The following is a 96,661-nucleotide window of genomic DNA, read 5'->3' on the forward strand; positions in this document are numbered from 1 at the left end:
GCCAAAGTAATCATGGCACTTCAAAATGGTGGAGGAATTCGTTCAGATATTAAAGCAGGACCAATCACTGTTGGTGACGTAATTACGGTACTTCCTTTCGGTAATACATTAGCGACAATGGAAATCAGTGGTGCTGACCTGAAGGCTGCATTTGAGATCAGCTTTAAATCATATCCAAAGGAAAATGGAGGATTCTTACACGTTGCTGGAGGTAAGGTAGAATTTGACTCATCGAAGCCAGCGGGTGAAAGAGTTGTTTCTATTAAATACTTTGGTGCTGATGGTAAATTAGTAGACGTGAAGGATACAGAGACTTATGTAATTGCTACCAATGCGTTTACAGCTAAGGGTGGAGACAGCTACGATGTTTTCGAGAAAATTTATAAAGCTGGTAAAGTAACTGACTTAGGTCTTTCTGATTGGGAAAATTTAAGAGAACAGTTTGAATCCCTTGATAAAATACCTACAGAAATAGAAGGTAGAATTGTAGATGTAAAAAAATAGTCTTAACTTTTTTCAAGGAGGCTGGGACGTAACTAGTCTATAAATTAAAAAACATGAAACGGAAACTCGATTTCATGTTTTTACTTCATTTTAAAGGTCCGCACAATTTCTTGTAAGAAACCTTTCAATTTTAGTTGTTTGAAGTGGAGGTGGCGACTCCTGGGGGAATAGCACGAGCTGAAAGCCTCGCAGGAGCGAAGCGACGAGGAGATTGAAGCCGTGCCCCCGGAAAGCGTCCACTGTAACGGAAAATAACTACAGGTATATTTGAATAGTAGCCTCGAAAAATTTACAAGGTCGTAAAATTTTCGAGGCTTTTTATTTTTGAGTAGAGTTTTGTCCCACCCTCTTTTTAGATGAGAATAAGTAGGAGGGAACAAGTATACGTAATATTTTTTAAAAAGGATTGTTTGTCGAAGAATCATCGAAAAACACATGACAAAAGGGCTGTAAGTGTAGTTTGCACTTACAGCCCTTTTTTAAATGAAGATATTTTCTAGGCTTTAAATTCCCACAAATTCTCGGTGAACTTCTTTATAGATTCTAAGTTCGGCTCGTAGCCTATCCCATAGCCTGTCGGCACTGTAATATATCCATCCTTGGCAACGACTTCAGGAGTAATAATATCCTCCTCCCAATAACGGGATGAACTCGATGTGTCTCCCGGAAACGTAAAGTTAGGTAATGAGGCAAGTGCAATATTATGTGCACGACCAATACCAGCCTCCAGCATTCCACCACACCAAACTGGTATATTTTTTTCTAAGCAATAGTCATGAATTTTTTTTGCTTCTGTAAGTCCCCCGACGCGACTTATTTTTATATTAATAACTTTAGCGCTACCTAATTCTATGGCTTTCTTTACATCTTCAAGTGACAGGATGCTTTCGTCTAAGCAAATAGGTGTTTTAATTTCTCGTTGAAGTTTTGAGTGGTCAACTATATCATCGTAACCTAAAGGCTGCTCGATCATTAAAAGATTATATTGATCAAGCTGCCTAAATATTTCTATGTCATCTAAGGTATAGGCTGAATTAGCATCTGCCATTAAAGGTAATTCGGGAAACGCTTCTCTTAGAGCAGAGATTAAAGAAATATCGCTTCCGGGTTTAATTTTCACTTTAATACGTTTATACCCTGCCTGCACGTAATTCTTTACGACACTTATAAGTTCATCAGAACTCTTTTGTAAGCCAATGCTGACTCCCACTTCGATATTTTTGAAGGTCCCACCAAGTGCTTGAGATAAAGGAAGACTATTTCTTTTTGCGTAAAGATCCCAAACAGCACCTTCTATCGCAGCCTTAGCCATATTGTTTTTACGAATAGGGGAAAATATAGCAGACACTTCATCTGGGTGATTTATATTCCTATTTAATAGTAACGGGATTAAGAAATCCTTTATAATATGTAAATTAGTTTGAAAGGTTTCCTCGTTATACCAAGGGGCATGAAAGGCGGTAGACTCACCCCAGCCGGTATTTCCACTTTCGTCCATAACTTCGACTAATAAAAAAGGCTTCTCCTGTATACTGCCAAAGCTTGTTACAAACGAATTTTTCATCGTCATATTTAGATGATGTAATTTTACTTTTTTTATAATCATTTTTATAGAGCTCCTTAATTGGGAGGTTATTTCATTTTTTTTATAAACTGATAATAATTCACCGGTTCGTTAGTTTTACGAACAGCAATTATGGAATAATTTTCAATGAATAGAGTTTGTATGATTTTTCTAATCTGAAGGTCCCATTTTAATGCTAGATCAGGCTCTGTGACCCGCATTTCTTGAATCAGTTGAGGAATTGGCACTTCATAAGCTTCCTCAGTCGGTACAAATATGCGTGGCTCGATTAAGACAGGATAATTATTTTCTGTAAAGTCAATGTGAAAAGGCTGTGTAAACTTTGTATTCTCCGGCATCGATTATCCTCCGCTTTCTTACTCTTAATCTACCACTTTTTATACTTAATTTCATTGATATCCTACTAAAATTAAGAATTTTCATCGGCACCTTCAAAAAGAAAATGACTTGGGATACTTTGATACATCAGCTGTCTATTTTTAAAGGCATCCTTTTGTTCCACTATTAACCCTGAAACAATAGCATTCATAAAAGAAAACAAAGGTGCAACGGCATCAAAGGTTGACTTGTTTTGTGTAGATACTGGGAATAACACATCGCTATATTCATGTATAGGGGCAAGCATAGAATCACTTATGCCAATAATATAAGCCTTTTGCTTTCTAACTAATTCTGCAATTTGAAGCGTTTCTTTCAAATAACGGTGAAACGATATAATAATTACTACCGAATTTGAATTCATGCTAGCAATGGTCCTAATCACATCTTCTGTGTCCGGTCTCATAAAGTGAACATTTTCTTTTACTAAACCAATTGAAAAGGAAAGCCAATTGGCGGCAGGGTAGGAGGTACGAAGGCCTAATACATATATTGATTTTGCCTTTGAAAGTCTTTGTACGGCTGCGTAATAAGATGCGGCATCTATTTGGTCCATAGTAGCTTGAATAGATTGAATATCTTTTTCCATGACTTGTCTATGAAAGCTTTCTTCCTTAGATAATTCAATTTCTGTGTATTGGTAAGGACTGGTTGAGGATTCGTTGATAAAATAATGTTCACGCATAAGCTTTTGAAGTTCTACATAACCGGAAAAGCCAAGTGTATAGGAAAATCGAATAACAGTAGATTCACTTATTCCTATTCTTCCTCCTAATTCGGCAGCCGAACAAAGCGCTATATCCCGAGGATGATCTAATACATAAGTAGCCATTTTTTTTTGGCTTTTAGACATAGTAACAAAATTTTCACGGATAAGATTTTGTAATTGCACGGGGTTCTCCTTTTGAAGTTAAGGCGTTATTTTTTATGTCGTTTGAAGGTTAAGCTTCAATTTCTGATAATGCTTAATTTATCATAATATTCCATTCATTACAATTACTTTTTTTAGATAGGAGTTTTAAATAGTGTATATCAATGTATATATATAAAATCCTTTTTTTATAAAGGACACAAACCATAAGGTACAGAATATTCTTATTTATAGGAGAAAGTTGATTGATTTATGTTTTAAGTCAACGGTTTTAGCTAATCCAATCAAGTTCATAAAAATTTCACAACTGCATTTCCGCACAACCCAATAAAAAACCCCACGTATGGTGGGGGATAGTTATTTATTCTCTTTTTTCTCCTGAACTATTTTTTCTTCTTCGTCAAAAAATGGACAGCCTTCTCCAATCATATTAAGGGAGGCAATTTCATCTAAATCTTGCCTTCTTTTCATTTCATTAGAATCAACAGGATTTGAATTTGAGCTCAACCAATATCCCCTCTCAACTTTTACTTCAATATATTCTAGTGGAAAAGAAAAAAGTCCAAAAAAAAATTTCGTTCTGTAAATTGAGGCTAAAATTCTATTATTTATGCGTATATCATCGCATTATGTCATAATCACGATATATATTTAATTCTGAAAATTGCAGAAAAAAGTAGATAGAGTAAAATAATAAAAAAGAAGGAGGTCTATTAATGTCGGTTCAACATTTTGTAGATGGAATGAATAAAAGTATAATTCATGTGGAAAAGTCAGTAGAACAAATGGTGCATCAAACTAGCATGACAAAAATCGACCAGCAACAAATAATGCGAGCTTTAATTGAGTTGAGTGAAAAAGTAAAGCTGATTGAGATGTATATTCACATACCCAAAAAAGAAGACCACTCTTGATGTCTTCTCCTTGGAATTTATTTATGTTATTTCTTTAATGACTTTTTCTATATCTTTAAGTGGTGCATGGCAACTATTATTTTGACAAATTTCTACCGACAAGGTTTCTAAAGGCGCTGTGGTTGACCAAATATCAAACGGTCTATATGTTGTCTGAAGCACCTTTAAGATATCGCTTATTGGGTTACCAATTAACTTAATTTCTCTTCCTTTGCTATTTAATGTCTGGAATGCCATTAGCGAAGACAATAGAGAGGTAGGATAAAGTGTAATTTCCTCTGCAAAAGTGGAAATAGTATTTTCAGCTAGTTGAAGCATGTCTGGATTGTCGGTAATTTTAGCTAACCTCCAAAACTGCCAAGCGATTGTCCCGTTCCCAGCAGGAATAATTTGATCCATAATTATTTTTTCTCGAACAATTAGTTTTTCTCCACGCGTACTCGTAAAATAAAATCCACCATTTACTTCATCTTTAAAGTTGTCCATGATCTCTGAGGCTATCTGTTTTGCCTTCTCTAAATACTCTTCCTCATCCGTTGCTTCATAAAGCTCAACATATGCCCACAACAAATTTGCATAATCATCCAAATAAGCAACGTTCTTCGCTTCACCATCTCTATAAGTTGCGTATAAAACGTTTTCCTTAATAAGATGATTTTCAATAAATTGCAAAGCTCTTTTTGCAGAGCTTATAAAGTGAGGATTCGTAAAAGCTGCTCCAGCTTTGGCGAGAGCGGCAGCCATTAATCCATTCCATGAGGTAATTATTTTGTCGTCAATATGTGGGTAGGGCCTGTTCTGACGATGCTCTAATAGAATAGCTTTAGAAGCATCTAATCGTTCTTCCAATTCATCCTCCGATATATTAAATTCCTCTAGAATAGAAGCAATATCAGTATAGATTAAATTAGGTATATTTCTTCCATCAAAATTACCTTCTTCTGTAATATCATAGGATCTTGCAAAAAGTGTACCTTCATCCTCACCCAAGACTTGTATTACTTCCTGAAAAGACCAAACATAATAAGTTCCTTCTTCACCTTCACTGTCCGCATCAATTGCAGAATAGAATGGACCTTCGGGATGAGTCATTTCTCGTTCAACAAATTTAACAGTGTTGTATACGACTTCTTCATACTGAGGGATTCTAGTAATTTGATAAGCCTCCGTATATGCCATTAAAAGTAATGCCTGGTCGTAGAGCATTTTCTCAAAATGTGGAGTAAGCCACATTTCATCCGTTGAGTATCTAGCAAATCCACCACCAAGATGATCGGAAATTCCACCACGAGCAATACCGTCCAATGTAATTTCAACCATATGAAGGGCATCATCCTCATTAGTTTCATGATAATACCTCATTAAAAAGAGCAGCTGTAGAGGGGAGGGAAACTTAGGTTCTTTACCGAAGCCTCCGTGCTGAGAATCGAACATACCAGCTAACTGATGAAAGGCAGTTTCTATTATATTTGGCTCTATAGCTGTATGGTTGTTAGTTGTATTAGTTACTTGAAAGGCTTCTATTAGTTTTTCACTTACTTCTTCTAGTTGATCAAATTCATTTTCATATGCTTTATGTAAGCGAGGCAATAAATCTAACAGTCCGGGTTTCCCGTATTTTTGTTCCTTTGGAAAATAGGTTCCCGCGTAAAAAGGCTTTTGGTCAGGCGTTAGAAAAACATGGAGTGGCCAGCCGCTTTCTCCAGTTAGCATTTGACAAATAGTCATATATATCGAGTCAATATCCGGTCTTTCTTCACGATCTACTTTAATCGATATGAAATGCTTATTTAATATGTCAGCGACCTCTTGATCCTTGAACGATTCTCTTTCCATTACGTGACACCAGTGGCATGTACTATAGCCAATGCTTACAAACAGAGGCTTGTTTTCCTTGTGAGCTTTTTCAAAAGCTTCCTCTCCCCATGGAAACCAATCAACAGGATTATTGGCATGCTGAAGTAAATAGGGAGATTTTTCTTTGGATAATCTATTGTGACATTGTGACGACATGAACATCCCACTTTCTGTCTTTAAATGATATTAAATACTTTACCCTTACTGCTAATTAGTTACTCTTTATTTGTTGAAAATATCTCTAGTATAGATGAATTTTAGTGGCATCAATTTCATAATTTTTCTATGTAAATAAAGCGAAACTTTATAGAAAATAAAATGACTAAAGTCTTTTAATAACTTATAGGAGCTAAGTTTTATTGATGAAGAAAAAAAGAATCCTGTTTACGCTTAGGTAAACAGGATTCTTTACAATTGCTAAATACTTACGCCGAGTGACACAAGTAAATAGTTGAGGGATACGATTGCTACAGATATGTGCAATAAAACCGTTAACCAGTTTTTTTGTGTCCCTTGAAAGTCTTGTACTAGCATAGCTACTGACCATATAAAAATAAATAGGTAAGCAAACTGTAATAGTATAGCTGGCAACATAATAAAAACCTCCTCTCTCTTAACATATGAAATAGATTAGTAATGGATTCCGCTCGTGCCTGTCTACAAAATAATTTCTTAATTCACACGAGTAGGCACTATTTGATTTACGGGTTAGTTATAAACCTTTTTATTTACTATATATCGCTCCTTCACGTTATTTTCATGCCCTTTCATACAAATGCTCCTATGTCTTCGTTCCTAATATTCATGTTTTTCTCTAAAAGTCTTTGACAAGAGTGGAGAAATCATGTAAATTATCAAATGGGCGAACAATTACCTTAGTTTTTAATATAAATATTCGTGTTTGGGAGTGTTGAGGCGTGGAAAACGTATTTGATTATGAGGATATTCAATTAATTCCTGCGAAATGTGTGGTTAACAGTCGTTCGGAATGTGATACGACAGTTTCGTTAGGTGGGTATAAATTTAAATTACCGGTAGTCCCTGCAAACATGCAAACAATTATAGACGAAAAAATAGCTTTGTATTTAGCTGAAAAAGGATACTTTTATATCATGCACCGATTTCAGCCAGAAAAGCGTATAGATTTTATTAAGGATATGCAATCTAAAGGCTTGATTGCTTCGATAAGTGTCGGTGTCAAAGAGGAAGAATATCATTTCATAGAGGAATTAGCGAGCAAGTCATTAGTGCCTGAATTTATTACAATAGATATTGCACATGGTCATTCTAATGCCGTGATTAATATGATTAAGCATATTAAAAGTTATTTGCCAAAAAGCTTTGTGATTGCAGGAAATGTAGGAACTCCAGAGGCTGTACGGGAGTTAGAAAATGCTGGAGCAGACGCTACTAAAGTTGGGATTGGACCAGGTAAGGTTTGTATTACAAAGATTAAAACAGGCTTTGGAACTGGTGGATGGCAGTTAGCTGCATTACGCTGGTGTGCAAAAGCTGCTAGTAAACCAATCATAGCGGATGGCGGTATTCGTACACATGGCGATATAGCTAAATCTGTTCGATTTGGTGCATCCATGGTAATGGTCGGTTCACTTTTTGCTGGTCATGAGGAATCTCCTGGAGTTACGATTGAAAAAGATGGAAAACGTTTTAAAGAATACTTCGGATCTGCTTCTGAATTTCAAAAAGGCGAGAAGAAAAACGTCGAAGGTAAAAAAATGTTCGTCGAGCATAAAGGACATCTTGAGGATACTTTAAGAGAAATGGAGCAGGATTTACAATCTTCCATTTCGTATGCAGGCGGAAACAAATTGGACGCTATTCGTAATGTAGATTATGTCGTTGTGAAAAACTCCATTTTTAATGGAGATAAGGTATATTAATTTTAAAAAAAGGACTGCACAGTGAATTAAACTGAGCAGTCCTTTTAAATTTACTCGAAAGCATATATTACTACTTTCTACTAATTATTCGTGTTATTACATAAAAATACGAAGAACTAAATAAATATTTTCCCAGGGTTTAAAATTCCATTTGGATCAAATAATAATTTAATAGACTTCATTAGCTCCACTGCCTCACCATGCTCCTTAAGCTGGTATTTCATTTTACCGACTCCAACTCCGTGCTCCCCTGTACAACTGCCACCTAAGTCTATTGCTTTTAAAGCAATCTGATCATTTGTATACTTGGCTTTTGCTACTTCTGTTGTATCGTTAGGGTCGTACATGACCATCGTGTGGAAATTACCATCACCAACATGTCCGAAGACGCCACCTAGGAGACCACTTTCCTCTATTAGCGTGCGACCAAAAACGACCATTTCTGCTAGCTTAGAGATAGGCACACATGCGTCAGCTCCAGTGTTATCTTTTCCTTTAATATGCTTATAGGCATAAGAGAGCTCATGACGAGCCTTCCAAATGTCAGCTCGGTCTTTTGGGGAATTGGCGCGCTCCCAATTGCTGCATCCTAAATCCTTCATTAACTCTTCAACTACTGTTGCTTCTTCTTCCACGATATTCGGAGTACCTGCAAATTCAAAGAATAGAGAGTGCTCTTCTGGGAATCCATAATCCCCATATACATTTACTTGTTTTATACTTTCAGCATCTACTAATTCCATTCTAAGTACCGGAATCCCACACGATAAAACTGCTTGAGCAGCTTCTGCACAGCTCCCAGGTGTTTCAAATGTACAACGAGCAGCAATCACTTTCTCTGGAATACCGTGGAGTTTTAAAGTAACCTTTGTAATTACTCCTAACGTTCCTTCTGATCCAGCCATAATTCCATTTAAGTTATAGCCTGAGGAAGATTTTTTTGCCTTGGATCCTGTATGAATAACGGTACCATTTGCTAGAACAACTTCTAAATCTAAAATTTGATCTCTCATTGAGCCGTATCGTACAGCGGTCGTTCCACTTGCATTATTTGCGACCATCCCTCCAATGGAGGCATCAGCACCAGGATCAATTGGAAAGTATAGACCGTGCTTATTAACAAAATGGTTTAGCTGTAGACGAGTGATACCTGGCTCCACAGTAACCATCATATCCTCAGGATTAAATTCTATTATTTTTTTCATATTATCAAAACTAATAGAAATCCCCTTGTGAATTGGAATAGCTTGACCTTCAAGGCCAGAACCAGCGCCATATGGAGTAACAGGTACTTTATGTTCATTAGCTATTTTAAGAACGGTCACAATGTCCTCTACACTATCCGGGAACAATACAAAATCTGGCTCCACAAAAGGGTGGGAGGATTCATCTCGACTATGTCTATATAATTCTGATTCACTTTTACTTATTTTCTCTTTTCCTAGTACCTCTTCAAATTGGTCAAATAGATGTGCTTCCATAAATGACAATCCTCCTGTATATCTAAAAATTCAAAATATTTATTTACAATAATATTAACATAATATATTATTCATGTATACAGTATACAGGAAGGAGAAATTATTTTGAAAAAGCTTTCTCCAAAAGAATCTTTAGCTGATCAAGCGTTTAATGCATTAAAGGACGCTATCATTAGTGGAAAACTAGCGCAGCAGGAAGAATTACCGGAAGAAAAGCTAGCGTTAGATTTAGGGATTAGTCGAACTCCCCTGCGTGAAGCTTTAAAAAGATTAGCAGCTGAGGGTCTAGTAGAAGTAAATAAGGCTAAACCGGCTATTGTAGCAACCTTTACAAAAGAAGACGGGCTACACTATATGGAAATACGTAGATTATTAGAAATATATAATATTGACCAAAATGCAAATTATATTTCCGAGGAGGTATTGTGTGCACTAGAAGAAAATCTTGTGGAGCAATTAACTTCCATTAAAGAAGAAAGATACAACACGTTTAACGACTTAGATCAACAGTTTCATTTGCTGATTGGAAGTATAGGACCCAACAGAAAGCTGGGTGAACTGATAAATGATGCTAATGCTGGAAGTAATCGTGCTTTTCTGATTCTTTCCAATACATTAGAGGTCAGCGCAGAGGAGGCTTATTATGAGCATGAAGAGATAGTACGGGCACTGAGAGTACAAGATAATGATTTGGCTAAACAACTTATGGCAATTCACCTAGATAATGTAGAAAGAAGATTTTTATTATATTTCAATGAGGAGGAAAAGAAATGAAAAAATTATTAGCTATACTACTGATCACTTTACTTACGTTAAGCGCATGTGGAAGACCATCTACAAATACGTCAACGTCTAGCTCAGGGGAGGAGCAAGATCAATATACACTTCGAATTGCATACTTAGTATCGGAGGAGCAATCTACTCATCTAGCTGCTAAGTCTTTTAAAGAAAAATTGGAGAAAGAATCGGATGGACGTTTAAAAGTTGAACTATATGCAAATGGTCAATTGTATCCTTCCGACCGAGAAGGAATTGAAGCGGTACAGTTAGGTAATATTGAAATGACTATTCCAGCGGTTGCGCCATTAGCTTCTTTCAATAAAAAGTTTATGGTTTTTGACTTGCCATTTTTGTTTAATGATCATGATGCGGCATATCGTGCGCTTGATGGAGAATTAGGAGATCAGCTGCTTGCGGAATTAGAGAGCAATGATATGAAGGGACTTGTTTTTGCTGAAAATGGATTCCGTCATATGTCTAATAATGAGGGACCGATAGAAGGAATAGCCGATTTAAAGGGTTTAAAGTATCGCACACTAGAAAATCCGGTACATACAGACACATTTAAAGCTTTTGGTGCCAATGCCTCTCCATTTGCTTTTGGGGAATTATACACGGCACTGCAACAAAATACATATGAAGCAATGGAATCACCCATTTCTTTATATTATACAAACAAGTTTTACGAGGTTCAGGAATACCTAACTTTAACTAGCCACGTCTATGCTGCAACTATTTTGTTGATGAACAATGACTTCTTTAATAGTTTACCAGACGATTTGCAGGAGCTAGTGCAAACTGCTTCTGAAGAGTATCGAACAGAGCAACGTGAAATTGCCCAAAAGCAAGATGTAGAATTTCTTGAGAAATTGAAGCAGGAAGGTATGAAAGTAAATGAATTGACGGAAGAGCAACGTAACGAATTCAAGGACGCAACTCAATCAGTTTATGATAAATATGTATCTGAAATCGGGGAAGATCTTGTCAAAATGGCAGAGGAAGCAAACAACCAATAATAAAACAGGGGTGAAATGTATATGCTAAAGAAATTTGCAAGGTTCGAAGAAATAATGCTAGTACTTTCCCTTGGTTTAATGGTAGCTCTTATTTTTGGTCAAGTAATAGGCCGATATGTCTTCTCCTCCGCACCAAGCTGGACCGAAGAAATGGCTCGGTATATTCATATATTTCAAGTATGGATAGGTGCAAGTTATGCAGTTAAGTTAAGACAGCACATTCGTGTGGAAGCATTTATCACCCGCTTCCACGGCGTTTTTCGTCAGGAGCTTGAGATTTTATCGATAGTAATTTGGTTTGTAATGGCACTGTTTTTAGCTGTGTTTGGTACAGAACTTGTTTTAAGTAGTATTAATCATGGACAGCTGGCTCCAGCTATGCAAATACCAATTTGGATTCCATATTTAGCTATACCACTTGGTGGGATTGGGATGGCTATTCGGTTAGTCATTCAAGTAAAAGAAGTAATACAAGGCAATTACGACAAACCAAAGGATGAGGAGATTATGCTATGACGGTAGCTCTTTTGTTCGGTACTTTGTTTATCTGCCTATTAATCGGAGTTCCCATCGCCATCTCCTTAGGTGTTTCTGCACTAGTTGCCATTTATTTCGGTTCTAATCTTCCACTCGGTATTATAGCCCAAAAAGCTTTTACATCCTTGGATTCATTCCCGCTATTAGCAATCCCTTTCTTTATGCTAGCTGGAGTATTAATGAGTAAAGGGGGAGTTTCCAAAAGATTGCTGGACGTAGCTACTGCTTTAGTAGGTTGGGTAGTAGGGGGATTGTCTTTAGTAACCATAGTAGCATCCATGTTTTTTGCCGCTATTTCGGGATCAGGACCTGCAACGGTAGCAGCAATTGGTGGTTTTATGATTCCTGAAATGAAAAACAAAAAGTATGACGGCGGGTTCGCGGCTTCTGTATCTGCTTCAGCAGGATCTATAGGCGTAATTATTCCACCTAGTATTCCATTTGTGTTGTATGGGGTAATAGGAAGTGTATCTGTAGGAAGCATGTTCCTAGCAGGGATATTACCAGGTATTATTATTGGTATAGGTTTAATGATCACTGCGTATGTTATTGCTAAAAAACGTGGCTATAAGTCCGAGGGAAGTGCACGCTTCTCGTTTAAGGATGTGTTAAAAGCTACATACGATGCCAAGTGGGCATTGCTTATCCCAGTTATTATTTTGGGTGGGATTTATGGGGGCTTCTTTTCGCCAACGGAAGCTGCAGTAGTTGCAGTAGTCTACGCTTTAATTATCGGCTTGTTTGTTTACAAGGAGCTTACGTGGAAATCGGTATTTGAATGCTTCCGTGAAGCAGTCGTTATTAATGCTACTACGATGATTATTATTGGTCTTTCCGTATCCTTTGCATATTTCATGACTTTAGAACAGGTGCCCAATGATATTTCTTCTTTCTTGACTGAATTATCTACCAATCCAATTGTCATTTTACTAGCTATTAATATCATACTATTAATAGTAGGAATGTTTATCGATACAATATCTGCTTTAGTCATCCTAACACCAATTCTTTTGCCGATTGTTATTGCAGTCGGTGTCGACCCCATTCATTTTGGGGTAATATTAGTTGCTAACTTAGCAATTGGTTTTATCACACCACCTCTTGGAGTAAACCTATTTGTAGCTTCTAGTGTTGGTAATGTGAAGTTTGAAAGAATAGTAATGGCCATTATCCCATTTTTGTTCAGCATGATTGTTTGCTTAATCCTTATCACCTTCTTACCGAGTTTATCTTTATGGCTTCCGAGTATTCTAAGTAATAAATAATTGTGAAAGAAGGGTAATTATATGTCTTTACAACTTAACCCACGTGCGATAGCACTTGAACAACCTGGTATTCGTCAGTTCTCGAACCAGCTAGTTAATTTCCCAAATGCAGTTAATCTAACAATAGGACAACCAGATTTCCCTACTCCACAGGCAGTGAAGGATGCAGGAATACACGCTATTCAAAATGATTTGACTGGTTATTCTCACAATGCTGGGTTAATAGAGTTAAGAGAAGCTGTTAATAATTTTTTTACAGATAAATATGGTTTTTCCTACAACCCAACTAAAGAAATTGTCATCACAAACGGTGCGAGTGAAGCTATCGATACAGTTTTTCGAACTATTTTAGAAGAAGGCGACGAGGTTATATTGCCGGCTCCGATATACTCGGGCTATGAACCTGTTATTAAATTTTGTGGCGCTAAGATCGTTTATTTAGATACAACTAATACAGGTCTACAGCCTTCAGCAGATGAATTAGAGAAGCTTATTACAGATAAAACGAAGGCTATTTTGTTTAATAATCCTTCAAACCCTACTGGCATGGTTATCGAAAAGCAGGTAATGGATCAGCTAGTGGAAATGTTAAAGGATAAAGAGGTTTATATTGTCTCCGATGAAATTTATAGTGAGAATACATTTTTAGGAGAGCATGTTTCGTTTGCTTCCTATCCGGAGCTGCGAGACAAATTATTTTATATCCATGGGGTTTCTAAGTCGCATTCGATGACTGGCTGGAGGATTGGATTCATATTAGGTCCTGAGAAAATTATGGAGCATGTGTTAAAAGTACATCTTTACAATTCTATTTGTGCTTCTTTGCCATCACAGTACGGTGCACTAGAGGCTTTAACCAATTCCAAGGATATCCCAAGCGCAATGAATATTGAGTATGTAACAAGACGTGACTATGTATATGATCGCTTGTTAAAGATGGGTCTTCCTGTCATTAAGCCGAATGGTGCATTTTATATTTTTCCTTCCATAGAACGTTTAGGTATGAAATCTTTTGATTTTGCAACGAAGCTACTACATGAAGGTGGAGTAGCGGTAGTTCCTGGCAGTACCTTTACACCTTATGGAGAAGGCTATATTCGAATTTCCTATGCTTATTCCATGGCCGTATTAGAAGAGGGTTTAAATCGTTTAGAACGTTTTATAGAAAAAATTCAGTCCCAATGAATTCTATTACATGACGAAATGGAGAATACAATGAAAAAAGTAATTACGTATTCACTTGCACTTGGAATTTTTAGTAGTGTTATACTCGGTCCCGTAGCGAATGTACAGGCAGCGTCTTTAACAAAAGCGGAAGCTCTAGTTCAGAGAGCGGAGAAAGAAGCAACCGCTTTAAAATGGCAAATTTCTATTGAACATACCCAGTCTATTAAAACTCCTGATATGAAGGTATTCAATTCAACTAAATCTGCTTATCTAGCGGCACAAAAAGAGATTTCCTCGATAAGTGATTCAGCTAAAAGGGCAGAATTAGAAAAAAAATTAGAAGAAACAGCTGGAATCCATTATAAACGCTCCATGGGGTATGTGGATGCTATTACGTCCGGCAATAAAATTCAGAAGCTGGCTAACACTCTACAGCAAGAGTATAGAAAGGATCCAAGCTCTAAGCTTACGGAAACTGCCTATCATGCATTATCAGAGGAAATTAGAAAGCAAGGAAAGCTTCTTTATAGAGTTTATGGTAAGTCAACACGTGAAGCTTTTATTGCTCAATATAAGAGTCCTGCTGAACAGATGCTACTTAATGTAAAATCTGCAAAGATAGCGAAAGGCTTAATAACTAAGCTGGACCAGGCTATTCAAAAGAAAACCAAGCAAGACTCCATTCTAAACGAGTTGTTTTTAACTTTAGAATCCATTAAAGATGATACGATGTATTATCGACTATTTGAAGAATATAGCAAGGTCATGCGAAAGGATATAAATTTTGTTGCACAAGAAAAAGACTTCAACATTTATTTTGGTCAAATGAACCAACTGATCAATAAAAAAGATGTAACGGGAGTCTTCTCGTTATACGGTAAGGATTTTCCAGACTATGAATTTTTAAAAGAGGATATCCAGACTTCCTTCAATGAAAATGATACAAAATTCGAACTGTTAAACGTTTATGTCTACTCCATCATTAGTGGCTATGCCTATGTGGAAGTTGAGGACCTTGCTACTACAGGAAACAAAAAGGAAACTATTATAAACGTATATCTATTGAAAAAAGAAAATAAGGAATGGAAAATTGTCGATATTTTTACTCCTTACTAACTATTTTATTCAAACAACCAACGAGAGAAAACTTGTTGGTTGTTATTTTATATTCCAAGAATGTTAAAATGAATGATATGAAAATTCAAATAAATAAATAGAATCAATAGGAGGAATAGAATGAAAACATTATTATTAACAGGATTTGAACCGTTTTTACAGCTTACTGTCAATCCAACTATGAAAATTGTGGAACAGTTAAATGGTTTAGAGATTAATGGTCATAGGATTGTTGGTAAAATCCTACCGGTAGATTTTCGTGCGTCTGGTAAGGAGCTACTTCAATTACTGGAAGCAGAAAAGCCAGACGTACACATATCTTTAGGCTTAGCAGCTGGCAGGTATAAAATTACTCCCGAGAGAGTTGCTATCAATGTACAAGATGGGGATGCAGATAACAAAGGAAATAGGCCTGTTGATGAAGTGATCCAGGCAAACGGAGAACCAGGTTATTTCTCTACGTTGCCAATTCGAAAAATGGTGGAAAAGCTAATCCAAAATGGTTTTCCTGCTGAAATTTCTAATACAGCAGGAACCTACCTTTGTAATAATGTCATGTATGAAGCATTACATTATGCACAGAAGTCCAATAACAAACTGATTTCGGGATTCATCCATATTCCGGCATCTCATGAACTAGCGATTGCACACGGGAAGATTCCGAGCTGGTCTCATGAGGACTTGAAAAATAGTATTATCACTTGTATTGGTGTGCTAGAACATCATGACAATTGAAATGCCAACTTTTTTTAGAACAGGGGAGAGGACTTTACGTTTTAGTTTTGAAGAGACTATAAGTCAAGAAGTATGGAGTCAGGTACATTTCTTTGCTGAAATGGTTTCATTAGAATGGAATCATCTTATAGAGGAGGTGGTGCCAAGCTATCATACAATTACGGTGTTTTTTATTGATTCGTCGGCATTAGACAAAGTTGATATTAAGGGATTCTTATTCAAATGGCAGCATAAAAATTTAGCTTCAGAAAAAATACCGTCTAGATTAGTACATATTCCTGTCTGTTACGAGGAGCCGTATTCGTTAGATATGGATAGAATAGCTTCTTTAAATGGTCTTTCTTCCAAACAGATTATTCAGCTTCACACACAACCATTATATACCGTATATATGATTGGATTTTTACCCGGTTTTCCTTATTTAGGAGAGTTACATAAAAGCCTTTGCATTTCTCGCCTAGACAAGCCTAGAAGTATAGTACCAAAAGGCTCTGTTGGAATTGGAGGAAATCAAACAGGCATTTATCCCTTAGAATCACCAGGAGGATGGAACATTATTGGAAGAACACCAATGGAAATCTATTCGGCTTTTAGAAATGACCATTTTCTATTAAGAGCAAGAGATTTAATTAGATTTTTTCCCATTTCAATACATGAATATGAAGAGATAGCTAGTGAGTTAAAACAAGATTCTCTTGCTATGAAACGTTTTGTAGAGGAGTTGTCTAAATGATAACAATTGATATAAATGCGGATGTAGGGGAAAGCTTTGGAGCCTTTAGCGTAGGGGAAGACCAGGAATTATTTAAAGTGATTACTTCAGCTAACATTGCTTGTGGATTCCACGCGGGAGATTTTTCGGTAATGAACCGAACAGTCCAGGAAGCTAAGAAAAATAATTTATGCATTGGTGCTCACCCAGGATTTCCAGACCTGCAAGGATTTGGACGTAGGAATATGATAATGTCACCCGAAGAAATCTATGAGATGGTTATCTATCAAGTTGGGGCTTTAAAGGCTTTCTGTCAGCTTCATCATGTACGACTTAGGCATGTAAAGCCACATGGTGCTCTTTACAATATGGCTGCAAAAGATTCCTCTGTTGCTAAAGCAATTGCGCAGGCGACGTTTGATATGGAACCAGACTTGATTTTATATGGGTTATGCAACAGTGAACTAATAGAGGCGGGAAAAATGATAGGTCTTCAAACTGCACAGGAGGCTTTTGCTGATCGCCTTTATGATGAGGATGGGCAGCTAGTTAACCGAACAGAGCCAAATGCTATTTTGACAACTGATGAAGAGATTATTACACAGGTTTTGCGAATCGTAAAAGATCAACAGGTAAAGACCAAATCTGGTAATGTGATAAGAATGCATGCAAATACCTTATGTTTTCATGGCGACGGCAAAAATGTTTCAGCAATTGTTAGGAAAGTTAGAAAAGTATTAGAGGAAAACAAAGTGAAAATCGAATCTTTGGAGCTAGGAATATGAAGGCGCTTTTTAAAGTCATAAAAGAGGGGGTTTACGCATCCTATCAGGACTCGGGCAGACCAGGGTATCGGAAATTTGGGATGCCTGTTGCTGGGCCAATGGATAAATATGCATTTCAAATGGGGAATAAAATTGTATCTAACTCTCCCAATTCTCTAGCGTTAGAACTATTTTTAGGTGGTTTATCACTGGAAGTGTTAGATACTCATAAATTGGTCATCAGTGGGGCGGATCTTGAAGCTACGCTAGATGGAAACCCCGTGGAGCTGTGGAAATCCTTTCTAGTCATCAAAGGTCAAATCCTATCCTTTAATAGTCCAAGTAAAGGAAGTATTGCTTACATAATTCCGCAAGGAGGATTTTTTGCGGACGAGGTGATGAACAGTAGTTCAGCATATCCAAGAGCAGATATTGGATATGTACTGAAGCCAAACATGATTTTATATGGGAGGGATACTTCGTATACAAACAAACGCTCTCGATTAATACCGTCTCTTATTCCTACTTATGAAAATGATGTAACTGTTAATGTTTGGGGAAGTCCACATGTGGTTTTATTTGAAACGAGCAGTATTGATACTTTTTTTAATTCGATTTATACATATAAGGCTGGGAATCGGATGGGATATTATTTAGATGGCCCTGAGCTAAAGTTCGTCTCTAAGGGCGATATTCTATCGGAGGCAACCCAGTTTGGTACTATTCAAATTACTAATAATGGTCAGCCGGTTGTTTTAATGGCAGATGCACATACGGTTGGTGGATATGCTACCATGGGGAAAATAGCAGACGAAGATTTATGGAAGATCTCCCAATTGAGGAGTGGTGGAAAGATTCGTTTTCAATGGAGAGAGTGATAAGGATTGTCATAAAATACACCTAGCAGTTGTGTGTTTTATGACAATCCTTTTTGAGCATGCATATATGTTGTTTATAGAATTTTTAATGCTTTTCTAAATGTAGCTTTATTTCCTCGGAAATTTTTTCTTGTTTGAATCATTTGCAAAATCCTATTGTTACAGAAGAACACGAACAATGACTTAATCTTTAATTTTGGAAAACAAATGGACATATTTCTATTCAGGCTTCCTCTTTATCTTGCCTAGCTCCTTTTTATGCAAATATAGACTAAAAAAAACTCATAAAACTGCAGCACGAATTTGCTGCAGTCTTTATGAGAAAATTAGTCTTACTCTTCAATTTTAGAGCTATTAACCTGTAGAAAGTATCGGCTGATATCTCGGAAAAAGGAGTTCAGCATATGATTGAACATGTCTAATGCATCAAATGAATATAGTCTATAAGGATCTTCTTGTCCGTAGCCGCGAACGGAAATACCTTCTCTCAAGTGGTGTAAGTTTCCTAAATGAGAAATCCAGTATCTGTCTAACGTTTCAATGTAAATGCTTTGGATGTCCTTCCAAGTATCTTCATCTACATCATTCTCTAGTTCATCTAACGCCATTCGGTAAACAACATTTAGTTCTTTTTGTAATTGTTCCTTACTTTCCGCAGTGAAGTTAGAGTAATCGATTGGCTCCGTGGTAGTAAGCGTGCCGATTATTTTAATTTCATCAATCACTTCCTGGTGCAAAGCAGTTTCCCCCGCTGCATCCATTTCTAACATATCCTTTAAGAAGTAATTTAAGCGTTCCTGTATAGCAATTTGAATGAGTGATTGCATGTTTTCCAGTTTCAATGCTTTTTCACGATAATTATAAATCACTTTTTGCTGATCATTGTTTACATCATCTAATTTTAGTAAGTGTGATCTACTTGAGAAATGCATTCCTTCAATAACCTTTTGTACATTGTAAACAAATTTAGTTGGGTTAGGGGAAATTATTAAACCACTTTCATCCGTTTTTACTTTCTTTTTATACTTAGCGAATTCTTCTTCATCATAGTAGTAGAATAGCTCGTCGTCTAAGGAAACGATAAACTGTGTGCTGCCTGGGTCACCTTGGCGACCACTACGTCCCCGTAATTGCATATCAATACGAGCACTACTGTGAAGCTCGGTTCCGATAATATGCAAACCACCAAGCTCTGCTACACCTTCGCCTAAAAGAATATCCGTTCCTCGGCCTGCCATATTAGTAGCTAGCATAATTTTATGCATTTGACCTGCATTAGAAATAAGCTCTGCTTCATCTTCCTCTGTTTTAGCATTTAAAATATTGTGTTTCAAGCCTTCCTCTTTAAAGAAATTGGATAGCTTCTCTGATTGCTCAATAGAGGTGGTCCCAATTAAAACAGGACGCCCAACTTCGTGGTGCTTTTTAGTTTCAGCAACAATTTTCTTCATTTTATCTTCAGAGGATAAATAGACAACAGTCTCCATATCAATTCGCTTGTTTGGTTTGTTCGTAGGAATCTCTGTGACTCTTAAATTATAAGTCTCCCAAAATTCATCGCGTGAAGGCATAGCACTGCCAGTCATTCCAGAGATATGACTATACAAACGGAAATAATGTTGAATGGTAACAGATGCCTGTGTATTGTTCTCTTCTTTGATCGAAACCTTCTCTTTAGCCTCTATTGCTTGATGAAGGCCATCGCTATATGTTCTGCCTTCCATTATACGTCCTGTGTACTGGTCAACGATTTGTATTTTATCGTCCTTCACAATATAGTCGACATCTTTTCTCATAACTACTTTTGCGCGAAGCGTCTGCATTGCTATATGAAGAAACTCTCTATGTTCGCGATCATATACATTATCGATTCCAAAGGCCTCTTCTAGACGATCTGCACCTTCATCTAACAATACAATTTGTTTTGTTTCTGGGTAATAATCGTATTCTCTTTTGTCCTCAAACGATTTTACTACCATCTGCATCACAGGGAAGAGATTTAAGCTTGCGTTAGACTTACCTGCAATGATTAAAGGTGTCCTTGCTTCGTCTATTAAAATGCTATCTACTTCATCGATTAATGCGTAGAAAAGCGGTCTTTGTACGCGCTCATCTTCTCGTTGGATCATATGGTCTCTTAAATAGTCGAAACCAAACTCTGTCCCTGTTCCGTATGTAATATCACAAAGGTAAGCAGCTTGCTTTTCCTCTTTTTCCAGTCCAGCTACATTAAGTCCAACGGAAAGACCAAGAAATTCAAAAAGGGGCTTCATTTGTTCATAATCTCGAGTAGCCAAGTATTCGTTCGCGGTAATGATATGTGTTCCTTTTCCGTAAGCAGCCATCACGTAAGCTGGTAGGGTAGCCACTAACGTTTTACCTTCTCCCGTTTGCATTTGGGCAATTTGAGATTGTGTTAGAACAGCTCCTCCCATCAGCTGAGAATCATAATGTCTCATTCCAAGCACACGTTTAGAGGCCTCTCGAACGACAGCAAATGCTTCAATAATTAGCTCCTCTGGTGATATTCCCTCGTTAAGCTTCTCACGAAAAATATTTGTATATGCTTGTAGCTCTTCATCATTTTTTTGAGTGAATGAATCTTCTAGGGCATTTATTTTATTTACAATTTTTTTTAGCTGATTTAGCTCTATGACTTCTCCTGAAATCATTTTTTTAATAGATTGTAACATGTCTAATCTCCTATCTTTTATTTCCAATACTATTATATCATGAATCATAAGTGGTAGCATTTACTATATAAATAGCTATGATTACAATTTAGTTACATGATTATATTTAAAAAGTTTCCATATCATGTTAAAGTTAGTATAGATATGAAAGGGGTTAGAATGTTGAAAAAAATTAGTACAGCAATGCTTGCTATGGTTTTAGCAGCGCCGATGAGTAGTGTTCACGCAGAAGAGATAGTCAAAAAGCCAATGGTAGAAGTAAAAGAGCAACAAGGAATAGAAGGTATTAAAGATGTTGTCGAAGAAAAACTAGAGGTCGATAACTCGGAGGAATGGCTGGACGATATAATAGAAGAAAAGCCAGTAGAAGAAGTAATAGAGGAAGGCTACGAAAATTTAGGACCAATGATTTTTAAAGCTTCCGCTGTATCCTCTAAAATTGCAGCAAATAACGAGGGCGACTACTTTATTTACTACATCATGCATGGCTCTCCAGCGGCACTTGTTGTCGTGGATTATAAGTCTAAAGAAATCTTACATACGTTTACGTTAGAAGATTCGAAAAGTGCATGGGGCTTGGATGTAGATGAAAATGGGAAGCTATGGGTTGGTGGATCAGTATCGAGCGTACTTTATAGCTATGATCCGAACGAGGAAGTATTTGAAAAGCATGGAGCGATTTTTTCCAATAAGAGTGATACATCTATTCAAGATTTAATCGTATCCGGCAATAAAGTGTATGCAGGTTCGGCTTATGGTGGTTCGTTAGTGGCATTTGATACAGAAACAAAAGAAATAGAGGAATTTGGTCAAATTCGAAAACGAAAAGAATTCGTGAAAGCTATCGTTGCTGATGAAGATAAAGATGAAATTTACGTTTCTATTGGTTCTCCAATGGATTTATTAGTAAAAAAGCCGAACACAAAAAATTTCACTTCATTTTTGCCAGCAAAATACATGTCTGAAAAATATGCACAGGACTTAGTTTTAACGGATAATTATATTATTGCTAGATTACATCCTTCAAATATGGCTGTTATTTTTGACCGTAAAACACTTAAAATAGTGGATGAATTTGAATTGAGCTCTAAAACCGTATCAGCAGTTTCTCCAAATGGAGAGGGCATCTACTATACAAAAGGGCAACAATTGATTAAATATGAGTTCGAGACAAAAATGCATACCGAACTTGGTGTTTATCTGCCTAAAGGAACGGAAGCTATTAATCTAGACTTTATCGTGAAGAATCCTAAGCTTCCGAACGAGGAAGGAACAGGGGATGAAAGTGAAAATACTGTTCCAGGCGCAGTTACTGCACCTAAAGTAGAATCTGGTGTAAAAAATACAGAGTTGATTATTCCTAAACCAACTACACCAATCATCGAAACTCCTTTTGAAGAAGGGGGAGGTTCAACTGGGGAGGACACTTTGGAAGAAACTCCCGAGGAACAAGTTGAAGAACCAAAAGAATGGATTTTATCAGGTATGGTTGATAACCTAGGTCAAGTTTTTGAGTACAACCCACAAACAGGTGAAATGCAATACCACAATTTCAATTTGCCGGAGCAGCCGGTTGAGCTTTACACTTTAGCATCTAGCTCAGATGGAAAACATATTTATGCAAATGGTTATATGTCCGGGGGCCTTGGCGTTTATAACGTTGCAACGGGGAATAAGGAATTATATCGTAACATAAGCCAAGTGGAGTCTATGTTCGAGATTAATAACAAGCTTTATATTGGTGCATATCCTCTCGCTAGACTATTAGTATATGATCGTGCGATTCCATGGGGGACTGGAAATCCAGCAGAAGTGATTAGAATGAGCTCACATGGGCAAGAGCGCTCTACTGCAGTCGCTCCATATAATAAAGGGAAAGAAATCATCCTAGGTACTCTTCCAGACACTAGTGTTGGTGGAGGAGCATTAGTTTTTTATGATACTACCACTAAAAAAACAGAGATTTTCGAGAACTACATTTATAACCAAAGTATTGTTTCATTAGTTAGCAGAGGAACGCAAGTGTTTGGCGGTACGTCTATCCATGCTAACCAACAAGTAAATCCTAGAGGAGCGAGACTGTTCTATTTTAATCGTTTTGATCCAGAGGATAAAAAATATATTCACCTACCATTTAGCTCAAGTATGATTACTAGTTTAATAGTAGATAAAGAGAATTATGTATGGGGAATGGCTGATGGAAAGCTCTTTAAATACAAGGATGAATGGACTGATATCGAGACAGTTGAGTTATTACCATTAATATCAGGTCGATTCCGTAATGCACAAATATTAGAGGGTGTAGATGGCTACATTTATGGAAGTGTTGAAGGTAAGTTGTTCCGTGTAACAATAGATAGTTTAAAAGTTGAATGGTTAAAGGATAAAGGAGTTTATGGACTGGAACAGGACTTAAACGGTAACCTCTATTACTACGATGGAAGTAATCTATGGAGATACACGATTGAGAAAAATCGTGGAAAACAAGCTGAATCAGCTGGGAAATGAAGGAGATTTAATTAAATGAAACGAAAATTGCTATACCTTTTTGTCGTTTTTGCAGTGGTCACGAGTTCACTATTCCAACCAAGTCAAGTAGAAGCGCAAGCAACGAAAGTGTATTGGGACGGTATTTTAATGGTTCCAGGTCAAGTGGGAAAAATTAAAGTAGTAAAACCGATCAACCTATGGAAACGAACATCAGATGGTTTAGTATTTGAGAGAATTCTAAAACCAGGAGAGCAATACCGTGTCTATCGCTATGACAATCTTTATGGTGGACAATATGGGCTTGGTGGCGGAATGTATATTACTAAAATGGCGGGGTATGTAGATTATAAAACACCGTCTAAAGCTAAGCTTCGAGAATTGGAGAATGCTCAGGGTGGGTCAACAGTTACCCCCCCTGTAGGGACTCCTGCTTCTAACTTATTTCCAAAAGAAGCTATCCCTACTCTATCCATTGGTAAAGTAGCTGCTCAGGCTATTACTCAAATTGCTCCCGGAGTAAGAAAAAAACTGATAGACATTGATGGGGCACTAGGGGCTCAAAAGCTTTTTGTCATTGACTACGATGGAAAAACTTCCAATATACAAATGAAGGCAGAGCTTGCGAAGGATCAAGTAGTTGGGTTTGAAACAACTTCCTCACAAGCAAATAGTGTTCCGCAAAATGATTCTTATCATGTTGTAGCAGGCGTTAACGGCGATTATTTTGATAAAACAGGTCAGCCAGTAGATTTAATGATGATTGATGGATCTATTGTAGCTACACCGCAAACTGCGTTAAGCGACTTAGCTGTACTTGGGATTACTTCTAATAAGAAAGCTATCATTGGTGCTCCTCAAGTTTCTATGAACCTTTCTGTAAATGGGACATCCTATCCTATTAATTCGGTTAATAGAAAGAGATTAGCAGATCATCTCGTTGTCTATACTAGAGACTTTGCTCCAACAACAAGCACTAACGAGCTTGGCACAGAAGTTCGTGTGAAAATCGACTCAGGTAAGCTAAACGGTGGTGAAACACTTGCTGGTACGGTTACCGAAGTGATATCTGGTGTTGGAAATGCTGCTTTAAATACGAATGAAATTATTTTGTCAGGTCATCATTTTGCTAGCGATTTCCTAAAGGGAATTAATGTAGGTGACCAAATTGAAATATCTACTAAATTTACTCCAGCCGAATGGAATGATGTTCGAGAGGCTGTAAGTGGTAGATATCATTTAGTAAAAAACGGCGTACTACAAACGATTAAAGTAGCAGGTGTTGCACCAAGAACAGCTGTTGGAGTTCGAAAAGATGGTAGTCTATTCACTGCTGTAATTGATGGAAGAACTACTCAAAGTAAGGGGCTTTCCTTACAAAATACTGCAAAGCTGATGAAAGATCTTGGAGCTAACTATGCGATGACCTTTGATGGTGGTGGTTCCTCTACGGTAGTAGTAAGAGAGCTTGGTAACACAAAAGTGACGGTAGCCAATACTCCTTCCGATGGATACGAGCGCTCGGTAGCCAACTCACTACTCTTTGTTAGTACGTATAAAACAGGTCCTGCGGTAACTATTTCTCCAGCATCTAACGTACTTGAAGTATTTCAAGGGGCGACCTATACTAATCTATCAGTTCCTGTAAAAGGGCTTGACCAGTATATGAACCCAGTTGCAATTTCAGGAAATGGAAAAGTTACTTCTACTATATTGTCTTCTGTAAACGGTAAGCAGGTTGTCAATGCAAAACCAGGGACTTATGCAGGAATGGTTACTTATGAAGGTAAGACTACAAATATACAGTTGAGAGTCACAAACACGATAGACAGTATTAAAGCATCCGAAAATTATTTGCAATTAGCGAAAGGGCAAGCCGTTCAGCTTTCCGTAAGTGGGATTAAAAATGGACAAGCAGTTTTAACGGATGCTAGTGCATTTACATTTAGTAGTACTGTAGGGACTGTTCAAGCGAATGGTAAGTACACAGCACCAAACAAAGATGGAATTGGAACGATTAATGTAAAATACGGAAATAAGTCTTTAACTATTCCTGTCATTGTAGGTGAGGTCGCACCAACTATTTTAGAGTCATTTAACAAAGGTATCTTTAACTATGAAGCTACTAGTGACAAAGCTAAAAGTGTTTCCGTGACGTCCGTTGCTAATGATAGAGATGGGTCAAAGGCTATCAAGTTAACCTATGATTTTAAAGACACGACTGGTACTTCAGGAGCTTATATTAATGCTAAAACGAACCTTACAATTAGCACACCGTTAAAGAAAATAGGAATGTGGGTTAAAGGTGACAGTAAAGGTAACTGGTTAAGATCTCAAGTAGTTGATGCTACTGGTAAAACGGTTCAATTGGACTTTGATAAAAATGTAACTTGGACCGATTGGAGATTTGTTACAGCGAATGTTCCTGCTGGACTTTCTTATCCATTGAAAATGGATCTTCCTGTCCGTTATATGCAAACAGAAAATGCTAAAAAAGCAAATGGTGAAATCATCATTGATGACATTCAAGCTATATATAAAGACTAAAATGAGTATATAGTAGTAGGTGTTGCGAAGCATTTTAATGTGTGATAACGTATTAAGTATGGATTTTGGTAAACTTTGGAGGGAAGTACATGGCTGCAGAGGAAAAAGGGAAAGAGAACAATATTGTAGGAAATGCTCAGAAAATAGTAGGATTCTATAAAAGACAGGCTTGGGCAGCAAAGGTTTTTGAAAAAATTGAACAGGACTCCATAGTTCAAGACGGCAAAGATATTGTACTAGCATCCTCTATTATTCAATCAAATAATAATTTATATTTTCCAGCTTTTATGCGAATTAACATGAAGGAAAATGGTAAGGTAGTAGGGGCTTATATGATTCAAGAGGAAGAAGATAGCTTTAGTCTATTACCTTTAGAGATCTTATTAGAGGAACCAGAGATGCAAGAAATTCTTCCCTTTAAGTACCGTACTTTAGAAAAGATTGAGGGAGACAGTTTACAAGTAAACTGGCCTGAGTTCTCCTAATATAGTACTAGAAAAAATAAAGCTTTTTACAAGAATAGAAAGGACTGATTTTTGCTCATACTAAAGCGAAAAGTCAGTCTTTTCTTTCTTTATATTAAATTTGGTTACAAAGCTAGTTTTATAGTATAATCATTAATTGAAGAAACTTTCATGTCGTTAGTTCGTCTATTTTGTAGAACCTAGCGGCTAAAAAGAAAATAAAAAAACAAGGATGATATTTTTGGATATAAAATTACTTCTTGCTTTTATCATATCTATGGCCACGGCAATCGCAGTTACCCCTTTAGTAATTAAGTTTGCACATATAATTGGGGCTGTGGATAAACCTTCTGAAAGAAAAGTTCATCAAAAAGTGATGCCTCGCTTAGGCGGACTTGCAATTTTTATAGCAGTAACAGTTGGTTATTTCGTTGCGGGATTGTATGAAGCAAAGATTACTGGAATTATTGTAGGTGCTCTGATTATTATCGTGCTTGGTATTATAGACGATAAATATGAGATCTCTGCAAAAATTAAGTTATTAGGTCAAATATTAGCAGCTTGCGCTGTTATGGGTAGTGGGTTAACAATTGAAGTTTTAAATATTCCTTTTTTAGGTGTATTTGAACTTGGTATTTTCTCTTATATAGTAACACTGTTTTGGATTCTAGCTATTACGAACGCTATCAACTTAATTGACGGATTAGATGGCTTATCAGCTGGAATATCATCAATCGTATTTGCAAGTATTGCATTTTTAGCATTTTCTGCTGATAAAATGTTAATACTTACATTGTCTCTTATCTTACTAGGGAGTACGCTTGGGTTTTTATTTCATAATTTCCACCCAGCAAAAATCTTTATGGGTGATACAGGTTCCATGTTCCTTGGATACGCTATTGCTGTCCTTTCGTTATTAGGACTTTTCAAAAGCGTTACATTATTTAGTTTTGTTGTTCCTATTTTAATCTTAGGAGTACCAATTTTTGATACTTCCTTCGCTATAATTCGACGGTTAGTTAATCGTAAGCCGATATCGGTGGCAGATAAGTCTCATTTGCATCATAGATTGCTTGCACTTGGCTTGTCTCATCGTGATACCGTATTAGTAATATATGGTTTCGGTTTGATATTTAGTATATCAGCGATTACATTTGAGACACTAACTTTACGTTGGGCAATTTTTATTATTTTATTTATATTAATTGCATTTGAAATTGTTGCTGAGAAAATTGGGTTAGTGAATGATGAATATCGACCAATTATTTCTGTTTTTCAAAAAGTTGTTGGGTATAAGCGTAATTAGCCCTCTAGTAGGTAGATAAAAACTATCTAGACCACTTTAAAAGGTGGGTTGCGCTTTTCATATATTAAATAATTCATATAGGGTTGGTGTAAACAAATGAAAGTACCAATGTTAGATTTATCGGAACAATATGCATCGCTAAAAACAGAAGTTTTAGAAGCGTTAGACGGAGTTATGAGTAGCTCTGTTTTCATTCTAGGAAGCAATGTTAAAAAACTAGAAGCGGATATTGCCGAATATAGCCATGTGGCACATGGGATTGGTTGTGGGAATGGTAGTGATGCAATTCATATTGCATTACAAGCAGCAGGTATAGGTGCTGGAGATGAAGTAATTACAACTCCATTTACATTCTTTGCTACTGGTGGAGCAATCGTCAGAGCCGGTGCAACACCTGTTTATTGTGATATCGACCCTGTTTCTTTCAATATAGATCCAGCTGAGATAGAAAAGCATATTACGGACAAAACGAAGGCAATTATTCCAGTTCACTTATATGGTCAAATGGCTGATATGGTGAGCATTCGTAAAATTGCAGACAAGCATAACCTAATTGTGATTGAGGATGCTGCACAAGCAATTGGAGCTAAACAAGGTGACTTTACTGTTGGTGAATTAGGAGATGCAGCAACTTATAGCTTCTTCCCGACTAAAAATCTTGGAGCTTACGGTGATGGCGGTATGGTTGTTACCAATAATGATGATATCGCAGAGAAATCTCGTGTTATTCGTGTACACGGTAGTAAACCGAAATATTATCATGCTGTGCTTGGTTATAATAGCCGTCTGGACGAGCTTCAAGCAGCAGTATTAAATGTTAAGTTCCCTCATTTAGACACTTGGAGTGAGCAACGTAGAGCTCATGCAGATTTTTACACTCAATTGTTGAATGAAAAGGTTGGAGAATACATTAAGACACCTGTAAAAGTAGAAGGTTTCCATCATGTATTCCACCAATATACTATTTTGACAGAGCGTCGAGGTGAGCTTCAAGCTTATTTAAAAGAAAATGGAGTAGATACAATGATTTATTATCCACTACCATTACATATCCAACCGGTATTTGAAAGCTTAGGGTATAAACTAGGAGATTTCCCGAATGCAGAAAAAGCTGCAAACGAGGCACTTTCTTTACCAATGTTCCCTGAGTTAAAAGAAGAGCAACAGCAATTTGTTGTTGAAAAGATTGCTGCTTTCTTTTCTGGAAAATAATGATTAAAAAGTAAAGGGAGACGTTTTGTTACGTTTCCCTTTAACTACCTTATGAATGGGTTTAAAGGAGAAGAGATATGTCAGAAAATAAATCGTATCGATTATATGACTCTCTAGAATTTTTCTGGAGGAAAAAGATTTGGTTCATCATCATCCCAGTTGTTGCAGCTTTAATAGGTTATGGTGCATCCTTTTTAGTGCCATCAGATGGGAAGTATGTAGCAAAAAGCACAGTCTTTACTGGATCTGTAAAGTTAGAGGCTCTAACTAATCCCGATCATATCATGACTCAGTATGGCAAACATTTTACAGGGAAAACAGAAGTCTTTGTCCCAACTAGAAGTTACATAAAAACAGAGACCTATGGAGATACTGAAGAACAAGTAAAGAATGAATTAAATCAGTTTAATGAGCAATTATTAGCTGGATTAATGAAGCAACATGACAAAGTAATTGGTGGCACTGAAACATATGCGAGCATTCAAGCAGAGCGTATTGAAACATTAAAAACCACAATAGAAGATTATAAAAAATTATTAATTGAATCTGATAATGTAACGGTAATTAACAACTTTACTACCTTATTATCTGCAGCTGAAATGGATTTAACAAATGCTTTGGCTACGGAACAAAGAGTAAGAAATGACGTCATTTCTTATGAAAAACCAAGCGTTGCTGGAGAAACCAGAGTAGCTCAAACAAAAACATATGGAACAGAAGGAGCTATTGCAGGGTTCATCTTAGGAATCTTATTAGCAATCCTTTCGCTATCTATGTGGAAGTATATTTTGGATGCTAGAAAGTATAGAAAAGCGTAAGCACCTATGTCTGCCCCGACAGGCAAATGGAGAAGAGTGAGGAGGCAGCTCCTCAGATACCGCTTGTCCCATTTGCACTCGGGTGAAAGAAAATTGAAGTACCAAAACATGAAACATTTATTGATAAGATGGTGTCTTTACTAGAGTAAAACAGCACCAATTAAAAGGAGAGTATAAAATGTCTACATATTATGAAGAATTATTAGCAAAAATTGAAAACCACACTGCAGTTATTGGGGTAGTTGGTTTAGGTTATGTTGGTTTACCACTTGCGGTTGAAAAAGCTAAAGCTGGCTATAAAGTAATTGGATTTGATGTACAAGAATCTAAAGTTCAACAAGTAAATGAAGGAATTAACTATATTGGTGACGTAGTAGATGTTGACTTAAAACAAATGGTTGAATCAGGTCATTTAACTGCTTCTACAGATTATGGTTCAATTAGTGCAGTAGATGCAGTTGCTATCTGTGTACCGACTCCATTAGACATTTATCAACAGCCTGATACTTCTTATGTTGAAAGCTCAGTAAATGAAATTGCTAAATATGCTAAAAAAGGTACACTAGTAGTTCTTGAGTCAACAACTTATCCAGGTACAACAGAAGAAATTATTAAAAAAGCATTAGAAGATAAAGGATTTGTAACAGGAGAAGATATTTTCATCGCTTACTCACCTGAACGAATTGATCCAGGTAATAAAAGCTTCAATACAAAAAATACACCAAAGGTAGTTGGTGGTATTACAGAAAAATGTACAACAGTAGCTGCTGCAATGTACAGCAATGTATTAGAGGGTGACGTGCATAAGGTTTCTAGTCCGGCTATCGCTGAGATGGAGAAAATTTTCGAAAACACATTCCGTCACATTAACATCGCTCTAGCTAACGAAATGGCTATTCTTTGTGAGAAAATGGGAATTGACGTGTGGGAAGTAATCGATGCTGCTAAAACAAAACCATACGGCTTTATGGCATTCTACCCAGGCCCAGGATTAGGCGGTCACTGTATTCCAATCGACCCATTCTACTTAACTTGGAAAGCAAGAGAATACAACTACCACACTCGCTTAATCGAGCTTGCTGGTGAGATTAACAATACGATGCCTGAGTATGTAATTACTCGTGCAATGCAAATTTTAAATGATGAAGGTAAAGCGTTAAGAAATGCAAATGTTGTACTTTTAGGTGTAGCTTACAAAAAAGATATCGATGATATGCGCGAATCTCCATCTTTAAAATTAGTAGAACTATTAATACAACAAGGGGCTAACTTCAAAACAGTTGATCCTCATGTAACTACATTTAGAGTTGCTGGAGAAACACATGAAACTGTGGAATTAACAGACGAGTTGTTAGATTCAGCTGACCTAGTTATCCTAGCTACTGATCATACTGGCTTTGACTATGCTCATATTGCACAAAAATCAAAAGTTATTTTTGATACTCGTAACGCGTTTAAAGGAATTGACACTCCAAATCGCTATATTAAATTATAAGGGCGGGATACAAGATGAATTTTATACATGAAACTGCTGAGTTAGGCGAGAATACGACAGTTGGACACTTTTCTGTTATAGAAGAAGGAGCAAAGATTGGCGATAACGTTCGCATAGGCAATCGTGTAACAATTCACGCTGGTACCATCATTGGTGATGGTACCACCATCGATGATGGTGCCGTAGTAGGCAAACAGCCTAAGCCTGCCAAAACAAGCACAATGCAAATTACGAAAGAAATTCCTCCTTTAGAGCTTGGCAAGGAATGTACAATTGGAGCTAATACAATTGTGTATAGAGGAGCAAAAGTCGGAGAGAGTACGTTAATTGCTGATTTAGCAACGGTTCGAGAAGATGTTGAAATTGGTTCTTTTGTTATCATTGGTCGCAATGTTACAGTTGAGAACTTTGTAACGATCGGTAACCGTACTAAAATCCAATCGAATTCATATATCACCGCTCATTCTACTCTAGAAGATCATGTATTTATCGCACCATGTGTGACAACTACAAATGATAACTATATGGGAAGAACGGAAGCACGCTTCGACAAGATTAAAGGAGCTATTGTTAAACGTGGAGCTCGTGTAGGTGGAGCGTCTATTATTCTACCTGGTATAACAATAGCAGAAGAAACATTTGTAGCAGCTGGAGCAATAGTAACAAAGGATACAGAAGAGAAAACTGTTATAAAAGGTTTCCCAGCAAAATTCTTGAAAAATGTACCTGAGGAGGAGCTTCTTTAAGTGTTCTCTCAGTTAAAACGTTTAGGAGCGGATTCGCTCCTTTATGCATTTATGAACGTAGGTACTAAACTAATCGCATTTATACTATTCCCTTTATATGCACATTATCTTGAAAAAGAATCGCTAGTGGGAATGCTACAGATGGTAGATACTACGGTATCTATGCTTACTTTCCTCGTAATATTTGGTACTGACTCCGCGTTAGCTTATTATTACTTTGAGTATAAAGATAAAGACACACGGGAAAAGTACGTTCGCTCGGTTATGACGTTCCGTTTATCAATAGTTGTCTTGTTATTTGCAGTATTTTTAATCGGGGGAGATTGGCTGTCTGCTCTTATATTAGAATCAGCGGGCTATTCTCAGCTATTTTATATTGCATTAGGTACGTTATGCTTAGATACCATTATTACACTAGTTTTAACTATTTTAAGATATGAGTTCCATACGAAGAGAGTAGTCTTTACGACGATAGGTAAAATGCTATTAATAGCAGTAGTTTCTGTCCTTTTCTTAATGTTTGTATGGACTTCATTAGAAGGGATACTAGTAGCTCGCTTAGTCAGCGTGGCTATTATCGTCTTAGTGTTAATAAAGCCTGTTCGAGTGTATTTAAAGCCACTGTACGATAAAGCTATTTTAAAGAAAATCTTAGTTTACGCTGCTCCCCTAGTGCCTGCCTCTTTAGCTTTTTGGATCATAGCGAATGCCAATAACTTTTTTATACGGGCATATGGGACATTAGATGATGTAGGTATTTATGGGACCGCTATTAAGTTTGCAACCTTTATAACTCTATTGACGAGCGGTATACAACTAGCATGGAGACCATTTTCTATGTCTTTAAAGGACAAAAAAGATAGTCCCCAATTATTTGCAACATTATATGCGGCATTTTTAATCATTGGCAGCTTTGGAGTTTTAGCTTTAGCGACATTTATGCCATGGATTATTTTAGTAATGCCAGATAACTTTAGAATTGCATTTCAATATGTTGCACCCATTTCAATCGCAACATTTTTAAGCTTTTACTATATGATTGTTTCTACTGGAATATTTTATTCTAAACAAACAAAACATATTTCTATAGCATTTGGGATAGCTGCAATTGTATCAGTTGCATTGAATTTTGTTTTTGTGCCGTACCTCAATATATGGGGAACAGTTATTTCGTATATAGCAGCCTATTGTATCGCTTTATTTATGGTATTCCGTAAAAGTCAAAAGCTATATTATGTACCCTTCTCAGGTATAAAAATGGGTTGGACAATCTTATGGCTAATAGCTGCAACTCTTGGAATTGTATATATTCAATTACACGATTTAAATAGCTGGCTAATCTTAGGAGTATGGCTTGTTTTCATTCTTCTAGTCCTACTAGTTCGTATGGATAAGTATTTTGTAAAAAGAAAGTAATGGGGGATAGGCATGTCAAAAAAATGTATAACAAACCTTAGGCATAAAGATTTTCATACTATAAAAGGTGTCGGGTATGAAGGGTTTTTCAGAGGATACTTCTATTATGAAAATCAATATGTCACCCATGAAAACTTCGCTAGCATTATAAATGAAGAAATTTTAACATCTAATGACTTTGCCAAATGGAATGGGGAATATGCGTTAATCTATACAACTCCAGTAGAAACAAAACTGGTAACTGATATGAAGCGTTCTATTCCATTATTTTATATGGAGGATCAGTCAGGAAACTGGCTTGTCCAAGATTATATACAGCCTCAGGAAGGCTTAAATATGAATCCAGAGGCAGAGGAAGAGTTCCTAATCACAGGATTTGTTTTTAGAGAGAAGACGTTATTTAAGGAATGGAGCCAGGTTCCTGCAGTTTCTTATGTTACATTGCAGGAAAAGGCTGTCCAGGCCTACTACTATTCGTATGTTCTTCCAAAAGAAACAGAGCCAATCGATACATTTGCAGACGAGTTAAAGACAGTATTTCATGACTTATTTGATGATCTTGCAAGTCGTTTAAAGGATCGTCAAATCGTCATTCCACTTAGTGGTGGGTATGACTCTCGATTAATCGCATTAGCATTGGTAGAACGTGGGTTGAAGGATAATATTATTGCATTTACATACGGAAGACCAGGGAACGGAGAGTCAACTGTTAGTAAACAGATTGCTGATAAGCTGGGCTTAAAATGGAAATACTTTGCCTATGATAAAAAGATGTGGGAGGATATGTACAAGTCTGACGAATGGAAGGACTATGTCGTGTATTCTAGTAATGCTGTTTCGGTAGCACATCTTCAAGATTTCCCAAGCACCAAGCTGCTGGTTGAGGAAGAAGGGTTACAAGACGCAGTGTTTTTACCAGGTCATTCCTTAGATTATCTGGCAGGTGGACATTTACCTTATGAATCTATTGTTGACAAGCAATTTGAAAAGAGTGAAATTCAAACCTTTATAATGAACAAGCATTTTCGATTATGGGAGCTAACCGGTAAAGACAGCTATGCAGAAACAGACATCGGTAAAGGATTGTATCAGGATATTGAAGCGTATTCCAATTATACAAATGAACGCGTCACTTCTTTAATTGATGAATGGAATTGGCGAGAACGACAAGCGAAATTTATCATTAATTCTGTTCGTGTATACGAATATTTTGGACAAGGCTGGTCCATTCCGTTATGGGATGATCGTTTAATCCACTTTTTCAGTAAAATCCCTGCGGATTTAAAATATAAAAAATATTTATATGATTATACATTGCATCAAATGTATCCGGAATTCTATCCATTGCCTCAAAAGCCAGGACCAGAAAATTCACTTAAAAATAAATATGGTATTCTCTATCCTTTACTACGCAAAATATATAGAAAGAAAAATCTATATCGTAAATATTTTGATGAGCCAATGGAGTGGTACGGAATCTATCCGACTTACAAGCAGTATGTACAGTCTCTTACTTTTAAAAGAAATGGACAAAAGTATGAGCATCCGTACAATATCAATTCGTTTATCGTAAAAGACATGATTGAAATGATGAAGGAGATTACAAAATGAAGGTTCTAACTATTTTAGGAGCAAGACCTCAGTTTATTAAAGCAGCAGCAGTTTCACGTGTCATTCGTGAAGAAGTAACAGAGCTTATCGTTCATACTGGACAGCATTATGATGCCAATATGTCTGATATATTTTTCGAGGAATTAAACATTCCAAAGCCTGACTATCATTTAGGAATCGGTTCAGGAAACCATGGTAAACAAACTGGTGAAATGCTAGCTAAGATCGAAGAAATAATTTTAAAAGAAAATCCTGATTTCTTATTAGTGTATGGTGATACAAACTCAACATTAGCAGGAGCACTTGCAGCTGCTAAACTGCATATTCCTATTGTTCATATCGAAGCAGGTCTTCGCAGCTTCAATATGAGAATGCCTGAAGAAGTTAACCGTATTTTAACGGACCATGTTTCCACGTTGTTACTTTGTCCAACGGAGACAGCTATCCAGAATTTAACGAACGAAAATATTAGCGCAGGCGTGTATAATATTGGAGACGTAATGTATGATGCAGTTCTATACAATAAGGAACTAGCTAAGTCTACATCTACTATTTTAGAGACTGAAAAGATCGCTCCAAAGGATTACTTACTAATTACGATTCACCGTGCAGAAAATACAGATGATGTGGACCGTATGAAGTCCATTTTAGATGCATTCCGTCAAATCGAAGATAAAAAGGTTTGGCCAATCCATCCAAGAACTAAGAAAAAATTAGAGGATTATGGCTTTAAGCTAGATGAAATTCCTAATTTACAAGTTATAGATCCAGTTGGTTATTTAGATATGCTTTCCTTAGAAACAAACGCAAAAAAAATCGTAACAGATTCTGGTGGCGTTCAAAAAGAAGCATACTTTGCAGAAGTACCTTGTGTTACTGTTCGTGATCAAACGGAATGGGTAGAGACATTAATAGAGGATGCAAATATCTTAACTGGAACAGATACAAACAAAATCGTAGACGCAGTTAAAAAAGAAGTAACTCCTTCTTATACTCCTGTTTTCGGTGATGGAAAAACATCGGAAAAAGTGTTAGCTTTACTAAAGGAATATTCAAGTAAATAAAGTAGGTGTGAGCATTGTTAATATTTAGCATATGGCTCTTTACTGTGGTGGCTTCCACATACCTTTTTAAAAAGGTTTCTGGAAGCCTTTCTCTTGTAAAGCCAAATATGATTTCTATTGTTTATTATTATTCTTTCCTTATCTCCAGTTATATTGGCGGATTGTTAATAGCTTTAGGAATAGATGATTACTATATGATCAAAAGAATGGACCATGAGGAATATCGAATTATTGGTTTTATTTTATTGACACTATTAATGATTTTATTCCCACTAACTCAGTTAGTTGTAGGTAGAATTTTTGGGTTTAATGGGGAGCTAGAATTTAATAACTATCTACAAAAACCCGTTCGTACAAGTGTAGATAAGAATGAGCGTATCTTTAGATTGGCTTTTGGTGCTTTATCCGCTATATCTGTTTTAGCAGTTGCTTATACCTTATTGAAGACAGCGAATGTTCCTTTATTGGAGCTTTTAAAGGGGAATACATCAGAGCTTGCAAAGCTTAGAATTGATGCGAGTAGAGGCTTCAGCGGGAATGTGTATATTCGGAATATATTCGGTATCGCATTGACTCCAGTCCTTTCTATTATTGCATTTGTATATACTACGAAATCGAGAGCATTATATTGGAAAGTATTGTTCTTTGTTTTATTCATTTCATCCGTCCTAATCTCTACCTATGACTTAGCTAAGTCTCCAATTTTCTTTTATATCATCATGCTGCTTCTAGCTGGTGTATATACACAAAAGTTAAAGCTCAATTGGAAGAGAATCAGCGGTTATATTTTGGCAGGAAGTGCTTTATTAATCGTTATGTATGTGGCCATTCAAGGGGTTACAGAGATTGAAAGCTTCTTGTCTCATAACTCTGGCCCAATTGGCAGGATTATACTGGCGCAAATTTCACCATTCTTTTTACATTTGGATACGTACTCACATTCTCTAAGCTTTTTAGAAGCAAAAGGCTTGCCTTCCTTTATTGCTGGTATTTTCGATATCGAGCAAGTACGTTCAGCACGAATGGTAATGGAGAATGTGTTTCCTGAAAACGTAGATAAGGGTACTGGTGGTGTTCTTAATACCATTTTCCTTGGTGAAGCCTTTGCTTCGTTTGGATATCTAGGTGTTATTATATCTATTATTTATATTGCAGTCGTTATACAGGTGTTATATATCATCTTTTTACGCTTACCGAAAACACCAGTGGTTATAGCATTGTTTGTTTACTTTACGATTAATCTTCCAAGAACACTTGTTGGAGGAGTAGCTGACTTTTTCTTTAACCCAGTGTGGATATTAATGACAGTAGTATTGGGTGGATTGTTTATTCTGGAACAGTACTTCCATATTATATGGACGTTCCTAATAAGCAAAGTACGAAAAAAAGGAGCACCACAATGAAAAATATTTTAATTTATTATCCTTTTACTCTTGCTACTAATCCGAAGAGTGGTTCAGCAATTCGCCCCGTTGAAATGATTAAGGCAATAGAAAAATATGCAACTGAAAATAATTTAGAAACTATTGTTATTTCAGGTACCTCTAATGAGAGACGTCAATTATGGAATAAGATGCTTGCTGAAAAGAAACAAGAGCAAACATTGTTTTGTTATTCAGAAAATCAAACGATTCCTTTATGGTTAACAGATCCGGGACATATTCCAAAAGACTGGATTATTGATAAGGATGTTTTTAAAACATTAAAGAGACTTCAAGTACCGATAGGTGTTTTTTACCGCGATGTGTATTGGAAATTCGATGAGTTATATCCTTTGAAGGGTATCAAAAAAACGGTTATGAAGACTATTTATAGGATGGAAGAAAGATTCTATGAGAAGTATGTTCATACACTGTTTCTTCCAAGTGATGCTATGGGTAAATATGTAGCTATCAAAACTAACAAAATGGCTCTTCCACCGGGAGGTCGCTTTACCGAGTTGAATGACAACAACCGGGAAATGCAAAAACCGTTTAAAGGTATTTATGTAGGAGGCATTAATAACGAGGACTACGGCTTGCCGACACTCGTGGATGCTTATGCCCTGCTAAATAAAAACGAGGTGCTAGGTAAATTAGTTATTGTATGTCGAGAAGAAGAGTATACTCAGCTTAGTAACGAGGAAAAAGATAAGATTAAACAGCCATATATTGAGCTAAAGCATGTGAGTGGAGCTGAGCTTCAGTCATTATACGAGGAAGTGGACTTTGCTTTTATCCCTCGTAAAAGATCCACCTACAACGACTTTGCAGTTCCGATTAAATTAGTAGAATACTTAACGGCGAGCTTGCCTATTGTTGCAACGAATTGCTCTGCACAAGAAGACTTTATATTGTCGGGACCATACGGCGTAATAGCCGAGGATGATGCTGAGGGACTTGTGAAAGGTATGCTAGCTATTGAACCTGAATATTTACAGTTCAAACAAAATATTAATAAAAGCTTTTTACAGCAACATTCTTGGAATGCACGTGCCGAGCAGGCTGCACAAGCACTTATAGGAGGTAATAAAAAATGAAAATAGCTGTATTAGCTCCAAGTAAGTCTATTCATACACATAAATGGGCATTATTTTACCAATCAAAAGGTATAGATGTGAAGGTTTTTACATTTAAGGACCATTATTCTGAAGATAATGCAAATCAAGTACCTACGGAAATATTACCAAAAGTGTTACCTGGTAAAGCATCTTATATTGCAGCAGCGCCTGCTTTAAAGAAAATGCTAAAAGAGTGGAATCCAGACATTTTGCATTCTCATTTTATCTCCAGCTATGGATTGCTAGGTGCGATTGTGGATTATAAAGTACATTTTGTTTCCGTATGGGGCAAGGATATCTTTGATTTTCCAAAGAAGAACAAGCTAAATGAGAAACTTGTGAGATTTACGTTAAGTAAAGCAACGGCTATCTGTTCAACAAGTCATATCATGGCTAAGGAAACGAATCTTTATACGAATCGTCCTGTGTATGTGACACCGTTTGGAGTGGATTTGGAGAAATTCTATCCGATAGAAACGAATGAAAGTAATGACAAAATCATTGTTGGAACGGTAAAAGCATTAGAGGACAAGTATGGAATCGCTGATTTGGTAAAAGGCTTCGCTATGTTTCATAAAGAGTATCCAAATTCAGAGCTACTCATTACTGGGGATGGCCCTCAAAGAAAAGAATATGAAGAGTTAGCAGTACAGCTAGGTATTTCTAATGTCACTACATTTACTGGAAAGGTACCAAATACAGAGGTTCCTGCTATTATTCGTAGCATGTCTATTTTTGCAGTTCCTTCCACGGAGGATAGCGAAAGCTTTGGAGTAGCTGCAGTAGAAGCTATGGCTTGTGGCGTGCCGGTTGTCGTGTCGAATGTTGGAGGATTACCGGAAGTAGTTGTAAAGGACGTTACTGGGATTGTCACTGATAAGGAAAGCCCAGATCAGCTGGCAGCTGCGTTTATCAAACTAGCTCAAAACAATGATTTGCGAATGGGTATGGGAAAAGCAGGAGTAGCTCATGTGAAAGAGAATTACAGCTGGGTTGATAACGCCAACTACATGCTATCATTGTATGAAAAATATACAGAGGCTTAAAAGTTTAAATTGCCTCTAATAGAAGAAAAGGTGAATTATATGATTAAGAAAGCAGTCATTCCTGCAGCGGGCTTTGGTACACGGTTTTTACCAGCTACAAAAGCATTGCCAAAAGAAATGCTTCCTATTGTAGACAAACCAAATTTACAATATATAATCGAAGAGGCTATTGCTTCTGGTATTGAGGATATAATTATCGTCACTGGACGAAACAAAAAATCTATGGAAGACCATTTTGATAAATCTATTGAATTGGAGCTATTGCTTAAAAATACGGGCAAGCTAGAGTTATTAGAACAAGTGGAAAACATCTCTAACTTAGTGGATATTCATTACATGAGACAAAAAGAGCCACTTGGACTAGGACATGCGATTCTTTGTACTAAGAAATTTATAGGTAACGAGCCATTCGCAGTATTGCTTCCAGATGACATCATCGACTCAGAAGTTCCAGCGCTTCAACAAATGATTGCCAAGTATGAGGAAGTACATAGCAGTATTTTAGGCGTAAATGAAGTTCCAAGTGAAGATGTAAACAAATATGGAATTGTCGATTATAGTGCAGCGGAAAACAACTTATACTCAGTTAAACGACTAGTAGAGAAGCCTGCTGTTGAAGATGCTCCTTCCAATCAGGCTATAGTTGGTCGCTATATTTTGACTCCTGGCATATTTGAAGAACTTGAAAAAGTACAGCCGGATGCAAAAGGTGAAATTCAGCTTACAGATGCTATTGATGCCTTACTGAAAAAAGAATCCATCTATTCTTATATGTTCGAAGGCAAGCGTTACGATGTTGGAGACAAGTTTGGATTTTTGCAGGCAACATTTGACTTTGCATTAAAGCGTGACGATTTAAAAGAACCATTACTTGCTTACTTGAAGAATAAATTGAAAGATTAAACGGTGATTGCGATGCGTATTGTATATTTATGTCAACATTTTCCACCAGAAACCGGTGCACCTCAAATTCGTGTGTATGAAGTAAGTAAGGAATTACTTGCTCAAGGACATGATATTCAGGTAGTAACCGCGTTTCCTCATCATCCACATGGAATTATTCCAGATGAATATAAAGGGAAAAAATATGAATTTGAAAAGTGGGATGACATCCCGGTTCACCGAACTTGGATTTATCCATCTAAAAAGGGCTCGTTTTGGAAACGCCTTATTTCCTATTTTTCATTTACCTTTAGTTCGTTCTTTGGGTTAATGAAAACAGGTAAAGTGGACGTTATTATTGTCAATTCTCCACCGATCTTTCTAGGATTGACTGGGTTAATTGGGGCAAAACTAAAAGGAGCCAAGTTCGTTTTCAACGTAGCGGATGTTTGGCCAGAGTCGGCTGTTAAGCTTGGGCTTGTAAAAAATAAAATGTTTATTAAGCTTGCAGAAATTCTTGAATCCTTTCTTTATAAGCATTCCTGGAAAATAGCTACTGCCACGGATGGTATTAAATCGTACATCATTAACCACTCTCAGCCAGAGGAAAAAGTATTTGTATTACCTAATGGGGTTAATACAAAGTTCTTCTATCCTCAGGAAAAGAATGAAGAGTATGTAGAAAAGTTTGGCCTACAGGGTAAGTTTGTTTTTGCCTACGGAGGAAACCTTGGATACGCTCAAGGGCTTGAGTTTATTTTGTATGCAGCGAAAAGAATGCAGGAAACTGTTCCACATGCTCACTTTCTTATCGCAGGAGCAGGACCAGAAGAAGAAAAGCTTCATAAGCTAAAAGAGGAGCTTGGTTTACAAAACACTACGTTTTTGGGACATCTCCCTCTAAAGGAAATGCCAAAATTATTTTCAGTAACAGATGTAAGTATAGTTCCACTTCGTGACATACAATTATTTGAGGGCGCACGTCCATCGAAAATTTTCCCTGCAGCAGCATCTGGAGTACCAGTGCTATATTGTGGTAAAGGGGAAAGTGCAAAAATCATTACTGAAAATAATATAGGATTAGTAGCTCAACCAGAAAATGTTGACTCAATGTCTGAAAAAATGTTTGAATTTGTAGAAATGAAGGTAAATGATAGAAAAGCTATGGAAGAAAACGGTAGACGATTAGCAGAAGACGAATATAGCTGGACTACAATTGTAAATGACTTGTTACAAAATATTACTCAAAAGTAATATTCTTTACGATATACACCATCCGTTAAATTATGTATAATTGGTAAGATAAAATTTAAAAGTAAAGTAGGGAATTATTATGACTACTTCACGTCAAAACAAGAGAAAAAACAAGACGAGAAGAAAAATTTTATATACTGTACTGATCGTTGCGATGGTGTTATTGTCTGGAGTTATCGTATTTGCTACTAATTTGTCGTTTCAGACAAAGAACGCTGTTAACAAAATCTATGAGCCACTAGATCGTGAAAAGGAAGAACAAAACGAGGCAATAGAGAAGTTCGACAATGCGAAGGCAGAAGATTCAGCGTTTACTATTTTATTGGCCGGTATTGAGAATGAAGAAAAAGCTAAATACGGCCGTTCAGATGTGCTTTTAGTTGCAACAGTAAATCCTAAGACAAATAAGATATCCATGGTAAGTATTCCACGTGATACAAGAGTTTATATTCCTGACCTAGGGTATAACGATAAGATTAACCATTCCTACGCGAATGGTGGTATTAACTATACGATCAATACAATTGAAGAAATGTTAGATATTCCGATAGATTACTATGTTTCCACAGACTTCCAAGGCTTTGAAGATATCGTTGATACGGTAGGCGGGATTGATGTAGAGGTGCCGTTTACATTTAAAGCACAGTTAACAGGTAGCTTAAAGTGGAAAACATACACAGAAGGTCCTATGGAACTTAACGGTAACGAAGCTCTTGCTTATGTACGTATGAGAAAAAGTGATCCGCAAGGTGACATTGGTCGTAATAATAGACAAAAGCAAGTAATTAAAGAAATAATTGATAGAGGCACGAGCATATCAAACATTACTAAAATAGATGATATGATTGAAGATATAGGAAATAACGTGAAAACTAATATTCCTTCTTCTGAATATCTTGGTCTAATTAAGACATACCAAAAGATTAAGTCTTCACCAATCGAGCAGCTTCAGCTTAAAGGGGTAGATGATACACGTAGAGGCGTCTATTATTTCATTCCAGATGAAGAAGGTTTAGAGGAACTTAGTGAGCAACTAAAACTAAACTTAAAGGATTTCGGTAATAATGCCCAAACTGATTCAAAAAAATCAACTAAAGTAACTGATTTAACAATTGGAGAGTAAAATGAGGAGTCCATATGGACTCCTCATTTTACTCTTTTTTCTATTCCCAGAGGAAATTCCACATCTATTAATACATTTGTTGGATTGTTTTCTATCATTTTCTGGATTAAAATGTAGAAAATACACGTTTTCAGGGAGGAAAAAATGAAAAAAGTAATCGCATCATCTGTTTTAGCAACTTCTGTCCTTTTGCCCATTAATCTTCTGACAAGTGATACAGTTCATACGTATGCTGCCTCGAACACAGCAATTGCGTCTACTCAACAATCTACGAAAGCTTTAATTACAAACAACAACGTCAATATAAGAAAAGGTGCTACAACTAGCTACAATAGCATTGGAAAAGTCCAAAATGGACAGCTAGTTACTATAATTGACCGCTTTACAAATGCTAGCGGTGAATTATGGTATAAAGTGAAAGCCGATTCTATGACCGGTTGGGTTATTAGTGATTATGTAAAAGAGGTTTCAAGTGCAGTAGGGGGGAATTCGACTGTTAATGGAAATTCTTATGTCGGTTCTTCACAAAAAATAGGGAAATCCGCAGCTAATATGAGAAGTGGAGCCACTACTTCCTATAAACTATTATCTACTATTCCAACTGGTACTTCTTTGAAAATTTTGGGCAGCTTTACAAATGCTCAAAAAGAGGTTTGGTTTAACGTAGAATATCAAGGGAAAAAGGGCTGGGTTCTTTCGGAATTATTTTTACTTAGTGCCACTAACGGAGAAACTGGTACCTCTATGAAGGTAGTAAATCAATCGACAGTCCATAAAGGGGCAACTAAAAGCTATGCCACAGTTGCTACTGTCAAAGCAGGCACTACATTAACTGTTCATCAAGAGTTTACAAATGCCGCTAAAGAAAAATGGATGCAAGTAACCTATGCAACAGGGAAAAAAGGTTGGATCCAAGCTACTGCTTTTGAAGAAGCAACAAGTGACTCTAAGACAGTTGTGAAAGCTTCTACTGTACATTCAGGGGCAACTAAAAGTTATAAAGTTGTGGCAACTGTTAATGTAGGAACAAAGCTAGCAGTCCATCAGGAATTTACAAATGCTACAAAAGAAAAATGGTATCAAGTAACTTATGCAACGGGCAAAAAAGGCTGGATATCTGGGGAAGCATTCGATAGTGTTTCTACTTCACCAGAAGCTCCACCAACTGAAACACCGGATAATGGACAAGTTATAGAACAAAATACGAATCTAGTAGTTTCTGTTTCTGTAGCAAATATGCGTTCAGGCCCTAATATGTCTTATGACGTTGTTACTCAATCTAGATTAAACGACTCTTTTATCTCTACCCATTATGCATTAGATACAAACAATGAAAAGTGGTACAAGGTTGGCACAACTAGTGGGGAAGCTTGGCTTCATGAATCTGTAGTAAACGTTGTAGATAGTACGATAGAGCCCCCAGTAGTCACTCCTGGCAATGGAGAAACTGGAACTATTAAACGATTTAATGCTTTAGTTTATGCAGACAGTAAGTTCAATTCCGCCGTATTAAAGGGGCTCCCTATAAATACAGCTTTTACTGTGCTAAATAAAGTGAACGGTACAGATGGGACTAATTGGTTACATATTAAAGCAGGAGCAGTAGAAGGCTGGATTCCTGACTTTGAGGTAAGTGATAGCATTCCTACAAAATATGCAACAAAAGCATCTACTGTATATAGCAGTGCAAGTGCAACCTCTAAAAAGGTAGAGTCTGTCACAGCTAGCTCTCCTTTAAGAATCTTACGTTCTTTAAACAGCTGGTTGAACGTAGAAACGCAAAGTGGAAAACGCGGTTGGATTCAATCATCTTTAGTTTCCGATGCATCACCGGTCTCTCTTATTAATGGTAGAACGGAAGTACGAAACGGACAAAATTATTTAGTATGGACTAAACCTACTAATTTTAAGATAACTTATACAATGCCATCTGCAAATGTATTAAAAATTAACGGCAATCTATCTAGTATTAATACAATTGCTTCCGGATTAAAGGGAGTAAAAAGTATGAAGGTAGATCAAGTATCTGGCGGCACCTCTGTATTAACTGTTACCTTTGATCCTAACTATACTTATACAATAAGAGATTACGATAAAGAGTTAACGATTAAGGTAGTTGCCAAAGGATTAGCTGGTAAGAAAATCATTATTGATGCAGGTCATGGAGCTAAGGATCCGGGAGCAGTAGGTCCTAAAGGTACTAGAGAGAAAGATGTCAACCTCGGCACAGCTAAATTCTTGAAGGCAGAGCTAGAGGCAGCAGGTGCGATAGTAACCTTAACACGTAGTACCGATGTATTTTTAGAACTAAAAGAAAGAACTGATATTGCTAATGCTTCTGATTATGATGCATTTATCAGTATCCATGCAGATTCTTATACGTCAACGTCTAGAGGAACAACTACTTTTTATAATACATCTGTCAACTTTAATGGACCTAAAAGCTTTACGTTAGCGAAGAGCGTTCAAGCAAATCTTGTGAAAGAGGTTGGTACGTACAATCGAGGAGTAAAACAACAATCCTTCTATGTAAACCGTATGAATGAAATTCCATCGGTATTAGTAGAACTTGCCTTCCTTTCTAATCCTTCTGAAGAGGCATTATTAGCTTCAGATGCTTTCCGTAAAAAGGCTGCGGTAGGTATTCGTAAAGGATTACAAGACTTCTTTAATCAATAATTGTTAAGTAATAGGAAATAGTGCCGATAATACTCCTAGGAATGATTCCTAGGACATATCGGCCATTTTTTTGGATAATTTCTTTGTCGAAATATTGGGTCATTAGTCATTAGTCATTTCTAGCGATAAAACAATAAAAAGATAGGAAGGAAGACAAAAAATGAAAAAGAAAATACTTACAACGATTGGTGTTGTTTTAGGCTTAAGCTTTCTAATTGCAATTAATACACCAGCCTCTACAAAGGCAAATTCTAATCTACTATTAGCTTCGGTTGATTGGGTGCAATCTCAATTGAATCCGTTAAATTCAAAAGTAACCATTTTAGAAAAAAAAGTTGCTGAGCAGGAAGCAATGATTAATCTACTGCAAAAAGCAGTTTCAGAGGGTGGTACAGTAATTCCATCAATTCCATCAACACCTGAAGCACCAACACCTGGTACTTTACCTTCAGTAGTATATACAAATGCTAGCAGCGTGAAGGTTCATAGCGGAGCTACACGTAATTACAAGGTGCTTGCAACATTTACAGCAAACAAAGCATTAAATGTAATTGATCAGCACGGTACGGGCGCAAACCTATGGTACCGAGTAGAAGTATCTTCAACTGTAAAAGGGTGGGTTCACTCTGGAGATGTTACAACAACAAAGCCAAGTAATGTAACACCAAGCGCTGTCATTACAAAAGAAGCAGTAAACATTCGTAAAGGGGCTACAACTAGCTATGCTTCTATCGAACTAGTAGTAAAAGGAACTTCTTTAAAATACATAAGTTCTTTTAAAAATGCAAAAGGTGAAACGTGGTACAATGTTCAATCCCCAAAAGGAAACAAAGGTTGGGTACTAAGTACGTTAACTGAGGTGAGATAATTGAATAAAAAATTTGTAGCAGTATTAGCGGCAGTTTCATTAAGCTTTGCGTCAGCCAATACAGCACTTGCATACAAGCAGGAGACCTATTCGAAGCAAATACAAGTCGAGGTACACAATACCTTTACAACTTCTTTGACTTTAAATGGTGTATATAAGTTAGAAAATCTTACAACCAAAGAAATGTTCTTTGCAATGCCTGATACACCTATAACGTTTTCTCAGGTGAATGGAGAGGTTTCCATTTATCAAATGGGGGCATCTATGTATTCTTCCCAAGGCTATGCCTTACATGCTGTGACAGGAAATGAAAAAATAGTTGTTTTTAGAGCTCCTGTTGAAGGCAGAAAGGGTGCAACCGCTGATTATGGGGTTGTAAAATCCTATCAACCGTTCCAAGGGGCAAAATATGTAACGGAGTTTACAAATGGGAATGGAGAGCTTTGGTACTCCATTACGGACGAACAAGGGGTATCCTCTTGGGTCCCTGCTAAAGACGCAACTTTGTCATCAGTCGTCTCGCAGCCACTTGGAAAGACACCAAACGGCACGCAATATAGAGGAAGCTTCAATGTAGTTAAATCTGGATCCAATGTACAAATTGTGAATAGACTGGATTTAGAAAACTACTTAAAGGGAGTTATTCCAAATGAGTCTCCTGCATCTTGGCATTTAGAAGCGCTAAAAGCTCAAACGGTAGCAGCTCGTAGCTACACGCTAAGCAAAGCTGGTATTTTAAGTAGCACGACTAAAGATCAAATGTATAAAGGCTATACATCCGAGCACAAAAACTCAAATGCAGCAGTTGATGCTACGAGGGATTTAGTAGTTAAATATAAAGGTAAGCTTGTACAGGCTTACTATTATTCTACTAGTGGTGGTAGAACAGCGAATATTGGTGATGTCTGGAATTCTACACAGGTACCACAGTTTGTATCAGTCGATGATTCGATTGAACAATCTCCTTACAAGAACTGGTCTGTTCAAATTCCAGTATCTAATATTTTGACGAAGTTTGGTTTTAGCCCGACTGATCAGCTATTGGATATTAAGCTGACAAAAGGTGGAGCAAATGGTGAAGTAACAGCCGTAACAGCTGTAACCTCGGCAGGAGAGAAAACTATTACAGGCAATGAAACAGTAATGCGTAATGTTTTCTTAGATGCAAGCAACAAATCCTTGAAGTCAAGCTGGTTTGACGTTGCGTTTACAAAACCAACTGGTGGGGGAGTAAATGATATTACTGTTCAACAGGCTAATGGTACAGTTCCTGTGGATTCACTAACTGGTGTTTCGGTTCAAACAGCTAACGGTATTGTAACGATTCCAGAAGGATCAGTAAGCATTCAAACTAGCAGCGGTGCTGTGAACACAGATACTGTTCAAACAGGCATTCAATCTGTGACAGTCAACGGGAAAGGCTACGGACATCGTATCGGTATGAGTCAATATGGTGCCAAAGCACGAGCAGAAGCTGGCTGGACATACGATCGCATACTCAAGCACTACTATCAGGGTGTAACGATTGAAAAATATTAACAAAACGAAAAAAGCAAGAACGTTGAGAAATCAACGTTCTTGCTTTTTTATTTCAAAATGAATAAGAATGAGACTATGCAACGCTTAGGGGTTGATTAAACTTCAATGTGGGGGACAATACTATGCTAATTTGCCATATTATATAGAGTTTACCCCTGATATGACAACTTTAGATTTTGTAATCTCTAACATAAAAGTATTATTTTCTTTAAGAATTTACTTATTCTTCGATTGTAGCGGCAGGCGGCGACTCCAACGGGATGAGTGAGACAGATAAGACATCACAACCACGCGCGTTAGCGATGGGTGATGGCTTATCGCTCACCCCGTGGAAAGCGTCCGCCTAAAGCGAAAATCGGCTATTTCTCATTTGTGATTCTATAAATTATCCTACTGTTTCGGACAAGAAATATGATAAGAGTTCTACTAGTCTTCGCTTACATCCTTTTTATCCCACAAGCTAAACAATAAATATATTGCAGCTGTAGCAATAGCGAAAATTACAGCTCCCGTTACGGGCAAGTAGATGGAATCTAGGAAAAACGAAACGGCCATAATGAGTATAAATGATACAATCATATAACTAAAAAATTTATGGAACTTCTGATGATTTTCCGATTTACCTTCAATCAAAGCATCCACAAACATAATTATGACGAACTCAATAACTCCATAAATGAAAATCAACCAAATTAGATTCGACCAATGATCATATTCAATGCCAACTAGCAATAATACTCCAATTTCTGCTGCCATGGAGACAATAAGTGTGCCAAGAACACCAACTATTACTATTAATATACCAAATGCGGTTCCTAAATTTTTTTTCATATAATTTCCCTCGTTATTCGTGATGTCATTTAAAAAGAGTGTAGACAAAGCCAAAATACGAGACTTTGTCTACACTCTACTAGCTATTAAGGCTTTATAAAATTTTGAGTGTAATAAGGAATGGAGCCATGTGTCCATTTCACAAAGTAGACACCCACTCCTACATGGGTGTAGGCAGTGTTTATTACATTTTTTCGATGACCTAGTGAATTCATTAATGCTTCATGAGCAAAATATGGATCCGTGTATCCCATCGCAATATTTTCTCCGGCATTTCTAAATTGTACGCCGCCTTTTTCTAAACGGTCAAAAGGTGACTCACCTTTAAGATTATTATGATTAAAATAATCGTTCTTGCCCATATCCGCACTATGCTTGCGCGCTACATCTGCTGCCTTTGGAGCCGATTGTAAAACTTGAACGCCATGAGCTTTTCTTTCTGCATTGATTAAATCAAATAAAAGATTCTCGTAGCCTGTTTCTAGTGTTGTAGACTTTTTGGGATATAAATTTGGATTATTGTTTATTAGTTGGTAGTCTACTAAGTAAATAGCTGAGATTTTATTGTCATTATGGACGTCTATGAAGAAGTTTGCTTCATATTTTGGTGTAGAGTAAGTAATAATCTCTACTGGGTACGTATTTCCACTTGTTTCATAGCTTTTACCAAATTTATTCTCGAGCTGACTGATTGTATTGGAAACGGAAATTCCGTTAACTTGAAAGCTTTTATCCTTTGTATATAAAGAAGATATTTTATTGCTAAGTGTACTGATTGCATAAAATTTGTCGTAATTGTTATGGTATATCCCAGTAATTGCTCCAAATTCGTTAGCGACAGTTTTCTTCGCAGCACCGAGCTTATTAGTGACTGTTGAAATGGAATCGCTAATCATAAAAGAAGTTGTCGGAGCAGGTGTGCAATTTAATTGGCTAAGTTTAGATTTAGATGGTGTCTGATAAAGAATCGAAGCATCGTCCTTAATCACTAATCCGCCACCAAGGTGGTAATATGTGGACTTGTTAGCATAGACTCGATAATTATCTCCAGGCTTTACTGTTCGGAATGGTTCAAAGTTGCCGTTATTGTTTTTATAAATCGTTGTCGGCTGTTGGATAAGCACTCTACCAATCTGTCCTTTTTTCAGCTCAACGCCATCCCAAGTGACTTTATCTGGACAATCAGCTGCAAAAGTAATTGCAGGAGCAATACTTAAGCCGAATAGTAACACGAGTAAAATTGAGAATTTTTTCATCTTTTTCCATCACTCCTCTACCTAATTATAAATCAAACGACATCAAACTCCAAAAATACTTTTTCGACAATGTCGATTTTTGCCTGGCCGTTTGTTATTTCTGTTACCCACTCTAAAAATTTTAACTCATCTTCGGCTTTGGTGTATACATATATTTCCACTAAATCTGCGTAAGCGATATCCTTTAGAGGATAGACTGAGTTTCTAATTTCATTTTCAACTTTTCCTAGCCAGGTATAATCTATAGAAATTTTCATTAAATGATGGAGCTGACATTCTACTTCGCCTGCTGCCTCGATGCCTTCCGTAGTCGCTTTACTATAAGCCCGAATTAGGCCACCACCCCCAAGCTTAATGCCTCCAAAGTACCGTGTAACCACTACAACAGTATCTTTAAGTGATCTTTTCTTAAGGACTTCAAGCATTGGAACCCCAGCAGTACCACTTGGTTCGCCATCATCATTCGCTTTTTGAATGTGATCATGCTCGCCAATTATGTAAGCAGAACAGTTATGATTAGCATCTTTATGCTTTTGTTTGATACTATTAATAAAATCTTGTGCTTCATCTTCTGTCTCAGCTCGTTGTATATAAGTTATAAATCGGGACTTTTGAATAATAATTTCACTTTGTGCGTATCCCTTAATTGTTTGATAATTGTTTCTCATAATAAATTTCCCTCCTAAATGCTTTGAAACATACTTGTAAACTAATTTTAATTTAATTTTAGTTAATTAGTGCTATAATAGAGTTTGTCAGTAAAAATGAATGAAGACTCATGTTAAATGTCTAAAGGAGAAAAAACAGATGACGAACAAGAATCTTGAATTGCAATCGTTAGATGTTATTTTCGATCGAATGGTCGAAGTAATGGATCATTCGAAAAAGGATATATTTATTATAAGCGAACAAAGTCGTCAAAGCTTCGAGGAAATGAAAGTTGAGTTAGAAATAATTCGCGGAAGCATTGAGGCTGTCATTCTAGAAGGAGACTCGCTTGAGGCAAAGTCGAGACTTGCTCGTAATAGATTAGCAGAGGTTTCGAAGAATTTTAACTCATACGATGAACCGCAAGTACGTAGCGCTTACGAAAATGCAAATGAGCTTCAAATTAATCTTTTAATCAAACGTAATGAAGAAAAACAACTGAGACAGCGTAGAGATGAACTAGAAAGAAGGTTGCAAGGACTATTAGAAATGATAGAACGTGCAGACCAGCTTGTCAATCAAGTCAACATTGTCATCAACTATCTTACTTCAGATTTAAAGGAAGTGGGAGAAGCACTTGAAAACGCAAAAATTAAACAGGATTTTACACTGAAAATTATTGAAGCACAAGAAGAAGAAAGAAAACGCCTTTCACGAGAAATCCATGATGGTCCTGCCCAAATGCTAGCAAACGTGTTACTAAGAACTGATTTAATCAATCTTACGTATCAGCAGCGTGGTGGAGAAGAGGCCATGAAGGAAATTATCGAATTGAAGAGCACTGTGCGCGAAGCACTTTCGGAGGTACGTCGCATTATTTATGACTTACGCCCAATGGCCCTAGATGACCTAGGTTTAATCCCGACGCTCCGAAAATACATTGCCACTACGGGAGAATACAATCCCACAAAGAAAATACATTTTCAAACATATGGAGAAGAAATACGAATTCAGCCTAAATTTGAAGTAGCCATTTTCCGTTTAATCCAAGAATGTCTGACGAATGGACTAAAACACGGTCAGTTTTCCGAAGCATGGGTGAAGGTAGAATGGGTGAAACATAAGATGAACATTATCGTAAAGGATAATGGAATCGGTTTTGATCCAAAAGTGGTAAAAGAAAAATCATTCGGCTTGATCGGTATGCAAGAGAGAGTCGATTTACTAGAGGGTTCGATGAAAATTTTATCGACCCCAGGAAATGGAACTACTATTTTGTTTAGTATTCCAATAAATGAGGAATAGAAACTATAGCTGTTTTTTTAATAGGAGGAAATGACCAATGACAAAAATTATCATTATAGATGATCACCAACTTTTCCGTGAGGGAGTAAAGAGAATACTAGATTTTGAAGATTCATTTGAAGTAGTAGCAGAAGGTAGCGACGGCAACGACGTTCTACGCTTATATGAGCAAAACTTACCAGACGTAGTGTTAATGGACATCAACATGCCAACCAAAAACGGCGTAGACGCTACAGAAGAACTAATTGAAAAATTCCCAGATGCAAAAGTAATCATGCTTTCTATCCATGATGATGAATCTTACGTATCTCACGCATTGAAAACTGGTGCATTAGGCTATATGTTAAAAGAAATGGATGCTGTGGCAATCGTTTCAGCGATCAAAGTAGTAGCTAAAGGCGGCTCTTACTTACATCCAAAAGTAACTCGTAATCTAGTATCAGAATTCCGTCGTCTAAGTGAACGCGAAAACAAAGGAAACTTCCACCAAACGGAAATCCGTCGCCCATTCCACTTATTAACGAAGCGCGAATGCGAAGTACTACAATTGCTAACTGACGGACAAAGCAACCGTACAATTGGAGAAACACTATTCATCTCCGAAAAAACAGTTAAAAACCATGTATCCAGCATTCTTCAAAAAATGAACGTAAATGACCGTACCCAAGCCGTAGTAACCGGCATCAAAAATGGATGGGTTGAAGTTCGATAATACTATAATAGATTAATATCGTGTGTAATATGTATGCCCCTCCAGATTTTTTTGCTGGAGGGGTTTTTGGTTTTGGGGAAACAGAATTTATAGGGCACAGGTAAGAACCTTGCGGAAACGGGAGACAACCTTGCAGAGATGAGTGAGAACCTTGCGGAGACGAGATAGAACTTTGCAGAGATGGAGTCAAACCTTGCGGAGACGAGCACAAACCTTGCACAAACGAAAAAATCTTGTGAAGACGTGTTAGAACCTTGCGGTGATGAGTGGGAACCTTGCAGAGACGAGATAGAACCTTGCAGAGATGAAGTCAAACCTTGCGGAGACGAGCACAAACCTTGCACAAACACAAAACCTAGGTGATGCCCTAATAATTGCTCGCTCCCCATCTTATTCTTTCCAAACAAAATATCTTTTCCGACCATTTTCATGGCCTTCTATATTTGTAAAACTATTTAATAACCTCGATGCTGTATAGGGAGAGTTTACTAAACAAAAATGTTGGAAATCTTTAACGGTCATTCTGGATTTCACTAGTAAAAAGTATTCTCTAATTGCTACCTTATGAGCCCCTCGATCAGTCTTCCCACACTTCCCACATTTCCATGTAGAGTAGTGCCGCTCCATCCCCAAAACCCCACACCTTGGACACTCGACTCCACGCACCAAATCTCCCGGAGCGATTCGATAATACTCGCATAAAGGCGGCATGACATATGGTGATAGACTTCTCGCGATTAAAGAAACAATCTCATTAAACTTACCCAGTTTAATTGGCTCGGCCAATCCATTACCATGCATTTGATAGATTCTCTCGATCATGCTTTCTAGTTTGAAAATTGGATAGTTGGAGGGTTTTTCGCGGATGCGACTGGACTTGGCGGTCATGATGATGGCACCGGTCACCTTCATGGTGGGGCACACGTCTCGTAGAAATTCTTTTAGGAAGCGGATATGACGCGTTAATTGAAAATAGGGGTTGGGAAAGGGAGTTTCAATTCCGTCTACTTCTTTATAAAACTCTTCGTCTTTAAAATACAAATTGCCGTTCATGTTTTTGGACTCGATAACCATACAGCAGCGGTCACTCACTATTAAGCAATCAATCTGTATTTTCCATTCCTCTAACAGCAAGCCAACATTTGAAAATACATGATAGTTTCCTTCTAATCTTAATTCCTCGAGCTTCCCGAGTAACCGATCTTCACCGCGCTCGCCTGCTTCACTCCGCCGAATATCCTCTGTCACGAACATAAATTGGTCGTGCTCACATGACAATCTTTTTAATAAAATCTTCTGTGTTGGGTACAATAAACTTATTCACCTCCATTCTACATATATCTTACTTCAAACGTCTGAAAATTTCATTATTTTGAATATCGAAACTTATTCGTTGAGTTTTCGTCCTAACTATGACAAAATAACCAACAGCAGGAGGGAAACAGATGAGACTTATAATACAAGGACTTACTCTTGCGGCACTTACACTAGTACTTGCTGCATGTAACGATAAAGAAGAAGTAAATTCAGAGGCGGGATCTGTAAATGATGGTGCTCCATCACAGTCAGAATCAGCACTAGACCACGGCGTCAAGGACAAATCAGACGTAGGCTTCGAAATGTCTTCTGACGGAAATGTGGAAGAGGCAGCCAATGTCCCTGAAAAGGAAAAAACGGCAGTATTAAATGCATTCAACGAATATATCGAAGCATTTAACGAAGAGAATATCGACCGTTACCTGAGTGTAATCTCTAAAAAACCAGAGGGCTTCAACTATGAGGACGATAAAAAGATGGTAATCGAAACCTTCGAAAACTATGATACGGTACGTACAGCCGAAGATGTGACTATTATCGAATATAATGATAAAGAGGCGCAGGTTTACTCTAATCTTCATATTGCCCTTCATGAGCCAGGGTCAGGTGCAAAGCTTGATCGAAATGGTCGCCAGGTGACTGTTTTTGCGAAGGAAGAAGGCAAATGGTTGGTAACAAGTGTCTATTTCATAGGCGAAACATCTGAATAATGAACCACTTCCCCAACGTATATGATAAATATCATGGTTGGGGTCTTTTTATGCTTTCTTTTCCTATCCAGATTAAGTAAACTAGAGTTAGGAGAGTGATTTCTTATATGACGAAAACGGTAGTAGTAACGGATAGCACAGCGTATATCCCTGAAGAAATACGAGCAAGCTTGAATATTCAAATGGTTCCTCTAAGTGTCGTGATAGGAAACGAGACTTATAGAGAAGAAATAGATATTAATACAACAGAATTTTACGATAAAATCAGAAATGAAAAAGCACTTCCAAAAACCTCACAACCGTCTCTAGGAAACTTCGTAACCACCTTCGAAAATTTGGAGAAGGATTATGACTCCATCATTTCGGTTCATCTATCTAGTGGTATCAGCGGGACATTAGCTGGAGCAGAACAAGCGGGTGGAATGGTAGAAGGAATCGATGTCCACACATTCGATACAGAGATTTCCTGTATGGTACAAGGCTTCTACGTAATACGTGCTGCCGAAATGGCACAGGCAGGAGAAACGCCTGAAGCAATTCTTCAAGAGCTGAACAAAATGAAGCAATCCATGCGTGCGTATTTCATGGTAGATAACCTGGATCATCTTCACCGCGGAGGTCGTCTAAATGGCTTTGAGCGTGTTATTGGTTCAGTTCTTCAAGTGAAACCAATCCTTCATTTTGAAAATAAAGTCATCGTTCCTTTTGAAAAAGTTCGTACGCGCAAAAAAGCGATGAAGCGAATTGCAGACATGCTAGAAGAAGACGCTAAAAAATACGATAAAATCAAGGCTACTATCATTCATGCAAACAACGAAGAAGAGGCTAATGCATGGAAGATACTTCTCGAGGCAATCATGCCAAACGTTGAATTTACGATTAGCTACTTTGGACCGGTTATCGGTACGCACCTTGGAGAAGGATCCATGGGGCTAGGCTGGTACCACGTCGAGTCGTAATGATGAACGAGCAATTACAACAATTTCTCACTGGACGAATATGGCTTCGCGCACATACATCATTTCCGCGCGAGGTCATTGACGACCATATCCACAGCGGCCACATTCACCTCAAGCCAGGAATTGAAACAATACATTCCCACTCAATATTCCAATCAAACAAGTACATCTGCAATCGATGCCACAACATAAACCCATCCCTATTTTACTCATTTCCATGTTCCCGTTGTAATCAAACCTGTACCTATTGTCGCCATTGCATCCGCATGGGACGAGTTAGCAGCTGTTCTGAGCTAATGACGTGGGTAAAAGAGCCAGCGAAAGGAACGACAAAGGACGTTTTTAACTGGAACGGTCAGCTAACGCCACTTCAGCAAAAGGCAAGTGAGGAACTTCTACGAAGTGTCCAAAACAATCAATCTCACCTCTTGCATGCTGTTTGTGGAGCAGGTAAAACGGAGCTGCTCTTCCCGTCGATCTATGCCTCTCTACAGGCCGGTAAACGCGTATGTGTTGCTGCGCCAAGAACAGATGTCATTTTAGAGCTGTTTCCCCGATTCCAAAAGGTATTCCCAAAAACAATTATTCATGCACTCTATGGAGGAGCCCCAGACCAGGAAGGCTTTGCCACATTAGTATTAGCAACAACCCATCAGCTATATCGCTTCGAGCATGCGTTTGACGTTGTCTTTGTAGATGAGGCGGATGCTTTTCCGTACTACGCAGACAAAACGCTCCAGCAGGCGGTTATCAAAGCAGGAAAGCCAGAAGCGGCTATTCACTATGTGACTGCCACGCCCACAGATTCCCTTCAAACAACTAACCAATCCATTCTCTCTATGCGTTATCACGGGTATCCTTTGCCAGTACCACGATTCGATAGTCTTTTTGGGTATACGAAACAATTAAAAAAGGGAAAGGTACCAAAAAAGCTGCAACAATGGATAGACGATAACATCCAAAACAACATCCCATTTCTCGTATTCCTGCCAACGATAGAAATGCTTGAGCAATTCCCAGGAGACCTGCCTAGGGTTCACGCAGAGCATCCAGAACGTAAAGAACGAGTGATGCAGCTTCGAGAAAAGAAAGTACCTGGGCTATTGACCACTACGATTTTAGAGAGAGGGATAACGATAGAAAATGTTCATGTTGCGGTAGTGGGAGCAGAACAGGCCATTTTCACTGCTAGCGCACTAATTCAAATAAGCGGGAGAGTAGGGCGTTCAAGCTCCCACCCTGATGGTGACATTGTGTTCTTTCACCATGGGGTCAGTCACGCGATGGATGAGGCAAAGGACGAGATTGAAAGGTGGAATGAGCTATCGTTTGTTTAATTTGTGGCAGTAAGTTTACGGTTCCTGCCACTTGGAGAAGGTTATTTCTCTATGAAACGGAGAGTGCTTGCTGCGACCGGTGCTTGCAGAAATTTGAAAAAGCCGATACGGTATTTGATTTCTCAGATTTTATTGGAACGACATACGAGGGGGCTGTCGATCGAGTGACCTCCATTTTTACTTATAATGAAGCGATGAAAGACTATCTTCACCAATATAAGTTTCTACAGGATGTTGCACTTGCTAATGTTTTTGCAGGGGAATTAAAAGCAATACCTATGCATGGAATAGTAGTCCCCATTCCAATGCACCCAGAGAAGTTAAAGGAAAGAACCTTTTCTCAAGTGGAGGAGTTATTAAACCATGCAGACATAGCATTCCAAAATCTCCTTACGAAAGTTAATTCCAGCGAGCAAGGGAAAAAGTCGAAAAAGGAACGCTTGGAGGCTGAGACTTTATTCGAACTAATCCACGAAGTAGAACCAACACACTATATTTTATTTGATGATATATACACGACTGGCGCAACGGTCCATCAGGCAGCCAAGTTATTGGAAGATGCTGGTGCAACGAGCGTGGAGGCCATCACTTTAATAAAAGGCTAATCTGCCGATATAATACATAACGAGCAGAAATAGTGGAGGTATGGTCATGGGAGAGCTAAAGAATTGTCCGACATGTGGCGAGTTTTTTAACTATACTGGGTTAAGAGAAGTATGTAATCCTTGTGCAATGAATGAAGAAAAGCAATACGAGATTGTTTATCGATTTCTAAGAAAACGAGAAAATCGTGCAGCTACCGTGAAACGTATTGTAGAAGCAACCGGAGTGGAAGAGTCACTTTTACATAAATGGGTTCGTAAAGGGAGACTACAGCCAGCGATGTTCCCGAATCTTGGGTATCCTTGTGACAGCTGTGGTAAATTGACTCAAGTAGGAAAGCTCTGTGGGAAATGCACAGAGGAGCTAAAGTCAGGTTTACGTCAGTTCGATGCAGCAAAAGAATTCCGAGACAAAGTAAATAACCAAGAAGCAGTCTATTATAAGGATCAAAAATAACTCTCACCTAGTGTGGGAGTTTTTTTGTAGTTCTATATGCTTAAAAAAAGTTTCTGATGCTCTTATAATAAGACTCTTTGCCTATTCCAATCATTTCCTTCAAAAGAACTCTAAACACTCGCGAAAATAAACCGAAATAAACAATAGACAATTTTATGAACGAAAGGGGAATGTATATGAAAATCACCAACCATGGTGTTAATCAAATCAATCCATACCAACGTAATCAAATGCAAGTAGGAAAAACTCAGCAAACGATGAAGCAGGCCGCTGACCAATTAGAAATCTCATCCGCAGCAAAAAGCATGCAGACGAAATCTCCAGTGGAAGTAGAACAGGCGGAACGTGTAGCAGCTATTAAAGCAGATATCGAAGCAGGCACTTACAAAGTGGATGCGAAGCGGCTAGCTACAAATATTTTAAAATATTATCAAATCTAAAGGAGACCCGAGCATGTCCATCGAAAATATTCTGCACTCTCTAACGAACTTAAATATGCTTCACAAAAGTTTATTAGACATTGCATACAAAAAAACAGAAGCAATCAAAACGGGGGACATGGACAGTCTTAACAAGCTGCTCAAGGATGAGCAAGCGCACGTAGCCGGTATTTCTCAGCTAGAGCAACAGCGTCAATTAGGGGTAACGGATTACCTTCGAGCAAAAGGAATTGCTCCAATCGACAACCCAACTGTAGCCCATGTCTTAGAAAACACCAACACCGAGAAAGAAAAGGAGCAGCTAAGTGCTGCACGAAACCAGCTTCTTCTCACATTAGGAACACTGAAAGACCAAAACGACCTAAACCAAAAGCTAACATTCCAATCACTACAATTCGTCAATATGACGCTAGATATGCTACGACCAAAGCCAGACCAAATAAACTACTCGAAGAACGAAGTAAAAGGCCCTTCCAAGGATAAATCATACTTCGATTCACAAGCTTAAGGAGGCTAACCCATGCGCTCCACATTTATGGGACTAGAAGCAAGTAAACGAGGACTGTTCACACAGCAGTCTGCTCTTTATACAACAGGACACAATGTATCCAACGCTAACACACTTGGCTATTCTCGCCAACGAGTTAACATGGAAGCTACTTTAGGATATCCAGGTACAGGACTAAATGCACCAAAGACACCAGGTCATATTGGAACGGGTGTACAGGCGCAATCGGTGCAAAGAATCCGTGATACTTTTATTGACCGCCAATATCGACAAGAATCTACTAAGCTCGGTTATTGGGAATCTAAGTCGAACGCTATATCACAGATGGAGGATATCATGTCAGAGCCATCTGACTTTGGCTTAAATGAGTCTCTAGATCAGTTTTGGAAGTCCCTTCAGGATGTAAGTACAAACCCTGAAAATGCTAGCTCACGAAAAGTGGCTATCCAAAAAGGTATTGCTGTAGCCGAATCCTTTAACTATTTGAGCAATCAGCTAACAGATATTCAAGAAAATCTTAAAAATGAGATTCTCGTATCTACAAACGATATAAATTCAATACTGGAACAAATATCTTCTATTAATGAGCAGATTCAAGCAATTGAACCGAATGGTTACATGCCAAATGATTTATATGATACACGTGACGTCTTAATTGATGAGCTATCCCAGTACTTCCCAATTGACATCTCCTTTGATAAATCAGGGGGAAATGCATTATCGATAGCGGAAGGATCCGTTAATATTTCTATTAAGACAGCTAATGGTCCTATAAGTTTAGTGACCGGTAAAGAGTTTGCTAACCTAACTCCAAACACTGGTACAACTACCCCTATGACGGATACAGAAGGCTACCAGCCGTTTACTAGCTTTACAGTTACTAAAAATGGTAGCGCTACAGAGATAGAGTACGGTGATTTAGAAGCAAATAGAGGTAAAATGCTTTCTCTTATTGATTCCTATGGATATGGTGCTGTTGCAGATCAATCAGGATTTTACCCAAATATGCTAAAAAATTTAGATGACTTGGCGAAAGCATTTGCAGATGAGTTTAATAAAATCCATGCAGGTGGTCATGCGATGTCTGCAAATACAGGCGTCCCAAATTTCTTTGAATATACAAATGGTGCTAAAGATATTAAGGTAATCGATGCTTATGAAACCGACTCTTCTTTATTCCGTGCTTCTACTGCTGCAGGAGAAGAAGGTAACGGGAAAAATGCACAGGCTTTAGCGAATATGAAGTCCAAACCAATCGCTGGTGCGCTTGGTACTGGAGGCTTGAACGGAGCGACTATCCAAACCTATTACCAATCGATTATAGGTGAGCTAGGGGTATCTGGTGAACAAGCTATTCGACTTGCAACTAACTCATTGACCATTAAATCTACTGTTGAAAATAATCGTGCCTCTCAGAGCTCGGTATCCTTAGACGAGGAAATGACTAATATGATTATTTTTCAGCAGGCGTACAACGCGAATGCTCGTATGATAACGATTGTAGATGAAACGCTAGACAAAATTATTAACGGCATGGGCCGAGTTGGACTATAATAGGAGGTCAATAACATGCGCGTAACTCAATCAATGCTATCAAATAATATGCTACGTAATCTATCCAGCAGCTATAATAAGATGGGTGATTTACAAAATCAGCTTAACACAGGTAAGAAAATTACAAGACCTTCCCAAGATCCTGTTGTAGCGATTAAAGGGATTGGCTATAGAACAGATCTAAACAAAGTAGAGCAATACCAACGAAACCTAGGTGAAGTGAACAACTGGTTAGATAGCTCAGACGATGCTTTGGATCATGTTGGACAAGCGCTTATTCGTGTTCAGGAGCTTGTGACTGATGCAGCGAATGGCTCTAAAACGGCAGAAGACCGCCAAAAAATTCAAGTAGAAATAACACAAATACGTAAACAAATTCAAGACTTAGGAAATACAAAGGTTGGAGATAAGTACCTTTTTACAGGTACAAACACATTATCTCCTTTACACGATGGTACTAATTTTACAGCCACACCTGGGTTAAACAAGGATGTTAAAATTGAAGTATATGATGGTGTAGAAATAAAAGTAAATACGAATGGTATTGACTTATTTCGTGGAATTGATGAAATGATCGGTAAGATTGAAACGTCATTAGGTGACGGCAGTTCTGAAACGGTAATCAGTGGTTATTTAACAGACATCAATACACAACAAAATAGTGTACTAGAAAAAAGAGCTGACATTGGTGCTCGCCAAAACCGAGTTGAGATGATGGAAAACCGTTTATCTTCTCAGGAAATAATAGTTTCCAAGCAACTATCTAACAATGAGGATATTGATTATGAAAAGGTAATCACAGAAATGATTACGCAGGAATCCATTCATAATGCAGCTCTTTCAGTTGGTGCCAGAATTATTCAACCAAGTTTGGTAGATTTCTTAAGGTAATGAATACAAGCGTATGGACAACTATGTTCATACGCTTTCTTTAAAGGAGACTTCAAATGGAATTCCCTAAAATTCAAATTCAAACTACTAGAGCGATTCTAGGTTTAAATATAGAAAAGCCGAAGCAGTACATTGAACAGCCAAAGGCTGAATTGCAAATTCAACAGCCAGCAGCTATTTTGTCCATTGAGACGACAAAGGGCCAATTACAAATAGACTCTTCACAGGCTAGAAGAGATTTAGGCTTGATTGGTCCTCTTGAATCTACTAGAAATTATGCTGAAAAAGGTAAGCAGGCTGTTTTGGACGGGATTGCAAGACGCGCAAGTCAAGGTCAGCAGTTAAAAAGTATAGATAAAGGTGGAAACGCCCTAGCATCTATTATTGCTCAAAATACAAACGTGGAGAAGAAGCCACTAGGCATTAAATTTGTCCCAAGCGTAAACTCAGTCAAAACTAGTTATACAGCTGCAAGTGTGGACATTAACTTTGAAACTAATAAACCTAAAATTGATGCTACAATTAATAAGCCAATCCACGACTATCAGCCAGGTAAGGTTATGGGAGAAATGCTACAAAATCCAACTATTAAAATTGATGTACAAATGTAAGAAAAAGTGAGGAGTTTTATTAATGAAAATTAAAACCGCTTATTTAGGGGAAGTAGAAATAGAAAAAGCCGATATTATTGGCTTTGAGTATGGGATTCCTGGATTTGAAGAGGAAAAAGAATTTGTTCTTTTACCTATAGAGGGGAATATTACGTTTCATGCATTACAATCCGTTCATACGGAAGCTTTAGCTTTCATAGTGACAAATCCGTATACGATAGTAGAAAATTATAGCTTTGATTTGGAGGAATCGATGGTTAAGGCACTTCAAATTAAAGAAGAACAAGAGGTAGCAGTGTTTACAATCGTTTCCTTGAAGGAAACAATCGCGAGTTCGACAATTAACTTGAAAGCTCCAATCGTTTTAAATACAACAAATAAAAAAGCAAAGCAAGTGATCTTAAACAACGAGGAATATTCTATTCGCCACGTCATCTCGGCAGAAAGTTTAAAGGGGTGAACCCATGCTAATACTTTCAAGAAAAGTCGGAGAAACCATTTGGATCGGTGAAGATGTAGAAATAGTCATCACAGAAGTAAAAGGAGATCAAGTGAAGGTTGGAATTAAAGCTCCTAGAAGCATAGATGTAGTTAGGGGAGAGCTAAGAAAAGACGTCTCTGAATCTAATACCGAAGCTGTATTAAAAAATATAGACATACTAAAAAATTCCTAAGAAAAAATTTCTTAGGAATTTTTTTACTAAATCTATTAACATTGGAAAATAACTTCCGATACATTAATTGTAAACAAGGAAGCAGAGTGCCGGCCCTACTTCCAAGTTACATAATCTATTGATAATTGCCTACAGGGACGTAGAGCACAATTATTCCAGGGAGGAAAATTAAAATGAGAATCAATCACAACATCGCAGCGCTTAACACACATCGTCAACTAGGAGCAAACAACACACAAGCTTCTAAAAACCTAGAAAAATTATCTTCTGGACTTCGTATTAATCGTGCAGGTGACGATGCAGCGGGTCTTTCTATTTCAGAAAAAATGCGTGGTCAAATCCGAGGTTTAGACCAAGCTTCTAAGAACTCTCAAGATGGCATCTCATTAATTCAAACTGCAGAGGGTGCTTTAAATGAAACCCACTCTATTCTACAACGCCAACGTGAACTAGTTGTTCAGGCTGGTAATGGTGGTACATTAGCAAATGAAGATCTTCAAGCTATTAAAGATGAAATTGCTGAATTGAACACTGAATTAACTGGAATTTCAACACGTACAGAATTTAATGGTAAAAAATTATTAGATGGTACATTTGCTCAAGACTTTCAAATTGGTGCTAATAAATCACAAACACTAAATTTGACAATTACAGGAGCTGCAGTAGCTGAAGGAGAAACAGCTAAAGGATTCAGTGCAGCTGATTTAGGAGTAAGTGCTATTGCCCCAACTGGTACTAGTGCTCAATTTGACATTGATATCGAGCTTGTAGACACAGCAATCAAAACAGTTTCTGCTGCTCGATCTAAACTTGGCGCAAATCAAAATCGTTTAGAGCATACTATTAATAACTTGAACAACGCTTCTGAGAACCTAACAGCTGCGGAATCTCGTATCCGTGACGTTGATATGGCGAAAGAGATGATGGAGTTCACTAAGAACAATATCTTAACTCAAGCTGCACAATCTATGTTGGCACAAGCTAACCAACAACCTCAAGGAGTTCTTCAACTTCTTCGTTAATTTTCATTTAAATTAATATTTTAATTGCGATCGATATTTATATCGGTCGCTTTTTTTTATTGTTTATACTTTTTGATAAAAATATCAAATATTTATTGAGTTAATATGCTCATATGCTAAAATAAATATTTTAATAATTTTTAATTACTATAAATCAATAATACATTAAATCAATAATAGAATCAAATAAAAATATTATTAAATTAATAAAATAGAATAAAATGCTCAAATTTACTCTCTTTTTAGAAATTATTTATTTTACTATTTATAGGAAATAAATGATATTTAAAATAATAAAATGTTTTTTATTGCAAAAAAGTATTAAAGATTATTAATGTAATGACGATATTAGTATTGTTCAAGGTTATTTGAAGTTCGGCCGATTTAAATAACTATGAAACAATAGACATATAGATCCGCATGGAAGTGGATCTCACAACTCAAGGAGGAAATTATAATGAGAATTAATCACAATATCGCAGCTATCAACACACATCGTCAATTATCTTTTAACAATGCTAACGCTTCTAAAAACTTGGAAAAGTTATCTTCAGGTTTAAAAATTAACCGTGCTGGAGACGACGCAGCTGGACTAGCTATTTCTGAAAAAATGCGTGGACAAATCCGTGGTCTTGATATGGCTTCTAAAAACTCACAAGATGCTATTTCTTTAATCCAAACTGCTGAAGGCGCATTGAATGAAACTCATTCAATCCTTCAACGTATGCGTGAATTAGTCGTTCAAGGTGGTAACGGAGGAACTCTTCAACCTGAAGATTCAGCTGCTATCAACGCAGAAATTACACAACTTAACGCTGAGTTAGATGGAATTTCTTCACGTACAGAATTTAACGGTAAGAAACTTCTTGACGGAAATTTAACAGCTAATATGCAAATTGGTGCTAATGCTGGACAACAATTAGAAATTGCTGTTGGAACAGCTATGAGTTCAACTGGTTTAGCAGTTGACGGTATCGCTCCTGATGGAACTTCTGCTAAATTTGATACTGATATTGCTGCTATTGATGCTGCAATTAATACTGTATCAACTACTCGTTCTGCTCTTGGTGCAAACCAAAATCGTTTAGAGCATACTATTAACAACCTTGGAGCTGCATCTGAGAACTTAACTGCTGCAGAATCACGTATCCGTGACGTTGACATGGCTAAAGAAATGATGGAGTTCACAAAGAACAACATCCTTACTCAAGCAGCTCAATCTATGCTTGCGCAAGCTAACCAACAGCCACAGGGCGTTCTTCAATTATTACGTTAATCTTTTTAAAACTTACGCGTCCGATTTATTCGGGCGCGTTTTTTCGTATAGATTTCTATTAAATATAGACGGATATAGCCGATATAACTGTTAAAGCTAATAAATATAAGGAGGCAAGATCCGCATGGTAAATCACATTTCTGATTCTGCTATGAGTTTATCTAAGAATGTTATCGCTAAAATAACTGGAGCAGAGAAGCAAATAGATGTTACACCAAATAAAACTATTGAAGCTTCACTAGAGGGCGAACAACTAAATTTACCTTCTGAAAAAGCAAAAAAGATGACAGATAGCATGAATAAGTTTTTAGAAACAACTTCTACTGAGCTTCGCTTTAAGTTTCATGAAGAACTAAATACTTATTATGTAACATTGATCGATGCAAATACAGAGGAAATTGTACGTGAAATTCCATCTAAAAAATTGATGGATATGTATGCAGCTATGCGAGATTTTGTCGGATTTTTTGTTGACGAAAAAATATAAGGGATGGTGATTTCATGCGTATTGGTGGATTAGCTAGTGGTATGGACACAGAAACAATCATTAATGATCTGATGAAGGCTGAAAAAACTTCATTGAATAAGGTCACTCAGAAAAAGCAATATACAGAATGGCAATTAGATGATTATCGTTCTGTGAACCGTCAGCTTAATGACTATAGTAATAAATTATTTGATACAATGATGAAACAATCTACTTTTATGGAGAAAACTGTTAATATTTCTTCGCCTGATGCAGTTGCTATCAAAAGTACAAGTGCAACCTCTGAGTTCTCTGGAAATATTTCTGTGGAACAATTAGCATCTCAAGCTACTTTGCAAAGTTCAAGTGCAATTACCGTAGATGGGAAAAATATTGATACAAAAGCAACTTTAAAAAGCCTAGGGTTAACTGGATCTAACTCTATAACTATTAATGCAATTGACAAGGATGGGAAGTTTTCTGCCGATAAATCAAAAACTTTAAATTTCGGTGAGGATGATACTTTAGAGTCAGTGTTGAAGAAAATCAACACTGAAACTGGAGTTACTGCTTTTTATGACTCCTTTACAGGGAAAATTGCCGTAACTGCAAAAAATTCTGGAAATGTTGCAGATGGACCAGAAATTGCAATTAGTGGTAATCTTGCAGAGACTTTAAAAATTAATGGTGATAATACGCAAGCGAATGGAAAAGAAGGACAGAATGCTATCTTTACTTTTAACGGCTTAAAAACAGAGCGTTCTGGCAATTCATTCCAAATCAATGGATTTGAAGTATCTTTGAAACAGACTACTTCCAATCCAGTAACATTCAGCTCTGCACCAGACACGGATAAGATAGTAGATTCTATTAAAACATTTGTAGATGATTACAATAAATTGGTCGAACAGTTAAACACAAAATTACGCGAGACTAAATATCGTGATTATGCACCTCTTTCTTCTGAACAAAAGGCTGATATGAAAGAAAAGGAAATTGAACTATGGGAAGAAAAAGCGAAAAGTGGTACGCTTAAAAATGATCCAATCATTAGTAATATGCTTCAGAAGATGCGCTCTACTTTGAGTGGTACAGTAGAAGGTTCATCGGGTTCTATCCGTTTAAGTGATATAGGGATTTCTACTTCCAAGGACTATTTATCAAATGGTAAGCTAGAGATAGATGAAACTAAATTAAGAGAAGCTATCAGTTCAGATCCAAATAGAGTTTATGAGGTCTTTGGCAAATCAAGCACCACTACTGGAGAAGCGGGTTTAGTCAGTCAAATGAGAACTGCTATTTCTGAAAGTAGAACAAAGCTGACGGATAAGTCTGGACTAACCGGTGCAGCTAATAATACATTTAGTATTGGGCGAACAATTAATAACTTTAATGATCAGATTAGTCGATTACAAAATCGTTTGGAAATGGTGGAAACGCGTTACTGGAAGCAGTTCACTGCAATGGAAAATGCGATTAACAGAGCCAATAGTCAATCTGCATCTATCGCAGGATTCTTTAGTTAAACCGTAATAAAATAAGAGGAGTGTTCTCATGGCAGTAAACAATGCCTATCAAGCATATCAACAAAATAGTGTAACTCAGTCGTCGCCAGGTGAATTAACATTGATGCTCTACAACGGGTGTTTGAAATTTTTAAACCAAGCCAAAAAAGGAATAGAAGAAAATAATATTGAGCTCAAGAACACGAATCTTCAAAAAGCGCAAAATATAATTCGTGAGCTTATAGTCACTCTAGATATGTCTATTCCTGTATCTGAATCTATGTATTCTTTATACGATTATATGTTAAATCGTTTAATAACTGCTAATATCCAAAATGATAGTGAAATGGTAGATGAAGTCATTGGCTATACAATGGAATTTAGAGATACATGGAAGCAGGTCATTCAAATTAATCGCCAAAAACAGTATGGCTCGACGGGTGAAATATGATTCGAGATAGCTTACAGGCTTGGAAGAATGTCACAGAGCAACTCTTAATAGAATTAGATGATCACGATGAAAACAATAGAGATCATTTGGTTGATCAAGTGGAGAAAACTCTTGAAATTCGTGAAAAGCTTCAGCCTTCTATTCAACCACCCTTTACGGAGGAAGAACTGATTTTTGGTAAAGGATTGCTTCCTTTAGAGGAAAAGTTAGCTATGAAGCTGAAAGGTCAACTAAGAGACATCCGATTGAACATATCTGATCAGCAAAGAAAGAAAGTTTCTATACATGCTTATATGGATCCTTATTCGCAAGTGAATAGAGATGGTACGTTCTACGATAAGAAAAAATAAAAAATCCGGCATAAGCAAATCTGCTTACGCCGGATTTTTTTATCCTTGAAAACTATACTCTTTCAACAACCCCTCAAGCTTCAAAGCAAGACCAATACTTCCATCCACCTTCAGCTTCCCGAACATAAACGCGGAAGTACTATTCAAATCTCCATTAATCAGCTTTACAAAATCCTTTGAGCTTAATTTTAATGTGCAATCAGCCTTAGTAGAAGTATCGTCTGTTACAAATGCTCTACCGTCTGCGATGACTAATTGTTTAACGGATGGCTCGTCGCCAGATAGGTGGAATTCGTAGCGGACGTTTTGGTTTTGGATTGGTGTCGGGTTGTTGTTCATTGTGTTTTCGATTTGTGCCCATGTTTCATTCATAGTCATATCCCCTTTGTCTAAATGAATGGTTATTCATTTATGATTATGACATATTTTCTGATAACTTACGAGTGTTTATTTCCCAGGTAATATTTTGTTGAAAGTTGTGGATGTTACGAAAGTTTTACCGATATAAACAGAAAGGGGGTTTAAAGTATGAGAAAGAAAGTGCTGATTATAGCTTTTATGCTGTTTTTTATTACAGAAAATGCAAGTGCAAGTACACTGTATGAGGTGAAAAAGGGAGATAGCCTTACAAAAGTTGCTAAATTACATAAAGTAACGGTAGCTGATTTACGTACTTGGAACAAGCTGACGAAGGATAATATTTATATTAAGCAAAAGCTTGTTGTACAAAAACCAGCCACAGTTAAAAGTGTCACAAAGGTTGTCCCAGCTAAAACAACACCTGTAGCAACAAAGCCTGTTCAAACGGTAGCTGCTCCAGTAGCGACACCAGTTACAGCACCTATTATTTCAGGTGAAGGACATGCCTATTACCCACTAATCATTGATTTTGCTAAACGTTTGGAAGGTATTCCTTATTTGTATGCGGGTAATACGATGGCTGGGTTTGATTGCAGTGGGTTTATATACTTCCTACATAATCAGGCTGGTGTAAAAATGGAACGTAAGAGCAGTGAGTCTTATTATTTGGATAGTGTTGTGGTGACTAATCCGGTCCCTGGAGATTTAGTGTTTTTTCAAAATACATATAAAGAAGGAATCTCTCATATGGGAATCTTTTTAGGGGATAATCAATTCATCCATGCAGGATCTAAGGGAGTAGAAATTACAAAGCTCGATAATGTGTACTGGAATGAGCATTTTGTTTCCTTTAATCGATTTGTTCAAAAGTAATTAAGACAGGAGAATGATTATGAAGTGGACCATTACAAAAAAAATGTGGTTGGGCTTCTCTGCAATTATCCTATTAATGGTGGTAGTTTCTTATTTTAGCAGCCTAGCATCGAAGGAAACAAATAGTAAATATAAAGAGATTCTTGAGGTAGATTCTGTAAACGTGAGTCTCATCCAAGATATTAAGATGACTCAAAATGAAACTACAGAAAATCTTTATGATTATTTATTAACAAAGACGGATGCTTCTCGAAAAGCTGTTAGAACAAACCTAGAATCCAATAAAAAGCTGATGGATGAGCTCAAATTAGGACTTAAATCAGAAGACACCTTGCCATTTATAGAGGATTATGAGAGAAAATATGTGATGTTTACAGAAGCGAATGAGAAGCTAATATCTAACCAAGTTCTTATTGATCCAAGCCAAATAAATACATTAACCAAAGATGTTAAAACAGTTAACGATAATATGATTTCTATATTAGACAAGATTGAGGAACAGGTTCAAAAGGATATGGCGAATACAGTGGATGAGCTACATGATTTTGAGCGTGCTGCAAACTTATTTATCATGGGCATTACGATCGCAGGGGCAATACTCGGAGCAGTGATTGCATTTTATATAGGTAGAAGTATAGCGCGTCCGATTAAGCGTGTGACTTCTGGTCTTACAGAAATTGCAGGGGGCAATCTGCTTGTAGAGCCAATTCTGATTAAGAACAAAGACGAGGCTGGGGAAATGGCCTCAGCATTTAACAAAATGTCAGCAGACCTCCGTATGATTGTTTCGAATGTACAGGAAACGTCTATGCAGCTTGCAGCTAATGCGGAAGAATTATCAGCCAGTTCGGAGGAAAGTTTAGCGAGCTCACAAATGGTAGCAAGCTCAGCTCATGAGCAAATGGCTAGCAGTGAACAGCAGGTACTCCATATGACTACTTCTATGGAAGGGATGTCGGAGCTTTCACAAGGAGTGAACGAAATTGCCTCTAGTAATGGTGAGATGCTTAATTCTGCTAATAATGTCGGAAAGCTTGTTAAACAGGGCTCAGATGTCATCGAGGCGGTGGCACAACAGATGAGCACTATTCATGAGACGTTTAATGAAACAGCAACCAATATGAGAGATATGGAGAAGCATTCTAGTGATATTCAAGGTATTACTACTCTTATTACACAAATCTCAGAGCAAACAAATCTGCTTGCATTAAACGCTGCGATTGAAGCAGCTCGAGCTGGAGAATATGGAAAAGGATTCGCGGTCGTTGCAGACGAGGTACGAAAGCTTGCAGAGCAATCCAAAAATGCTGCATCTGAAATAGCGGACATGGTAAAAGTGATCCAAGGGGCAACCGAGAATGCAGTGGGTGCAATTACAGCAGGAGAAGGCAAGGTTAAAGAAGGATTAGCGAAAACAAAAGAGTCCTTAGATGTATTTGAGCATATTGAAACCGCAGTAGTAGAAGTAGGCTTTAAAGTAGAATCTGTTTCTAGTGCAATTAAACAAATTCAAACGATTGCCCAAACTGTCACGGAGGGCTCAAGGGATGTTCAAAGACTCGCAGAGATTGTAGCGCAAGGGGCTACTGATACTAGCGCAGCAACAGAACAACAGCTTGCTTCCAATAGTGAAATTACGTCTAATGCTCAATCTCTAGCAAATTTAGCAGAAAAATTACAAGATAATATAAGTCATTTTAAAATGTAGGTATAAAGGTTCTATACTTAATTTAAAAAGTGTAGAACTTTTTTATGCCATTAGGAATAAATATGTACATTTATCTATGTCAAATTACCTTTTAAAAGTTATAATTATAAAGGTGCGTTTTTACTAGTGTGTATCCAAATACTAATTACGGAAAAGGAGTTCCAAAATGAAATTATCAATCTCCAAAAAAATGTGGTTCGGGTTTTCATTTGTTTTACTTTTATTAGTTTTTATAAGTGTTACTTCTATTTTTACTTCCTATGACCTTGCAAATAAGTATAAAGATATTATTGATAAGGATATTGAAAAGATTAATCTAGTATCAGAAATTGAAGTAATTCAAAAGGATATGGCGACTGCTATACTAGAGTTCGTTATGTTTGGTTCCGATGATGCTATCCAAAAATTTGATCAAGAAATAGAAAAGGGATCAGTCGCAGCTCGTGCTTTAATAGAATCTGTAAAGGATGAAGAGTCACAAAAGTTATTAAAGGATCTTCAAACAGAGACTGTACAGCTTTTTGAATCAAATGATAAAATAATCACGTTGAAAAAAAGCAATCAACCCTTTGAACAATATGCAGCAAAGTCAAGCGAGCTTAACGGCAATGCTTTGGCGATTTTAGGTGAGTTAAAACAAATTCAAGAAAAAAATATGCTACAGACTAGAGAAGAATTAGATACATATAATGATAAAGTTAACCTATTTATAATCATATTAGTAATCTCAAGTATTATTATAGGTATACTCGTTTCTCATTTCATCAGTAAAGGTATTTCTGCTCCAATACGCAAGGTGACAGAGGGACTAGAGGAAATTGCAAAAGGTAACCTGAAAGTAGAACCAATCGTTATTAAAAATAAAGACGAAGTTGGGGCAATGGCAACTACGTTTAATAAAATGACAAGTGATTTACAGCGTATCGTTTCTAACGTTCGCGATTCCTCTATGCAGCTTGCCGCTAATGCAGAAGAACTGTCTGCAAGCTCAGAGGAAAGCCTAGCATCCTCTCAAATGGTTGCTAAATCTGCAGAGGAGCAAATGGCAGCAAGTGAAGAGCAAGTGAAGCATGTTGAAAACTCTGTGCAATCTATGTCTGAAATGCAACAAGGCGTATCAGACATTTCACAAAACAACAAAGAAATGCTGGAAGCAACAGATGGCGTGAAAAAGCTCGTTACCAAAGGCTCTACAGTAGTATCTGGAGTAGCAAGTCAAATGAACACCATTCATGAAACATTCAAAGAAACAACAGAAATTATGAATAACATGGCTAAGCATTCCAATGAAATACAGTCCATTACAGCTTTAATCACGGACATCTCAGAGCAAACGAATCTACTTGCGCTGAATGCTGCAATTGAAGCAGCTCGTGCAGGCGAATATGGAAAAGGCTTCGCAGTAGTTGCAGAAGAAGTACGCAAGCTTGCTGAGCAATCCAAGAATTCTGCTTCTGAAATTGAATCCATGGTTAAACTAATCCAGTCGGCATCATCTGAGGCAGTTAAAGCGATCACAACAGGTGGAGACAAGGTAGAGGATGGTCTTTCTAAGACAACTGAATCATTAGATGTGTTTAATGAAATTGAGTCCAGTGTAGAAGAAGTTGCAGTGAAAGTTGCAACAGTTACTACAGCAATTGAACATATTAAGGAAATGACTAACTCTGTGACTGAAAGTGCTCAAGAAGTAGAAAACTTGGCAAACCATGCAGCAGAGGGAGCAAGTGATACGAGTGCAGCTACCGAGCAGCAATTAGCAGCAACCGAAGAAATTTCAACAAACGCACAAACATTGGCGACTCTTGCAGAAAAACTGCAAAGTGAAGTAAGCCATTTTAAAATCTAATAAATCGGGTTAACCCATAAAGAAGGCATTGTCACATATTGTGACGATGTCTTTTTTTGTAGCAATGATATAGAGAAGTGGCTAAGTGTAGGGGTCTATGGCCGAAGTTCTACCGGGTGAAGTATTGCGGGAAATAGGGAAAGAGTTGCGGGAAATAAAAGAGTTGCGGGAAATGAGGAAAGTGTTGCGCCAATCAGGCAAAGTGTTGCGCCAATGGGAAGAAGTATTGCGGGAAATAAAAGAGTTGCGGGAAATGAAGAAAGTGTTGCGCAAACGTAAGTAAGTGTTGATAGAAAAAAAGAGCCACTGGCAAGTAGGAGGAGTGTTCCCTAGAAGTAAAGTAATTGCAGTGTTACTTAATAGGAAAAATATTTTTTTGAATCCCCTCTTCTTTTCCCAAATCCCCAGACATATGCCTCTCACAATCATGTTATGTATAAACAAATTTTAAAATAATTTTTCCTTATACAAAATGTGATATATCGCTATTGTAAGCGATTACAATATAAATGAATATTCAAAACTAACAGAAAATTTAAAGAAATACGGTTGACTCTAAGGTTTATAGGGGTTATGATATCTTCAATATATTAAATATTGCAAGAAAATTCACAAAGTGAGTTAAACAGGTATTTACGAATTTTGCACAGGCAAACGCGTTGAAGCGGTAAAGTATAGGGGCGATGTAAATGAGAAGTGACATGATTAAAAAAGGTGTAGATCGAGCCCCACATCGTAGCTTACTTTACGCTACGGGGGTAAAAACAAGAGACTTAGATAAGCCGTTTATCGGTGTCTGTAACTCGTATATCGATATTATTCCAGGACATATGCATCTTAATAAGTTTGCAGAGGTTGTAAAGGATGCCATTCGAGAGGCAGGAGGTATTCCATTCGAGTTCAACACGATTGGTGTAGACGATGGAATTGCGATGGGGCATATTGGAATGCGATATTCGCTTCCAAGTCGTGAGCTAATTGCAGATTCAGCTGAAACTGTTATTAACGCGCACTGGTTTGACGGAGTCTTTTATATTCCGAACTGTGACAAGATAACTCCAGGAATGCTAATGGCTGCTGTAAGAACGAATGTCCCATCGGTTTTTGTATCAGGAGGACCAATGGAGGCAGGAGTATCCGCAGACGGTAAGCAGCTTTCCCTTACTTCTGTTTTTGAAGGGGTCGGCTCGTATAAGTCAGGTTCGATGACAGCCGAACAGCTTTTAGACATTGAACAAAATGCTTGTCCAACATGTGGCTCGTGCTCCGGGATGTTCACGGCTAACTCCATGAACTCTTTAATGGAAATGCTAGGTGTTACGTTACCTGGTAATGGTACGATCGTTGCTACATCGGATGAGAGACACCAACTGATTCGAGAGGCGGCAAAGCATCTTGTCCGAATGGTCAAGGAGGATGTGAAGCCTCGAGATTTGATTACGAAGGAAACAATCGATGATGCATTTGCACTTGATATGGCAATGGGCGGATCGACCAATACAGTGTTACATACGTTAGCAATCGCTCACGAGGCAGAAATTGAGTATAACGTCAGTGAAATAAATGAAGTAGCTAAGCGAATTCCTTATTTATCTAAAATTATGCCAGCATCTGATTACTCCATGCATGATGTTCACTTAGCTGGAGGAGTCAGCGCCATTATAAAAGAGCTTTGTGAAATACCTGGAGCGGTTCACCCGGATCGACTAACGATTACTGGTAAGTCACTCTATGAAAATGTGAAAGACTGCGAGATTAAAAATGAGCAGGTGATTAGAAGAAAAGAAAATCCTTATAGTCCAGTAGGTGGGTTATCCGTCTTATTCGGAAACATTGCACCAGAGGGCGGAGTCATCAAGGTTGGTGCGGTCGATCCTTCTATTAAGGAATTCACTGGTGAGGCAATCGTCTTTGATTCGCAGGAGGCTTCACAAGAAGCTATTGATAATGGAACGGTCAGAGAAGGTCACGTAGTCGTTATTCGCTACGAGGGTCCAAGAGGTGGTCCAGGAATGCCAGAAATGCTGGCACCGACATCTGCGATTCAAGGTCGTGGATTAGGAACAAAGGTGGCACTGATTACAGATGGAAGGTTCTCAGGTGCTTCCCGAGGAATTTCTATCGGACATATCTCTCCAGAGGCTGCTGACGGAGGACCGATTGCTTTAGTAGAAAATGGCGACATAATCGCGATTGATCTTATTAATAGAACGATAGAGTTACAGGTGAGTGAGGAAGAGCTCGTTAGAAGAAGAGCAGATTTACAACCATTTGAACCAAAGATTAAAAAAGGATATTTAGCAAGGTATTCCAAGCTCGTTACATCTGCAAGTACAGGTGGCGTGATGAAAATATAAATATTGCTGTAAATCTATGATGAGGCAAAAGTTAAAGGAATTTTGTATTCACAGAGAGCCGGTAATGCTGGGAGCCGGCAATACAACCTTTAGCGACATCCCCTCGGAGTGAGGTGTTGAACGGGATTATCCCTTTTAGATACTTCCGGGTGTAGTAATAAGCTACTCTCGTTAAAAATGGACGTTCGATGCTATGTCGTTTGTCTGCGAGGTAGCGGTTGCGCTACGAATTAGGGTGGTACCATGAAAAGAATTTCATCCCTATACAAAAGAACGATGGTTTCTTTGTGTGGGAGGAAATTCTTTTCTTTTTTATTAGATAAAAACTGGACGATTTGAGGAAGAGGAGGAATGATGATGAAGTTAACTGTAGAAGCGGAGCAATTGTTAGAGGAGCCGGCGACCAGTATAGCTGTCCCGGAAAAGAATGGTGCAGACGTGTTTATCGAGACGCTAAAAAAGCACCAGGTGGAAGTAGTATTTGGATATCCAGGTGGTGCCGTCTTACCAATTTATGATGCACTTCATAAAAACCCGATTAAGCATATTCTTGCCCGTCATGAGCAAGGAGCAATACATGCAGCAGAAGGATATGCACGAGTGTCTGGGAAAGTCGGAGTGGTGATTGCAACCTCTGGCCCTGGTGCTACAAACGTGGTGACAGGGATTGCAGATGCAATGATGGACTCGATTCCATTAGTCGTATTTACTGGGCAGGTTGCCACAACCGTTATCGGAACAGATGCCTTCCAGGAGGCAGACATCATTGGAATCACACAGCCAATTACGAAGCACAATTACCAAGTAAAGGATGTAGCAGATTTCCCAAGAATTATGAACGAAGCATTTCACATTGCTTCCACAGGTCGTCCAGGACCAGTAGTCGTCGATATACCTAAAAATATAGCAACAGGTATTTTCACCCCAAGGGAAGGGGAAACGGAAGCAGTTAATTTACCAGGCTACCAGCCAACTACTACGCCGAACTTCCTGCAAATTCAGAAGGCTGCGCAGGCAATCTCTACCGCAAAGCAACCATTAATATTAGCGGGAGCAGGAGTGCTGTTTGCAAACGCCTCAGAACAACTAAAGGAGCTAGCGGAAAAATACCAAATACCGATTACAAATACGCTACTAGGGCTAGGTAGTATCGAGGGAACACATCCTTTGTTTCTAGGAATGGCCGGTATGCACGGGACATACACAGCGAATATGGCCATCCAAACATGCGACCTACTCATTAATATAGGAGCAAGATTCGATGACCGTTTAACAGGGAATTTAAATTACTTTGCTCCAAACGCGAAAGTAATTCATATCGATATAGATCCAGCGGAAATCGGTAAAAACGTACCAACCGAAATACCGATTGTAGCGGACGCGAAAGAGGCATTAGAGGCCCTACTCCATCAAAATGCACCAAATGGCAACACAGCCGCTTGGCTAGAGAGCTTAAAGGTCAATCAAGAGCAATACCCATTACACTATGATGCAAGTGGAGATAGGGGGCTGCTTCCTCAGCAGGTTTTAGAACTAGTGCAGGAATACACAAATGGAGAGGCAGTTGTGACAACTGATGTCGGGCAGCATCAAATGTGGACAGCGCAGTATTACAAGTTCCAAAAGCCGCACAATTGGGTGACCTCAGGTGGTCTAGGGACAATGGGATTTGGCTTCCCAGCAGCAATTGGAGCTCAAATAGCTAAGCCGGATGCGAAGGTGGTATCCATCGTTGGAGATGCTGGATTCCAGATGACACTTCAGGAGCTCTCGTTACTCCAAGAAATGCGTATACCGGTAAAGGTCATTATTTTAAACAATCAGGCACTCGGTATGGTTCGACAGTGGCAGGAGACTTTTCACGGAGAACGTTATTCTCACTCCTTAATCCCGGTACAGCCAGATTTTATCAAGCTCGCAGCTGCCTACGATATTAAGGGATATAGAATCGAGACATATGAAGAGGCAAAGGTGCAATTAAAAGAAGCACTTGAGTCGGATGAGCCAGTGTTGATCGATTGCCGAGTAGTCCAAAAGGAAAGTGTCCTTCCAATGGTTGTCCCGGGCACAGCATTACACGAAATGATCGGGGTGAAGCCAGAATGAAACGAATCATTACGGTCACGGTCATCAATCAAAGTGGAGTGCTTAATCGCGTGACTGGTCTCCTGATGAAGCGTCAATTCAATATTGAGAGCATCACAGTAGGTCACACCGAGCAGCCTCAAATTTCTAAAATGACCTTTGTCGTTAACGTAGAGGATGAACAGAAGCTTGAACAGCTGTTAAAGCAGCTCCAAAAACAAGTAGACGTGCTGAAGGTAAATGATATTACAGAAAAATCAATAGTAGTTAGGGAGCTCGCATTAGTAAAAGTAGTGTCTCCACCTTCTGTAAGAGCGGAGATCAATAGTTTAGTAGAGCCTTTCCGAGCTTCAACGATTGATACAGGAAAAAATGTTGTTACATTCCAGGTCACTGGAAACCCAGAAAAAATAGATGCGTTTATCGAGCTCGTCAAGCCTTATGGCATTAAAGAATTAACAAGAACTGGTGTTACTGCCTTTGTAAGAGAAACGCAAAAGGCCGCAAATGCACCTTATCTTTCTATATTGCAATAACAAAACAAACAATCTGAGGAGGAAATGAAAATGGCGAAAATGTATTATAACGGGGATATTAATGAAGGATCTTTAAAGGAAAAGACAATTGCAATCATCGGGTATGGATCACAGGGTCATGCACATGCCCAAAACTTAATGGATTCAGGCTTTAACGTGATTGTAGGAATTCGTGCTGGAAAATCATTTGACCAGGCAAAAGAAGATGGGCAAGACGTTTACTCGGTGCAAGAGGCTGCAGAAAAAGCAGACGTAATCATGATTTTATTGCCTGATGAACGACAAAAAGCTGTATATGAGGCAGAAATCGAAGCGGCTTTAACAGCGGGCAAGGCGTTAGTATTCGCCCACGGCTTTAATATTCACTTCGACCAAATCGTTCCTCCATCAGACGTGGATGTATTTTTAGTAGCTCCAAAGGGACCAGGGCATTTAGTTCGCCGTACATTTGAATCTGGAGCAGGCGTACCTGGCTTATTTGCGGTATATCAAGATGCAACTGGGCAAGCAAAGGATTTAGCTTTGGCTTATGCAAAAGGCATTGGAGCTGCTCGTGCTGGAGTATTAGAAACAACGTTCAAGGAAGAAACAGAAACCGATCTATTCGGAGAGCAAGCAGTGCTTTGCGGTAGTACAACAGCGATCGTAAAAGCAGGCTTCGAAACATTAGTAGAAGCAGGCTATCAGCCAGAGCTTGCATACTTTGAAACGTTACATGAGTTAAAGCTGATCGTTGACCTGATGTACGAGGGAGGAATGGCGACGATGCGTTCTTCCATTTCAGACACAGCGGAGTGGGGAGATTTCGTTTCCGGTCCACGCATCATTGATTCGTCAGTTAAAGACCGCATGAGGGATGTATTAACAGACATCCAAAACGGTAAGTTCGCGAAGGAATGGATTCAGGAGAACGAAACAGGACGTCCGAAATACAATGCTATCAAACAAGCAGAGGCAGAGCATCCAATCGAAACGGTAGGTGCACAGCTGCGAGAAATGATGCCATTTATCAATGAAGGAAAAAAAGCGAAGAAGGAAGTGGTGACGAGTGGCCAAAATTGATATTTTCGACACGACACTAAGAGATGGGGAGCAGTCCGCTGGGATTAACTTAAACACCCAGGAAAAGCTAGAGATCGCTCGTCAGCTTGAGAAGTTCGGAGTTTCTATTATCGAGGCAGGCTTTCCTGCTTCGTCACCTGGTGATTTCAACGCAGTTCAGCAAATAGCGAACACCGTTAAAAATTCAGTCGTAACTGGTCTCGCTCGTTCGATTAAAAGCGATATCGAAACGTCCTGGGAGGCATTAAGAGGAGGGGTTCAGCCTCACCTTCATACATTTATCGCTACATCGCCAATCCATATGCAATACAAGCTCAACAAAACACCGGAGCAGGTTATAGAAATCGCAGTAGAATCGGTGAAGCTAGCACGTAAATACTTTCCATTAGTGCAATGGTCTGCGGAGGATGCAACACGATCTGACAAGGATTTTCTAGTTCGTATTATCAATGAAGTCATTAAAGCCGGAGCTACAACGATCAATATCCCAGATACAGTGGGCTATGCAACACCGATTGAATATGGTGCTTTGTTTAGATATTTGTCCGAGAATGTTACTGGTATTGAGAAGGTTAAGCTTTCTGCACATTGTCATGATGATCTAGGTCTTGCTGTTTCGAACACACTTGCAGCCATTGAAAATGGAGCGACACAGGTTGAGGGCACGATCAATGGAATCGGTGAACGTGCAGGAAACGCAGCACTAGAGGAAGTTGCGGTCGCGTTGCATATTCGAAGCGATTATTACCAAGCGGAATCCGGCATCGTTCTAAAGGAAACTAAGCGTACGAGTCAGCTAGTAAGTAAGCTTACAGGAGTCGTCATTCAGCCGAACAAAGCAGTCGTCGGAAAAAATGCCTTTGCACATGAATCCGGCATTCATCAGGATGGGATGCTTAAAAACCCTGAAACGTATGAAATCATTACCCCAGAGCTAATTGGAGATGTAGCAACCGAGCTAGTGCTTGGTAAGCATTCCGGTCGTCACGCATTCTTTAGTCGTGCAGTGCAAATGGGCTTCCAGTTAAGCGATGAAAAGCTAAATGCAGCCTTTACAGCATTTAAGAAGCTTGCGGATCGTAAAAAGGAAATATCCGATGAGGATCTATTTGTTTTATTGACAGATCAGCAAGTAAGTAGTGGAGAAGTTGAGGTTTATGAATTAGAGGAACTAGTCATTAACTACGAAAACAATGTACCGACTGCATCCATCACAGTGAAGATGCCAACTGGTGAGAGTACTACCGCCAAAGGTAACGGTTCTGGTGCGGTAGAGGCGATCTTTAACACATTAGAAAAGCTAGTAAATGGAGAGGTAAGAATTTTGGATTATCGGGTTTCCTCAGTTTCAAAAGGTCGAGATGCTCTAGGTGAGGCAGTGATCAATCTATCGTATAACGGAGCAACCTCTTCCGGAAGAAATGCATCGCAGGATGTACTAAAGGCATCTGCAAGAGCGTATATCAATGCAGTCAATCGACAACTAATGAATGCACATTTTAAAGAGCGTGTAGCAGTTATTCAATAAATAAAACAATGGGAGTGAATGGGATGGAAAAAACAATAACGGTATTACCTGGTGATGGAATCGGTCCTGAAGTAACGGAGGCAGCGGTAAAGGTGCTTCAAACAATTGCAAAGCGATATAATCATACATTTAATCTGCAATTTGCGTTAATCGGCGGAGCAGCAATTGATGCTTGTCAAAATCCACTGCCAGAAGAAACGATCAGCTTGTGCAGTGATAGTGATGCCATCCTATTAGGTGCGGTAGGTGGACCTAAATGGGATCAAAACCCATCTCATTTACGCCCTGAAAAAGGTTTATTGGCAATTCGCAAGCACTTCGGACTTTATGCGAATATTCGTCCAGTGAAGGCTATTCCAGCTCTACTAGAATCTTCTCCACTTAAAAAGGAAATCGCAGAAAATGTTGACATGGTAATAGTTCGAGAGCTGACAGGCGGCTTGTATTTTGCAGAGCCTCGCAAGAAAACAAATGATTACGCATTGGACACTCTAGTCTATACTCGCTCTGAGATCGAGCGAATTGTAGACACGGCATTCCAGCTTGCCCGGAGCCGAAGAGGTAAGCTAGCCTCTGTAGACAAAGCAAATGTACTGGATTCCAGCAAGCTGTGGAGAGAAATAGTAGAAGAGAAAAAACAAGGCTATCCGGACGTAGAAGTAGAGCATATGCTAGTCGATTCAACAGCGATGAAGCTAATCACTAAGCCAGGTGCTTTTGATGTCATTGTAACGGAAAACATGTTTGGAGATATTTTAAGCGATGAAGCGTCTGTGATCACGGGCTCACTAGGAATGCTACCATCTGCTAGTACCCGGGGTGACGGCTTCGGACTTTATGAACCGGTCCATGGCTCTGCGCCAGACATTGCAGGTCAAAATAAAGCGAACCCTGCTGCATGCATTCTATCTGCTGCCATGATGATTCGCGAGGCTTTCCAAATGGAAACAGAGGCTGCAGCCATCGAAGAAGCGGTATTTAATGTACTAAACGATGGTTACTTTACAGGAGACTTGCAGACGAACGGGAAGCGAGTTTTATCCACAAGTGAATGGACTGACAAGGTGTTAGATGAATTAGATTCAGAATTTGTTTCAGAAAGCATTATGTATTCATACGTATAAAAGGAGAGGGACTACATGGCAAAAACGATTATCGAGAAAATTTGGGATGAACATATTGTATACGAGGAAGAGGGGAAACCAGACCTTCTCTATATCGACCTTCATTTGCTTCACGAGGTAACGTCTCCCCAGGCGTTTGAGGGCTTACGCTTAAATAATCGTAAAGTACGCCGCCCAGACCTTTGCTTCGCAACGATGGATCATAATGTGCCAACGAGAAATCAAAAAGAAATTAAAGATGAAATTGCCCGTAAACAAATTAACACATTACAGCAAAACTGTGATGAGTTCGGAGTTCCATTAGCAAATATCGGACATCCGGACCAAGGCATTGTTCACATTATCGGACCAGAGCTAGGTTTAACGCAGCCCGGTAAAACAATCGTGTGTGGAGATAGTCATACCTCCACACACGGTGCCTTTGGTGCCATCGCGTTTGGTATCGGTACAAGTGAGGTAGAGCATGTTTTATCCACTCAAACTCTTTGGCAGGCTAAACCAAAAACGATGCAAATTAAAGTGAATGGTGAGCTCGGTATAGGAGTAACAGCGAAGGATATTATCCTAGCGATCATCGCTAAGTTCGGAATTGATATGGGAACTGGCTACATTGTGGAATATACCGGAGAAGCTATTCGGAAGCTTACGATGGAGGAGCGCATGACCATCTGTAATATGTCGATTGAAGCAGGAGCGAGAGCAGGTTTGATTAGCCCAGACGAGACAACAGTCGAGTTTTTACGAGGCAGAGAATACGTCCCAACAGGTGAAGCATTTGAACAGGAAGCTTCACGCTGGCTAGCCTTGGCGTCTGATCCAGAAGCTACTTACGACAAAACAGTGGAAATCAATGCAGATGAAATCGAGCCGTTTGTCACTTGGGGAACAAACCCTTCGATGGGCTCTGGAGTGTCCCAAAGCATTCCGTATAAAACAGATTTCCAAGAGGCTTCCGATCAGCAGGCACATGAAAAAGCACTTACGTACATGGGACTGCAGGAAGGTATGCCATTGACGGACATTCAAATTAGTAATGTCTTTATCGGTTCTTGTACGAACGCTCGCTTAAGCGACTTGCGCAACGCAGCTAAAATAATAGAGGGGCGCACGGTTCATCCAAACGTCACAGCTATTGTAGTACCAGGCTCTCAAACGGTGAAGAAGCAGGCAGAAGAGGAAGGCATTGACCAAATCTTCAAGGCAGCAGGCTTCGAATGGCGTGAATCTGGCTGCAGTATGTGTCTAGCGATGAATGATGACATTGTTCCCGCTGGAGAGCATTGTGCATCCACATCTAATCGTAACTTTGAAGGCCGACAAGGAGCAGGAGCGCGAACTCATCTCATGAGTCCTGCTATGGCAGCTGCTGCAGCTATCGAGGGACATATTGTAGACGTTCGGAAATTTCAACTAGTGCCTGCTTAAGGAGGAAAAAACATGGAGCCCATCAATGAAATCAATAGTATCGTTACACCTTTAAATAGAAAAAACGTTGACACAGACCAAATTATTTCCAAAGAGTTTCTTAAAAGAATCGAGCGCACAGGATTCGGAAAATATCTTTTCTACCATTGGCGCTTCGATGCAGAAGGAAACGAACGTCCAGATTTTATCCTAAATGACGAGCGTTATAAGGAATCCACTATTCTAGTAGCTCATGAAAACTTTGGCTGCGGCTCCTCACGTGAGCATGCCCCATGGGCGATCCTGGACTACGGCTTCCGTGTCGTCATCGCACCAAGCTTTGCAGATATTTTCTACAACAACTGCATGAAAAACGGCATTCTTCCTATTAAATTAACTGTAGAGGAAGTAGAAGCCATCTTAAGTAAAGAAAATTATTCAATAGAAGTAAATTTAGAGGAGCAAACAATAGTGGGTGAGGATGGTGTCTCGTATTCATTCCCAATCGACCCTTACCAAAAGAAGATGCTTTTAAACGGTTGGGATGAAATCTCGCTAACTTTCCAATACGAAGACCAAATCAAAGCATACGAAGAAAAAAAGTTTGCCCTAGTATAAATAGAGAGCCGCTAATCTAAAGAGATTAGTGGCTCTTATAATGTAGGTGGGCTATGTGCATAATAAAAAAGAGTAAGATCATGGCAACATTTTTATTTATCAACGCTTACTGGGGTTTTATTACCGTTCGGAGAGATTTATCACCGTTCACGGAGGATTTATAACCGTTCGGAGAAAAATATGACCGTCCACAGGTATTTATGACCGGTAAGTTGGAGAAGGTATCGACCAGAATTGTTTAAGAAGTATAAATGAAATGCATGGCTAGTAAAAAGAGGGAGATCCAACTTTCATTTTTGATTTATCACCGCTTACTGGGGTTTTATCACCGTTCGGAGAAAAATATCACCGTTCACGAAGAGTTTATCACCGCTTACAGAAATTTATAGCTTTTAAAGACTATTCTCCAGGAAGAGCTACGCTAAATGACTACATAATTTAGGAAAAGTGAGTTCAAAACGTAAGCTTTCTCATAAACCTTCACAGCCAAGACGGGAAAGGTGATTTATTTCACGAAAGAGAAGTTGACTTTAGTAGGTAATTAAAATATAATTACTTACGAAAAGTAACTTAAAAAAGAGGAGCAAATAAATTATGAAATTTCACCAAAAACCTTCTACATATGTCGAGCTTGTAGAGTTAAAGGTAACAAACCTAGAGCAATCACTTAAATTTTACGAGGAAGTAATCGGCTTTAAAGTATTAGATAGACAAGCAAGCAAAATTTGGCTAACTGCTGACGGGAAAACTGCTCTTTTATCCATTGAACAACCAGAAAACGTAGTGCCAAAAGAGCCTAAAACAACAGGGCTTTATCATTTCGCACTACTATTACCAAGACGTGAGGATTTAGGAGCTGTTTTAAGATTCTTTGCTGAAAATGGTATTCGTATTGGAGCGGGGGATCACCTTGTTAGTGAAGCACTGTATTTAAATGATCCAGATGGAAATGGGATTGAGATTTATAGTGATCGACCAGAAACAGAGTGGAAATGGGAAAAAGGTGCTGTTGCTATGGACACTTTAGGAATCGATGCACCAGCTATTCTAGCAGCAGGTGCCAACACGGAATGGAATGGATTACCCGAAGGAACTGTAATGGGTCATATACATTTACAGGTAGTAGATATAGAAGATGCAAAAGAATTTTATGAGTTATTGGGGTTTGAAGTAGTTACTCCTTATCCTGGCGCTTTATTTATGTCTACTGGAAAGTACCATCACCATATCGGCTTGAATACTTGGGCGGGAGCAGGTGCACAACCAGCATCAGAAAGCATGACTGGATTAGAGGCATTTAATATTATTTATCCTTCTATAGAAGCAAGAGAGACAGCGGTAAAAAATTTGCGTGAACAAAACATTTCTGTTCTTGAAGAAAACGAAATTTTTTATACGAAAGATCCATCAGAAAACAAAATTAAAATGGTAGTAAAATAAAGAAAATGCCTCCAATTAGTAGTTGGGGGCATTTTTCTTTATGTCCCAAATGCAATATAAAAAGACTGGAACAACATCCAGTCTTCTTCCTCATTCTATAATGCCTTCAACATTCCACCATCAATTACTAGGCTTTGACCTGTCATATAAGTATTTGCCTCAGAGCATAAAAAGGTAATGACCTTGGCAAATTCAGCAGGCTCTCCATATCTGCCCATTGGAATGATTTGTTTAAACCCTTCTCGCATATCTTCTACGGTTATATCACGCTTTTTAGCTGCAATTTCATCTAGCTCTGTTACACGATCTGTTTGAATGCGCCCTGGTCCAACGGTATTAATCAAAATATTATCCTTGCCATATTCTCTTGCAATACTTTTCGACAAACCAACCATACCCAATCGGAAGGTATTCGACAAAATTAGACCATCTAATACTTCTTTAGTAGAAGACGAAGAAATGTTTACTATTCTGCCGAATTTTTGTGTTTGCATGAATGGAATAGCTTGTCGAATGGTACGTATATAGCTAAGCAGATTTTTTTCAAATGCTTCCTTCCAGTCTTGATCGGTTACTTGTCCGAATCCTCCTGGAGATGGGCCACCAGCATTATTGACTAAAATGTCTACTCCACCAAGCTTAGTTTCTGCTTCTTTAAATAATTGAGCAATATCCTCTTCCTTCGTAACGTCACAAACGGTGTAGAAGATATCTGGATTGGAGCTATGTTGTTTAATGTCCTCCATGGTTACCTTTAATTCTTCTTCATTGCGACTAGAGATAAGCACCTTTGCTCCTTCTTGTGCAAACTGTAAAGCAGTTGCTTTTCCTAAGCCCTTACTTGATGCTGTTACTATAACATGTTTATTTTGGAGTCCTAAGTCCATTTAAGCACTCAACCCTTTCTTTTCTTATTTATAAGAATATATTACATTTAATATTCAGATTTGTCAGTGTAAATGATTATCTTCGATATGATCGTCAATATTTGATTTAACAGCAGCCCTCCAAAGAGCGATTTATACGCTGTTTTTAATTTGTTAAATATTTTATTTTCAATACTTTATAACTACCTATTTTTTTAGTATGCAGAGATAGATAAAATTATTCGTTTTGTCCTAAAAACAGATTAAGAGAAGATTTCACAGATTTTACATCTATATTTAGCGTAGAAACCATCGACAATTGTCGATGGTTTTTTGTTGAAAACCTTATGTATCAAGGGTTGTCCCAAATTTAACAGGAAATTTCCTTGATTACATTAGACGTCTTTTGTAATGAAAATGTTACATAACTGTAAAATAAAAAAGGTTTAAAGAGTGATAAGATGAATATAGTTAAGTTTTCAGAAAATTTATGACGTCGGAGGAACTACATGAACTTGAAGTCTATATCGCAAAAAGTCATTGGTATAATTATTTTATCTATGCTTTTAGTCACAATTCCATATGCAGCTAATACTGAAGCTTCTAGCTCAATAGATTCATCTGAATTAGTATCTACTGCTAAAAACTTAATAGGCATTAAATATCGCGGAGGCGGCACTACTACTGCTGGATTTGATTGTTCAGGGTTTGTAGGCTACGTATTTGATGATTTAGGAGTTAATCTTCCAAGATCATCCGCAGGTATGTATGCAAAAGGATCAAAAGTAGAAAAGGACGATCTTTCATCAGGGGATTTAGTTTTCTTTAATACATCTGGTAAAGGCGTATCGCATGTTGGCATTTACATTGGAGACGGGAAATTTATTCACTCTTCAAGCTCAAAAGGTGTAAAGGTAGATAAGCTAAGCGATCCATACTATTGGGGCAAACGTTTTGTCGGAGCTAAACGAGTAGCAGATGTAACGATGACTGCAAATAAATAAACATATAACAAGGTACCTTATCGGATTAGTCGATAAGGTATTTTTTTATAGTTTCATATAATAATAGTTTTAATCATACTAGGATGGTTTGCATTTAATATATCAGTGGTTTTCCTTTTCTAAGCCTTATAATTTTTATAGGATTATGGAAATTATACCCACATTAAAGGTTCACTTACTTATGATTACCAACTAAAACTCCAATAAAAGCGGAATTATATTATGAAATATCAAAGTGTTTAAAATCCATAAATAGGGTATAAAAGTAGTAGAAACATTATTTTCATATACCTCTGGCAGTTGAATAACTTCTTGTAAATAAATTCTTTATTAGGCATAATGAAGAAAAATAGAAGGTTATTATTGGTTCCTGTGGGAGGACATGTTATGCAATATAAGAGAAATGAATATTTTCGTTACACATTTGGTGAACCTACTGAAGCAACTTTTCGTCTAATAAAAGACTCGGGAGGTGACCAGCCTGCTGAATTCTCTAATAAGGGGAACTGTCAAATCGTAGATATAAGCCCAAATGGCTTGCGAATGGTCACAGAGCTATCCATTGCTATCGAGCTAATAAAGCGAATCGAGATAAGTTTTATTATTGATGAGACTTCGCTGGATATGATAGGTGAGCTTGTTTGGTGTAAGAAGAGTGTGCATGGTTTCTTCGAATACGGAGTACGATTAGTTGGAGATCATGACACGGAGCAAAGAATTGTTAATGAACTGAAAGCTCGCCGGCGAAAAGAAGTGGAAAACAAACCCAAAGATGTGACAAGATTCGACAAAAAATAATTATTTTATTTCTTAAAAAGAAGGATATTAAATAGGGATTGTAGAAATATTATATAGAGTTAAATTAAAGGAGGAGTTTACATGCTAAACTTTAACATTCGTGGAGAAAACCTTGAGGTGACTCCTGCAATTCGTGATTACGTTGAAGGCAAGATCGAAAAAGTTGGTCGATACTTTAACGAGGAAATTCAAGCGACTGCAAATGTCAACCTAAAGGTATACAATGACAAACAAACTAAGGTCGAAGTGACAATCCCGATGAAGAATTTAACTTTAAGAGCGGAAGAACGTCATACTGATATGTACGCCGCTATTGATTTAATAGTAGATAAATTAGAACGTCAAATTCGTAAATATAAAACAAAAGTAAACCGTAAAAGCCGTGAGCGTGAAGGGGTTGGAGCTTACTTTGCTGCAATCGATCCGCCTGATGCGCCAGTTTCAAGTTTAGAAGAAGACGAATACAATATCGTCCGTACTAAACAATTTGATTTAAAACCAATGGACCAAGAAGAAGCAGTTTTACAAATGAACATGCTTGGTCACAACTTCTTCATCTTTACTGACGCAGACTCAATGGGTACTCATATTGTGTATAAGCGTAGAGATGGGAAATACGGTTTAATCGAAACAAACTAATACAACCTGGAAGCTAGTTGTATAATCGTAAATAAATACTTTTTAACGACAAAAAGTGACAAAACTCTTCTCTTACCTGGAGAAGAGTTTTTGTTATTGTTTAGGGAATCCGGTGGCTGAGTAGCTGCCTCCTCGCTTTTCCCCATTTGCCTGTCGGGGCAGACATAGGCGGTTACGCTTTTCTTGTGTTACTCATTTGCGTGAGTATGTAACGAATGGTAAAATGGAGAGTAAGACTAAATGGGAAGTGAATATAATATGCTTAACGTTCTGAATAAAGTATTCGATTTAAATAAACGCGAGTTAAAACGATTAGAAAAAATCGCAGATAAAGTAGAAGCATTAGCAGGTGAGATGGAAGCTCTTTCTGATGAAGCATTAAGTGCAAAAACAGTTGAATTCCGTGAAAGACTTGCAGGTGGAGAGAAATTAGACCAGCTTCTACCAGAAGCATTTGCTGTTGCGCGAGAAGGCGCTAGACGAGTACTTGGACTGTATCCTTTCCGAGTACAAATTATGGGTGCTGCTGCATTAAACGAGGGTAATATTGCAGAGATGAAAACCGGGGAAGGTAAAACACTTACCTCCACGATGTCTGTTTATTTAAATGCGTTAAGTGGACAAGGTGTACACGTAGTAACTGTCAATGAATATCTTTCTAGTCGTGATGCAGAAGAGATGGGTAAATTATATAATTTCTTAGGTTTAACGGTAGGATTGAATTTAAATTCTCTTTCTAAGGATGAAAAACGTGAAGCTTACGCTGCTGATGTGACTTATTCAACTAATAATGAGCTTGGCTTCGATTATCTTCGTGACAACATGGTGCTTTATAAAGAAGAAAAAGTACAACGTCCGCTTAATTATGCTGTAATTGATGAGGTCGATTCAATCTTGATCGATGAAGCAAGAACTCCTTTAATTATCTCAGGACAGGCTAACAAAGCTGCAGCTTTATATATGCAAGCCAATGCTTTTGTTCGTACGTTAACGAAGGAAGAAGATTACACGTACGAAGAATCAACAAAAGGTGTTACTTTGACTGATGTAGGTGTGGAAAAAGTTGAAAAGGCGTTCCGTATAGATAACTTGTTTGATTTAACCCATGTTCGCTTAAACCATGCGATTAATCAATCCTTAAAGGCGCATGTTTCTATGCATCTAGATGTAGATTATGTGGTGCAAGATGGGGACGTAGTAATCGTTGACTCCTTCACTGGACGTTTGATGAAAGGTCGTCGCTATAGTGATGGCTTGCACCAAGCTATTGAAGCAAAAGAAGGGTTAGAGGTTCAAAATGAATCCATGACCATGGCTACTATTACATTCCAAAACTTTTTCCGTATGTATGACAAGCTGTCAGGGATGACTGGTACAGCTAAAACGGAGGAAGAGGAATTCCGTAACATCTATAATATGAATGTTATAGCGATACCAACGAATAAGCCAATTGCTAGAGATGATCGTGCCGATTTAATCTATGCATCTATGAATGGGAAATTTGAAGCGGTTGCTGCAGATATTGCTGAACGAAATAAAAAAGGTCAGCCAGTACTGATTGGTACGGTTGCAATTGAAACTTCTGAAATCATTTCCAAGCTGTTAACAAAGCATGGCATTAAGCATAATGTATTAAATGCAAAAAACCATGAGCATGAGGCAGAAATAATTGCAACAGCTGGACATCTTGGTTCTGTAACGATTGCCACTAACATGGCTGGACGTGGTACAGATATCAAACTTGGAGATGGGGTACTAGAAGTTGGCGGGTTAGCTGTTATTGGTACAGAGCGTCATGAATCTAGACGTATTGATAATCAGCTACGTGGTCGTTCAGGACGTCAAGGAGATCCAGGGGTAACACAATTCTATCTTTCTATGGAAGATGAACTAATGCGTCGATTTGGTTCAGATAATATGCGTAATATGATGTCTAAGATGGGTATGGATGATTCACAACCAATCCAATCTAAAATGGTGTCACGTGCGGTAGAATCTGCCCAAAAACGAGTAGAGGGTAACAACTTTGACTCTCGTAAGCGATTGTTGCAATATGACGATGTATTACGTCAGCAACGTGAAATCATCTACAAAGAGCGTAATGAAGTTCTGGAAACAGAAAACATGCGTGACTTAGTGGAAACCATGATTTTCGCTGTTATTGAACGTCTTGTAACTACGCACACTAACGCGGAAAATAAAGCAGAGTGGAATTACAAAGCGATAGAGGATTATATTCAAGCGAATATGCTTCCAGAGGGTGTTATTACGCAAGAAACTTTAGAAAATCTTTCTCAAGAAGAAGTTATTGAGAAGATTAAAGAAGAAGTAATCTCCTTCTATGATGCAAAAGAAGAAGAAATGACAGCTGAACGTATGCGCGAATTTGAAAAAGTTGTACTGCTTCGTTCAATTGACTCAAAATGGATCGATCATATTGATGCGATGGATCAGCTTCGCCAAGGGATTCACTTACGTGCATATGGTCAAACAGATCCGCTTCGTGAATATCAAAGTGAAGGCTTTGCAATGTTCGAGGCAATGGTTGAGTCAGTTCAAGAAGATGTTGCTAAATATGCGATGAAAGCAGAAATTCGTAACAACCTAGAGCGTGAAGAGGTAGCAAAAGGGCAAGCTGTAAATCCAAAAGAAGAAGGCGGTCCTGTAAAGAAAAAACCTGTTCGCAAACAAGCAACAGTGGGACGTAACGAACCATGCCCATGTGGTAGTGGAGAAAAGTTTAAAAATTGCCACGGAGCAATTAGATAATAGAGATATTCGGAGGAAATAAAAAATGATAGAAATTTCAGTTGTAAGAAATGAATTAGACCGTACGGCGGGCAAGTTAAATGACTTTAGGGGGTCTCTTTGACTTAGAAAACAAAGAGGTTCGTATACAAGAGCTAGAGGAATTAATGACTTTTCCTGACTTTTGGGATGATTCCCAAGGAGCTCAAAAGGTCATCAATGAGTTAAACGCTTTAAAAGGCATAGTGGAGCAATACAACAACCTGATGTCTACACAAGAAAACTTAGAAATGACGTTAGAGTTATTGAAAGAAGTTCCGGATGAGGAATTGCAAGAGGAGCTTGGCAGTGAACTGAAAGAGTTTACAGCTGCACTGGGAGAGTTTGAGCTTCAACTTCTTTTAAGTGAGGAATATGACAAGCACAATGCTATTTTAGAATTACATCCAGGTGCTGGGGGAACCGAGTCTCAGGACTGGGGTTCAATTCTTTTACGTATGTATCAGCGCTGGGCAGACAAACGTGGCTTTAAAGTAGAAACAATCGATTACTTGCCAGGAGACGAAGCAGGTATTAAATCTGTAACGCTACTGATCAAAGGTCATAACGCCTATGGATATTTAAAAGCAGAAAAGGGTGTACATCGTTTAGTTCGTATCTCACCTTTTGATTCGTCTGGTCGACGACATACCTCCTTTGTGTCTTGTGAGGTTATGCCTGAGTTTACGGATGAGATTGAAATTGAAATCCGTACAGAGGATTTGAAAATTGATACGTATCGCGCAACTGGGGCAGGTGGTCAGCATATCAATACGACTGACTCCGCTGTCCGTATCACTCACTTACCAACTAATTCAGTCGTAACATGTCAATCTGAGCGTTCACAGATCAAAAACCGTGAGCATGCGATGAAGCTGTTAAAATCAAAGCTTTACCAATTAAAAATCGAAGAACAGGAAGCTCAGCTTGCTGAAATTCGTGGAGAACAAAAAGAAATCGGATGGGGAAGTCAAATTCGTTCCTACGTATTCCACCCTTACTCTATGGTTAAGGATCACCGTACCAATGAGGAAAGTGGAAATGTCCATGCAGTAGTGGATGGGGAAATTGACCCATTTATTCATGCCTACTTACGTTCCAAAATAAATTAATAGACGGTAAAAAATCCCATGCTATAATCAAATAGTGGGGATTTTTTATTATATTAATTGAATTGGGGAATAAGTATGAACATTGATGATTTAAAGCAGAAGGATTTATTAAGAAAAAATAATATTCTTTATTTAGCATTTGCATTAGCTAGTGGGTTGGGGTTACTAGTACAAATCATTATTCAAGCAAAATCTGAAATTATTATTTCAATAGGCATACCTTTTGGTGTTTCTCTCATTTTTTACTTTTTAGCAAAAAAATCTATGAAAATAGCCAAATTATTTCCTTATATTATTATTTTAGCTGCCACAATCGTTGCAGTTAGTACTGCTTACTTTAATATTATTAGCATAGCCACAATTATTTTATCGTTTTTTGTACTCGTATTAAGTAGTATACATACTGACCGTTTTGTTTTTATATATGGCTATATTTTATCTGCTATCGCCTTGTATATAAATGTTGCAATGGATGAACCAAATTTATTTGCTGGACAGACAATTAATGTATTCTTTATACAATTTATAATGGCGTTAGGCGTCTACCTACAAGTTACTCAAAGTAAATCTTTGTTTGGGAAGATGCAGCAGTTAACAGAAGAAGCTGCCATTAAAGCTCAAGAAGACAATCTCTTGAATGACAAATTACAAAATGCAGTGCAAGTCATTTCAAACAATTTAGAACAGATTCGTACAAGTACACAATCCGCTAACATTGCACAGCAGGAGATGCTATATGCAGTAGGAGAAGTGAGTGTCGGTGCTCAACGTCAGGCAGATCATGTGTCTGATATAGTAAGAAATACGGAAGCAACTAGCAGCTCAGTAAAAGAAATGGCGAACAACTTAGAGTTAATCGTTCAAAAGGCAGAAACTGCTGGAAAAGATGCTTCAGATGGCTCAAAAGTGATGGAAGAAATGACAAAAGACATCACCCAATTTACAATCTTTTTTGAAGAGTTGAATGAAACATTTCAAAACTTGTTCGAAAAAATTAATGAAACCAATCAATTTGCTAAAGATATTCGACAAATTACAGAGCAAACAAATCTATTGGCACTGAATGCCTCTATTGAAGCCGCAAGAGCCGGCGAGCATGGCAAAGGATTTTCTGTAGTTGCTGAAGAGATTCGAAAACTCGCAGGCGTGACCAACCAAACAGTAGAGAAAATAGATGACAATCTTAATAATGTCAATAAATTTAACGAGGCTGCTCTTCAAAAGCTGAAATTAGGGTTAGCACAAACTCACTCACAAGCCGAAACAGCGGAACAATCCAATGAGTCCTTCAAAGGTCTGTTTGAAACGATGAAGACGCTTCAGTTATCATTAACAAGCTATTTAAAAGAGATTGAAACAATTGCTGAAAACAGCGAATCCATCAATGTAAGTACAACAGAGTTTGCTGCAATCATTGAAGAAAGCACAGCTACTGTCGAGGAAATCAATGCAACTTTAGTCAATATCACAGAGGATCAGCTGGCCATTTCGGATTATATCGACGAAACCTATAAGGAAGCACAATCTATTAGTAAGTAATGGATGAAGCTAAAAGTGTATCTAATTTAATTTAGATACGCTTTTTATTGTTTAGGAAATTATAAAGTTCTGAACCTGTGGATAAATTGATGTCTAGCTCCACCGCCTTGCCCCTCGGGGTCAAATGGATAAAAGCTGTGGTGGCTGAAGAGCTGCCTCCTCGCTTTTCCCCATTTGCCTGTCGGGGCAGATATAGGCGCTTGCGCTTTTCTTGTTTTGTGCAAGTAGCCTGTTAATACACCATCTTGCTAAAGTTCACAAAATTCTTTTCTGTTGTTATACTATTTCAGGTTGAATAAAAGAATTTACATGAAAGAGGAATAGTAATGACTACTACGACAAATAATAGAGTTCATAAAGAAATTTCTCCTTGGATGGCGAATGCTAGAGATTACTTTTACGTAATCATTGGTGCTGCCATCATAGCACTTGGTTTTAATGTGTTTTTATTGCCAAACCAGGTTGCATCAGGTGGAGTAAGTGGGATAAGTACCATCTTAAAAGGAGTTTTTGGTTGGGAGCCTGGGTTTGTTCAATATGCTTTTAACATACCTTTGTTTATCGCAGGCTTAATATTTCTTGGTGCAAAATTTGGGATTAAATCTTTTGTAGGAACCTTAGTTTTACCTGCAGTAGTTTTGCTAACTGCAAGCTGGGAGCCTTGGACATATAATCCTTTGTTAGGTGCATTATTTGGTGGTATTACGGTTGGCCTAGGTTTAGGAATTGTTTTTAGAGGCGGCGCGTCAACAGGCGGGACAGACTTAGCAGCTCAAATCATAACCAAATATACTGGCTTTTCATTGGGGCGAAGTGTATTACTAATCGATGGCCTAATTGTGTTGAGTGCTGCTGTAGTATTTGATATTGAACAAGCTTTATACGCTTTAATAGGTTTATTTGTAACTACTAAAACAATCGATATTGTGCAGCTAGGATTTAGCCAATCAAAAATGATTTATATCATTACGAATAAACAGGACGAAATTAGAGATGCTATCTATAAGGAGATTGATCGAGGGGTAACTAAACTGCCTGCATATGGTGGATATACCAATGAAGAGAAATCTATCCTTATGGTGGTGGCGTATCAGACTGAGTTCACAAAGATGAAACAAGTGGTTCAAACCATTGACCCCACTGCATTTGTAATAGTTTCTGATGCCTATGAGGTATTAGGAGAAGGTTTCAAAAGGTACTAAATTTGGTATAATATGAGTGCATTCATAATGTTGAGGGAGGTTAACTAAATGAATAAAAAATTATTAGCTGTTATCTTTGGAGCAGGTCTTATGCTTGCTGCTTGTGGCGGTGGAGACGACGAAGCAAAAGATACTGGCACAACTGACACTGGTACAACTGATTCAACTGAAACCGCGTCTGTAGATGCTGAAAAAATTGTAAATTCTAAATGTATTAGCTGTCACGGCGGAAATTTAGAAGGACAAGGTAATTTCCCAGCTCTTGCTGATGTAGGTTCTCGCTTATCAGAAGATGAGATCTTAAATGTTATTTTAAATGGTAGAGGCACAATGCCAGGTAAAATCATTGAAGGCGCAGATGCAGAAGCAGTTGCTGCATGGTTAGCGGAAAAAAAATAAAATCGTGAGACAAGCAGCTACTTTTATAAGTAGCTGTTTTTTTGTTGGAATGAGATATTGCCCATAGAGTGGAGGGAAGTGTCCCATAAGTAAGAGGAAAGCGCCCATAAAGTAAGTGAAGGTGTCCCATAAATCTCAGGTATCCGCCCGTAAAGTTGAAAAGTGCCCATAGGGTTGAGGGAAGTGTCCCATAAGTAAGAGGAAAGTGCCCATAAAGAAAGCGAAGGTGTCCCATAAATGCGAGATATCCGCCCATAAAGTTGAAAAGCGCCCATAGAGTTGAGGGAAGTGTCCCATAAGTAAGAGGAAAGCGCCCATAGGGTTGAGGGAAGTGTCCCATAAGTAAGAGGAAAGTGCCCATAAAGTAAGGGAAGGTGTCCCATAAATCACAGGTTTGCGCCCATAAAGTTAAAAAGTGCCCATAGAGTTGAGGGAAATGTCCCATAAGTGAGTAGAAAGCGCCCATAAAGTATGTAGAAATGTCCCATAAATCACAGGTATCCGCCCGTAAAGTTGAAAAGAGCCCATAGAGTTGAGGGAAGTGCCCCATAACTGAGTGGAAAGCGCCCATAAAGTATGTAGAAGTGTCCCATAAATCACAGGTATCCGCCCATAAAGTTGAAAAGCGCCCATAGGGTTGAGGGAAGTGTCCCATAAGTAAGAGGAAAGTGCCCATAAAGTAAGGGAAGGTGTCCCATAAATCACAGGTTTGCGCCCATAAAGTTAAAAAGTGCCCATAGAGTTGAGGGAAATGTCCCATAAGTGAGTAGAAAGCGCCCATAAAGTATGTAGAAATGTCCCATAAATCACAGGTATCCGCCCGTAAAGTTGAAAAGCGCCCATAGGGTTGAGGGAAGTGTCCCATAAGTAAGAGGAAAGTGCCCATAAAGTAAGTGAAGGTGTCCCATAAAGGCTAGGTATCCGCCATAAAGTTGAAAAGCGCCCATAGAGTTGAGGGAAGTGTCCTATAAGTAAGAGGAAAGCGCTCATAAAGTAAGTGAAGGTGTCCCATAAATGCGAGATATCCGCCCATAAGGTTGAATTACTCTAACTAGTTTCTAGAGGTATCACCTAAACACCAGCGAAACGCGCATAAATAAAGCAAAGTGTCACCTAAAACTCAGGAACCCGCACATAACTACGCAAAAAGCACCTAATTATAGGGAATGTAAAATATTTTGTGTAAATGTATTACTATCTTTATTCTAAACACATACTTACTTTATCCGTTAAGGGGAT

Annotated in this window: 88 protein-coding genes (1 of these 88 running past the window's edge); 74 read left to right on the forward strand and 14 right to left on the reverse strand. The window is 38.1% G+C overall.

Annotated elements, in window-relative coordinates; translation table 11 throughout:
- Positions 1-504, forward strand: partial view of a 5'-nucleotidase C-terminal domain-containing protein gene (locus HF876_RS03980; RefSeq protein ID WP_169358766.1) — the 3' end only. It extends 1,812 nt beyond the left edge of the window; only the last 504 of its 2,316 coding nucleotides appear in the window; its start codon lies off the left edge, out of view; its stop codon occupies positions 502-504.
- A gap of 496 nt (positions 505-1,000) precedes the next feature.
- On the opposite strand, the gene menC is transcribed toward HF876_RS03980, so the two are convergent.
- The 4 genes from menC to HF876_RS04000 form a co-directional block, all read right to left on the reverse strand.
- Complete coding sequence (gene menC, locus HF876_RS03985; RefSeq protein ID WP_169358767.1) at positions 1,001-2,110, reverse strand: o-succinylbenzoate synthase; 1,110 nt, start codon at positions 2,108-2,110, stop codon at positions 1,001-1,003.
- 26 nt (positions 2,111-2,136) lie between these two features.
- Positions 2,137-2,427: a hypothetical protein gene (locus HF876_RS03990; protein ID WP_169358768.1), complete on the reverse strand. Its 291-nt coding sequence runs from the start codon at positions 2,425-2,427 to the stop codon at positions 2,137-2,139.
- 71 nt (positions 2,428-2,498) lie between these two features.
- A complete protein-coding gene (locus HF876_RS19235; RefSeq protein WP_169358769.1) occupies positions 2,499-3,359 on the reverse strand; it encodes an SIS domain-containing protein in 861 nt (286 codons plus the stop codon).
- 336 nt (positions 3,360-3,695) lie between these two features.
- Positions 3,696-3,845: a hypothetical protein gene (locus HF876_RS04000; RefSeq protein WP_169358770.1), complete on the reverse strand. Its 150-nt coding sequence runs from the start codon at positions 3,843-3,845 to the stop codon at positions 3,696-3,698.
- Between the two features lie 209 nt (positions 3,846-4,054).
- On the opposite strand from HF876_RS04000, the gene HF876_RS04005 reads away from it, so the two are divergent.
- Positions 4,055-4,252 (forward strand): hypothetical protein, encoded by a 198-nt coding sequence (locus HF876_RS04005; RefSeq protein WP_169358771.1) that lies wholly within the window; start codon positions 4,055-4,057, stop codon positions 4,250-4,252.
- A gap of 21 nt (positions 4,253-4,273) precedes the next feature.
- On the opposite strand, the gene HF876_RS04010 is transcribed toward HF876_RS04005, so the two are convergent.
- Together HF876_RS04010 and HF876_RS04015 are read right to left on the reverse strand one after the other, a co-directional pair.
- Positions 4,274-6,265 (reverse strand): thioredoxin domain-containing protein, encoded by a 1,992-nt coding sequence (locus HF876_RS04010; protein WP_169358772.1) that lies wholly within the window; start codon positions 6,263-6,265, stop codon positions 4,274-4,276.
- Positions 6,266-6,526: 261 nt separating this feature from the next.
- Complete coding sequence (locus HF876_RS04015; protein ID WP_169358773.1) at positions 6,527-6,703, reverse strand: hypothetical protein; 177 nt, start codon at positions 6,701-6,703, stop codon at positions 6,527-6,529.
- Between the two features lie 323 nt (positions 6,704-7,026).
- On the opposite strand from HF876_RS04015, the gene guaC reads away from it, so the two are divergent.
- The gene (gene guaC / locus HF876_RS04020) at positions 7,027-8,010 is read left to right on the forward strand and encodes a GMP reductase (protein ID WP_169358774.1); all 984 of its coding nucleotides are present in this window, start codon (positions 7,027-7,029) and stop codon (positions 8,008-8,010) included.
- A 116-nt stretch (positions 8,011-8,126) separates the two neighbouring features.
- Here the strand turns inward: guaC and HF876_RS04025 are convergent, their stop codons facing one another.
- Positions 8,127-9,491: an FAD-binding oxidoreductase gene (locus HF876_RS04025; protein WP_169358775.1), complete on the reverse strand. Its 1,365-nt coding sequence runs from the start codon at positions 9,489-9,491 to the stop codon at positions 8,127-8,129.
- A gap of 105 nt (positions 9,492-9,596) precedes the next feature.
- Here HF876_RS04025 and HF876_RS04030 point away from each other — a divergent pair, with 105 nt between their 5' ends.
- The 10 genes from HF876_RS04030 (at position 9,597) to HF876_RS04075 (ending at position 18,461) form a co-directional block, all read left to right on the forward strand.
- Entirely contained in the window at positions 9,597-10,265 is a 669-nt protein-coding gene (locus tag HF876_RS04030; RefSeq protein WP_169358776.1) for a GntR family transcriptional regulator, read from the forward strand.
- Positions 10,262-11,287 carry a DctP family TRAP transporter solute-binding subunit gene (locus HF876_RS04035; protein ID WP_169358777.1) on the forward strand — a complete coding sequence of 342 codons (1,026 nt, stop codon included), beginning with the start codon at positions 10,262-10,264 and terminating at the stop codon, positions 11,285-11,287. The genes HF876_RS04030 and HF876_RS04035 overlap by 4 nt, the downstream gene beginning before the upstream one ends.
- A gap of 21 nt (positions 11,288-11,308) precedes the next feature.
- Positions 11,309-11,803: a TRAP transporter small permease gene (locus HF876_RS04040; protein ID WP_169358778.1), complete on the forward strand. Its 495-nt coding sequence runs from the start codon at positions 11,309-11,311 to the stop codon at positions 11,801-11,803.
- On the forward strand, positions 11,800-13,089 hold the full coding sequence (locus HF876_RS04045) for a TRAP transporter large permease (RefSeq protein WP_169358779.1): 1,290 nt from the start codon (positions 11,800-11,802) through the stop codon (positions 13,087-13,089). Before HF876_RS04040 ends, HF876_RS04045 begins: the two co-directional genes overlap by 4 nt.
- Positions 13,090-13,110: 21 nt before the next feature.
- Positions 13,111-14,274, forward strand: coding sequence for an aminotransferase class I/II-fold pyridoxal phosphate-dependent enzyme (locus HF876_RS04050; protein ID WP_169358780.1), 1,164 nt, complete (start codon positions 13,111-13,113; stop codon positions 14,272-14,274).
- A 30-nt stretch (positions 14,275-14,304) separates the two neighbouring features.
- Positions 14,305-15,372, forward strand: a complete 1,068-nt coding sequence (locus tag HF876_RS04055; RefSeq protein ID WP_169358781.1) for a hypothetical protein — start codon at positions 14,305-14,307, stop codon at positions 15,370-15,372.
- A gap of 120 nt (positions 15,373-15,492) precedes the next feature.
- On the forward strand, positions 15,493-16,107 hold the full coding sequence (gene pcp / locus HF876_RS04060) for a pyroglutamyl-peptidase I (RefSeq protein WP_169358782.1): 615 nt from the start codon (positions 15,493-15,495) through the stop codon (positions 16,105-16,107).
- A complete protein-coding gene (gene pxpB / locus HF876_RS04065; RefSeq protein WP_169358783.1) occupies positions 16,097-16,840 on the forward strand; it encodes a 5-oxoprolinase subunit PxpB in 744 nt (247 codons plus the stop codon). The genes pcp and pxpB overlap by 11 nt, the downstream gene beginning before the upstream one ends.
- Positions 16,840-17,604 (forward strand): LamB/YcsF family protein, encoded by a 765-nt coding sequence (locus tag HF876_RS04070; protein ID WP_346764028.1) that lies wholly within the window; start codon positions 16,840-16,842, stop codon positions 17,602-17,604. The genes pxpB and HF876_RS04070 overlap by 1 nt, the downstream gene beginning before the upstream one ends.
- The gene (locus HF876_RS04075; protein ID WP_169358785.1) at positions 17,601-18,461 is read left to right on the forward strand and encodes a 5-oxoprolinase subunit C family protein; all 861 of its coding nucleotides are present in this window, start codon (positions 17,601-17,603) and stop codon (positions 18,459-18,461) included. The genes HF876_RS04070 and HF876_RS04075 overlap by 4 nt, the downstream gene beginning before the upstream one ends.
- Positions 18,462-18,793: 332 nt before the next feature.
- On the opposite strand, the gene secA (HF876_RS04080) is transcribed toward HF876_RS04075, so the two are convergent.
- Positions 18,794-21,154, reverse strand: a complete 2,361-nt coding sequence (secA, locus tag HF876_RS04080) for a preprotein translocase subunit SecA (RefSeq protein ID WP_169358786.1) — start codon at positions 21,152-21,154, stop codon at positions 18,794-18,796.
- 162 nt (positions 21,155-21,316) lie between these two features.
- Between secA (HF876_RS04080) and HF876_RS04085 the strand changes: the two genes are divergently transcribed.
- The 20 genes from HF876_RS04085 to HF876_RS04180 all read left to right on the forward strand — a co-directional run bounded on the left by HF876_RS04085 (position 21,317) and on the right by HF876_RS04180 (position 48,250).
- Positions 21,317-23,662 carry a ligand-binding sensor domain-containing protein gene (locus HF876_RS04085; protein WP_205964000.1) on the forward strand — a complete coding sequence of 782 codons (2,346 nt, stop codon included), beginning with the start codon at positions 21,317-21,319 and terminating at the stop codon, positions 23,660-23,662.
- Positions 23,663-23,677: 15 nt separating this feature from the next.
- Positions 23,678-26,188 carry a phosphodiester glycosidase family protein gene (locus tag HF876_RS04090; RefSeq protein WP_169358788.1) on the forward strand — a complete coding sequence of 837 codons (2,511 nt, stop codon included), beginning with the start codon at positions 23,678-23,680 and terminating at the stop codon, positions 26,186-26,188.
- Between the two features lie 89 nt (positions 26,189-26,277).
- Positions 26,278-26,673: a hypothetical protein gene (locus HF876_RS04095; protein WP_169358789.1), complete on the forward strand. Its 396-nt coding sequence runs from the start codon at positions 26,278-26,280 to the stop codon at positions 26,671-26,673.
- A 220-nt stretch (positions 26,674-26,893) separates the two neighbouring features.
- Complete coding sequence (locus HF876_RS04100) at positions 26,894-27,958, forward strand: glycosyltransferase family 4 protein (protein WP_169358790.1); 1,065 nt, start codon at positions 26,894-26,896, stop codon at positions 27,956-27,958.
- A gap of 96 nt (positions 27,959-28,054) precedes the next feature.
- Complete coding sequence (locus tag HF876_RS04105; RefSeq protein ID WP_169358791.1) at positions 28,055-29,170, forward strand: DegT/DnrJ/EryC1/StrS family aminotransferase; 1,116 nt, start codon at positions 28,055-28,057, stop codon at positions 29,168-29,170.
- Positions 29,171-29,247: 77 nt separating this feature from the next.
- The gene (locus HF876_RS04110) at positions 29,248-29,988 is read left to right on the forward strand and encodes a hypothetical protein (RefSeq protein WP_169358792.1); all 741 of its coding nucleotides are present in this window, start codon (positions 29,248-29,250) and stop codon (positions 29,986-29,988) included.
- A 178-nt stretch (positions 29,989-30,166) separates the two neighbouring features.
- Positions 30,167-31,483 carry a nucleotide sugar dehydrogenase gene (locus HF876_RS04115; protein ID WP_169358793.1) on the forward strand — a complete coding sequence of 439 codons (1,317 nt, stop codon included), beginning with the start codon at positions 30,167-30,169 and terminating at the stop codon, positions 31,481-31,483.
- A gap of 14 nt (positions 31,484-31,497) precedes the next feature.
- On the forward strand, positions 31,498-32,229 hold the full coding sequence (locus tag HF876_RS04120) for an acyltransferase (protein WP_169358794.1): 732 nt from the start codon (positions 31,498-31,500) through the stop codon (positions 32,227-32,229).
- Positions 32,230-33,645, forward strand: coding sequence for an oligosaccharide flippase family protein (locus tag HF876_RS19240; protein ID WP_169358795.1), 1,416 nt, complete (start codon positions 32,230-32,232; stop codon positions 33,643-33,645).
- Between the two features lie 12 nt (positions 33,646-33,657).
- Positions 33,658-35,256, forward strand: a complete 1,599-nt coding sequence (locus HF876_RS04130) for an asparagine synthase C-terminal domain-containing protein (protein ID WP_169358796.1) — start codon at positions 33,658-33,660, stop codon at positions 35,254-35,256.
- Positions 35,253-36,320: a non-hydrolyzing UDP-N-acetylglucosamine 2-epimerase gene (gene wecB, locus HF876_RS04135; protein ID WP_169358797.1), complete on the forward strand. Its 1,068-nt coding sequence runs from the start codon at positions 35,253-35,255 to the stop codon at positions 36,318-36,320. The genes HF876_RS04130 and wecB overlap by 4 nt, the downstream gene beginning before the upstream one ends.
- 14 nt (positions 36,321-36,334) lie before the next feature.
- Positions 36,335-37,723: an O-antigen polymerase gene (locus tag HF876_RS04140; protein ID WP_169358798.1), complete on the forward strand. Its 1,389-nt coding sequence runs from the start codon at positions 36,335-36,337 to the stop codon at positions 37,721-37,723.
- Entirely contained in the window at positions 37,720-38,838 is a 1,119-nt protein-coding gene (locus tag HF876_RS04145; protein ID WP_169358799.1) for a glycosyltransferase, read from the forward strand. The genes HF876_RS04140 and HF876_RS04145 overlap by 4 nt, the downstream gene beginning before the upstream one ends.
- The gene (locus HF876_RS04150) at positions 38,835-39,905 is read left to right on the forward strand and encodes a glycosyltransferase (RefSeq protein WP_169358800.1); all 1,071 of its coding nucleotides are present in this window, start codon (positions 38,835-38,837) and stop codon (positions 39,903-39,905) included. The genes HF876_RS04145 and HF876_RS04150 overlap by 4 nt, the downstream gene beginning before the upstream one ends.
- A 39-nt stretch (positions 39,906-39,944) precedes the next feature.
- On the forward strand, positions 39,945-40,808 hold the full coding sequence (galU, locus tag HF876_RS04155) for a UTP--glucose-1-phosphate uridylyltransferase GalU (RefSeq protein ID WP_169358801.1): 864 nt from the start codon (positions 39,945-39,947) through the stop codon (positions 40,806-40,808).
- 12 nt (positions 40,809-40,820) lie between these two features.
- Positions 40,821-42,041: a glycosyltransferase family 4 protein gene (locus HF876_RS04160; RefSeq protein WP_169358802.1), complete on the forward strand. Its 1,221-nt coding sequence runs from the start codon at positions 40,821-40,823 to the stop codon at positions 42,039-42,041.
- A gap of 79 nt (positions 42,042-42,120) precedes the next feature.
- Entirely contained in the window at positions 42,121-43,164 is a 1,044-nt protein-coding gene (locus HF876_RS04165; protein WP_169358803.1) for an LCP family protein, read from the forward strand.
- A 144-nt stretch (positions 43,165-43,308) separates the two neighbouring features.
- Positions 43,309-45,843, forward strand: a complete 2,535-nt coding sequence (locus HF876_RS04170; RefSeq protein WP_169358804.1) for an N-acetylmuramoyl-L-alanine amidase — start codon at positions 43,309-43,311, stop codon at positions 45,841-45,843.
- A gap of 160 nt (positions 45,844-46,003) precedes the next feature.
- Positions 46,004-46,711 carry an SH3 domain-containing protein gene (locus HF876_RS04175; protein ID WP_169358805.1) on the forward strand — a complete coding sequence of 236 codons (708 nt, stop codon included), beginning with the start codon at positions 46,004-46,006 and terminating at the stop codon, positions 46,709-46,711.
- A complete protein-coding gene (locus tag HF876_RS04180) occupies positions 46,712-48,250 on the forward strand; it encodes a SpoIID/LytB domain-containing protein (RefSeq protein ID WP_169358806.1) in 1,539 nt (512 codons plus the stop codon). It begins immediately after the preceding gene.
- A 426-nt stretch (positions 48,251-48,676) separates the two neighbouring features.
- Here the strand turns inward: HF876_RS04180 and HF876_RS04185 are convergent, their stop codons facing one another.
- The 3 genes from HF876_RS04185 to HF876_RS04195 form a co-directional block, all read right to left on the reverse strand.
- Positions 48,677-49,081, reverse strand: a complete 405-nt coding sequence (locus HF876_RS04185; RefSeq protein ID WP_205964001.1) for a histidine kinase — start codon at positions 49,079-49,081, stop codon at positions 48,677-48,679.
- Between the two features lie 86 nt (positions 49,082-49,167).
- Positions 49,168-50,337 (reverse strand): CAP domain-containing protein, encoded by a 1,170-nt coding sequence (locus HF876_RS04190; protein WP_169358807.1) that lies wholly within the window; start codon positions 50,335-50,337, stop codon positions 49,168-49,170.
- A gap of 32 nt (positions 50,338-50,369) precedes the next feature.
- Entirely contained in the window at positions 50,370-51,005 is a 636-nt protein-coding gene (locus HF876_RS04195) for a YigZ family protein (protein WP_169358808.1), read from the reverse strand.
- A 139-nt stretch (positions 51,006-51,144) separates the two neighbouring features.
- On the opposite strand from HF876_RS04195, the gene HF876_RS04200 reads away from it, so the two are divergent.
- Both HF876_RS04200 and HF876_RS04205 read left to right on the forward strand, forming a co-directional pair.
- Complete coding sequence (locus tag HF876_RS04200) at positions 51,145-52,290, forward strand: sensor histidine kinase (RefSeq protein ID WP_169358809.1); 1,146 nt, start codon at positions 51,145-51,147, stop codon at positions 52,288-52,290.
- 37 nt (positions 52,291-52,327) lie between these two features.
- Positions 52,328-53,002 carry a response regulator gene (locus HF876_RS04205; RefSeq protein WP_169358810.1) on the forward strand — a complete coding sequence of 225 codons (675 nt, stop codon included), beginning with the start codon at positions 52,328-52,330 and terminating at the stop codon, positions 53,000-53,002.
- Between the two features lie 390 nt (positions 53,003-53,392).
- Here the strand turns inward: HF876_RS04205 and HF876_RS04210 are convergent, their stop codons facing one another.
- Positions 53,393-54,313, reverse strand: coding sequence for an NERD domain-containing protein (locus tag HF876_RS04210; RefSeq protein ID WP_169358811.1), 921 nt, complete (start codon positions 54,311-54,313; stop codon positions 53,393-53,395).
- A 134-nt stretch (positions 54,314-54,447) separates the two neighbouring features.
- On the opposite strand from HF876_RS04210, the gene HF876_RS04215 reads away from it, so the two are divergent.
- From HF876_RS04215 to fliT, 18 genes are all read left to right on the forward strand, one after another.
- The gene (locus tag HF876_RS04215) at positions 54,448-55,029 is read left to right on the forward strand and encodes a nuclear transport factor 2 family protein (protein ID WP_205964002.1); all 582 of its coding nucleotides are present in this window, start codon (positions 54,448-54,450) and stop codon (positions 55,027-55,029) included.
- A 107-nt stretch (positions 55,030-55,136) separates the two neighbouring features.
- A complete protein-coding gene (locus HF876_RS04220) occupies positions 55,137-55,988 on the forward strand; it encodes a DegV family protein (RefSeq protein WP_169358812.1) in 852 nt (283 codons plus the stop codon).
- A gap of 296 nt (positions 55,989-56,284) precedes the next feature.
- Positions 56,285-57,325 carry an ATP-dependent helicase ComFA gene (locus HF876_RS04225; RefSeq protein ID WP_346764027.1) on the forward strand — a complete coding sequence of 347 codons (1,041 nt, stop codon included), beginning with the start codon at positions 56,285-56,287 and terminating at the stop codon, positions 57,323-57,325.
- Between the two features lie 83 nt (positions 57,326-57,408).
- Positions 57,409-57,930 (forward strand): ComF family protein, encoded by a 522-nt coding sequence (locus tag HF876_RS04230; RefSeq protein ID WP_169358814.1) that lies wholly within the window; start codon positions 57,409-57,411, stop codon positions 57,928-57,930.
- Positions 57,931-57,976: 46 nt separating this feature from the next.
- Positions 57,977-58,384, forward strand: a complete 408-nt coding sequence (locus HF876_RS04235) for a TIGR03826 family flagellar region protein (protein ID WP_169358815.1) — start codon at positions 57,977-57,979, stop codon at positions 58,382-58,384.
- 176 nt (positions 58,385-58,560) lie between these two features.
- Positions 58,561-58,824: a flagellar biosynthesis anti-sigma factor FlgM gene (flgM, locus tag HF876_RS04240; RefSeq protein WP_169358816.1), complete on the forward strand. Its 264-nt coding sequence runs from the start codon at positions 58,561-58,563 to the stop codon at positions 58,822-58,824.
- A gap of 13 nt (positions 58,825-58,837) precedes the next feature.
- Positions 58,838-59,332: a flagellar protein FlgN gene (locus HF876_RS04245; protein ID WP_169358817.1), complete on the forward strand. Its 495-nt coding sequence runs from the start codon at positions 58,838-58,840 to the stop codon at positions 59,330-59,332.
- 12 nt (positions 59,333-59,344) lie between these two features.
- Complete coding sequence (flgK, locus tag HF876_RS04250) at positions 59,345-60,886, forward strand: flagellar hook-associated protein FlgK (RefSeq protein WP_169358818.1); 1,542 nt, start codon at positions 59,345-59,347, stop codon at positions 60,884-60,886.
- A gap of 15 nt (positions 60,887-60,901) precedes the next feature.
- On the forward strand, positions 60,902-61,777 hold the full coding sequence (flgL, locus tag HF876_RS04255; protein ID WP_169358819.1) for a flagellar hook-associated protein FlgL: 876 nt from the start codon (positions 60,902-60,904) through the stop codon (positions 61,775-61,777).
- 56 nt (positions 61,778-61,833) lie between these two features.
- Entirely contained in the window at positions 61,834-62,388 is a 555-nt protein-coding gene (locus HF876_RS04260; protein WP_169358820.1) for a DUF6470 family protein, read from the forward strand.
- A 22-nt stretch (positions 62,389-62,410) separates the two neighbouring features.
- Positions 62,411-62,848 (forward strand): flagellar assembly protein FliW, encoded by a 438-nt coding sequence (fliW, locus tag HF876_RS04265; RefSeq protein WP_169358821.1) that lies wholly within the window; start codon positions 62,411-62,413, stop codon positions 62,846-62,848.
- A 4-nt stretch (positions 62,849-62,852) separates the two neighbouring features.
- The gene (gene csrA / locus HF876_RS04270) at positions 62,853-63,062 is read left to right on the forward strand and encodes a carbon storage regulator CsrA (protein ID WP_169358822.1); all 210 of its coding nucleotides are present in this window, start codon (positions 62,853-62,855) and stop codon (positions 63,060-63,062) included.
- Positions 63,063-63,235: 173 nt separating this feature from the next.
- Positions 63,236-64,084 carry a flagellin Hag gene (gene hag / locus HF876_RS04275; RefSeq protein ID WP_169358823.1) on the forward strand — a complete coding sequence of 283 codons (849 nt, stop codon included), beginning with the start codon at positions 63,236-63,238 and terminating at the stop codon, positions 64,082-64,084.
- Between the two features lie 457 nt (positions 64,085-64,541).
- On the forward strand, positions 64,542-65,360 hold the full coding sequence (hag, locus tag HF876_RS04280; protein ID WP_169358824.1) for a flagellin Hag: 819 nt from the start codon (positions 64,542-64,544) through the stop codon (positions 65,358-65,360).
- A gap of 124 nt (positions 65,361-65,484) precedes the next feature.
- The gene (gene flaG, locus HF876_RS04285; RefSeq protein ID WP_240949616.1) at positions 65,485-65,847 is read left to right on the forward strand and encodes a flagellar protein FlaG; all 363 of its coding nucleotides are present in this window, start codon (positions 65,485-65,487) and stop codon (positions 65,845-65,847) included.
- A 14-nt stretch (positions 65,848-65,861) separates the two neighbouring features.
- A complete protein-coding gene (locus tag HF876_RS04290) occupies positions 65,862-67,352 on the forward strand; it encodes a flagellar hook-associated protein 2 (protein ID WP_169358825.1) in 1,491 nt (496 codons plus the stop codon).
- A gap of 28 nt (positions 67,353-67,380) precedes the next feature.
- Positions 67,381-67,782 carry a flagellar export chaperone FliS gene (gene fliS, locus HF876_RS04295; RefSeq protein WP_169358826.1) on the forward strand — a complete coding sequence of 134 codons (402 nt, stop codon included), beginning with the start codon at positions 67,381-67,383 and terminating at the stop codon, positions 67,780-67,782.
- Complete coding sequence (gene fliT, locus HF876_RS04300; RefSeq protein ID WP_169358827.1) at positions 67,779-68,132, forward strand: flagellar protein FliT; 354 nt, start codon at positions 67,779-67,781, stop codon at positions 68,130-68,132. Before fliS ends, fliT begins: the two co-directional genes overlap by 4 nt.
- Before the next feature lie 39 nt (positions 68,133-68,171).
- Here fliT and HF876_RS04305 read toward each other — a convergent pair whose 3' ends face one another.
- On the reverse strand, positions 68,172-68,504 hold the full coding sequence (locus tag HF876_RS04305; protein ID WP_240949618.1) for an SCP2 sterol-binding domain-containing protein: 333 nt from the start codon (positions 68,502-68,504) through the stop codon (positions 68,172-68,174).
- A gap of 156 nt (positions 68,505-68,660) precedes the next feature.
- On the opposite strand from HF876_RS04305, the gene HF876_RS04310 reads away from it, so the two are divergent.
- The 13 genes from HF876_RS04310 (at position 68,661) to HF876_RS04370 (ending at position 85,076) form a co-directional block, all read left to right on the forward strand.
- Positions 68,661-69,365: a C40 family peptidase gene (locus tag HF876_RS04310; RefSeq protein WP_169358829.1), complete on the forward strand. Its 705-nt coding sequence runs from the start codon at positions 68,661-68,663 to the stop codon at positions 69,363-69,365.
- Between the two features lie 19 nt (positions 69,366-69,384).
- Positions 69,385-71,073 (forward strand): methyl-accepting chemotaxis protein, encoded by a 1,689-nt coding sequence (locus tag HF876_RS04315; RefSeq protein ID WP_169358830.1) that lies wholly within the window; start codon positions 69,385-69,387, stop codon positions 71,071-71,073.
- A 166-nt stretch (positions 71,074-71,239) separates the two neighbouring features.
- Positions 71,240-72,922 (forward strand): methyl-accepting chemotaxis protein, encoded by a 1,683-nt coding sequence (locus HF876_RS04320; protein ID WP_169358831.1) that lies wholly within the window; start codon positions 71,240-71,242, stop codon positions 72,920-72,922.
- A gap of 97 nt (positions 72,923-73,019) precedes the next feature.
- Positions 73,020-73,205, forward strand: coding sequence for a hypothetical protein (locus HF876_RS04325; RefSeq protein ID WP_169358832.1), 186 nt, complete (start codon positions 73,020-73,022; stop codon positions 73,203-73,205).
- 406 nt (positions 73,206-73,611) lie between these two features.
- A complete protein-coding gene (gene ilvD, locus HF876_RS04330) occupies positions 73,612-75,279 on the forward strand; it encodes a dihydroxy-acid dehydratase (protein ID WP_169358833.1) in 1,668 nt (555 codons plus the stop codon).
- A 357-nt stretch (positions 75,280-75,636) separates the two neighbouring features.
- Positions 75,637-77,385, forward strand: a complete 1,749-nt coding sequence (ilvB, locus tag HF876_RS04335) for a biosynthetic-type acetolactate synthase large subunit (protein WP_481900276.1) — start codon at positions 75,637-75,639, stop codon at positions 77,383-77,385.
- A complete protein-coding gene (ilvN, locus tag HF876_RS04340; RefSeq protein WP_169358835.1) occupies positions 77,382-77,900 on the forward strand; it encodes an acetolactate synthase small subunit in 519 nt (172 codons plus the stop codon). The genes ilvB and ilvN overlap by 4 nt, the downstream gene beginning before the upstream one ends.
- A 24-nt stretch (positions 77,901-77,924) precedes the next feature.
- Positions 77,925-78,962, forward strand: coding sequence for a ketol-acid reductoisomerase (gene ilvC, locus HF876_RS04345; RefSeq protein ID WP_481900277.1), 1,038 nt, complete (start codon positions 77,925-77,927; stop codon positions 78,960-78,962).
- Positions 78,949-80,490 (forward strand): 2-isopropylmalate synthase, encoded by a 1,542-nt coding sequence (locus tag HF876_RS04350; protein WP_169358837.1) that lies wholly within the window; start codon positions 78,949-78,951, stop codon positions 80,488-80,490. The genes ilvC and HF876_RS04350 overlap by 14 nt, the downstream gene beginning before the upstream one ends.
- A gap of 23 nt (positions 80,491-80,513) precedes the next feature.
- Positions 80,514-81,614 (forward strand): 3-isopropylmalate dehydrogenase, encoded by a 1,101-nt coding sequence (gene leuB, locus HF876_RS04355; protein WP_169358838.1) that lies wholly within the window; start codon positions 80,514-80,516, stop codon positions 81,612-81,614.
- Between the two features lie 15 nt (positions 81,615-81,629).
- Positions 81,630-83,039 carry a 3-isopropylmalate dehydratase large subunit gene (leuC, locus tag HF876_RS04360; RefSeq protein WP_169358839.1) on the forward strand — a complete coding sequence of 470 codons (1,410 nt, stop codon included), beginning with the start codon at positions 81,630-81,632 and terminating at the stop codon, positions 83,037-83,039.
- 12 nt (positions 83,040-83,051) lie between these two features.
- The gene (gene leuD / locus HF876_RS04365) at positions 83,052-83,636 is read left to right on the forward strand and encodes a 3-isopropylmalate dehydratase small subunit (protein WP_169358840.1); all 585 of its coding nucleotides are present in this window, start codon (positions 83,052-83,054) and stop codon (positions 83,634-83,636) included.
- A 594-nt stretch (positions 83,637-84,230) separates the two neighbouring features.
- Positions 84,231-85,076 carry a VOC family protein gene (locus tag HF876_RS04370; protein ID WP_169358841.1) on the forward strand — a complete coding sequence of 282 codons (846 nt, stop codon included), beginning with the start codon at positions 84,231-84,233 and terminating at the stop codon, positions 85,074-85,076.
- Between the two features lie 95 nt (positions 85,077-85,171).
- Here HF876_RS04370 and HF876_RS04375 read toward each other — a convergent pair whose 3' ends face one another.
- Positions 85,172-85,963 carry an SDR family oxidoreductase gene (locus tag HF876_RS04375; RefSeq protein WP_169358842.1) on the reverse strand — a complete coding sequence of 264 codons (792 nt, stop codon included), beginning with the start codon at positions 85,961-85,963 and terminating at the stop codon, positions 85,172-85,174.
- 488 nt (positions 85,964-86,451) lie between these two features.
- On the opposite strand from HF876_RS04375, the gene HF876_RS04380 reads away from it, so the two are divergent.
- The 8 genes from HF876_RS04380 (at position 86,452) to cccB (ending at position 95,422) form a co-directional block, all read left to right on the forward strand.
- Positions 86,452-86,946, forward strand: coding sequence for a C40 family peptidase (locus HF876_RS04380; RefSeq protein WP_169358843.1), 495 nt, complete (start codon positions 86,452-86,454; stop codon positions 86,944-86,946).
- A gap of 387 nt (positions 86,947-87,333) precedes the next feature.
- Entirely contained in the window at positions 87,334-87,744 is a 411-nt protein-coding gene (locus tag HF876_RS04385) for a PilZ domain-containing protein (RefSeq protein WP_169358844.1), read from the forward strand.
- 81 nt (positions 87,745-87,825) lie between these two features.
- Positions 87,826-88,383, forward strand: a complete 558-nt coding sequence (gene hpf, locus HF876_RS04390) for a ribosome hibernation-promoting factor, HPF/YfiA family (protein WP_169358845.1) — start codon at positions 87,826-87,828, stop codon at positions 88,381-88,383.
- Between the two features lie 258 nt (positions 88,384-88,641).
- Positions 88,642-91,152, forward strand: a complete 2,511-nt coding sequence (gene secA / locus HF876_RS04395) for a preprotein translocase subunit SecA (protein ID WP_169358854.1) — start codon at positions 88,642-88,644, stop codon at positions 91,150-91,152.
- A 28-nt stretch (positions 91,153-91,180) separates the two neighbouring features.
- A protein-coding gene (gene prfB, locus HF876_RS04400) for a peptide chain release factor 2 (protein WP_169358855.1) occupies positions 91,181-92,282 on the forward strand; the annotation gives its coding sequence in 2 pieces (ribosomal slippage) (positions 91,181-91,252 and positions 91,254-92,282; 1,101 coding nt in all).
- A 75-nt stretch (positions 92,283-92,357) separates the two neighbouring features.
- Positions 92,358-93,821 (forward strand): methyl-accepting chemotaxis protein, encoded by a 1,464-nt coding sequence (locus HF876_RS04405; RefSeq protein WP_169358846.1) that lies wholly within the window; start codon positions 92,358-92,360, stop codon positions 93,819-93,821.
- A gap of 374 nt (positions 93,822-94,195) precedes the next feature.
- Positions 94,196-95,023 carry a YitT family protein gene (locus HF876_RS04410; RefSeq protein ID WP_169358856.1) on the forward strand — a complete coding sequence of 276 codons (828 nt, stop codon included), beginning with the start codon at positions 94,196-94,198 and terminating at the stop codon, positions 95,021-95,023.
- 48 nt (positions 95,024-95,071) lie between these two features.
- Positions 95,072-95,422 carry a cytochrome c551 gene (gene cccB, locus HF876_RS04415; protein ID WP_169358847.1) on the forward strand — a complete coding sequence of 117 codons (351 nt, stop codon included), beginning with the start codon at positions 95,072-95,074 and terminating at the stop codon, positions 95,420-95,422.
- Positions 95,423-96,661 lie beyond the last annotated feature (1,239 nt).

The sequence above is a fragment of the Psychrobacillus sp. BL-248-WT-3 genome (assembly GCF_012843435.1).
Taxonomy (GTDB): Bacteria; Bacillota; Bacilli; order Bacillales_A; family Planococcaceae; genus Psychrobacillus.

Coding starts and splice junctions, on each gene's coding strand:
- hpf (WP_169358845.1), top strand. CDS start 87,826: ATGCTAAACTTTAACATTCGTGGAGAAAACCTTGAGGTGACTCCTGCA.
- HF876_RS04205 (WP_169358810.1), top strand. CDS start 52,328: ATGACAAAAATTATCATTATAGATGATCACCAACTTTTCCGTGAGGGA.
- HF876_RS04305 (WP_240949618.1), bottom strand. CDS start 68,504: ATGAATGAAACATGGGCACAAATCGAAAACACAATGAACAACAACCCG.
- HF876_RS04195 (WP_169358808.1), bottom strand. CDS start 51,005: ATGAGAAACAATTATCAAACAATTAAGGGATACGCACAAAGTGAAATT.
- HF876_RS04215 (WP_205964002.1), top strand. CDS start 54,448: ATGAGACTTATAATACAAGGACTTACTCTTGCGGCACTTACACTAGTA.
- HF876_RS04235 (WP_169358815.1), top strand. CDS start 57,977: ATGGGAGAGCTAAAGAATTGTCCGACATGTGGCGAGTTTTTTAACTAT.
- ilvN (WP_169358835.1), top strand. CDS start 77,382: ATGAAACGAATCATTACGGTCACGGTCATCAATCAAAGTGGAGTGCTT.
- HF876_RS04090 (WP_169358788.1), top strand. CDS start 23,678: ATGAAACGAAAATTGCTATACCTTTTTGTCGTTTTTGCAGTGGTCACG.
- secA (WP_169358786.1), bottom strand. CDS start 21,154: ATGTTACAATCTATTAAAAAAATGATTTCAGGAGAAGTCATAGAGCTA.
- HF876_RS04110 (WP_169358792.1), top strand. CDS start 29,248: ATGTCAGAAAATAAATCGTATCGATTATATGACTCTCTAGAATTTTTC.
- menC (WP_169358767.1), bottom strand. CDS start 2,110: ATGATTATAAAAAAAGTAAAATTACATCATCTAAATATGACGATGAAA.
- HF876_RS04010 (WP_169358772.1), bottom strand. CDS start 6,265: ATGTCGTCACAATGTCACAATAGATTATCCAAAGAAAAATCTCCCTAT.
- HF876_RS04320 (WP_169358831.1), top strand. CDS start 71,240: ATGAAATTATCAATCTCCAAAAAAATGTGGTTCGGGTTTTCATTTGTT.
- fliT (WP_169358827.1), top strand. CDS start 67,779: ATGATTCGAGATAGCTTACAGGCTTGGAAGAATGTCACAGAGCAACTC.
- ilvD (WP_169358833.1), top strand. CDS start 73,612: ATGAGAAGTGACATGATTAAAAAAGGTGTAGATCGAGCCCCACATCGT.
- HF876_RS04115 (WP_169358793.1), top strand. CDS start 30,167: ATGTCTACATATTATGAAGAATTATTAGCAAAAATTGAAAACCACACT.
- HF876_RS04370 (WP_169358841.1), top strand. CDS start 84,231: ATGAAATTTCACCAAAAACCTTCTACATATGTCGAGCTTGTAGAGTTA.
- galU (WP_169358801.1), top strand. CDS start 39,945: ATGATTAAGAAAGCAGTCATTCCTGCAGCGGGCTTTGGTACACGGTTT.
- HF876_RS04035 (WP_169358777.1), top strand. CDS start 10,262: ATGAAAAAATTATTAGCTATACTACTGATCACTTTACTTACGTTAAGC.
- leuD (WP_169358840.1), top strand. CDS start 83,052: ATGGAGCCCATCAATGAAATCAATAGTATCGTTACACCTTTAAATAGA.
- fliS (WP_169358826.1), top strand. CDS start 67,381: ATGGCAGTAAACAATGCCTATCAAGCATATCAACAAAATAGTGTAACT.
- HF876_RS04005 (WP_169358771.1), top strand. CDS start 4,055: ATGTCGGTTCAACATTTTGTAGATGGAATGAATAAAAGTATAATTCAT.
- HF876_RS04130 (WP_169358796.1), top strand. CDS start 33,658: ATGTCAAAAAAATGTATAACAAACCTTAGGCATAAAGATTTTCATACT.
- HF876_RS04405 (WP_169358846.1), top strand. CDS start 92,358: ATGAACATTGATGATTTAAAGCAGAAGGATTTATTAAGAAAAAATAAT.
- cccB (WP_169358847.1), top strand. CDS start 95,072: ATGAATAAAAAATTATTAGCTGTTATCTTTGGAGCAGGTCTTATGCTT.
- HF876_RS04050 (WP_169358780.1), top strand. CDS start 13,111: ATGTCTTTACAACTTAACCCACGTGCGATAGCACTTGAACAACCTGGT.
- HF876_RS04220 (WP_169358812.1), top strand. CDS start 55,137: ATGACGAAAACGGTAGTAGTAACGGATAGCACAGCGTATATCCCTGAA.
- leuC (WP_169358839.1), top strand. CDS start 81,630: ATGGCAAAAACGATTATCGAGAAAATTTGGGATGAACATATTGTATAC.
- HF876_RS04200 (WP_169358809.1), top strand. CDS start 51,145: ATGACGAACAAGAATCTTGAATTGCAATCGTTAGATGTTATTTTCGAT.
- ilvC (WP_481900277.1), top strand. CDS start 77,925: ATGAAAATGGCGAAAATGTATTATAACGGGGATATTAATGAAGGATCT.
- HF876_RS04040 (WP_169358778.1), top strand. CDS start 11,309: ATGCTAAAGAAATTTGCAAGGTTCGAAGAAATAATGCTAGTACTTTCC.
- HF876_RS04410 (WP_169358856.1), top strand. CDS start 94,196: ATGGCGAATGCTAGAGATTACTTTTACGTAATCATTGGTGCTGCCATC.
- HF876_RS04055 (WP_169358781.1), top strand. CDS start 14,305: ATGAAAAAAGTAATTACGTATTCACTTGCACTTGGAATTTTTAGTAGT.
- hag (WP_169358824.1), top strand. CDS start 64,542: ATGAGAATTAATCACAATATCGCAGCTATCAACACACATCGTCAATTA.
- HF876_RS04015 (WP_169358773.1), bottom strand. CDS start 6,703: ATGTTGCCAGCTATACTATTACAGTTTGCTTACCTATTTATTTTTATA.
- HF876_RS04175 (WP_169358805.1), top strand. CDS start 46,004: ATGAAAAAGAAAATACTTACAACGATTGGTGTTGTTTTAGGCTTAAGC.
- HF876_RS04145 (WP_169358799.1), top strand. CDS start 37,720: ATGAAAAATATTTTAATTTATTATCCTTTTACTCTTGCTACTAATCCG.
- hag (WP_169358823.1), top strand. CDS start 63,236: ATGAGAATCAATCACAACATCGCAGCGCTTAACACACATCGTCAACTA.
- HF876_RS04260 (WP_169358820.1), top strand. CDS start 61,834: ATGGAATTCCCTAAAATTCAAATTCAAACTACTAGAGCGATTCTAGGT.
- HF876_RS04095 (WP_169358789.1), top strand. CDS start 26,278: ATGGCTGCAGAGGAAAAAGGGAAAGAGAACAATATTGTAGGAAATGCT.
- HF876_RS04185 (WP_205964001.1), bottom strand. CDS start 49,081: ATGAAAAAAAATTTAGGAACCGCATTTGGTATATTAATAGTAATAGTT.
- HF876_RS04290 (WP_169358825.1), top strand. CDS start 65,862: ATGCGTATTGGTGGATTAGCTAGTGGTATGGACACAGAAACAATCATT.
- HF876_RS04165 (WP_169358803.1), top strand. CDS start 42,121: ATGACTACTTCACGTCAAAACAAGAGAAAAAACAAGACGAGAAGAAAA.
- HF876_RS04225 (WP_346764027.1), top strand. CDS start 56,285: ATGACGTGGGTAAAAGAGCCAGCGAAAGGAACGACAAAGGACGTTTTT.
- HF876_RS04190 (WP_169358807.1), bottom strand. CDS start 50,337: ATGAAAAAATTCTCAATTTTACTCGTGTTACTATTCGGCTTAAGTATT.
- fliW (WP_169358821.1), top strand. CDS start 62,411: ATGAAAATTAAAACCGCTTATTTAGGGGAAGTAGAAATAGAAAAAGCC.
- secA (WP_169358854.1), top strand. CDS start 88,642: ATGCTTAACGTTCTGAATAAAGTATTCGATTTAAATAAACGCGAGTTA.
- HF876_RS04025 (WP_169358775.1), bottom strand. CDS start 9,491: ATGGAAGCACATCTATTTGACCAATTTGAAGAGGTACTAGGAAAAGAG.
- HF876_RS04105 (WP_169358791.1), top strand. CDS start 28,055: ATGAAAGTACCAATGTTAGATTTATCGGAACAATATGCATCGCTAAAA.
- leuB (WP_169358838.1), top strand. CDS start 80,514: ATGGAAAAAACAATAACGGTATTACCTGGTGATGGAATCGGTCCTGAA.
- HF876_RS03990 (WP_169358768.1), bottom strand. CDS start 2,427: ATGCCGGAGAATACAAAGTTTACACAGCCTTTTCACATTGACTTTACA.
- HF876_RS04375 (WP_169358842.1), bottom strand. CDS start 85,963: ATGGACTTAGGACTCCAAAATAAACATGTTATAGTAACAGCATCAAGT.
- HF876_RS04325 (WP_169358832.1), top strand. CDS start 73,020: ATGGCCGAAGTTCTACCGGGTGAAGTATTGCGGGAAATAGGGAAAGAG.
- HF876_RS04245 (WP_169358817.1), top strand. CDS start 58,838: ATGTCCATCGAAAATATTCTGCACTCTCTAACGAACTTAAATATGCTT.
- pcp (WP_169358782.1), top strand. CDS start 15,493: ATGAAAACATTATTATTAACAGGATTTGAACCGTTTTTACAGCTTACT.
- HF876_RS04310 (WP_169358829.1), top strand. CDS start 68,661: ATGAGAAAGAAAGTGCTGATTATAGCTTTTATGCTGTTTTTTATTACA.
- HF876_RS04315 (WP_169358830.1), top strand. CDS start 69,385: ATGAAGTGGACCATTACAAAAAAAATGTGGTTGGGCTTCTCTGCAATT.
- flgK (WP_169358818.1), top strand. CDS start 59,345: ATGCGCTCCACATTTATGGGACTAGAAGCAAGTAAACGAGGACTGTTC.
- HF876_RS04150 (WP_169358800.1), top strand. CDS start 38,835: ATGAAAATAGCTGTATTAGCTCCAAGTAAGTCTATTCATACACATAAA.
- HF876_RS04170 (WP_169358804.1), top strand. CDS start 43,309: ATGAAAAAAGTAATCGCATCATCTGTTTTAGCAACTTCTGTCCTTTTG.
- pxpB (WP_169358783.1), top strand. CDS start 16,097: ATGACAATTGAAATGCCAACTTTTTTTAGAACAGGGGAGAGGACTTTA.
- flaG (WP_240949616.1), top strand. CDS start 65,485: ATGGTAAATCACATTTCTGATTCTGCTATGAGTTTATCTAAGAATGTT.
- HF876_RS04380 (WP_169358843.1), top strand. CDS start 86,452: ATGAACTTGAAGTCTATATCGCAAAAAGTCATTGGTATAATTATTTTA.
- flgL (WP_169358819.1), top strand. CDS start 60,902: ATGCGCGTAACTCAATCAATGCTATCAAATAATATGCTACGTAATCTA.
- HF876_RS04045 (WP_169358779.1), top strand. CDS start 11,800: ATGACGGTAGCTCTTTTGTTCGGTACTTTGTTTATCTGCCTATTAATC.
- wecB (WP_169358797.1), top strand. CDS start 35,253: ATGAAGGTTCTAACTATTTTAGGAGCAAGACCTCAGTTTATTAAAGCA.
- csrA (WP_169358822.1), top strand. CDS start 62,853: ATGCTAATACTTTCAAGAAAAGTCGGAGAAACCATTTGGATCGGTGAA.
- HF876_RS04385 (WP_169358844.1), top strand. CDS start 87,334: ATGCAATATAAGAGAAATGAATATTTTCGTTACACATTTGGTGAACCT.
- HF876_RS04160 (WP_169358802.1), top strand. CDS start 40,821: ATGCGTATTGTATATTTATGTCAACATTTTCCACCAGAAACCGGTGCA.
- HF876_RS04120 (WP_169358794.1), top strand. CDS start 31,498: ATGAATTTTATACATGAAACTGCTGAGTTAGGCGAGAATACGACAGTT.
- flgM (WP_169358816.1), top strand. CDS start 58,561: ATGAAAATCACCAACCATGGTGTTAATCAAATCAATCCATACCAACGT.
- HF876_RS04075 (WP_169358785.1), top strand. CDS start 17,601: ATGAAGGCGCTTTTTAAAGTCATAAAAGAGGGGGTTTACGCATCCTAT.
- ilvB (WP_481900276.1), top strand. CDS start 75,637: ATGAAGTTAACTGTAGAAGCGGAGCAATTGTTAGAGGAGCCGGCGACC.